General features: G+C 67.5%; 107 protein-coding genes, 2 pseudogenes and 1 riboswitch (2 of these 110 only partly in view). Of the genes and pseudogenes, 67 read left to right on the forward strand and 42 right to left on the reverse strand.

From position 1 onward, the window contains the following. The 3 genes from ACP7AS_RS00770 to ACP7AS_RS00780 form a co-directional block, all read right to left on the reverse strand. Positions 1-611, reverse strand: partial view of a cytidylyltransferase domain-containing protein gene (locus ACP7AS_RS00770; RefSeq protein ID WP_426026919.1) — the 5' portion only. The gene continues 76 nt to the left of window position 1, outside the view; only the first 611 of its 687 coding nucleotides appear in the window; its start codon is at positions 609-611; its stop codon lies beyond the left edge, outside the window. Beyond that, the gene (locus ACP7AS_RS00775; RefSeq protein WP_426026920.1) at positions 608-2,818 is read right to left on the reverse strand and encodes an AGE family epimerase/isomerase; all 2,211 of its coding nucleotides are present in this window, start codon (positions 2,816-2,818) and stop codon (positions 608-610) included. Before ACP7AS_RS00775 ends, ACP7AS_RS00770 begins: the two co-directional genes overlap by 4 nt. Before the next feature lie 79 nt (positions 2,819-2,897). Beyond that, positions 2,898-3,518, reverse strand: coding sequence for a hypothetical protein (locus ACP7AS_RS00780; protein ID WP_426026921.1), 621 nt, complete (start codon positions 3,516-3,518; stop codon positions 2,898-2,900). Positions 3,519-3,719: 201 nt separating this feature from the next. Here ACP7AS_RS00780 and ACP7AS_RS00785 point away from each other — a divergent pair, with 201 nt between their 5' ends. Continuing rightward, positions 3,720-5,351, forward strand: coding sequence for an alpha-amylase family glycosyl hydrolase (locus tag ACP7AS_RS00785; protein WP_426026922.1), 1,632 nt, complete (start codon positions 3,720-3,722; stop codon positions 5,349-5,351). Between the two features lie 37 nt (positions 5,352-5,388). Next, complete coding sequence (locus tag ACP7AS_RS00790) at positions 5,389-6,411, forward strand: NAD-dependent epimerase (RefSeq protein ID WP_426026923.1); 1,023 nt, start codon at positions 5,389-5,391, stop codon at positions 6,409-6,411. Positions 6,412-6,522: 111 nt separating this feature from the next. Here ACP7AS_RS00790 and ACP7AS_RS00795 read toward each other — a convergent pair whose 3' ends face one another. After that, positions 6,523-9,327 (reverse strand): M16 family metallopeptidase, encoded by a 2,805-nt coding sequence (locus tag ACP7AS_RS00795; RefSeq protein ID WP_426026924.1) that lies wholly within the window; start codon positions 9,325-9,327, stop codon positions 6,523-6,525. Positions 9,328-9,628: 301 nt separating this feature from the next. Here ACP7AS_RS00795 and ACP7AS_RS00800 point away from each other — a divergent pair, with 301 nt between their 5' ends. The 3 genes from ACP7AS_RS00800 (at position 9,629) to ACP7AS_RS00810 (ending at position 12,917) form a co-directional block, all read left to right on the forward strand. Then, positions 9,629-10,951, forward strand: coding sequence for an ammonium transporter (locus tag ACP7AS_RS00800; protein WP_426026925.1), 1,323 nt, complete (start codon positions 9,629-9,631; stop codon positions 10,949-10,951). Positions 10,952-11,013: 62 nt separating this feature from the next. After that, positions 11,014-12,042, forward strand: a complete 1,029-nt coding sequence (locus ACP7AS_RS00805; RefSeq protein WP_426026926.1) for a UbiA family prenyltransferase — start codon at positions 11,014-11,016, stop codon at positions 12,040-12,042. An 11-nt stretch (positions 12,043-12,053) separates the two neighbouring features. Next, positions 12,054-12,917: a DUF3298 and DUF4163 domain-containing protein gene (locus tag ACP7AS_RS00810; protein ID WP_426026927.1), complete on the forward strand. Its 864-nt coding sequence runs from the start codon at positions 12,054-12,056 to the stop codon at positions 12,915-12,917. Here ACP7AS_RS00810 and ACP7AS_RS00815 read toward each other — a convergent pair. From ACP7AS_RS00815 to ACP7AS_RS00825, 3 genes are read right to left on the reverse strand one after another with little or no spacing between them, the layout of a single operon-like run. Next, positions 12,914-13,855, reverse strand: a complete 942-nt coding sequence (locus tag ACP7AS_RS00815; protein WP_426026928.1) for an alpha/beta fold hydrolase — start codon at positions 13,853-13,855, stop codon at positions 12,914-12,916. The two genes, ACP7AS_RS00810 and ACP7AS_RS00815, sit on opposite strands and share 4 nt — an antisense overlap. Before the next feature lie 34 nt (positions 13,856-13,889). Then, complete coding sequence (locus ACP7AS_RS00820) at positions 13,890-14,087, reverse strand: helix-turn-helix transcriptional regulator (protein ID WP_426026929.1); 198 nt, start codon at positions 14,085-14,087, stop codon at positions 13,890-13,892. Continuing rightward, positions 14,087-14,488: a hypothetical protein gene (locus tag ACP7AS_RS00825; protein ID WP_426026930.1), complete on the reverse strand. Its 402-nt coding sequence runs from the start codon at positions 14,486-14,488 to the stop codon at positions 14,087-14,089. Before ACP7AS_RS00825 ends, ACP7AS_RS00820 begins: the two co-directional genes overlap by 1 nt. A gap of 139 nt (positions 14,489-14,627) precedes the next feature. Here ACP7AS_RS00825 and ACP7AS_RS00830 point away from each other — a divergent pair, with 139 nt between their 5' ends. Continuing rightward, entirely contained in the window at positions 14,628-15,602 is a 975-nt protein-coding gene (locus tag ACP7AS_RS00830) for a fatty acid desaturase family protein (RefSeq protein WP_426026931.1), read from the forward strand. Positions 15,603-15,906: 304 nt separating this feature from the next. Here the strand turns inward: ACP7AS_RS00830 and ACP7AS_RS00835 are convergent, their stop codons facing one another. Both ACP7AS_RS00835 and ACP7AS_RS00840 read right to left on the reverse strand, forming a co-directional pair. Continuing rightward, positions 15,907-16,557, reverse strand: a complete 651-nt coding sequence (locus ACP7AS_RS00835) for a potassium channel family protein (RefSeq protein ID WP_426026932.1) — start codon at positions 16,555-16,557, stop codon at positions 15,907-15,909. Positions 16,558-16,570: 13 nt separating this feature from the next. After that, entirely contained in the window at positions 16,571-17,842 is a 1,272-nt protein-coding gene (locus ACP7AS_RS00840; protein WP_426026933.1) for a TrkH family potassium uptake protein, read from the reverse strand. Positions 17,843-18,092: 250 nt separating this feature from the next. Here ACP7AS_RS00840 and ACP7AS_RS00845 point away from each other — a divergent pair. Next, positions 18,093-19,252, forward strand: a pseudogene (locus ACP7AS_RS00845) (IS30 family transposase). Between the two features lie 43 nt (positions 19,253-19,295). Here the strand turns inward: ACP7AS_RS00845 and ACP7AS_RS00850 are convergent. Then, positions 19,296-22,166: a PAS domain-containing protein gene (locus ACP7AS_RS00850; RefSeq protein ID WP_426026934.1), complete on the reverse strand. Its 2,871-nt coding sequence runs from the start codon at positions 22,164-22,166 to the stop codon at positions 19,296-19,298. Positions 22,167-22,606: 440 nt separating this feature from the next. Here ACP7AS_RS00850 and ACP7AS_RS00855 point away from each other — a divergent pair, with 440 nt between their 5' ends. The 5 genes from ACP7AS_RS00855 to ACP7AS_RS00875 all read left to right on the forward strand — a co-directional run bounded on the left by ACP7AS_RS00855 (position 22,607) and on the right by ACP7AS_RS00875 (position 26,949). Beyond that, positions 22,607-23,170 carry a recombinase family protein gene (locus ACP7AS_RS00855; protein WP_426026935.1) on the forward strand — a complete coding sequence of 188 codons (564 nt, stop codon included), beginning with the start codon at positions 22,607-22,609 and terminating at the stop codon, positions 23,168-23,170. A gap of 422 nt (positions 23,171-23,592) precedes the next feature. Beyond that, positions 23,593-24,201: a hypothetical protein gene (locus tag ACP7AS_RS00860; RefSeq protein ID WP_426026936.1), complete on the forward strand. Its 609-nt coding sequence runs from the start codon at positions 23,593-23,595 to the stop codon at positions 24,199-24,201. A 167-nt stretch (positions 24,202-24,368) separates the two neighbouring features. After that, on the forward strand, positions 24,369-25,118 hold the full coding sequence (locus ACP7AS_RS00865; protein ID WP_426027487.1) for a hybrid sensor histidine kinase/response regulator: 750 nt from the start codon (positions 24,369-24,371) through the stop codon (positions 25,116-25,118). Positions 25,119-25,653: 535 nt separating this feature from the next. After that, positions 25,654-26,115 (forward strand): hypothetical protein, encoded by a 462-nt coding sequence (locus ACP7AS_RS00870; protein ID WP_426026937.1) that lies wholly within the window; start codon positions 25,654-25,656, stop codon positions 26,113-26,115. A gap of 60 nt (positions 26,116-26,175) precedes the next feature. After that, on the forward strand, positions 26,176-26,949 hold the full coding sequence (locus ACP7AS_RS00875; RefSeq protein ID WP_426026938.1) for a 3'-5' exonuclease: 774 nt from the start codon (positions 26,176-26,178) through the stop codon (positions 26,947-26,949). A 440-nt stretch (positions 26,950-27,389) separates the two neighbouring features. Here the strand turns inward: ACP7AS_RS00875 and ACP7AS_RS00880 are convergent, their stop codons facing one another. Then, positions 27,390-29,117: a recombinase family protein gene (locus tag ACP7AS_RS00880; protein WP_426026939.1), complete on the reverse strand. Its 1,728-nt coding sequence runs from the start codon at positions 29,115-29,117 to the stop codon at positions 27,390-27,392. Here ACP7AS_RS00880 and ACP7AS_RS00885 point away from each other — a divergent pair. The 5 genes from ACP7AS_RS00885 (at position 29,116) to ypfJ (ending at position 31,798) form a co-directional block, all read left to right on the forward strand. Continuing rightward, complete coding sequence (locus tag ACP7AS_RS00885; RefSeq protein WP_426026940.1) at positions 29,116-29,313, forward strand: hypothetical protein; 198 nt, start codon at positions 29,116-29,118, stop codon at positions 29,311-29,313. The two genes, ACP7AS_RS00880 and ACP7AS_RS00885, sit on opposite strands and share 2 nt — an antisense overlap. After that, entirely contained in the window at positions 29,310-29,768 is a 459-nt protein-coding gene (locus tag ACP7AS_RS00890; RefSeq protein ID WP_426026941.1) for a hypothetical protein, read from the forward strand. Before ACP7AS_RS00885 ends, ACP7AS_RS00890 begins: the two co-directional genes overlap by 4 nt. A 95-nt stretch (positions 29,769-29,863) precedes the next feature. Further along, positions 29,864-30,427 carry a class I SAM-dependent methyltransferase gene (locus ACP7AS_RS00895; protein WP_426026942.1) on the forward strand — a complete coding sequence of 188 codons (564 nt, stop codon included), beginning with the start codon at positions 29,864-29,866 and terminating at the stop codon, positions 30,425-30,427. A 44-nt stretch (positions 30,428-30,471) separates the two neighbouring features. Beyond that, positions 30,472-30,873 (forward strand): hypothetical protein, encoded by a 402-nt coding sequence (locus tag ACP7AS_RS00900; RefSeq protein ID WP_426026943.1) that lies wholly within the window; start codon positions 30,472-30,474, stop codon positions 30,871-30,873. A gap of 76 nt (positions 30,874-30,949) precedes the next feature. Beyond that, positions 30,950-31,798, forward strand: a complete 849-nt coding sequence (ypfJ, locus tag ACP7AS_RS00905; protein ID WP_426026944.1) for a KPN_02809 family neutral zinc metallopeptidase — start codon at positions 30,950-30,952, stop codon at positions 31,796-31,798. Here the strand turns inward: ypfJ and ACP7AS_RS00910 are convergent. Together ACP7AS_RS00910 and ACP7AS_RS00915 are read right to left on the reverse strand one after the other, a co-directional pair. After that, positions 31,793-32,755, reverse strand: coding sequence for an aspartyl protease family protein (locus ACP7AS_RS00910; RefSeq protein WP_426026945.1), 963 nt, complete (start codon positions 32,753-32,755; stop codon positions 31,793-31,795). The two genes, ypfJ and ACP7AS_RS00910, sit on opposite strands and share 6 nt — an antisense overlap. Before the next feature lie 230 nt (positions 32,756-32,985). Further along, positions 32,986-33,807, reverse strand: a complete 822-nt coding sequence (locus tag ACP7AS_RS00915; protein ID WP_426026946.1) for an LD-carboxypeptidase — start codon at positions 33,805-33,807, stop codon at positions 32,986-32,988. A 67-nt stretch (positions 33,808-33,874) separates the two neighbouring features. Here ACP7AS_RS00915 and ACP7AS_RS00920 point away from each other — a divergent pair, with 67 nt between their 5' ends. The 7 genes from ACP7AS_RS00920 (at position 33,875) to ACP7AS_RS00950 (ending at position 41,489) form a co-directional block, all read left to right on the forward strand. Continuing rightward, positions 33,875-35,284 carry a UDP-N-acetylmuramate--L-alanine ligase gene (locus tag ACP7AS_RS00920; protein WP_426026947.1) on the forward strand — a complete coding sequence of 470 codons (1,410 nt, stop codon included), beginning with the start codon at positions 33,875-33,877 and terminating at the stop codon, positions 35,282-35,284. 90 nt (positions 35,285-35,374) lie between these two features. Beyond that, positions 35,375-36,991, forward strand: coding sequence for an ATP-binding protein (locus ACP7AS_RS00925; RefSeq protein ID WP_426026948.1), 1,617 nt, complete (start codon positions 35,375-35,377; stop codon positions 36,989-36,991). 79 nt (positions 36,992-37,070) lie between these two features. Further along, on the forward strand, positions 37,071-37,721 hold the full coding sequence (locus ACP7AS_RS00930) for a PepSY-associated TM helix domain-containing protein (RefSeq protein WP_426026949.1): 651 nt from the start codon (positions 37,071-37,073) through the stop codon (positions 37,719-37,721). A gap of 8 nt (positions 37,722-37,729) precedes the next feature. After that, entirely contained in the window at positions 37,730-38,236 is a 507-nt protein-coding gene (locus ACP7AS_RS00935; RefSeq protein WP_426026950.1) for a DUF2271 domain-containing protein, read from the forward strand. 12 nt (positions 38,237-38,248) lie between these two features. After that, positions 38,249-39,055, forward strand: coding sequence for a DUF4198 domain-containing protein (locus tag ACP7AS_RS00940; RefSeq protein WP_426026951.1), 807 nt, complete (start codon positions 38,249-38,251; stop codon positions 39,053-39,055). A gap of 56 nt (positions 39,056-39,111) precedes the next feature. Further along, positions 39,112-40,122: an FAD:protein FMN transferase gene (locus ACP7AS_RS00945; RefSeq protein ID WP_426026952.1), complete on the forward strand. Its 1,011-nt coding sequence runs from the start codon at positions 39,112-39,114 to the stop codon at positions 40,120-40,122. Continuing rightward, complete coding sequence (locus ACP7AS_RS00950; RefSeq protein ID WP_426026953.1) at positions 40,119-41,489, forward strand: sulfite reductase subunit alpha; 1,371 nt, start codon at positions 40,119-40,121, stop codon at positions 41,487-41,489. Before ACP7AS_RS00945 ends, ACP7AS_RS00950 begins: the two co-directional genes overlap by 4 nt. Positions 41,490-41,498: 9 nt before the next feature. Here ACP7AS_RS00950 and ACP7AS_RS00955 read toward each other — a convergent pair whose 3' ends face one another. After that, entirely contained in the window at positions 41,499-42,017 is a 519-nt protein-coding gene (locus tag ACP7AS_RS00955; RefSeq protein WP_426026954.1) for a group I truncated hemoglobin, read from the reverse strand. 1 nt (position 42,018) lies between these two features. Beyond that, on the reverse strand, positions 42,019-42,915 hold the full coding sequence (locus tag ACP7AS_RS00960) for a DUF3034 family protein (protein WP_426026955.1): 897 nt from the start codon (positions 42,913-42,915) through the stop codon (positions 42,019-42,021). A 175-nt stretch (positions 42,916-43,090) separates the two neighbouring features. Between ACP7AS_RS00960 and ACP7AS_RS00965 the strand changes: the two genes are divergently transcribed. After that, positions 43,091-43,702 (forward strand): methylamine utilization protein, encoded by a 612-nt coding sequence (locus ACP7AS_RS00965; RefSeq protein ID WP_426026956.1) that lies wholly within the window; start codon positions 43,091-43,093, stop codon positions 43,700-43,702. Further along, positions 43,699-45,975 carry a putative bifunctional diguanylate cyclase/phosphodiesterase gene (locus ACP7AS_RS00970; RefSeq protein ID WP_426026957.1) on the forward strand — a complete coding sequence of 759 codons (2,277 nt, stop codon included), beginning with the start codon at positions 43,699-43,701 and terminating at the stop codon, positions 45,973-45,975. The genes ACP7AS_RS00965 and ACP7AS_RS00970 overlap by 4 nt, the downstream gene beginning before the upstream one ends. Here the strand turns inward: ACP7AS_RS00970 and ACP7AS_RS00975 are convergent. Further along, entirely contained in the window at positions 45,972-47,192 is a 1,221-nt protein-coding gene (locus ACP7AS_RS00975) for an NAD(P)/FAD-dependent oxidoreductase (RefSeq protein WP_426026958.1), read from the reverse strand. The two genes, ACP7AS_RS00970 and ACP7AS_RS00975, sit on opposite strands and share 4 nt — an antisense overlap. Before the next feature lie 126 nt (positions 47,193-47,318). On the opposite strand from ACP7AS_RS00975, the gene ACP7AS_RS00980 reads away from it, so the two are divergent. The 14 genes from ACP7AS_RS00980 to ACP7AS_RS01045 all read left to right on the forward strand — a co-directional run bounded on the left by ACP7AS_RS00980 (position 47,319) and on the right by ACP7AS_RS01045 (position 59,858). After that, the gene (locus ACP7AS_RS00980; protein WP_426026959.1) at positions 47,319-47,639 is read left to right on the forward strand and encodes a YerC/YecD family TrpR-related protein; all 321 of its coding nucleotides are present in this window, start codon (positions 47,319-47,321) and stop codon (positions 47,637-47,639) included. A 9-nt stretch (positions 47,640-47,648) separates the two neighbouring features. Continuing rightward, positions 47,649-48,530, forward strand: a complete 882-nt coding sequence (gene hisG, locus ACP7AS_RS00985) for an ATP phosphoribosyltransferase (RefSeq protein ID WP_426026960.1) — start codon at positions 47,649-47,651, stop codon at positions 48,528-48,530. Next, positions 48,530-49,837, forward strand: a complete 1,308-nt coding sequence (hisD, locus tag ACP7AS_RS00990) for a histidinol dehydrogenase (RefSeq protein WP_426026961.1) — start codon at positions 48,530-48,532, stop codon at positions 49,835-49,837. Before hisG ends, hisD begins: the two co-directional genes overlap by 1 nt. Positions 49,838-49,997: 160 nt before the next feature. Then, positions 49,998-51,434 carry an imidazoleglycerol-phosphate dehydratase HisB gene (gene hisB / locus ACP7AS_RS00995; protein WP_426026962.1) on the forward strand — a complete coding sequence of 479 codons (1,437 nt, stop codon included), beginning with the start codon at positions 49,998-50,000 and terminating at the stop codon, positions 51,432-51,434. Then, entirely contained in the window at positions 51,431-52,033 is a 603-nt protein-coding gene (gene hisH / locus ACP7AS_RS01000; protein WP_426026963.1) for an imidazole glycerol phosphate synthase subunit HisH, read from the forward strand. Before hisB ends, hisH begins: the two co-directional genes overlap by 4 nt. Continuing rightward, entirely contained in the window at positions 52,030-52,761 is a 732-nt protein-coding gene (gene hisA / locus ACP7AS_RS01005; protein WP_426026964.1) for a 1-(5-phosphoribosyl)-5-[(5-phosphoribosylamino)methylideneamino]imidazole-4-carboxamide isomerase, read from the forward strand. Before hisH ends, hisA begins: the two co-directional genes overlap by 4 nt. After that, a complete protein-coding gene (hisF, locus tag ACP7AS_RS01010) occupies positions 52,758-53,525 on the forward strand; it encodes an imidazole glycerol phosphate synthase subunit HisF (RefSeq protein ID WP_426026965.1) in 768 nt (255 codons plus the stop codon). Before hisA ends, hisF begins: the two co-directional genes overlap by 4 nt. Next, positions 53,522-53,659, forward strand: coding sequence for a hypothetical protein (locus ACP7AS_RS01015; protein ID WP_426026966.1), 138 nt, complete (start codon positions 53,522-53,524; stop codon positions 53,657-53,659). The genes hisF and ACP7AS_RS01015 overlap by 4 nt, the downstream gene beginning before the upstream one ends. 3 nt (positions 53,660-53,662) lie before the next feature. Further along, positions 53,663-54,286: a bifunctional phosphoribosyl-AMP cyclohydrolase/phosphoribosyl-ATP diphosphatase HisIE gene (hisIE, locus tag ACP7AS_RS01020; protein ID WP_426026967.1), complete on the forward strand. Its 624-nt coding sequence runs from the start codon at positions 53,663-53,665 to the stop codon at positions 54,284-54,286. A gap of 31 nt (positions 54,287-54,317) precedes the next feature. Further along, the gene (gene zwf, locus ACP7AS_RS01025; protein WP_426026968.1) at positions 54,318-55,793 is read left to right on the forward strand and encodes a glucose-6-phosphate dehydrogenase; all 1,476 of its coding nucleotides are present in this window, start codon (positions 54,318-54,320) and stop codon (positions 55,791-55,793) included. Positions 55,794-55,937: 144 nt separating this feature from the next. After that, complete coding sequence (pgl, locus tag ACP7AS_RS01030) at positions 55,938-56,645, forward strand: 6-phosphogluconolactonase (protein WP_426026969.1); 708 nt, start codon at positions 55,938-55,940, stop codon at positions 56,643-56,645. Continuing rightward, a complete protein-coding gene (gene edd, locus ACP7AS_RS01035) occupies positions 56,645-58,549 on the forward strand; it encodes a phosphogluconate dehydratase (protein ID WP_426026970.1) in 1,905 nt (634 codons plus the stop codon). Before pgl ends, edd begins: the two co-directional genes overlap by 1 nt. Then, positions 58,546-59,514, forward strand: a complete 969-nt coding sequence (glk, locus tag ACP7AS_RS01040) for a glucokinase (RefSeq protein WP_426026971.1) — start codon at positions 58,546-58,548, stop codon at positions 59,512-59,514. The genes edd and glk overlap by 4 nt, the downstream gene beginning before the upstream one ends. Positions 59,515-59,597: 83 nt before the next feature. Continuing rightward, positions 59,598-59,858, forward strand: coding sequence for a hypothetical protein (locus tag ACP7AS_RS01045; protein WP_426026972.1), 261 nt, complete (start codon positions 59,598-59,600; stop codon positions 59,856-59,858). A 124-nt stretch (positions 59,859-59,982) separates the two neighbouring features. Here ACP7AS_RS01045 and ACP7AS_RS01050 read toward each other — a convergent pair whose 3' ends face one another. The 9 genes from ACP7AS_RS01050 to ACP7AS_RS01090 all read right to left on the reverse strand — a co-directional run bounded on the left by ACP7AS_RS01050 (position 59,983) and on the right by ACP7AS_RS01090 (position 66,974). Then, a complete protein-coding gene (locus ACP7AS_RS01050; RefSeq protein ID WP_426026973.1) occupies positions 59,983-60,855 on the reverse strand; it encodes a hypothetical protein in 873 nt (290 codons plus the stop codon). 126 nt (positions 60,856-60,981) lie between these two features. Next, positions 60,982-61,785, reverse strand: coding sequence for a DUF1295 domain-containing protein (locus ACP7AS_RS01055; RefSeq protein ID WP_426026974.1), 804 nt, complete (start codon positions 61,783-61,785; stop codon positions 60,982-60,984). A gap of 38 nt (positions 61,786-61,823) precedes the next feature. Continuing rightward, complete coding sequence (locus tag ACP7AS_RS01060) at positions 61,824-62,210, reverse strand: hypothetical protein (protein ID WP_426026975.1); 387 nt, start codon at positions 62,208-62,210, stop codon at positions 61,824-61,826. After that, a complete protein-coding gene (gene hmgA, locus ACP7AS_RS01065) occupies positions 62,207-63,502 on the reverse strand; it encodes a homogentisate 1,2-dioxygenase (protein WP_426026976.1) in 1,296 nt (431 codons plus the stop codon). Before hmgA ends, ACP7AS_RS01060 begins: the two co-directional genes overlap by 4 nt. Positions 63,503-63,694: 192 nt before the next feature. Then, a complete protein-coding gene (locus tag ACP7AS_RS01070) occupies positions 63,695-64,048 on the reverse strand; it encodes a hypothetical protein (protein WP_426026977.1) in 354 nt (117 codons plus the stop codon). Between the two features lie 13 nt (positions 64,049-64,061). Beyond that, on the reverse strand, positions 64,062-65,183 hold the full coding sequence (locus ACP7AS_RS01075; protein WP_426026978.1) for an acyl-CoA dehydrogenase family protein: 1,122 nt from the start codon (positions 65,181-65,183) through the stop codon (positions 64,062-64,064). Next, positions 65,183-65,479, reverse strand: coding sequence for a hypothetical protein (locus tag ACP7AS_RS01080; RefSeq protein WP_426026979.1), 297 nt, complete (start codon positions 65,477-65,479; stop codon positions 65,183-65,185). The genes ACP7AS_RS01075 and ACP7AS_RS01080 overlap by 1 nt, the downstream gene beginning before the upstream one ends. Positions 65,480-65,482: 3 nt before the next feature. After that, positions 65,483-66,667, reverse strand: coding sequence for an acyl-CoA dehydrogenase family protein (locus ACP7AS_RS01085; protein ID WP_426026980.1), 1,185 nt, complete (start codon positions 66,665-66,667; stop codon positions 65,483-65,485). Positions 66,668-66,716: 49 nt separating this feature from the next. After that, positions 66,717-66,974, reverse strand: coding sequence for an Lrp/AsnC ligand binding domain-containing protein (locus tag ACP7AS_RS01090; RefSeq protein ID WP_292098873.1), 258 nt, complete (start codon positions 66,972-66,974; stop codon positions 66,717-66,719). 141 nt (positions 66,975-67,115) lie between these two features. Here ACP7AS_RS01090 and ACP7AS_RS01095 point away from each other — a divergent pair, with 141 nt between their 5' ends. Beyond that, positions 67,116-67,913: an alpha/beta hydrolase gene (locus ACP7AS_RS01095; RefSeq protein WP_426026981.1), complete on the forward strand. Its 798-nt coding sequence runs from the start codon at positions 67,116-67,118 to the stop codon at positions 67,911-67,913. 261 nt (positions 67,914-68,174) lie between these two features. Here ACP7AS_RS01095 and ACP7AS_RS01100 read toward each other — a convergent pair whose 3' ends face one another. Next, positions 68,175-68,930 carry an alpha/beta fold hydrolase gene (locus ACP7AS_RS01100; RefSeq protein ID WP_426026982.1) on the reverse strand — a complete coding sequence of 252 codons (756 nt, stop codon included), beginning with the start codon at positions 68,928-68,930 and terminating at the stop codon, positions 68,175-68,177. Here ACP7AS_RS01100 and ACP7AS_RS01105 point away from each other — a divergent pair. The 3 genes from ACP7AS_RS01105 (at position 68,922) to ACP7AS_RS01115 (ending at position 70,518) form a co-directional block, all read left to right on the forward strand. Then, entirely contained in the window at positions 68,922-69,116 is a 195-nt protein-coding gene (locus ACP7AS_RS01105; protein ID WP_426026983.1) for a hypothetical protein, read from the forward strand. The genes ACP7AS_RS01100 and ACP7AS_RS01105 overlap by 9 nt on opposite strands. A gap of 254 nt (positions 69,117-69,370) precedes the next feature. Beyond that, entirely contained in the window at positions 69,371-70,042 is a 672-nt protein-coding gene (locus tag ACP7AS_RS01110) for a bifunctional 4-hydroxy-2-oxoglutarate aldolase/2-dehydro-3-deoxy-phosphogluconate aldolase (RefSeq protein ID WP_426026984.1), read from the forward strand. A gap of 143 nt (positions 70,043-70,185) precedes the next feature. Continuing rightward, complete coding sequence (locus tag ACP7AS_RS01115) at positions 70,186-70,518, forward strand: GIY-YIG nuclease family protein (RefSeq protein ID WP_426026985.1); 333 nt, start codon at positions 70,186-70,188, stop codon at positions 70,516-70,518. A 146-nt stretch (positions 70,519-70,664) separates the two neighbouring features. Here the strand turns inward: ACP7AS_RS01115 and ACP7AS_RS01120 are convergent, their stop codons facing one another. The 9 genes from ACP7AS_RS01120 to ACP7AS_RS01160 form a co-directional block, all read right to left on the reverse strand. Beyond that, complete coding sequence (locus ACP7AS_RS01120; protein WP_426026986.1) at positions 70,665-73,520, reverse strand: M16 family metallopeptidase; 2,856 nt, start codon at positions 73,518-73,520, stop codon at positions 70,665-70,667. Between the two features lie 171 nt (positions 73,521-73,691). Next, entirely contained in the window at positions 73,692-74,534 is an 843-nt protein-coding gene (locus tag ACP7AS_RS01125) for a ribokinase (RefSeq protein WP_426026987.1), read from the reverse strand. Between the two features lie 15 nt (positions 74,535-74,549). Next, positions 74,550-75,077, reverse strand: coding sequence for a pyridoxamine 5'-phosphate oxidase family protein (locus tag ACP7AS_RS01130; RefSeq protein WP_426026988.1), 528 nt, complete (start codon positions 75,075-75,077; stop codon positions 74,550-74,552). Positions 75,078-75,225: 148 nt separating this feature from the next. Then, the gene (locus ACP7AS_RS01135; RefSeq protein WP_426026989.1) at positions 75,226-76,158 is read right to left on the reverse strand and encodes a nucleoside hydrolase; all 933 of its coding nucleotides are present in this window, start codon (positions 76,156-76,158) and stop codon (positions 75,226-75,228) included. A 72-nt stretch (positions 76,159-76,230) separates the two neighbouring features. After that, complete coding sequence (locus tag ACP7AS_RS01140; protein WP_426026990.1) at positions 76,231-76,893, reverse strand: aspartate/glutamate racemase family protein; 663 nt, start codon at positions 76,891-76,893, stop codon at positions 76,231-76,233. Beyond that, positions 76,893-77,891, reverse strand: a complete 999-nt coding sequence (locus ACP7AS_RS01145; protein ID WP_426026991.1) for a D-cysteine desulfhydrase — start codon at positions 77,889-77,891, stop codon at positions 76,893-76,895. Before ACP7AS_RS01145 ends, ACP7AS_RS01140 begins: the two co-directional genes overlap by 1 nt. 36 nt (positions 77,892-77,927) lie before the next feature. Further along, positions 77,928-78,371 (reverse strand): BLUF domain-containing protein, encoded by a 444-nt coding sequence (locus ACP7AS_RS01150; RefSeq protein WP_426026992.1) that lies wholly within the window; start codon positions 78,369-78,371, stop codon positions 77,928-77,930. A 288-nt stretch (positions 78,372-78,659) separates the two neighbouring features. Then, positions 78,660-79,493, reverse strand: coding sequence for a hypothetical protein (locus tag ACP7AS_RS01155; RefSeq protein WP_426026993.1), 834 nt, complete (start codon positions 79,491-79,493; stop codon positions 78,660-78,662). Next, on the reverse strand, positions 79,490-79,960 hold the full coding sequence (locus ACP7AS_RS01160) for a hypothetical protein (protein ID WP_426026994.1): 471 nt from the start codon (positions 79,958-79,960) through the stop codon (positions 79,490-79,492). Before ACP7AS_RS01160 ends, ACP7AS_RS01155 begins: the two co-directional genes overlap by 4 nt. Before the next feature lie 135 nt (positions 79,961-80,095). On the opposite strand from ACP7AS_RS01160, the gene ACP7AS_RS01165 reads away from it, so the two are divergent. The 4 genes from ACP7AS_RS01165 to ACP7AS_RS01180 all read left to right on the forward strand — a co-directional run bounded on the left by ACP7AS_RS01165 (position 80,096) and on the right by ACP7AS_RS01180 (position 86,806). Further along, positions 80,096-80,707 (forward strand): TetR/AcrR family transcriptional regulator, encoded by a 612-nt coding sequence (locus tag ACP7AS_RS01165; protein WP_426026995.1) that lies wholly within the window; start codon positions 80,096-80,098, stop codon positions 80,705-80,707. Between the two features lie 254 nt (positions 80,708-80,961). Then, positions 80,962-82,827 carry a potassium transporter Kup gene (locus ACP7AS_RS01170; protein WP_426026996.1) on the forward strand — a complete coding sequence of 622 codons (1,866 nt, stop codon included), beginning with the start codon at positions 80,962-80,964 and terminating at the stop codon, positions 82,825-82,827. Between the two features lie 36 nt (positions 82,828-82,863). Beyond that, positions 82,864-82,973: riboswitch (TPP riboswitch) on the forward strand. A 231-nt stretch (positions 82,974-83,204) separates the two neighbouring features. Then, positions 83,205-85,034, forward strand: a complete 1,830-nt coding sequence (gene thiC, locus ACP7AS_RS01175; protein ID WP_426027488.1) for a phosphomethylpyrimidine synthase ThiC — start codon at positions 83,205-83,207, stop codon at positions 85,032-85,034. Positions 85,035-85,126: 92 nt separating this feature from the next. Further along, a complete protein-coding gene (locus tag ACP7AS_RS01180; RefSeq protein WP_426026997.1) occupies positions 85,127-86,806 on the forward strand; it encodes a DUF262 domain-containing protein in 1,680 nt (559 codons plus the stop codon). Between the two features lie 42 nt (positions 86,807-86,848). On the opposite strand, the gene ACP7AS_RS01185 is transcribed toward ACP7AS_RS01180, so the two are convergent. Beyond that, positions 86,849-87,511, reverse strand: coding sequence for a DsbA family oxidoreductase (locus ACP7AS_RS01185; RefSeq protein WP_426026998.1), 663 nt, complete (start codon positions 87,509-87,511; stop codon positions 86,849-86,851). Between the two features lie 343 nt (positions 87,512-87,854). Further along, positions 87,855-88,211 (reverse strand): endonuclease domain-containing protein, encoded by a 357-nt coding sequence (locus ACP7AS_RS01190; protein ID WP_426026999.1) that lies wholly within the window; start codon positions 88,209-88,211, stop codon positions 87,855-87,857. A 349-nt stretch (positions 88,212-88,560) separates the two neighbouring features. Here ACP7AS_RS01190 and ACP7AS_RS01195 point away from each other — a divergent pair, with 349 nt between their 5' ends. The 3 genes from ACP7AS_RS01195 (at position 88,561) to ACP7AS_RS01205 (ending at position 91,459) form a co-directional block, all read left to right on the forward strand. Continuing rightward, the gene (locus ACP7AS_RS01195; RefSeq protein WP_426027000.1) at positions 88,561-89,316 is read left to right on the forward strand and encodes a hypothetical protein; all 756 of its coding nucleotides are present in this window, start codon (positions 88,561-88,563) and stop codon (positions 89,314-89,316) included. 205 nt (positions 89,317-89,521) lie between these two features. Then, the gene (locus tag ACP7AS_RS01200; RefSeq protein ID WP_426027001.1) at positions 89,522-89,896 is read left to right on the forward strand and encodes a DUF2141 domain-containing protein; all 375 of its coding nucleotides are present in this window, start codon (positions 89,522-89,524) and stop codon (positions 89,894-89,896) included. Between the two features lie 102 nt (positions 89,897-89,998). Beyond that, positions 89,999-91,459 carry a carotenoid oxygenase family protein gene (locus ACP7AS_RS01205; protein WP_426027002.1) on the forward strand — a complete coding sequence of 487 codons (1,461 nt, stop codon included), beginning with the start codon at positions 89,999-90,001 and terminating at the stop codon, positions 91,457-91,459. Positions 91,460-91,507: 48 nt separating this feature from the next. On the opposite strand, the gene ACP7AS_RS01210 is transcribed toward ACP7AS_RS01205, so the two are convergent. Further along, positions 91,508-92,290: a LytTR family DNA-binding domain-containing protein gene (locus ACP7AS_RS01210; protein WP_426027003.1), complete on the reverse strand. Its 783-nt coding sequence runs from the start codon at positions 92,288-92,290 to the stop codon at positions 91,508-91,510. Positions 92,291-92,355: 65 nt separating this feature from the next. On the opposite strand from ACP7AS_RS01210, the gene ACP7AS_RS01215 reads away from it, so the two are divergent. Together ACP7AS_RS01215 and ACP7AS_RS01220 are read left to right on the forward strand one after the other, a co-directional pair. Then, complete coding sequence (locus ACP7AS_RS01215; protein WP_426027004.1) at positions 92,356-92,772, forward strand: DUF2141 domain-containing protein; 417 nt, start codon at positions 92,356-92,358, stop codon at positions 92,770-92,772. 97 nt (positions 92,773-92,869) lie between these two features. Continuing rightward, positions 92,870-93,400: a DUF2306 domain-containing protein gene (locus ACP7AS_RS01220; RefSeq protein WP_426027005.1), complete on the forward strand. Its 531-nt coding sequence runs from the start codon at positions 92,870-92,872 to the stop codon at positions 93,398-93,400. Here ACP7AS_RS01220 and ACP7AS_RS01225 read toward each other — a convergent pair. After that, positions 93,397-94,107 (reverse strand): TetR/AcrR family transcriptional regulator, encoded by a 711-nt coding sequence (locus tag ACP7AS_RS01225; protein ID WP_426027006.1) that lies wholly within the window; start codon positions 94,105-94,107, stop codon positions 93,397-93,399. The genes ACP7AS_RS01220 and ACP7AS_RS01225 overlap by 4 nt on opposite strands. A 177-nt stretch (positions 94,108-94,284) precedes the next feature. Here ACP7AS_RS01225 and ACP7AS_RS01230 point away from each other — a divergent pair, with 177 nt between their 5' ends. The 9 genes and pseudogenes from ACP7AS_RS01230 to ACP7AS_RS01270 all read left to right on the forward strand — a co-directional run bounded on the left by ACP7AS_RS01230 (position 94,285) and on the right by ACP7AS_RS01270 (position 106,030). Then, entirely contained in the window at positions 94,285-96,483 is a 2,199-nt protein-coding gene (locus tag ACP7AS_RS01230) for a TonB-dependent receptor (protein WP_426027007.1), read from the forward strand. A gap of 144 nt (positions 96,484-96,627) precedes the next feature. Then, positions 96,628-97,941 (forward strand): spinster family MFS transporter, encoded by a 1,314-nt coding sequence (locus tag ACP7AS_RS01235; protein ID WP_426027008.1) that lies wholly within the window; start codon positions 96,628-96,630, stop codon positions 97,939-97,941. Positions 97,942-98,024: 83 nt separating this feature from the next. Beyond that, positions 98,025-99,215 carry an ADP-forming succinate--CoA ligase subunit beta gene (gene sucC / locus ACP7AS_RS01240; protein ID WP_426027009.1) on the forward strand — a complete coding sequence of 397 codons (1,191 nt, stop codon included), beginning with the start codon at positions 98,025-98,027 and terminating at the stop codon, positions 99,213-99,215. A gap of 53 nt (positions 99,216-99,268) precedes the next feature. Further along, a complete protein-coding gene (gene sucD / locus ACP7AS_RS01245; RefSeq protein WP_426027010.1) occupies positions 99,269-100,171 on the forward strand; it encodes a succinate--CoA ligase subunit alpha in 903 nt (300 codons plus the stop codon). Positions 100,172-100,247: 76 nt separating this feature from the next. Further along, complete coding sequence (locus tag ACP7AS_RS01250) at positions 100,248-100,616, forward strand: hypothetical protein (protein WP_426027011.1); 369 nt, start codon at positions 100,248-100,250, stop codon at positions 100,614-100,616. Between the two features lie 63 nt (positions 100,617-100,679). Further along, positions 100,680-100,850: pseudogene (locus tag ACP7AS_RS01255) on the forward strand (succinate--CoA ligase subunit alpha); the annotation flags it as partial. Between the two features lie 169 nt (positions 100,851-101,019). Then, positions 101,020-104,031, forward strand: a complete 3,012-nt coding sequence (locus ACP7AS_RS01260) for a 2-oxoglutarate dehydrogenase E1 component (RefSeq protein WP_426027012.1) — start codon at positions 101,020-101,022, stop codon at positions 104,029-104,031. A gap of 45 nt (positions 104,032-104,076) precedes the next feature. Beyond that, complete coding sequence (gene odhB / locus ACP7AS_RS01265; protein ID WP_426027013.1) at positions 104,077-105,627, forward strand: 2-oxoglutarate dehydrogenase complex dihydrolipoyllysine-residue succinyltransferase; 1,551 nt, start codon at positions 104,077-104,079, stop codon at positions 105,625-105,627. A gap of 7 nt (positions 105,628-105,634) precedes the next feature. Next, positions 105,635-106,030, forward strand: coding sequence for a putative signal transducing protein (locus tag ACP7AS_RS01270; protein ID WP_426027014.1), 396 nt, complete (start codon positions 105,635-105,637; stop codon positions 106,028-106,030). A gap of 7 nt (positions 106,031-106,037) precedes the next feature. Here the strand turns inward: ACP7AS_RS01270 and ACP7AS_RS01275 are convergent, their stop codons facing one another. Both ACP7AS_RS01275 and ACP7AS_RS01280 read right to left on the reverse strand, forming a co-directional pair. Beyond that, positions 106,038-107,213, reverse strand: coding sequence for a CaiB/BaiF CoA transferase family protein (locus ACP7AS_RS01275; RefSeq protein ID WP_426027015.1), 1,176 nt, complete (start codon positions 107,211-107,213; stop codon positions 106,038-106,040). A 133-nt stretch (positions 107,214-107,346) separates the two neighbouring features. Then, positions 107,347-107,613 carry a DUF6356 family protein gene (locus ACP7AS_RS01280; protein ID WP_426027016.1) on the reverse strand — a complete coding sequence of 89 codons (267 nt, stop codon included), beginning with the start codon at positions 107,611-107,613 and terminating at the stop codon, positions 107,347-107,349. Positions 107,614-107,755: 142 nt separating this feature from the next. Here ACP7AS_RS01280 and ACP7AS_RS01285 point away from each other — a divergent pair, with 142 nt between their 5' ends. From ACP7AS_RS01285 to ACP7AS_RS01295, 3 genes are all read left to right on the forward strand, one after another. Then, a complete protein-coding gene (locus tag ACP7AS_RS01285) occupies positions 107,756-108,946 on the forward strand; it encodes an acyl-CoA dehydrogenase (protein ID WP_426027017.1) in 1,191 nt (396 codons plus the stop codon). A 61-nt stretch (positions 108,947-109,007) separates the two neighbouring features. Further along, positions 109,008-110,324, forward strand: coding sequence for a trypsin-like peptidase domain-containing protein (locus tag ACP7AS_RS01290; protein ID WP_426027018.1), 1,317 nt, complete (start codon positions 109,008-109,010; stop codon positions 110,322-110,324). A gap of 348 nt (positions 110,325-110,672) precedes the next feature. Continuing rightward, on the forward strand, positions 110,673-111,005 hold the full coding sequence (locus ACP7AS_RS01295) for a DUF2794 domain-containing protein (protein ID WP_426027019.1): 333 nt from the start codon (positions 110,673-110,675) through the stop codon (positions 111,003-111,005). A 111-nt stretch (positions 111,006-111,116) separates the two neighbouring features. Here the strand turns inward: ACP7AS_RS01295 and ACP7AS_RS01300 are convergent, their stop codons facing one another. Beyond that, a complete protein-coding gene (locus ACP7AS_RS01300) occupies positions 111,117-111,860 on the reverse strand; it encodes a Bax inhibitor-1/YccA family protein (RefSeq protein WP_426027020.1) in 744 nt (247 codons plus the stop codon). 123 nt (positions 111,861-111,983) lie between these two features. Here ACP7AS_RS01300 and thpR point away from each other — a divergent pair, with 123 nt between their 5' ends. Both thpR and ACP7AS_RS01310 read left to right on the forward strand, forming a co-directional pair. Continuing rightward, positions 111,984-112,523 carry an RNA 2',3'-cyclic phosphodiesterase gene (gene thpR, locus ACP7AS_RS01305; RefSeq protein ID WP_426027021.1) on the forward strand — a complete coding sequence of 180 codons (540 nt, stop codon included), beginning with the start codon at positions 111,984-111,986 and terminating at the stop codon, positions 112,521-112,523. 8 nt (positions 112,524-112,531) lie between these two features. Further along, positions 112,532-112,574 carry the 5' end (the start) of a GNAT family N-acetyltransferase gene (locus tag ACP7AS_RS01310; RefSeq protein WP_426027022.1) on the forward strand. The gene runs 482 nt beyond the window's last position, so the window shows 43 of its 525 coding nt (coding positions 1-43); the start codon lies at positions 112,532-112,534; its stop codon lies beyond the right edge, outside the window.

Here is a 112,574-nt window from a genome sequence, read left to right on the forward strand (position 1 = left end):
TAGGCCGCGGTCTCGCCTGCCTTGCACAGCGTCCGCCCGGCCCAGAGCCAGGCGAGGTCCGCGACATAGACCGCGCCGTTGATCCGGTACGCCGGCGGCAGATCCTGACGCCGCCAGGCCCGCCCGCCCGAGTCCGGGACAAAGGGGGTCATCCGACCCGCCGCATCGCGACCGAAGATCAGATAGGGATGGCAGGGGGCCTCGCTGACGGAGACTGCGCCGGGAGCCCCCGCGGCGGCCATCAGCGCCAGCGTCCCCTCAATGTCTCCGGCGGTCCGCAGCGGCGACGTCGGCTGCAGCAAGACGACGATGTCATGGCCCGGCACACGGTCTGCGGCATCCAGCAGCACATCCACCGAAGCGGCCGTGTCGCTGGACAGGTCGGGCGTTCGCCGGAACGGAGCCTCACATCCCAGCGACTGCGCGGTGTCGATGATCTCCGGATCGTCCGACGACAGGATCAACCGGTCGATACTGTTCGCCGCCTGCGCCGCCCGGATGGTCCATGCGATCAGCGGCGCGCCGCGAAATGGCAACAGGTTCTTGCGCGGCAGCCCCTTGGATCCGCCCCGCGCCGTGATGACGGCCAGAACCGACCGGTCGCCGATCAAGACGCTTCCCCCACCTGCCAGCCGATCTCAGGCAGGACCGCCGCCGTCGCCCGCAGCTGCCGGTATGCCACTGCGATGTGATAGAAGGAGCTGGCCGGGGCCGCTTCCTCAACGAAACCCCCGTCAGGCTTCATCTTGTCGCGCCACAGGCCTGAGGGCTCCAGATAACGCTGCAGGCCCGACAGCGCCTTGCGCGCGTCGTCCAGCAGCACAATCCGCCGCCCGCCTTCGGCTGCCTCAGCCAGAATCAGCGCCGCCTTCAGCCGTTCGGTCTGTGGCCAGAGCCGCCCGTGCGCCGAGCGCACCGTCAGATCATCGTTCAGCGCGTCGATGGCGACGCCGCGACCGGGGTCGACGCCGCGCCCGCCGATCTCGTAGAGCCGGGCCGCCGCCTCCATGGCCCGGACGTCGCCCCGCGACCGGCCCCAACGGGTCAGCAGCCAGCACCATTCGAACTGGTGTCCGGGTTCGACCAGACGGCCGTCATCGCCCGCCGCCGGCTGCCATTCAGCGTCGAAGAACTCACGCAGGACTCCACCGTCTGCATCGATGAAAGCGCGCCGGGCCAGAGCGACGATTTCGTCTACCATTTGCGTCCAGCCAGCCGCGGGCTCGATCTCTTCCCAGGCCATGCAGGCCTCGAGCAGATGCATGTGGGCGTTGGCCTGATACGGATGATCGCCCGTCTCTCGCCACCCGCCGGCCGGTGCGCGCAGGGCGGCCAGGGCAGAGCGCAAGGCATGGGCGCGCTCCGCCATCATCGCCGGTTCGATGCCGGCTTTGGCGGCGGCCGCGAAGGCGAACAGGGCGAAGGCCTGATCATACAGGGAGGCCGTATCGTCGAGAGGCGCGCCGTCCAACGACACCCGGGTCCGATAGAGGCCGTCCGGTCGCCGGTTGGTCGTCTCGAACCGTGCCAGCCCCCGGCTGACCAGCGACCGCCAGGGACCCGCCCATCCGCTCTCACCGGCGACGGCGAACACATAGGCTTGGCGGGCCTGCACCCGCGCCCGGCGGAAGTCGCCCAAGGGCCGCCCCGAACGGTCCATGGCTTCCCGGAAGCCGCCGTCCTCGTCCACGCCCAGGGTGGCCCAGACCGGCAGGGCGTTGAGCCGCATCCAGCCGTCGAACGCGCGGGCGCGTTCGGCCAGGGTTCCGCCCGCCGTCGATGGCCCGGCCGCATGGCGCGGAGAGATATCGCGCAGCTGTTCGACCAGCCCTTTGACCTCCTGTGCCCGGTCGAGGTTGCAGACGAGCACCGCATCCCGTTCCGCGATGATCGCCAGGTTGCTGACCCCGACGGTGGCGACCACCATGCCGTCGCCCGCGCGCACCAGGCCGGTGTCGCCCTCGGTCGCGATCCAGATACCGCGGTCTGCTGCACCCGCTGCGGCCACCGCGTCCCATGCGCCCAGGTCCGACCAGGCGTAGTCGACGGGCAGGACCGAGATCCGGCGGCTATGCTCCATGACGGCATAGTCGATGGAAATCTTCGGAGCACTCCGGAAGATATCCGACAGCAGGATGACCTGGCCCCCGTCACGGGGAACAGCGTCGCGCGCGGCGCGGGCCACATCAGGGGCGAAGGTGTCCAGCTCGTCCAGAAGGGCCGAGGCCCGCACCATGAAGTTGCCGCTGTTCCAGAGATAGCCGTCGCGCACATGGCTTTCCGCCAGGATCCGGTCCGGCTTCTCGACAAAGGCCATCACGGGTGAGAGGCCGGGCCCCTCCGGACGAATATAGCCATAGGCGGACGACGGCCCGGTCGGCCGGATCCCAAAGGTGACGATCCGACCCTCCCCGGCCGCCGGCAGGGCCTCCAGCACCGCAAGCCGGAAGGCTGCGTCATCCGGGATATGGTGGTCCGAGGCCACGAACAGCGCCACACCATTCGGGGCGTTCCGGACGATCCAGGCCGCCGCCGCCGCCATGGCAGGGGCCGACTCCCGGCCTTCCGGCTCGAGCAGGACCGTCGCCTCAATACCCAGAGCCGCCAGCTGTTCGACCACGAAGGCCCGATGGGCCTCGCCAGCCACGATCAGTAACCGCCCACCGTCGCCCGTCAGGCGCTCGACGCGGCGCGCCGTCTCCTGAAACAGCGACAGATCACTGGCCAGGTCAATGAACTGCTTGGGCCGGGCCGGACGCGAGGCCGGCCACAAGCGCGTCCCCGCGCCGCCACACAGAATCACCGGAAATATCGCCACGATCGCTCCCTGTCAGGAGCCATAGACGGGTGAACGGCCTGCCGCAAACATACTGCGGCCCGCCCGACGAAGAAAGCGGTCAGGGAGCCGGTGACAGGGCGTCCGGTGACAGGCCGGGTGCCGGATCAGTCACAGGAGCGGGCGTTTCGGGCGTCTCGACGGCCGGGCTCTGCACCCATGCCGCCGTGGCGTTCAGGGCCGCAGTCGCCTCGAGAAAGGTGCCCGGCTTCATCGAGGGCTCGGCCGCCGTCTGCAGCCCGGCGACCCGCGCCAGATCGGCGATAAAGCTGATGCAGTTGCGGCGCCGCAGGTCATACAGCGATCCCTCCCGTCCGTTCCACCAGTCCGACCGGGCGCGAACCGCCCGATAGACCGCGTCGCTGACGGTCAGCCGCAGATAGGGCTTGCCCTCCCCGACGTAGCGGGCCTCGGGCGTGGCCACCATGCCGGGACCGTTGGCCAGCAGCAGGTGCGGCCCCGGATATTTCGCGGTGAAGCCGGCGGCCCAGTCGACGGCATCGCCGGTATCGTCGAGGGATCCCGAGGCGTGGACAAAGGCGTGAGGGAACAGCAGGTCCCCGCCCCGGATCCTCACGCCCGGGTGGGCGTAGAAGGTCAGGGTCACCGCCGCCCAGGCGGGTGAGGCGATGAGCGCCAGCGCCGCGCCCAGCAGGCCGGCGCGTCCGAGCAGTCCGATCATATGTGGTCTCCAACGGCCCCGTCGGCATCCTAGTGGACCTTGGGCTGAACCTGCAAAGGCCGCAGTCGCCATCGCCCGGCGGTCCGCCCCCTGCGTGTGCGGAGACAGCCGTGACGGCTGCGCAACGCGTCCCCGGGGGCCCCGCATTGACAGTCGGGCCGTCCGCTCCACACTCCCGGCCAGTCAGACTCAAGGCTCGCCGTGACCGGTCAGGATTCAGAACGCATCTTTAAGCCGGCCGATACCGCCGACTGGTGGCGCGGGGCCGTGATCTATCAGGTCTATCCGCGCAGCTTCGCCGACACCAACGGTGACGGCGTCGGCGATCTGGCCGGGATCACCGCCCACCTCGATCACATCGCCTCACTGGGCGTGGACGCAGTCTGGCTGAGCCCCTTCTTCACCTCACCGATGAAGGATTTCGGCTATGACGTCGCTGACTATTGCGACGTCGATCCGATCTTCGGCACCCTGGCCGACTTCGACCGCCTGATCGCCCGCGCCCATGATCTAGGCCTCAGGATCATCACGGACCTGGTCGTCGCCCACACCTCGGACCGGCACGTCTGGTTCCAGCAGAGCCGCCAGTCGCGCACGGGAGCCCGGGCGGACTGGTTCGTCTGGGCCGACGCCAAAGATGATGGTTCGCCGCCGTCCAACTGGCAGTCGGTGTTCGGCGGCCCGGCCTGGATTTGGGACGCCCGGCGCGGCCAGTACTACATGCACAATTTCCTGCCGGAACAGCCGCAGCTGAACCTGCACAAGGCCGCCGTCCAGGACGCCCTGCTGGACGCCGCTCGCTTCTGGCTGGACCGCGGCGTCGACGGCTTTCGCTTCGACGCCATCAATTTCGCGATGCACGACCCGGCGCTGACAGACAATCCACCCGCGCCCCCCGGCGGCAGACGGACCCGCCCGTTCGACTTCCAGTCCCACGTCCACAACCAGTCCCAGCCCGGCATCGTCGACTTCCTCGCCCGCGTCCGCGCCCTGATGGATCGCTACCCCGGCCGCTTCAGCGTCGCCGAGGTCGTGGGCGAGGCCGCCGAGCCCGAGATGCAGGCCTTCACCGCCGGCGAGACCCGGCTGAACAGCGCCTACGGCTTCTCCTATCTGTATGCGGACGAACTGACGCCCGGACTGGTGCGGCGCGCCAATACGGCCTGGGACGGTGCTCCCGGCCAGGGCTGGCCGTCCTGGGCCTTCTCCAACCACGATGCCCCGCGCGCCGTCTCGCGCTGGAGCCACGGGCGCGACCCCGACCGCTTCGCCCGCATGGCCATGCTCCTGCTCATAGCCCTGCGCGGCAATGTGTTCGTCTATCAGGGCGAGGAACTGGGCCTGCCCCAGGCCGAGGTGCCCTTCGAGCGGCTGGTCGATCCCGAGGCCATCGCCAACTGGCCCGAGACCCTCGGCCGTGACGGTGCCCGCACCCCCATGCCCTGGCGGGCGGATGTCCCGCACGCCGGCTTTTCGACGGTCGAGCCCTGGCTGCCGGTCGATCCCCGCCACCCGCCGCTGGCCGTCGAGCGGCAGGAGGTCGATGCCGCCTCGATGCTCCACCTGACCCGGCGACTGATCACCATGCGCAAGGCGACCCCGGCCCTCAGGCTCGGCGCGCTGACCTTCCGGGATGCACCCGCGCCCCTCCTCGCCTTCGACCGGATCCTCGGCGACGAGGTCCTGACCTGCGTCTTCAACCTGGGCCACGAAGCCTCCGGCTGGCTCCCGGGCGGAAGCTTCGACCGTATAGAGGCTGTCAATCTGGAGCGCGACGACGGGACGGGGCTCGCGCCTCTCTCCGGCCTGATCGGGCGGCGGCGGTCGATATGAGGTGGCGGACCCGCGTCGCCGGCGCTATCGCAGCGTCATGACCGCTCGCGGCCCCGTCCTCGTCACCGGCTCGGCCGGCTTCATCGGCTTTCATACCGCCCGGCGTCTGCTGGCGCGCGGCGAGACCGTGATCGGCCTCGACAACCTCAACGACTATTACGATCCCGCTCTGAAACAGGCCCGGCTTGACCGGCTCCTGACCGAGCCGGGCTATGTCCATCACACCCTCGACCTGGCCGATCGCAACGGCATGGCCGCCCTGTTCGCCCGGCACAGTCCGCGCCGCATCGTCCATCTCGGGGCCCAGGCGGGAGTTCGCTACAGCCTCGAAAATCCCGAGAGCTATATCGACTCCAACGTCGTCGGCTTCCTGACCGTGCTGGAAGGCGCGCGCGCGGTGAAGGCCGAAAACCTCGTCTTCGCCTCGACCAGTTCGGCCTTCGGGGCGAACGGCACCCTGCCCTTTTCCGTCAAACAGGGCGTGGCCCATCCGATGACGGTCTATGCCGCGACCAAGATCGCCAATGAGGCGATGGCCCATTCCTACGCCCACCTGTTCGGCATTCCCTCGACAGGCCTGCGCTTCTTCACCGTCTACGGACCGTGGGGCCGGCCCGACATGGCCCTGTTCAAATTCACGAAGGCCATCCTCGAAGGCCGGCCGATCGACGTCTATGGCCACGGCGAGATGGAGCGCGACTTCACCTATGTCGATGACATCGTCGACGGCGTGGTCGCCGCCCTCGACTCCCCCGCCGCCGTCGATCCGGACTGGAACGCCCAGGCCCCCAACCCCTCGACCAGCGGCGTGGCCCCTTGGCGCATCCTCAACCTCGGCGCCGGCCGCCGCGAACCGCTGATGCGCTATATTTCGGTGCTCGAGGACGCCCTCGGCCGCAAGGCCGGGCTCAACATGATGCCGGTCCAGGACGGCGACGTGACCCGCACCGAGGCGGACGTCTCGGAAACCCGCGCCGCCCTGGGCTATGAGCCGCAGACGCCCATCGACGTCGGGGTCAAACGGTTCGTCGGCTGGTACCGGGACTTCTACGAGGTCTGAGGCACGAGACCCGGAAGCCACCCTCCTCCCCGTGCACCCCGGCGTTCAAACCACCAATAGAAAAAGGGCGGGACCGTCGCCGGCCCCGCCCTCATCATGGCCGGTGCCGGCCTACGGGATCGGGCGACCCTGGGCGTCGACGACGATCACCTCGCCATAGCCGAGCGCCCGGATCTTCGGCTCGATCGTGGCGCGGTCACCGACCACGACCCAGGTGGTCGGGCCCGTGCCGACGATGTCGCGGGCCGCCTGGCTGGCCGTTGCAGCCGTCGTCCCGTTCACCGTGGCGGCATAGGCGTCATAGTAGGTCTCGGGCCAGCCGAAGATGACCATGCGGTTCAGGTCGTTGACCACGGCGGCGTTGGTCTCCCAGCCTCCGGCCATGCCCTGCACCAGATTGGCGCGAACCGCTGAGACCTCGGCGTCGGTCAGCGGTCGACTGCCAACCACTTCGCTGAGTTCGCGGCGCAGTTCGGCCAGGCTTTCGGCGGTCTTGTCGCTCTGCACACCGGCGGACACTTGGTAGAGGCGCGGCCCACGCGTGGTGTTGAGGCCACCGCCGGCCCCGTAGGACCAGCCCTTGTCCTCGCGCAGGTTCATGTTGATCCGGCTGGTGAAGGCACCGCCGAGGGCCGTGTTCATCACATCGATCAACGGCTCGCGTGCGGGATCAAAGACCGGTGCGATCCGGCCTGCGAGAACGGTCGACTGCGGGCCGGCACGATCCACAATCAGGATACGCGGCTGGTCGCCCGCCGACGGCGGCGTCGGAGCCACTGGCCGGGCAGGCAGCGGTGTCGACGGCGCGCGCCATGCGGCGAACGCGCGCTCCAGCTTGGGCGTCAGGGCCGCGAGGGTCGTGTCGCCGACCACGACGAGGGTCGCATTGTCGGGGCGGAACCAGTTCGCATGATAGGCGCGGGCAGCCTCCGGCGTCAGGGTCCGGACCGTCTCCTCGGTGCCTTGGCTGGGGCGACCGTAGGGGCTTTCCGGGCCATAGAGGTCAGCGCTCAGAATGCGGCCTGCAATGGCACCCGGGTTGCGGTTGGACTGCTGGATGCCCGCGATCTGCTGCGTCTGGACGCGGGTGAAGTCGGCCGGGCGGAAGGCCGGGTTCAAAATCACGTCGGCGAACAGATCGAGCGAAGGATCGAGCCGCGCTTCCAGCGCGTTCATGCTGACGCTCGTAAAGTTGGGACCCGATCCGCCGCCCAAGGTCGCGCCCAGAATCTGCAAGCGGTCGCTGAGCTGCAGCGCATCCAGCGTGTTGGTGCCATTGGTCATGACCGTCGGGGTTATGGAGGCCAGACCCAGCTGGCCGTCAGGATCGACCGCCGAGCCGGCGTCCAGGATCAGGTTCATGCTGACCGTGGGCACGCTATCGCGCTGCACGAACACCACCTTCACGCCGTTCGACAGGGTCGCGCGCTCGATATCGGGGAAGCTGGCCATCGGGGCATCGCCGGTGGCCGGTACCCCGGCGGCGCGGTCGACCCCGGCCGAAACCGAATAGTCAGGGAACGGCAGGACCTCCAGCGAATAGCTGCCATCCGTCAGCCAACGGCGGCCGGCGGCGGTCAGGTCGCCCGGTGTGGCGGCAAGGACGCGCTGATAGCTGATCTTCCAGGCACCAGGATCGTCGAAGAACACTTCGGATGCCGCCAGGCGATCGGACTTGCCGCCAAAGCCGCCGATCCGCTCCAGCCCGCGGATATAGCCCGCGGCCGTCTGGGTCCGGACCCGCTCCAGTTCCTGGGCGGTGGGACCGTCGCGCAGCAGACGGGCCATCTCTTCATCGACAATGGCTTCGATCCGGGTCAGGTCGCCGCCCGCCCTGGCCGTAGCCACGACCTGAAACTGTCCGGCGATCTGTCGGCCACCGGCAAAGGCCTGGACCGCCGTGGCCAGTTGCTCGTCGATCACCAGCCTCTTGAACAGACGCGAGGACCGGCCCGAGCTAAGCACGTCGGCCAGCATGCCCAGATGATCCGTATCGGCCTCGCCGGTCGGGGTCATGTTCCAGACCTTGTAAAGGCGCGGCTGGCCGACGCGGTCGTACATGATCTCGCGCTGGGCCCCGACCATCGGCGCGATCATGCGGCGCGGCTGGGTCACCGGCGGGCCCGAGGGGATGTCGCCGAAATAGCGTTCGACCTTCGCCCGCGCCTCTTCCGGCGAGATGTCGCCCGCCAGCACGATCACCGCATTGGCCGCGCCATAGTAGTCGCGGAACCACTGTTGCACGGTCGGCAGGTCAGCGGCGTTCAGATCGTCCATCGAACCGATGACGGTGTGGCCATAGGGGTGTTCATCGGGCCAGGTCGCGGCCGTGATGGCGTTGAAGACGCGCCCGTAGGGCTGGTTCTCGCCTTGGCGCTTCTCGTTCTGCACCACGCCGCGCTGCTCATCGAGGCGCGCCTGGTCGATAGCGCCCAGCAGGTGGCCCATCCGGTCACTCTCGAGCCACAGCAGGGCGTCCAGCGCCGAGGTCGGAACATTCTGGAAATAGTTGGTGCGGTCGGTGTTGGTGGTGCCGTTCTGGTCGGTGGCTCCCAGCAGCTCGGTGCCCTTGAAGAAGTCGGTGTTGTAGTTTTCCGACCCGTTGAACATCAGGTGTTCGAACAGGTGGGCGAAGCCCGACCGGCCCTCGGGCTCATCCTTGGAGCCGACGCCATACCAGATGTTGACCGCCACGATCGGGGCCTTGCGGTCCTCGTGAACGATCAGGGTCAGGCCGTTGCTCAGAACGAATTTGGTGAAGGGAATGTCGACATCGGGCAGGGGTGCCAGCTGTTCCTGGACCGCGGCCGCCGCCGGTACGGCGGCTGCCGCGACGGTTGTTTCGGCTTGGGCCTGGGCGGCCATCAGGGTCGCGGCGACCCCTCCGAGCAAGGCGATACGGCGGACGTTGCGCATGGATTTCCCCCTGGAACTGCGACGATAAAGTGCGTGTTTGCCAAGTGGTACCCGACCTTGGCCGACGCGCAAGACGCGAATCACCGCAGCTTTGGACGTGTTCGTGCGGTTGCGAGATCGCCCGGTCTGTTCGTGCTGAAACCCTTGCCACCGCTATCCGTGATGACACGAGGCAGGAAAATATTGCGCCGCACACGAAATGAATTGCCTGCTGCGCTGCAATAGGGCCCTATTCGTTTCCGCGGCGTCGAACGCGGTTCGCGCCGAGTCTTCTGATCCCTCCAGAGCCCGGACGCCGCGTATGACCCGACCTGTTGCCGCCCTTTTGATCCTGCTCGGCGGGCTGGTCGCCGGCCCCGCCCTGGCGGCCACACCCGCGGATCCGGCGCTGCTGGCCCATCAGGCGCCGCTCGTGCTGAACGAGGCCGCGTCCGCCTGGATCCTGACTTCCACGGCCCTGGTCCTGCTGATGACCCTGCCGGGTCTGGCCCTGTTCTACGGCGGCATGGTCCGGCGCAAGAACGTCATCGCCACCATCGCCCATTCGACCGCCGCCCTGGCCATCGTCACCGTGCTGTGGTTCGCCGTCGGCTACAGCCTGTCGTTCGGTTCCAGCGCCCCCGCGACCAACGGCTTCATCGGCGGTTTCCAGGCCGCCTTCCTCGACGGCGTCACGCCCTCGACCGCGCACAGCCTCGCCCCCGGCCTGCCCGAGTTCCTGTGGATCGCCTATCAGCTGACCTTCGCCATCATCACCCCGGCCCTGATCGCCGGTGCCTTCGCCGAGCGGATCAAATTCTCGGCCTCCATCCTGTTCTTCTTCCTGTGGCACCTGCTGGTCTATGTGCCGATCTGCCATCAGGTCTGGGGCGGCGGCTGGATGGGGTCACTGGGCGTGCTGGACTTCGCCGGCGGCGCGGTGGTCCACGTCAATGCCGGCGTCGCGGGTCTGATTTGCGCCCTCGTTCTCGGGCCGCGTCAGGGCTTCGGCCGGGACAATATGGCCCCGCACAATCTCGCCTTCACGGCCATCGGCACGGGCCTGCTGTTCGTCGGCTGGCTGGGCTTCAATGCGGGCTCGGCCTGGGCCGCCGACGGGATCGCCGCCGTCGCCGCCCTCAACACCATGCTCGCCGCCGCGGCCGCCGCCATCGGCTGGACCGCCGTCGAGTGGATCGACCACAAACGCCCGACCCTTCTGGGCCTGCTGTCCGGCATCGTCGCCGGCCTTGTCGGGATCACCCCGGCCGCCGGCCTGGTGGATCCCAAGGGGGCCTTCATCATCGGCATCCTGTCGGGTCCCGCCTGCTACGCCGGGGCCGTCTGGCTCAAGCGCGCCCTGAAATACGACGACAGCCTCGACGCCTTCGGCGTGCACGGCGTCGGCGGCATCGTCGGGGCCCTGCTGACCGGCGTGCTGGCCACGGCCGCGATCAACCCGGCCGCCGCCAGTGCCAACCTGCTCAATCAGGCCATCGGCCTGGCCGCCGTCATCGCCTGGAGCGGCATCGGCACCTTCCTGATCCTGATGATCTGCAAATTCACCACCGGCCTGCGCGTCGACAAGGAGTCCGAGATCGAGGGGCTGGACTACACCCAGCACGGCGAGACCCTGCACACCTGAACGTCAGGCAGGCGATCGCCCCGACCCTTCACCGCCCTCGTCGGACAGGCTATCTCCGGTGCATGACCTCAGCCCCGCTTCCCGACGCCGGTTCCAACTGGGTGGACCGCCACGCGCCGGAAGCCCTCAAACCGTGGCTCAAGCTGGGCCGCTTCGACCGTCCGATCGGCATCTGGCTGCTGCTGCTGCCGGGCCTGCAGGGCATTGCCCTGGGGTTTGCCTCGAACCTGTCGCTGTTCCCGAGCCTCCGCTTCGCAGCCGGCCACGCCGCCGGCCTCGCCGTCCTGTTCGCCCTCGGGGCCTGCCTGATGCGGGCGGCCGGCTGCGCCTTCAATGACATTGTCGACCGGAAGATCGACCGGCAGGTCGCCCGCACCGCCTCCCGTCCCATTGCGTCCGGCCAGATCGCCGTGAGTCACGCCGGGGTCTTCATCACCGTCTGCTGTTTCATCAGCCTGCAGATCCTGCTGGCGATGAACTGGACCACGGTGATGCTGGGGATCGGGTCGCTGGCTCTGGTCGCCGCCTATCCCTTCATGAAACGCATCACTTGGTGGCCCCAGGCCTGGCTCGGCCTGACCTTCAACTGGGGAGCCCTGATGGGCTTCGCCGCCTTCACCAGCACCTTCCCCTGGTCCGGCATGCCCGCCTACTGGCGGACCGGTGTCGTTCCACTGGACGCGACGGCGGCCCTGTCCGGCCACCTCACCCTTGCCGCCCTGTTCCTCTATCTCGGCGGGGTGTTCTGGACCCTCGGCTACGACACCATCTACGCCCTGCAGGACATCGAGGACGACGCCATGGTGGGGGTGAAGTCCTCGGCCCGCCGTCTGGGTGCGAACGTGCCGCGCGGCGTCGCCGTCTTCTACGCCCTCGCTATCGCCTGCGCCGCGGTAGCCGGAGGGCTGGCCGGTCTCGGCCCCTTGTTCTGGCCGGGCCTCGCCGCCTGCGCCCTGCACCTCGCCTGGCAGGCCCGTCGGGTGCGGACCGACGACCCCACCCTCGCCTTGCGTCTTTTCAAGTCCAACCGTGAAGCCGGCCTGATCCTTCTTTCCGCCATCCTTCTGGGCGCTGTAGGATGGCCGCTGTGAAGGAGGCACGCATGACCCCGACCGCCCGGCCTCCGCTCCGGCTGTTGTTCCTGGCCGCCGTCGCCGCCACGGCCCTGTCCGCCTGCAACCGCGACCGCGAGCCTGCTGCCCCGGCACCCGCCGCGCCCGGAACCGCCGCGGTCATCACCCCGGCCGACGCCGCCGCCCCCATGGGCTTCGAGTCGAAGACGCCCTGGGCCGACGTCAGCCTGACCCTGCCCGCCGCCATCCGGCCCCAGACCGACCTGCACGCCCGCCTCTATGCCGAGGAGGTCCGTCGCCTGCGCCAGTTCGTCGAGGGAGCCCAGGGCGAACTGACCGAGGCCGGTGCCGATACCGACCGGCCCAAATACGAGAAGACCATCACCATCACCGTCGCTGCCGAAACGGCCAAACTGTTCAGCCTCAAGCGCGTCGATTTCGACTATTCCGGCGGGGCCCATCCGAACACGCTGGCCGAGGGGGTGCTGTGGGACAAGGCGCTGAAGCGCCGGATCGGCATGGCCGACCTGTTCGGCAAGGGCGCGGACCTGAGCGTTCTGGATCAGGCCCTGTGCTCGGCGATCAACACCGCCAAGCGGGCCCGCGTGCCCGAGAGCGCCGGCGTCACCCTCGGCGGCAAGGACTTTTCCTGCCCCCGGGCGATCGACACCGCCTTCGTGCTGACGGCCGGCGACACCCCGGGCAAGGCCGCGGGCCTGACCTTCCTGGTCGGGCCGTATCAGGTCGGCCCCTATGTCGAGGGCGCGTATGAGATCGCCATCCCCGCAGCGGTCTTCCGCTCCCAGCTCGCCGTCGCCTACAGCGGCGAGTTCGGGGGCCGGTTGACCCGGACCGGGGACGTCACCCCGGCCTCGGCACCCGCAGCGATCTAGTCCGCCAGGAACTGATCCACCAGGCTCGCGAACCGTTCGGGCTGGTCGGCCATGATGAAGTGGCGGCTGCCCTCGACCCGGATCACACGAACCCCCGGCAGGGTCGCGTATTCCCGTTCCCACAGCGCCTGGGCCATCGCCGGCGGCGGGCCACCGTCGGCGTCGACGGCATAGAGGGCGGTGACCGGCGTGGTCATGGCCGCCAGACCCGGGCGGGCGTCGGTGGTCATGACGTCGGTCAGGGCGGCGGCGACGGCCCGTCGATCGCTGGCCATGGACCAGTCCACCATCGTCTCCCGCATCGCCGGATCACGGGCCAGCCCTTGGGCCACCTGCGTCTGCTGGGCGCGGAAGGTGGCCTCATCGGCCGCCACCATGGCGGCGGCGGCCTGGGCAGCGAAGGGGCGAGCCTGCTCGGCCGTCACCGTGGGCCCGAACAGGGCACTGTAGAACGGCAGGGCGTCGACGATCATCAGCCGCCCGACGCGCTCGGGATGCGCCTGGGCGAGCAGCAGCCCGCTCAATCCCCCCATCGAATGGCCGATCACAGCGGGCCGCTGCAGACCGGCGGTTTCGACATAGCGGGCCAGTTCGGCCACTTCGGGGGCCACGAACGGGCCGTCACCGTGGCTCCACGGCGCGCCGGCGAAGCCCGCCAGCTGGACCAGATGGACTCGATGGGTGGCCGAGAGCCGCGTCGCCAGCGGACGCCAGACTTCCCGCGAGGAAGCGAGGCCGGGGATCAAGATGACGTCGGGGCCGGACCCGATCACCTCGACCGACAGCCGGTCCGAGACGAAGGCTGCGCGGGCGGCCGCCGGCGAAGGCTCCGCCTGAACGGCAGACGCGACGACTCCGGCCCCCAGGGCGACGGCGGACGCGATCGCGAAGGCACGCAGCAGCCGGCGGCCGCCGCCGTGATGGGACATGAACATCATGATCTTGATCCTGTAAGGTTAAACTGACTATTGGTCAGGCATGCGGATTGTCGAAGATCTCTTCCACCGGCCGGGCGAACAGCACGGCGATGCGGTAGGCGAGGTCGAGGGAGGGGTCGTGCTTCTCGGTTTCAAGTGCGTTGACCGCCTGGCGCGAGACGCCCAGCGCCTGGCCCAGCTGTTCCTGGGTCCAGCCGCGCCCGGTGCGCAGATCGCGCAGGGTGTTTTTCATCAGCGGCTGCTCTTCAGGAAGGGCGAGACGAGGCCGAACAGCCCCCAGAACAGCGGATAGATCAGCCATCCCGGCGCATGCGGCGCATCACCGTAGCTTTCGGCGAATCCCCAGGCCGAGAACAGCGCCATGGCGAGGCCGGAAGCGAGGATGAAACGCTTGGCGTTGAGAGCGCGAACGAACTCGTCGCTCTCGTTCATCAGGGCCAGGGTGGCCCACAGCTGTCCGGCGATCGGGGCGGCGACCGCCAGGCCCAGCAGGATACCGGCCCGACTGCCGACGATCGGGTCGAAAGCCCCGGTGATCGCGGCGACATTGACCGCGACATAACCGGCCATGAACAGATTGGTGCGGATGACATAGCGCTTGTGCGCAGGATCCATCGTCTTCCAGGACGTCATGGCGATCTCCTTGTGTAAGCCTTACCTTACAACGAAGGAAAGTAATGTCAACCTCACTTTTGTCACGTTAGCCTGACTGGCATGACCCTTTGTCGGGCAACGCGTTGAGCCCGGCGGCCCCGGCGTCTATCCTGTAACCATGCCCGCAGCGCCCCGCATCCGGCCCGCCGATCTGTTCACCCCCGGGGAGTGGGCACCGTTCAAGGCGCGCTCGATCTGGGCCGGACCGCTGCTGGTCGCCCACTGTTGGGGGGTGATCGCCCTGGCCGTGGCGGTCGGCGTCGCCTGGCCGATCATGATCCCGCTCTGTGTCGCCGTTATCGGCACGCGACAACTCGGTCTCGCCATCCTGATGCATGAGGCGGCGCACGGCGGCCTGTCGTCGAACCCGCGCCTCAACGACGCCCTCGGTCACTGGCTCTGCGCCGTGCCGATCGGTGCCGCCCTGACCGCCTATCGTCCCTATCATCTGGCACATCACAAATACGCACAGCAGGCGGAAGACCCTGACCTGGTGCTGTCGGCCCCCTTCCCCGTCACCCGCGCCTCGCTGCGCCGCAAGATCGTCCGTGACCTGACCGGCCAGACCTTTTTCAAACAGCGGGTCCTTCTGCCGCTGGCGGCCGCGCGGGGACACGCCGCCCGGGCGGCGACCGACGACCACGCCTATGAGGCCGTCGTCACCGGTCGTTCGATCGTGCCCTTCCTGATCGTCAACGCGGCCCTGCTGGCCGCCGCCGTCGCTGCCGGGGTCTGGTGGGCGTATTTCGCCCTCTGGCTGCTGCCGATGGCGAGCTGGTTCCCGATGGTCACCCGGCTGCGGAACATCGCTGAACACGCCTGCGTCGAGGGTTCGGCAACCGACCCGTTCCGCGCCGCCCGGACCACCCGCGCCTCTTGGTGGGAGCGCGCCTTCATCGCCCCCTACTGGGTCAATTTCCATGCCGAGCATCACCTGTTCATGTGGGTCAACAGCTACAAACTACCTGCCTTGCACCAAAAGTTGGGAGACAAGGGCGTGTTAGGTCGGATGGAAGTTGCGCCCGGCTACCTGTCGGTTCTGCGTGAAGCGAGCAGAAAGCCAGCGCCAACGACCACGAGCAAGGTCAGCTAAGCGCCAGAACCGGTCATTCACTGAGCGCCGGGAACACGACATTCAGCCATGCCGTCTGAGCCTGGGAACGTCTGCTTTTCGGTCCGATGCCTTTGGCGGCTCCCGACTGAGGCCGTGTAAAAACTCACAGGACCGAAAAACTCGCGCAAAGTCCTTCGGCGTGACCACCGCTCTGGAGAAACATCTTCCAAACAATGAGGCCCTCCTGCCTCTGATTGGAATAAAACTGCATCCAATTTCAGCGCCTTGGAGTTTTTACACGGCCTCGACCCATTGCAGACATTCGGCGGTTGGCCAGCCCAGGCTAGGGGAGTGCCGCAAAGCGCTCCACTTTTTGCGTCGGACCGGAGATGATGAGAAGGTCTCCCTCAACCACAAGCGTCCCGGGCTTCGCATAGGTGAAGTCCTCCTGCGGGCGTTTCACGCCGACAACGGTGACACCATGCCGGGTCCTGAGCTGCGACTCTCCAAGGGTCTTGCCCAGCGCTTCACGAGGCGGGCGCGTTTTGACGATGGCGAAGTCGTCGTCAAACTCGATGAAGTCGATCATCTTGCCGGTGACCAGATGCGCGACCCGCTCGCCCATGGCGGCCTCCGGATACACCACATGATGGGCTCCGGTCTTCTCAAGGATCTTCCCATGATTTGAGCTGATCGCCTTGGCCCAGATGTCGGGAACGCCCATTTCGCTGAGGGCGAGGACGGTCAACACGCTGGCTTCGACGTCGTTGCCGATCCCGACGACGGCGTGTTGGAAGTCGGCGACCCCCAGCCTCCGCAAGGCGTCAATGTTGCTCGCATCCGCCTGGACAACGTGGGTTAACCGGTCGGACCACGACTGCACGAGGGCGAGGTCTTCCTCGATCGCCAAGACCTCGTGGCCCAGCAGGCTGAGGCTTTGAGCGACGGCGCCCCCGAAGCGGCCCAGGCCGACAACGACGACATTGTTCGACACCTGTTTGTTCGATCTAGCCAACGATGGGGCGCTCCTGCGGATAGCGGTATGGGACGTGCCGGGCGCGCAGCGCCATGGCCGCCGCCACGGTTATGGTTCCGACCCGACCGACGAACATGAGGCCGATGAGGATCAGTTGCGCGGTCGGGGGCAGAGACGCGGTGATGCCGGTGCTCATGCCGACCGTCGCAAATGCCGACACGACCTCGAACAGCACTTTCTCCAGAGGGTGCATCGTCAGCGAGAGAATGGCGAGCGTCGAAACCCCCACCAGTCCCACCGCAAGCAGCACTACAGCGAGGGCTTGCCTCTGGGCGTCTGGACAGATGCGGCGTCTAAAGGCGGTGACGTCGGAGCGTCCGCGCACCTCAGCCCAGACGATGACCCCCAGAAGCAAGAAGGTTGTCACCTTGATGCCGCCAGCGGTGCCCGCGCTGCCTCCACCGATGAGCATCAGACCATCCGTCAGAAAGAGGGTCTCGGGCCGCATCTGGCCGACGTCCACGGTATTAAAGCCCGCCGTGCGGCTGACCACCGAGTGGGTGAAGGCATTCAACATCTTTGCCGGGGCCGACATGTCGCTGAACGTGCCGACGTTGTTCCATTCAGCCACGGCAACGCCGAGGAAGCCGAGCACGAGCAAGCCTCCTGTCCCGAGCAGCGTCAGCTTCGCATGAATGGACCAGCGCTCCGGCGTCCGCCATTCGGTCAGCAGTTCGTTGATTACCGGGAACCCAAGTCCGCTGACGATGACCGCAGCGCACAGCGGAAACAGCACCAGCGGATCGAGCGCAAAACCCATCAAGTTGTCGGTGAAGGTGGAAAATCCAGCGTTGTTGAAGGCGGAGACGGAGTGGAAAACTCCGTGCCAAGCCGCGACACCCCAAGGTTCACCATAGCCAAAATGAAACCGAAAAGTCAGGATCACCGCTACAGCCAGCTCGAAGGTCAACGTGACCCACAAGATGGTCATCAGCACGCCTTTGACGTCGACAAGTTGAAGGCTCTTGGTCTCCGCTTGGACGATCAGTCGGCGTCCCAACTTCATGCGCCGGGAGATCAACAGTCCTAAAAGGGTTGCGCCGGTCATGATGCCGAACCCGCCGACCTGAAAAAGTCCGAGGATCACCACCTGCCCGAACAGGGACCAGTAGGTTGCAGTATCCACTGTGATCAATCCAGTGACACAGGTGGCCGACGTGGCGGTGAACAGTGCCGTGAGCAGGGGCGCGGGGTCGCCGGTCGCGGTGGCCCAAGGCAGCGACAGCAGGGCGGTGCCGAGCAAGATGATAGCCAAAAAGGCCAGAGGCACCATGCGAGCCGGGTGGTCGAGTAGCGGTCTTCGCAAGGCGTCACCTTTGGCAACAGGCCGCCCTTATAGTCGATCCGGTCGCCTCGCATAGCCCACCCTCAGGCGAGCCTGCTCGCTTCGACCAGAGTCCGCTTTCCACCCGTAGGTGACCGTCCGGTCCCGAGGGTGGGCTCAACCGGTGAACGCAACACGCTACTTTTCCTTGGGAGATGGAGCGTGGGTGATGAGGCAGCGGCGACGGATCTATTATTCGGCGGCCCAGCGAGCTGAAATCTGGGATCGCTGGAAGGCCGGCGAGTCGATGAGTTCGATCGGACGGCGGTTCGATCGGGAATCCTCGTGTGTGTTTTCAGTGCTTTCGCCGACGGGCGGCATCCGACCTCCCGACCGGACGCGGGCTTCGCAGGCGCTCAGCCTCGGCGAGCGAGAGGAAATCTCCCGAGGGCTCAGCACCCGCTGCTCGCTGCGTGGGATCGCCCGGTTGCTGGATCGATCACCATCGACGATCAGTCGCGAGGTGCTGCGCAATGGCGGGCCCGAACAATATCGAGCGACAGGCTCCGATCAGGCGGCTTGGGACCGAGCCTTGCGTCCGAAACGCTGCAAGCTGGCTTGCCGACCCGCCTTGGCCCGGACAGTATCCGGCAAGCTGCGGCGGAACTGGTCGCCCGAGCAGATCGCCGGCTGGCTCAAGCGTACCTGGCCCGGGGAGCCGCACAATCAGGTGTCACACGAAACCATCTACCGCAGCCTTTTCATCCAGACCCGAGGGGTGCTGAAGAAAGAGCTGCTGGCCCACCTCAGGGCGCGGCGAACGATCCGACGGTCGCGGCATGCACCCTGAAGCGGAACGGCCTCGGCCAGATCAAGGACGCCGTCTCCATCAGCGAACGGCCTGCGTCCGTCGAGGATCGCGCGATCCCCGGCCACTGGGAAGGCGATCTGATCGGCGGGTCCAGAAACAGCTACGTCGCCACGCTGGTCGAGCGGCATTCGCGCTACGTCATGCTGGTCAAGGTCGCCAACAAAGACACCGAAAGCGTCGTCTCCGCCCTGATCAAGCAGTCGAAGAAACTGCCCCGCGAGCTCTATCAGTCCCTGACGTGGGATCGGGGCAAGGAGCTCGCCGATCACAAGCGTCTGGCGATGGCCACCGACGTCGAGGTCTACTTCTGCGATCCCCGATCACCGTGGCAGCGCGGCTCGAACGAAAACACCAATCGGCTGCTGCGCCAGTACCTGCCTCACGGGACCGATCTGTCCCTGCACAGCCAGGCCCAGCTCAGCGCCATCGCCCGGCAGCTCAATGAGCGGCCAAGAAAGACCTTGCTCTATCGAACTCCAGCGGAGACCTTCGCCGAGTGTGTTGCGGCGATCAGTTGAGCCCACCACCCATAGCGGACACTCACATAGTCGGCTCCCGGCCTCAGGCCCGCGCCAAATCCGCTACGGCGCGGATGATGTCGCGGTGGCCTGTCGGCTTTTCGAGGCGCACGACATCGGCGAATTCTTTGGGAATGGACTTACTGTCATAGCCGGTGAGGAACACGAAGGGCGCGCCGGCTTCGCGAAGGGCGTGAGCGATTACGAACGATGGACCCGCGCCCAGGTTGACGTCGATCACAGCAGCGGTGATCCGATGGCTTTTGACGGCTTCCAAGGCATCGGCGGTGGTCCCGAACGGTCCGATCACTTCGGCCCCGGCCTCGCTCAGGGCACTGGTGGCGTCCTGGGCGAGATAGAAGTCGTCTTCCAGAACCAGCACCGTCTGGCCGACCAGGCTCGGTTCGCCCGTCATATCTATCGATCCTCCGGAAACTCCGCTCGACATGGGGGCGGTTGTTTCAAGGATGCTCGCTCCCGGCTGCAAAGGGAACTCGATAAAGGCGCGAGCGCCTTCAGGTCCTATCACGATCTCACCACGACCGCGCAGTTCGTAAGGCACGCGCTGTTCGATGAGCTGGCTGCCGAAACCCTTGCGCGTGGGTGGCGACCAGTCGGCGGGCGCGGGACGACGTTCCGTCCAGTCGAGCCTGAGTAGGGGAGACCCATCGGCACCATGCACCTGCCAGGCCACCTCGACCATGCCCTCGGAGACAGACAGCGCGCCGTATTTCAGAGCATTGGTGGCCAGTTCGTGGATGGCCAGCGACAGGACCTCCGCTGCCTTCGGAGAGATCACCACCTCGGGTCCCGACAGCGAGTATTGGCCTTGGTGGTCCGCTTGCGCCTCAAGTTCTTCACGGACGATCAAGCCGATCTCGACGCCGACGTCGGCGCCGCGCGTCAGCAGCGTCTGCGTTCTGGCCAAGGCCATCAGGCGACCGATTATCAGCCCTTCGTAAGCGGCCACGCTTTCCGCAGTTGCGGCCGTCCGTTTGGCCACCGAGCGCAGCATCGCCATAATGTTGCGAACGCGATGTTGCAGTTCGGCGAGCAGCACTGACTGGTGCTCTGCCAACAGCTTCGCCTCGGTCACATCGGTGCCGATGCCGCCGACCCACTTCACGCCGTTTTCGTCGAAGAGTGGGAAGTCGTGATCCCTGATCCAGCGGAAGGTGCCGTCCGACGGACGCCTGATACGGAATTCATGCACCGCCGGGTCTCCGCGCCGTGCCAATTCTAGATGCCCCAACGCCACGTCCCGGTCCTCGGGAACGATTAGCGCTCCCCAGTGCTGCACCGCGCCCATCGCCCTTTCCGGGGCCATGCCGTACACGGTTGCGAAGGCCGGGCTTAGAAACTCCATGTCCATCGTGTCCGCTCGCCGGATCCACAGCACGTCTGTGGAAGAGGCGGCGAACTGCGAGAAGCGTGCCTCGCTTTCGCGCAGCGCCTTCTCAGTGCGGGCGCGCTCCACCGCCGTCCAGGTGCGTTCGGCAACCTCTTCGACAAGGGAGACTTCGCCCTGTGTCCAAACCCGAGGGGCGGTCGAGGTGGCCACGATCGCCCAAAGCGGGTTGTTCTCGCCTTTGCGCAGGGTCGCGGCGATCAAGGCACGAATGTCGAGGCCTTCGATACTGGCCCGGTCGCCGTCCGAAAGCCCCTCCATCCCCCCGACGTCGTCGATCACCAGCGTTCGATCCCTCGCGATCTCGAAAGCCTCGGGGAAATCGGACAGACGCGCCTGAGCAGGCAACGGCGCCAGATGGTCGTCGTGCACCTGGTGGGGAAACTCGGCCGTGTCTTCCGCCAGCCGATAAATCCCAACGTAGCAGCGATCGAGCCGCATCTGCTCCATGAGCATCCGGAGCGCTCGTTCTGACATGGCCTCGGCGTTCGGTTCCGCCCGCAAGGCATCGCTGAGCTTCAGTAGGAAAGCCTGTTGCTCCTCGCCTTCGCGGCGCGCAGCCTCCGCTTGCTTCGTCGCGGTAATGTTCTGGGCCGCCCCAAACCACTCTAGGATGCTGCCAGCAGGGTCCAGGATGGGGACCGCGCGCGAAACCGCCCACCCCATCCCGCCGTCGATCTGGCGGACGCGGTGCTCATGATTGAAGTTTGCCTTGGTGCGAACCGCCTCGCCTATCGCCGCCAGCGTGGAGGCGTGGTCTTCGACCGGGATGTAGTCTTCCAACCAAGCTTGGCTGGGGCGGGCCGTATCCGCAATAAACTCGCCGCCCGCCAGGGCGCGCAACTCGAGCATGTCGGGGCTCATGACGTAGAAGGCGTCAGTGCTTGCCTGGGTCAAGGCACGCAGGCGGGTATTGCTGGCCAACTGATCTTGATGCGCGCCACGCAACGCTAGCACGACCTGCTGGGCAGCCGAAGCGAACCGGGCGAGGCTTTCAACCAAACGTGCGTCCTCGGTCTCGAAATGATCGTCGGCACCATGCTTGATCGTCCAAAGCGTGCCGACGGGCTCGCCGTCGATATGGAAAGGGGCGAGCAACCCCTCGCTGATGCCGGGGTCTGCCTGCAATAAGGCTGGGAACGATCGTTCGGGGTTCTTCATTAGCACGACCGCCTCGCGTGCTATGACCTCACCGCACGGGCTGGCCTCGCGGGGCATCGTCCCGTCGCGATAGGGGGACCAAGCTCCGGCTGTGGCGACCCAGCGAAATGCGCTGTTTTCTCCGCCCGGCTCCAGCAGGCTGATCCCTGCAGATCCGGATCGGGTCAGCTCCATTGTCAGTTCGACGACACGCTGCAAAACCGTTTCAGGCCTGCTGCTTAAAGCTTCGGCGAGGGAGGTGAGGGCTCGGTTCTCGGCCTGATAGTCCGGCGCACGCGATGGCCTCCGCTCAAGATCGCGGGTTATGATGACGCTTTCGACGTCAACCTTTTTGCCGGTACCCATAGTTGTATCGATCCCCCATGTTCCCGGCGTTCAGATTTTAACGACGATCATTCGCAGTGTGCGCGTCAAACTAACAGATAGCGCCTCTGCCCGCAGGCCCGTTTCACCCAGCCAAAGTGGCCTGGTGTCGGGTCGATCTCGGAACCTCCGCGACGAGTGATGCCATGTCCGCTAACCCCCCGTTGCGGACTCTAGGAGTGTCTGCTTTCGGGCGGCCAGGTGAGCCCGCCCCCTTCATGCCGAAAAGCGGTCTTTCCTAAGGTCCGCTTTGAAGAGTCAGGACCGGACAGGCCGATGGGTAGCGTACAAGTTGGGTACACCCGTACGTGACGGCCCGGTGTTACGCCCAAGTCCCCGCTGCCGTGTCACATTAGCCTTCCAGGTCGCTCGTTGTGACGGACGGCAATAGACTCCACCCGAATGTTACACCGGGAGGGACGATGGCGAGGATCGGCTACGCGAGGGTCAGCAGCGCGGGACAGGACTACCAAGGGCAGATCGACCGGCTCGCGCTAGATGGCTGCGCGCCCATCCGCGCCGAGAAGGTGACAGGCTCCGTTCGCGAGGGACGAGGCGAACTCGGAGCGGTCCTGGATTTCATCCGCGAGGGGGATGAGCTCGTTGTCGTCCGGCTGGACCGGCTCGCCAGATCGACACGGGACACCCTGAACATCGTGGCCGAACTGGAGGCAAAGGGTGCCAGCCTGCGCGTCCTTGAACCCGAGATCAGCACAGGCGGCGACCTTGGCCGCATCGTCATCACCACCCTCGGAATGATCGCGGAGCTTGAACGGTCCTTCTTGCGGGAGCGCCAGCGGGCCGGGATCGTCGCCGCCAAGGCGCGCGGTGCCTACAAGGGGCGGGGGAAGACCATCGATCCAGCCGCTATTCAGCAACTCGTCGCCGAAGGCTTCGGCCCGTCAGCCATCGCGAAGCAGTTGGGCATTTCCCGAATGACCGTCTACCGGGAGACGACGGCCGCCGTCACAGCCTCTGGGCCCTAGTCCCACCAGACGACCCGGCTTCGCGGCTTATACTTCCGACAAGGAGTTCGATACGACATCACCGCCGGTTAAACCGGCGGTGATAAGCGCGATCTCAGGGCCGGTTGTCTGTGCGCCCACAGGGCCAGTTTCGGGGTCGAGCCCGTCCGGATTTCCCGCTTGGAATTAGGCTCGCGCGCGCGCGAGCGCGAGGACGGCGGCAGTCGCAAACGGCCAAAAGCCCGTCGCAAAGATTTTCAAAAAAGCCTCTGGCTTTCTGAAACCGCCGCTCGTATGTCGCCGCGGTCGAGGCCCTGGCCTCGGTCTTTGAGCCGCCCCAAAGGCCCTGCGCCTTTCCTTGCTCGATGAGATCGGACGCCCCGTGAGGGCAACCGCAGTCTGCCCATCCGGTGCAGTGCTGATTTTCATCGTGAGGATTGAAAATGACTACCTCTAACAACAAGACGGGCCCCTCGCGGGTCAAGTCCGTGCGCGCGGACGGGATATCTGACACCGAAACTGTCGAAGACGGCAACAAGGCCAACGAGGCGCACTCCATCGACCCCGACACCTCCGGCGTTTCGGCGGAAGCTGTGCTAGTCTGCGGGTCTGTGAATGACCAAACCGCCAGCGTGACGGATGGCGGATTTACCGGCGGCAATGTCCTTAGCGACCTGGAACGGGTGAGGCTTCTTGACGACCTGAACGCGCAGCACTTGGCGGACGACGCGGCAAGCCTCGGCGGCGACGAGGAGACCTTCATTCTTCGTCTCGACACCGCGATTACCTTCCACCGCCTCGGCGGAAAAAACTGCCCCGAGCTGGTCAGGAGAGCGAAGTTCAACGGTGCCGACGACACGCCCCGCGCGGGGCAAAGCGATGAGCACTGGCTTGCCCCCGGATTTACGGGTGTGAACTTGAACGACCTCAAAGACGACCATCGCAGGCGCGCCAGCCTCAGGATGAGGGACGCGTACGATGCGCCCGGCTGGGGCCGGTACATCTCGAAGGCCATCACGCCGGGGACTTCCAAACTGTTCCTAATGTCCTAGGCGCCGTCGCCATAGGCTGATCCACCAAGCTGCACTTCGCGACGCGTCGGTATGCGCACGAGCAGGGGATCAACCTTTCACTGGACACGACCGGGCTTGGCTGTCGTCTGCTCCGGTCCGACGAGGGTCGCATCGAGCAGACCGTCGTCAACCTGGTCGCCAACGCCATCAAATTCACGCCCCAAGGCGAAAGGGTTGTCATCCGTGCGGCCTCTGAAGAAGGCTCGCTTCGAATCGAGGTTATTGATGGCGGCCCCGGCGTAGCCGACTGTGACCGTGAGCGGATATTCCAACCCTTCGAACAGACTGAAACAGGCCGTCAGGCCGGGGGCAACGGGCTGGGTCTGTCCATCTGCACCGGCAATGTCCACTTGCTCGGCGGCGAGATCGGCACCGACCTTACCGAGACAGGCCGAAGCCGGTTCTGGTTTCAATGTCCTGTCGATACGAGCACGCAAGGCCGTCTGGAGGAGCCTGAGGAGCCAGGCGAGATTCAGGGCGGGCTTCGGGTGCTTGCGGCAGAGGACAACCCGGCGAATCGTCGGGTCTTGCAGCTGCTCCTGGCCCCGGCCAATGTCGAACTCACGTTCGCCGAGGATGGGCAGCAGGCGCTGAATGCCCTGGCCACCGCCCGCTTCGACTTGGTGCTGATGGACGCCAACATGCCGGTGATGGACGGAGTGGAACCGGTGAGACGAATTCGCTCGGGCGATCTCGCGCCGGGCGCCGCCATCTTTATGCTGACAGCAAACGCATTTGCCGACGACGTCAGTCTATACAGGGCGGCCGGTGCCGATGGCGTTCTGACCAAACCGATCCATCTGCTATCTCTGTTCGCGGTGCTCTCTGACTGCGGGAAAGGGGTGGTTCTGTCAGGGCAACTTTGCGATGCTGACAGGCTGACCGCGACAAGTTGAAAGCCGCTCTAACCTGCCTGAAATCAGGCAACCGCTACCGCTTGAACGGTCGCCGCTTCGGCTCGGAATAGCCGGGGGTCGGTCTGCTGACGAGATGCCATTGGATGCCGAAGGTGTTTTAGATCGCTGCATAGGTGGTGAGGAATTTCTGGGCTGAGGCTTTGAATCTGTGCCGCTGCTGGTGTCGCTTCTGTCGTCTGATCGGCAGACGGGAGTTCTCCGCCAGATTGTTCTCCTAAAGCCAGTCGGGTCGATGCCGGCACCTCACATCCAGACGATCCTTGCCGGGAGCGGACATTCTTAACCGCCGCTATGGGTCGGGAGCGGAAACTGGCATCCGAGCGGAAAGCGGACATTCCTGGCCCGGCGTCGCCGATCTATCGACACGGGAGCGGCAAAATTCCGCGATCCAAGACCAACTTTCATCCCCTAAAACTATGGTTGTGACGCTCGAATTATTTTCGGGTCAGTCTGTGGTCGCATATTTGGACGACGGCATTAGAGCGGCGACATCGACAACCACAACGAGGTGTTCATGTCCCTTCTGAAATCCCTGAAACTGTCTGCCGCAAAGCCGCAATCCCAGCCGGCCAGCCCGCAGGAACGCAATCGCGAAAAGCTGCGCGGTTATCTCGCTGAACAGCGAGCGCTGGTCGAAGCGACCATCGCAGGCAAACCCTATGCGGTCGTCCGCACGGTCACCAAGACGGACGAGGCCGGGAACCGGTCGCGCGTCGAAGTCCCGCGCACTGTCCGCAAGGGCTGGTTCAGCGGCGACGGCGGCAAGGTCTTCTTCCAGCTGCGCTACGGTGGCAGGCCCCTGGAACTGGCCAAGGGCATGTGTGCCGTCGAAGCCGAGGGCATCGCGGGCATAGGCCCCGTCATCGACACACTGGATCAGGCGGCACTGGCCGGTGAGTTTGATGCCGCCGTGGCCGCTGCTGCTCAGGCGCGCGCCGCGACGATGAAGACGGCGAAGGCGAAGAAGGCGGGCTAATGACGCCAGAATAGATGGGCGGCGGTGCCGCCCATCACGCTTTCCTAGCAGGGAGACACCATGGCCCACGTCGTCGTTTTCGATCTTGAGACCATTCCCGATCTGGAGGCCGTGTCGCGCATCCATGGTGTCGATCCCCATGACGACGAACGCGCTCGGGAGATCGTCGGCACCAAGTTCTGCAAACTGCCCCTGCACCGGATCGCCTGCATCGGGGCCCTGATCGCGGAGAGCAGCGACAATGGCTGGATAGTCCGATCGCTCGGTGCCCCGCACATCGGGGACCGCAGTGAAGCCGACCTGATCGCCAGTTTCGCCGACCGCCTGAACGAACTGCGGCCCTGTCTCGTATCGTTCAACGGAAGCGGCTTCGACCTGCCGGTGCTGCGCTACCGGGCCATGGTCAACCAGTTGTCCGCGCCGGGCCTGTATGCGCGGGGCTATTTCAAGCGGTATTCCGACGACGCCGTGGACCTCTGCGACGTGCTGGCCAGCTTCACCACCCAGGGCAAATGCAAGCTGGACGAACTTTCGCGCATCCTCTGCCTCCCCGGAAAACCCGACGGCGTCGATGGCTCCAAGGTGGCCGAGTACGTGGCCACGGGGCGCATTCAGGAAGTCGCGGACTACTGCGAAACCGACGTGGTGAATACCTACCGCGTCTGGCTCCGCTACGCACTTATGCGGGGCGCGCTGACCCAAGGGGCCTTCGAACAAAGCGAGCGAAGTCTCACCGATTTCATTGACGCCCGGTCTTCGGACAGACCTGACCTGGCCCCGTTTGCGACCCCTTCCGCGTTGCCGGACGACGCCGCTGGGAGCGCCTCGAATTAGGCCAGGGTTCAGCAGCACGGCTTGGGACTTGGCGTTCATCGAAGTGCGGGCTGAAATCCGCAATAGTCGGAATGGCCGCGTCCGAGTTGAACTATGGGTCAACGCCTTGCTGAATGACGGAGAGGACGAAGGCATGTTGTCGGACGCCGCCGCTTCGAACATCATATCCCTTTCCCGAGCGCGACTGGAGCTGACCCGGCACTTAGTTGCGTTGATCGACGATCGTCACCGGACTTGGAAGCGATACCCCGTGCTGGCCGTCTTGGCCGCGAGCTGTGGCGGGGAGCCGGAGGCGCTTGGTCTGGCCTATTTTCGCCACCTGAGGCGGGATCTCGAAGCCGTCAGCGCAACCCGTACAGGGCCAAAACAGGCCGGGGGCAGCGCGGTAGCCCTAAGCACTGTCGAGGGCTGTTCTGAGGGTCCTTAGGGCCTTGCAGCCCCTATGGATTTGGTTTCGCCCTGCGCTGCAACGCGTCAAGGCGGAGCCGCGTCCTCGGGTCGTCAGCACCAACACCTCCGGCATGACCTAAACCTTTGTCGAGGTCGGCCAGAACGCCCGCCTCCGCAATCAGTCCGCCCTTGTTTTCAAACTTGTAGTTCTGGACGCCCCCGACGCACACAACGGTCATCGTTCGTCGGACCTGGCCTCCATAGGTATCGGCAGGGTCGCAGATGACCATGTCCACAATCCCTTTGAGCGCGGCCGTCACCTTTGCTCGAGCAGTATTTCTGACGGCCTCGTCCTCGCTCGAAATCGCTTCCCGCACTTCTGCGATGCGAGCTAGTTCCTCGTTGGGGCTGACGGTCCCTTGCACCCTACGCAGGGCCACGCGGGCGTCTATGACGCCCTGTTCCGCGTCCGCGAGTTCGGCTTCGACCTTTTCAAGCCGCCCCTGTACCGCCCTGCTGGAGTTGGTCAGCAGGTAGTCGACTGCCCGATCTATCTGCACCTGCAGATCTCGTACTTTCTTCTCGGCTTCAGCCAGCTGAATTTGTCGGTCTCGCGCTTCAGCGCCGTTCAGGAAAAATGTGTCGTCCAACGCCTGGCTCAATAGCGCATCGATGGCTGCGTCCTCGAAGGTCCCGTACCGAAAGGTAGCGGTCACATCGCAACCGCGCTTCAACGAGGCGTTCAGGCAGTTATAGTATCCCCGTCGGGTCTCAGACCCATTGTTTCCTTTCAACCACGGCTTCCGAAACTCCATCTTGCCCCCGCATTTGGCGCAGCGAGCGAGACCTGAAAACAGGTTGTTGAACTTGTTGGAGTTGGAACCCTGAACACCTGTCTTACGGGTCTCAAGCGCTTCCCGCGCACGGGCAACGAGACCTGCATCGACGATGCGAGGGTAGTAGCCGACGATGCGCGTGGGCTGTCCTTCCTGCACTGATTTGGGAACGTAATCGCCCTCGACTTGGGGAGCGATCAGCAGCCGGCGAACGCTCGTCATGCTCCAGCCGTCCCGTCCGTACTCCTTGCCTTGCGGTCCCCAAGCCTTGTAGCCGCGCCCGTTCAACATCCGCACGATGCCGCGGATCGAAATCCCATCTGCACATAGCTGGTAAATTTCTCGTACGACGTCAGCGCGAGCATCATTGACGTCGAACGCACTTCGATCCTCACGGACGTCTAGCCAGAGGGGAGCCTGCGAGGACATCACCTCGTGCCTGTCGGCGGCGGCTTCATGCTTCTTCCGCCACGCCTTCCGCATAAACACGGACTTGCGGTCGCTCTCGCCTTTTGCCCTCTCGCTGCCTCCCCACAGCTGGAAAAGACGCCACCCAGCTTCCTGACCCCTGAACGTGTTGTGGTCGAACAGGGTGTTCCCTTCGGCAAACAGGAAGCTCAACCCCTGCCGATTCAGATCCACCATCCACGTCAGGACATCGATCGGCTCCTCACGGCTAAGTCGGTCCACGTTCTCGATGATGAGGGTGCTGCCCTGCGGAATGAGCCCTTCCCGGACCCGGTTGGCGAAGTCGCCTAACCCCGCTGCGTCGTTGAGATGATGACCCTTCCACGCGGACCGGCCAAGATCGCGAATTGCCTCAGTGACGGCCCACCCTCGGTCAGCGCATACTTTGTCGATGGCTTGCTGCTGCCGCTCAATCGACGCCCCCTTTTCTTGGGCTTTGGTCGAGAACCGAATGTAGCTGTAGATGTTGGCCATGGCGCAGAAATCCGCATTTGAACTCCTGTCGATACGCTATGTTGTAGCTGTTTGCGATATGTTCATGCATGTGCCCTGCTGGAAGCTGCCGGCCCTGCACCGGGCCGTCCGGGCACGGCCGGAAAGTCGCAACATGGAAATCGCCGACGGCTATGTTCATGTCCTCCGGGACGCCAGCGCAGGAGGCGCGAGGTGACGAACGCATGGAAGCCGGGCCGCGGCCTGCTGGGCCCGCTCAAACCCCTGCTGGGGGCATGGCGGGCCGAGGCGGACATGCATGGCCAGACGATGGTCTGTACGCGGACGTTCGAGCCGTTCGGCAAGGGCTGGATCCGGCTCGAAGCGGTCTGGCACATGGGCGAGCGCGGCGACTATCGCGAGACCGCCCTGTTCGGGGCCGGTGACGACGGTGGGCTGGGCTTCTTCTCCTTCACCAATGACGGCAAGCGATCGGTGGGCCGGCTGTCTGACGGCACCGACATCCACCCGCGGGCCATCGCCTTCGAGGCGCAGATGCCCGCCGGACTGGCCCGGATGGTCTACTGGCCCGCCGAGGAAGGGCCCGGCTTCCGCTTCGCCGTCGAGAGCCGCAACAAGGCCGGCTGGAACCGCTTTCTGATGCACACCTGTCGCCCGCAGGCACCGACCTGACCCGCATCGCCGATCCCGCCGCCTTCATCGTCGCCAACACCCGGCTGCAGCCCGTTCCGCACGCGCCGGAACTGTCGCTGTGGCTGGCCGACGAGGTGACGCCGATCTGGCGACTGACCGAAGAGGAACTGGGCGAGATGGGCCTGCCGCCGCCGTTCTGGGCCTTCGCCTGGGCCGGCGGTCAGGGACTGGCCCGCTGGCTGCTGGACAACCCGTCCGAGGTCGCCGGCAAGCGGGTGCTGGACTTCGCCGCCGGCTCCGGACTGGTCGGGATCGCGGCGATGAAGGCGGGGGCCGCCTCGGCGGTGTGCGCCGACATCGACCCCTTCTGCGGGGCCGCTGTGGCGCGCAACGCCGCCGCCAACGGCGTCACCGTGAGCTTCAGCGCCGCCGACCTGCTCGACGCCCCGCCGCCCGGGGCAGAAGTGATCTGCGCCGGCGACGTCTTCTACGAACAACCCATGGCCGGTCGCGTTCTGGCCTGGCTGCAACGGGCCCGTGACCAAGGCAGCCGGGTCCTCGTCGGCGATCCCCTGCGCACCTATTTCCCGAAGGAAGGCTTCGACCTGCTGGCCGAATATGCCGTCCCCACGACCCGCGAACTCGAGGATTCCGCGGTCAAACGCACCCGGGTCTGGACCCTGTCCGCCCCGGCCTGAAGGCAAGGCTTGGCGAGACGGACGTCCGGCCCCATCTTTCCGGCATGAACGCCCTTAGCGCCCTCGCCGCCGTGTTCGTTTTCGCCGCCGCGCCCGCCCATGCCCATGGCCAGGTTCAGACCTGGCAACCGCAACCGCGCCCCGGTGCGCCCGCCTTCGACCCGAACCGCTACCAGGCCGACCAGCATCGCTACGAGATGGATCGCCTGCGCGCCCAGGCCGATCAGCGTGAAGCCTTCACCCGCCAGACCGAGACCGAAACACGCCTGAACCGGCTCAGGATCGAGTCCGCCCGTCCGCCCGAACCACTCCAGCCCGTGCCTTACCGCGCCTTGCGCTCGCCGGAGGAGGAACAGGCCCTGCGCCTGTCCGCCGGTGACCGTCGCCGCGCCACGAGCGCCGGCGTAGGCCAGATCGACGCCTGGCTGGATCGGCCCGCACGCTAGACCTTTCGCACGCTTGCATCCCTTCCCCTCGGCCCGCGTTCCGGCCTAGCTTGGTGGTCAGGGACGGGAGAACGACATGCGGTGGCAGGGTGGACGACGCGGCGGCAATATCGACGATCGCCGCGGCATGGGCGGCGGTGCCCTCGTGGGCGGCGGGCTGGGCACGCTCGTGCTGGCGGCCATCGGCTATTTCGTCTTCGGCATCGACCCGTCCACCACGACCCAGCTGGCCAGCCAGTTCGGCGGTGTCGGCGCGGCCGAACAGGGCAAACAGGGCAGCCCGACCGATCAGGCCGGAGCCTTCGTCGATGTGATCGGCTCCAATGTCGACGATGTCTGGAAGACGAAGATCCAGGGCTATCAGCCGCCGACCGTCACCCTCTACGAACAGGGCACATCGACGGGTTGCGGCTTCGGTCAGTCGGCCATGGGCCCGTTCTACTGCCCCAACGACCAGCACGTTTATCTGGACCTGGCCTTCTGGAACGATCTCGAGACCCAGCTCGGAGCCTCCAGCGCCGACTTCGCCCGGGCCTATGTGATCGCCCACGAATACGGCCACCACGTCCAGACCCTGACCGGGGCCTCGCAACAGGTGCGGCAGGCGCAGCAGCGCGCCTCGGGCCAGGCCGAGGCCAATCGCTATTCGGTCGCGCTGGAGCTTCAGGCCGACTGCTATGCCGGCGTCTGGGCCGCCAATGCCGCCGCCGTCTCGAACGGCGAGGTCGCGGTCGACGCCGCCGACCTGGAAGCCGGGATGCAGACGGCCGCCGCCATCGGCGACGACACCCTGCAACGCCGACAGGGCGGTCGGGTCCAGCCGGATGGCTTCACCCACGGCACATCCGCGCAGCGGGTCGAATGGCTTCGGCGCGGCTATGAATCGGGCGATCCCGCCGCCTGCGACACCTTCAAGGCCCTATAGCCGCCCGGCCCGGCCCACCGTCAGGTCGAGCGGGCGCGAGACGTGCAGGGTCCCGGTGCCGAGATCGATCGCCACGCGACGACCGGTGAACGCCTCCATCCCCACCAGCCCGCCGGGGAAGTTGGGCAGGGGCGGCTGGTCGAACACCCCCACCGGCACGCGCCGGTAAAGGTGATCGGCGAAGGTCACGGTCCGTGCCTCGATGATGGCCGTGCGCGCCGCGCCGCCCAGCACCAGATTGACCCCGGCACGCTGGGGCCGGCCGTCCAGCAGGCCGACACCGGTCGCCGTCTCGCGGTTCAGACCCAGCAGCGACGAGGCCCCGGTATCGACCACCGCCTCGACCGGCGTCCCCTCGACCGTTACCTCGGCCGTCAGGGCCCGGCCCGCGCGCTTCACCGGAACCTCGGCCAGATCGGCGGGCAGGACGAAGGCCTCACGGTCGACCAGCCGGCTGAACCGCCGCGCCGGATCCAGCGCCAGAACGACCTCGCCCAGCAGGTCCTGCCCCAGAATCACCGGCGTCCGCAGCCCGGCGCTCGAGGCCAGCGGCCCGAGGTCGAGGATCGCCGCGCGCAGACCCGTGACGTTCAGGCCCGGCAACTGCAGGTCCAGTGTCGTCCCGCGTCCCACCTGGGCCCCGCCGCCGACGCCATAGGCGACCAGCGGCATGTCGAACAGAGACCGCCCGGTGTCCGGCAAGCCGGCGAAGAAGGCGCGGTCGATGACCGAATACTGGGCTCCGGTATCGATCAGGGCGGCGACCTCGCGCCCGCCCAGCCCCACCACGACCGTCGGCGCGGCCCCGTTCCGGGCGTAGGGCATCCAGGGCGTCGCCCCGCCGGCGGCAAAGTCCAGCCCCGGCTTCGGCCACAGCAGATGGTCGCGCGCCCACCACGCGCCGCCCAGGACCGAAACCAGCCCGACCGTGCGGATAAGGAGCGAGCGACGGTTCATGCCCGATGAAGATGGCGCTTGGCCTTCGGCAACGCCAGCGGCGGCGTTGTCGCGGCGGTGGGAGACGGCCCGATCGGCGCCCCCCGACGCCGACCGGACCGCCACCGCGCGCCATCCCCCGAGGGCGCGATGTATGCGGGGTCAAAATACGCGCCCGCTCACTGACCGCATCTGACCCACGGATGTCATGGGTGTCGATGCGGTTCACCGCCCGGGCGAGCGGATCACGGTCACCTGTGGCCGAAGGGGACCACCTTGTTCTCGCGGTCATGACCGATGTCGGCGGTGCCCAGGAACGGAATGCCGGATCGCTGGCACCAGTAGCGGACGATTTCTTCCGGTGTCAGGCCGAAGTCCGGTTCGTTGGCAACGATGTCCGACACCCGCCCCAACCGAATGCCCGCGACGCGGCGGATCGAGGCCTGGCCCGTCAGGTGGAACATCATCCGGTCGATCCGGTACAGCGGCTCGGACACGTCCTCCAGCATCAGCACATGGTCCGTCAGATCGGGCTCCAGCGCGGTGCCGACCAGGGCATCCAGGATGCTGAGATTGAAGGCCGCGGCCGGACGCGGATCCTGCGCCAGCGACGGCTCGAACGAGGCCGGGTCACCCGACATCAGCCAGTTCACGGCCCGCCAGGCCGTTGCGTCATGCCGCACTGAATCGGACGCCATCGGCCCGTGCGCCAGATGCGGAAAGCCGGCCTTGTAGAGCAGGGCCAGAATACTGCCGGCGTCGGAATAGCCCAGATACCGCTTCTTGCGCGCCACATCGGTCAGTCGCGGCAGCACCGCCTCGGCGATCCGGCACGAGCCGTAGCCCCCCCGCGCGAACCAGACGGCATCCAGGCGGGGATCGTTGGCGTATTCCACGAAGGCATTGGCCCGGCTGGCGTCGTCGCCGCCGAAATGGCCGTGCTTGCCGAAGCTGGCCGGGTGGAACACGACCTTGACCGCGCCGTCGGGAAAATTGGCGGCGAACCACGCGTTCACCGCATCGGCCCGGGCGTGGTTGAAGCGGGAGCTGGCGTTGACGATGCCGATCTTCATGGACGGGTCTGGCCTCAGGCGTCGCCCGTGCTAGTCAGGCCACCAGACATTCCCCGGTTTCGCCCTCATGAATCAAGACGACTATTTCTTCTGCGGCATCGGCGGGTCCGGAATGCTGCCTCTGGCCCTGATCGTTCAGGCGCGCGGAGGGCGGCTTGAGGGCTCGGACCGGTCCCGCGACCAGAGCCGCACGCCGGAGAAATTCGCCTGGCTGGAAGCCCATGGCGTGACCCTGCACCCGCAGGACGGTTCGGGCGTCACCCGGGCCGGCCAGACGGTCGTCGCCACCGGGGCCATCGAGGACACCGTCCCCGACATCGGCGCGGCCCGACGCGCCGGGGCCCGGATCGTCACCCGCCCCGAGCTCCTCAGCCAGTTGTTCAACGCCGCCCCGGCCTCGATCGGCGTGGCCGGCACCAGCGGCAAGTCGACCATCACCGGCATGATCGCCTGGATCCTGCATCAGGCCGGGCGCGAGCCCACGGTCATGAACGGCGCGGTGATGAAGAATTTCGCCGACGCCGACCACCCCTTCGCCAGCGCCCTGATCGGCGGACCGGACCTGTTCGTCTCCGAGGTCGACGAGTCCGACGGCTCCATCGCCCGCTATGATCCGACCGTGGCCGTGGTCTCCAACATCTCGCTGGACCACAAGTCGATGGAGGAGCTGCGCGAGCTGTTCGGCGGCTTCACCGGGCGGGCGGAAAAGGCCGTGCTCAACCTCGACAACGTCGAGACCCAGGCCCTCGCCCAGACCCTTCCGGCGGAGAAGGTCATCACCTTCGCTCTGGGCGAGGAGTCGGCCACGCTCAACGCCCACGATCTGGAGCCCCTGCCCGCCGGCATGCGCTTCACCCTGACGGAGCTTGGCGGTGGGCGTCACGCCGTGGTTCTGAACGTGCCCGGTGCCCACAACGTCGCCAATGCCCTGGCCGCCCTCGGGGCCGTGCGTGCCATCGGCGTGCCGCTGGATCAGGCCGTCGCCGCGCTGGAAGGCTTCGCCGGCATCCGCCGTCGCATGGAGGTGGTGGGCACCGCGAACGGCGTCACCGTCATCGACGACTTCGCCCACAACCCGGACAAGATCGCCGCCACCCTGAAGACCCTGCACGCCTTCGAGGGTCGCCTGCTGATCCTGTTTCAGCCGCATGGCTTCGGCCCGCTGAAGCTGATGAAGCAGGAGTTCATCGACGGCTTCGCCGGCCTGATGCGCCCGGACGATGTCCTGCTCATGCCCGAGCCTGTCTATTACGGCGGCACGACCGACCGCTCGGTGGGCAGCGAGGACATCGCCGCCGGCATCCGTGCCGCCGGCCGCACCGCCGAGGCCCTGGCGACCCGCGAGGCCTGCGGCGACCGGCTGGCGCAACTGGCCCGCGCCGGCGACCGCATCATCGTCATGGGCGCTCGCGACGACACCCTGTCCGACTTCGCCGCCGGCCTCATCCGCCGATTGAATGATCTGCTTACTGATTGATATTCAAGACAATCTCGCAAAAGGTTCACGCCCGGCAAAGCTGGCGTTAAGGGCCGGTACCTTATCCCGACGTGCAATCGGGAGTGTCGCATGGCCAGGATCGGAGACTTCGCGAGTGCGACGGCGCCCATGGCACTGGACACACCCGGCGCGGCTGTCTTCGACCGGTTCCAGCGCGAGGCGGACACACTGGTCATCGCCGTGGTCGATGCCGACAACCGGCCTGTCGGCCTGGTGGAACGCAACGCCTTCACCCTGAAGATGGCGGCCGAGTACGGACGGGCGCTCTATGCCAAACGCCCGGTCTCGTCCTTCATGGATACGGCCCCCCGCATTCTGGACGCCGATTCCGACGCGGAAATCCTGTTCGAAATCATGGACGAGGCCAATCTCGGGGCCCTGCTCAACGGCTTCGTCATCACCGCCGGGGGACGCTATGTCGGCGTCGGCGCGGGCGTCCATGTGCTCCAGGCCGGCAGCGCCATCCATCGCCGTCGCGCCGAGGCCATGAGCGCGCTGGCCCGTGACCTGGCGCGCGCCGAGGCCGAGGCCCGCGCCTCCAGCCGCGCCAAGTCGGAATTCCTCGCCGTCATGAGCCACGAGATCCGCACCCCTCTGAACGGGGTTCTCGGCGTGGCCGCCCTGATGGAGTGTAAACTGACCCAGAAGACGATGCGGCCCTATGTCCGCACCATCCTCGATTCTGGCCACAGCCTGCTGCGTCTGCTGACCGACGCCCTCGACATGTCACGCGCCGAAGCGGGTCTGATGACGTTCGAAACCACACCCGTGCATCTGGATGCGGTCGCGGCCGATCTGCTGGCGCTGTGGAGCCCCCGGGCCCAGGAGAAGGGTCTCAAGCTCGAGGTGACGCAGGATACCGCAGGCCATGACTGGGTCATGGGCGACGAGATGCGGCTCAAACAGCTGTTCAACAATCTGATCGGCAACGCCCTGAAATTCACCCGGGCAGGCGCGGTCGCCGTCCATATCGCCACCGTCCGGGACAAGGGGTCGGTGGCCATCACCGGGACCGTCGAGGACAGCGGGCCAGGCGTCGCGGAGGAGACGGTGCAGACCATTTTCGAACCGTTCAATACCGGCCGGGCCGGACGCGAGGGAGCCGGTGCCGGACTGGGTCTGGCCATCTGCCGCCAGATTGTCGAGCGCATGGATGGCGGGATCGCGGTCGACCGCTCGGTTCGCGGCGGGGCCCGGTTCCGGTTCACCCTCCACCTGCCCTGCGCGGGTCCCGAACAGCGCGGAGCCACGCCGCCCATGGCCGAACCGACGCTGCATGAGACGCTGCACGTGCTGGTCGTCGACGACAATGCGACGAACCGGTTCGTCGCCGCCAAGGTGCTGGAGTTGTTCGGCTGCACCTCCGAAAGCGCCGAAAACGGTCAGGAGGCCGTCGAGCGCGTCCAGGCCCGGTCGTTCGATCTGGTCCTGATGGACGTCAAGATGCCAGTCATGGACGGTGTCCAGGCGACCCGTGCCATCCGCGCCCTTCCCGGCGCGGTCGCCCGCGTCCCGATCCTGGCCCTGACCGCCAACGCCGATCCCCGGGATGAGATCGAATATCTCGCCGCCGGCATGAACGGGGTGGCCCAGAAGCCGATCCAGCCGGACATCCTCCTGAACGCCATCCGTCGTGTGCTGACGCCCGGTGACCTGTTGGCTGACACCCTTCACGAGGCGGCCTGAGCGAGATCCGCGACGAACCGGACGGCCGGCGTCCGTCGAAGCTATTGCAAACCGTTCGCAACTTCGGCACAAACCGCCGGTGACCGAAGCCGCCGCTCCCGCCAGATCCCAGCCGGCCCTGAACACCCGACGGTCGTTCTGGCTCAAGCAACTCCACCAGTGGCACTGGATCTCGGCGGCCGTCAGCCTGATCGGCCTGCTGATGTTCGCGATCACCGGCATCACCCTCAACCATGCCGCCCAGATTCCCGCCACGCCGGCCACGGTCGAGCGAACCGGCCAGCTGCCCACGCCCCTGCTGGCGCGGCTGGCGGAGATGCCGGCCGACACCACGGATCCCGTTCCGCCCGCCGTCGCCCGCTGGGCCTCTCAGACGTTCAGGGTCGAAGTCGCCGGTCGCGCCACCGAAACCACCGCCGAAGAAGTCTATATCTCCCTGCCGGAGCCCGGCGGCGACGGCTGGCTGACCATCGACCGCGCCACCGGCGAGGCCCTGCGCGAACGCACCACACGCGGCGCGATCGCCTGGTTGAACGACCTGCACAAGGGCCGCAACACCGGGCCGGTCTGGTACTGGTTCATCGACGTCTTCGCCGCCGCCTGCATCGTCTTCGCCGTCACCGGTTTCGGCCTGACCTGGCTGCACGCCCGTCAGCGTCCGTCGACCTGGCCCCTGCTCGGGCTCGGTCTGCTGATCCCCGCCGTCATCGCCCTGTTGTTCATTCACTGAGTCTCCCGATGCGCCCGCTTCCCCTCATCCTGACCACCGCCGTCGCGGCTGCCGTGTCCGGCTCCGCCATGGCCGCCGACCTGACCGTCTCGGTCGAGATTCCGCGCCTGTCCGTCGCCACCTATCACCGGCCCTATGTGGCGGTCTGGATCGAGCGGCCCGACACCACCACCGTGCGCACCCTGTCCGTCTGGTACGAGGTCTCCAACGTCACCGAGGGCGAGGATTGGCTCAAGGACATGCGCACCTGGTGGCGGCGCGGCGGACGCGCGCTGAGCCTGCCCATGGACGGCGTCTCCAGCGCCACCAAGGCCCCCGGTCGCCACGCCGTCACCGTCCCCGCCGCCCGCCTGCGCGACCTTGCCGCCGGAGACTATGTGATGGTGGTCGAGGCCGCTCGGGAACAGGGCGGCCGCGAGGCCGTCCGGGTCCCGTTCCGCTGGGGGGCCGCCAACACCGCCCGCGCCTCGGGCACAACCGAACTGGGCGCCGTCAGCGTCGCTGTCACCCGCTAGGGATCCCGCTCCATGAACAAGCACCTCACCCCGCTGGCCGGACTTCTGGCCGCGCTCGCTGCCCTCGCCCTGCCGATGTCGGCCCAGGCCCACCGCGCATGGCTGGCCCCGACCTCGACGGTCCTGTCGGGCACGGAGGCCTGGGTCGGCTTCGACGCCGGCATGTCGAACGGCGTCTTCGTCGCCGACCATGCAGCCATGAACCTCAGCGGTCTGACCATCACCGCCCCCGACGGCTCGACCGCCCAGGCGGCCAATGCGATGACCGGCAGATACCGCTCCACCTTCGATCTGCACCTGACCCAGGCCGGGACCTGGCGCGTCGCCAACGTCTCGAGCGGTGTCTTGGTCAGCTACAAACAGGGCGCTGAGACCCGACGCTGGCGCGGGCCCCGGGCCGACATGGCGGCCAACATCCCGGCCGACGCCACCGACGTCGTCGCCACCCGCGCCAACAGCCGCACCGAAACCTTTGTCACCCTCGGCGAACCGACGGCCATCACCCTGACGGCCCAGGGACTCGAACTGGTCCCGGTCACCCACCCCAACGATCTGGTGGCGGGCGAGCCGGCCACCTTCAAACTGGTCCGCGACGGCCAGCCGGCCGCCGACATGGAGGTGACTATCGCCCGGGGCGGTTCGCGCTATCGCGACCATCCGGAAGAGATGACGGTCCGCACCGACACCGACGGGGCCTTCACCGTCACCTGGCCCGAAGCGGGCCTGTACTGGATGAACGCCTCAGTCCGCCTCCCGGCCGCGGGCGACCAGCTGGCCTACAGCGCCGCCTACAACGGCGTTGTGGAAGTCCTGCCCTGACCGAAGCCCCCTCAGGTCCCCGCGCCGCCCCTCCGCCGCTGACCGTCGGCGAGCCGGTGGCGCGGCCGGAGACCCGCGTCCTGGTGCCGACCCACGGCCGAACCCCGGTGCTGCCGACGACCGACCTGATCTGGGACTTCGCCGGCGAGACCATGGGCACGTCCTGGGCGGTCCGTCTGGTGCCGCCATCGGGTCTGGATCGCTCTGCGTTCCAGACCGCGATCGAGGCCGAATTGGCGGCGATCATCGCCCTGTTCAGTCACTGGGACCCTCTGTCAGAGCTGTCCCGACTGAATGCCGCACCCGCCGGCTTCTGGGCCGTGTCAGAGCCGTTCTGGGACCTGCTGAACACTGCCCTCGACATCGCCGACGACACCGATGGCGCGGTCGATCCGACGCTGGGGGCGCTCGTCGACCTCTGGGGCTTCGGCCCGCCGGGACCGCGTCCCGATGTGCCGACCGACGACGACATCGCCGCCGCCCGCGCCGTCAGCGGCTGGGGCGGGTTAAGGCTCAATCGCGAGGCGCGGGCCTTACAGCAGCCGGGCGGCCTCAAACTGGACCTGTCCGGTATGGCCAAGGGTCACGCCGTCGACCGCGTCTCCGCCCGTCTGACGGCCCTCGGCTCCGCCGATCATCTGGTCGAGATCGGCGGCGAGCTGCGGGGGACCGGCGTCAAGCCGGGCGGCCATCCATGGTGGGTCGAGCTGCAACAGGCCCCGGGTTCGCCCGCGCCGCGCACCGCCGCGGCCCTGTTCGACATGGCCGTCGCGACCTCGGGCGACTGGGTCCGGCGGTTCGAGGTCGCGGGCCAGACCTACAGCCACACGATCGACGGCCGCACCGGCCGGCCGGTCGCAAACGGCGTCGCCTCGGTCACCGTCCTGGCCGACACCGCCCTCTACGCCGACGCCATGGCCACGGCCCTGACCGTCATGGGACCCGAAGAGGGACCCGCATACGCCGAGGCGTTGAACCTCGCCGCCGCCTTCGTGGTGCGGACCGACATCGGCCTGATCGAGATCGTCTCGCCGGCCTTCGCCGCCATGGCCGCCGAGGGCGCGTGACCGCCGATCCCCTGCGCTGGTTCTGGGCGGCCGTCGCGGTCGGCCTGTGGCTGCTGGTCCTTGCGGCCGTGGCCTGGAGCCGCGCCCGGGCCCGCCGCGCCGCCGCTGCCCGCGCCGGTCTGCTCGATGCCTCCGGCACCGACGTCGTGACGGTCGCCTTCGCCAGCCAGACCGGCCTCGCCGAAGACCTGGCCTGGATGACCGCCCGCAGCCTGTCCGACGCCGGCACCGGCACCCGCGTCGTCCCGCTCGGCGACCTGGACTTTCCGACGCTGAAGACGACCGGCCGGCTTCTGATCGTCGCCTCGACCACCGGCGAGGGCGATGCACCGGACACGGTGTCCCGGTTTGTCCGCCAGGTCATGTCCGAAACCCCCGACCTGACCGGCGTCCACTACGGACTCCTGGCCCTCGGCGACCGCAGCTACACGGCGTTCTGCGGCTTCGGACTCGCGCTCGACGCATGGCTGAAACGCACCGGGGCCGAGCCTCTGTTCGACCGTGTCGAGGTCGATGACGGCGACACCGGTGCCCTGCGCCACTGGCAACACCAGCTCGCGGTCCTGACCGGGTCAGCCATCCCCGCGGACTGGACTCCGCCGGCGCTCGACCGCTGGCGGCTGGTCGAGCGCACGCATCTGAACCCGGGCAGTCCGGGCGGTGAGGCCTGGCTGCTGGCCTTCGCGCCGGTCGACCATGCGCCGGTCTGGGTGGCGGGCGACATCGCCGAGATCGGCCTGCCTCCGCTCGCAGATGCCGGTGCCCCGACCAGCCGCGAATATTCGGTCGCGTCTCTGCCCCGGGACGGCCGGGCCGAGTTCATCGTCCGCCGCATGATCGCCGCCGACGGAACGCCGGGCCGCGCCTCGGGCTGGCTGACCCGCGACGTCGCGCCCGGAGACGAAGTGGCCATGCGTATCCGCCCCAACCGCGGCTTCCATGGCCCGACCGCAGAGACACCCTTGATCCTGATCGGCAATGGCACCGGGCTGGCGGGCCTTCGCGCGCACTGGAAGGCCCGGGCGGGTGCGTCGCACGGCGGCGTCTGGCTGATGTTCGGCGAGCGCACCCGCGCCCATGACGCCTTCCTCGACGATGAACTTGAGGCGGCGCTCTCGTCCGGCGATCTGACCCGGCTGGACCGGACCTTCTCACGCGATCCCGGCGACGCCCGCTATGTCCAGGCCCTGATCACGGACCATGCCGACGACCTCAGGGCCTGGGTCGATCGCCGTGCGGTCATCCTCGTCTGTGGCAGTCTGGACGGCATGTCCAAGGGCGTACAGGCGGCGCTGGCGGATACGCTGGGGCCCGAACGGCTGGACGACCTGACTGGAGCCGGACGCTACCGCCGCGACGTCTACTAGACCTCGGGATCAGCCGCCCTGGCGGGTGACGATGTCGCGACGCATCGGTGCCAGCCTGGACAGGAGGCGGTTCTGGGTGTGGAAGGGCACACCCTCCGCCGCCATGGCGTCCTGCAGATGCTCGACCAGCGCCCCCATGTCGGCGGGCTGCAGACCCAGATCCTTGTGCGCATCCTGCATCGACCGGCCCGTATAGGCGCAGCCTCCGCCCAGCACATAGCAGATCTGTTCCTTCAGGGTCCGGGCCAGCCGCACCATGTCGGTGGCCCGAAAGATGTCCGCCGTGCGCGGATCGGTGGTGCTCCGGGCCAGCATGTCGTCGACGATGCGGTCGATCCCCGGCCGGCCGTGGAAGGCCTCGAACATCGCCGTGCCGGTGAAGGGCACGGCACCGGCGTTGGCGTCATCGACGACATAGGCCGCGACGGCGTCTTCGCCGGGACGATGCGCGGCGTCCTGGGCGGCCACCGGACCCGCGATCAGGGTGAGGGCCGTGATCGTCCCGGCAAATATGGATCGGCTGATCATCTCAGAAGCCTGCCTGAAGGGAGACATAAAGACCGCGCTGGTCGTCGAACGTGGCGATGGAGCCCAGATCGGCCCAGGCCGCCGTGACAGATACGTGCTTGTTGACGGCCCAGGCGGCATAGACGTCGAACCAGTCATCCTCGGCCGCGAAGGACAGGTTGTCAGGCTTGGTCCGGTATTCGGCCCCGACCACCAGATTGCGGCTCAGCAGCCAGCCGACCGATCCCTCGAACTGGGCCTCCCGGTCCATGTTGGCGTCGCCGCCGAAGCCGAGCAGGCCGGTCTGGTTGGCATTGGTCCAGCGCACCGTCCCCGACACCAGCAGGCTCTGCGCCAGAAACAGTCTGGTCGCGGCGACGTAGAATTCCGTGCCCTGATCATCCTCGCCGCCGATGGCCGCAATGACCGCGCCCTGGTCGTTCCGCTTGTGCTGCACGCCGACCGAGATCTGCGGGACCCATGTGTCCTGATCATAGACGGCGTCGCCGGTCAGCCGGACCTTTACCCCGATCACGTCCTGGCTGAAGGTGAAGCCCTGACCCAGTCCCAAGGCGGAACCGGTGTCCCCGGTGTCAAACTCCTGCCGGGCCGCCGACAGTTCGACCCGGTCCCACAGGCCGACCGCGACCCCTGCGGTGCGGAAGCGGTAGTCCGGAAGCTCGATCAGGGTGACGTGGGCATTGGCCCCGATGCCGTCATCCTCGCCATAGCCCGTCACCGTGGCCCAGGTTGCGATCCCGCCGCCGCCGGAGCCCTCGATGGTCGATACACCGCCGGTCAGCAGCAGTTTGCCGCCGCTCCGGACGTCAGGAATGAAGGACTGGGCCTGCGCCCCGCCAGCGGCCATCGATACCAACACGGCCAGGGCCAGGGCCAGGGCCAGGGTTTGTCGATCCATGTTGTCTGTTCACGCTCACGTTTGAACCCGACGGGTACAAAGTCGTGGTTAAACTGCAGTAAAGTTCGCCAGACCGGGCCCTGTGAGCGGTCATCGATTGGGCAATCCGAACCGGTCATCTTGCCGCAGCTTTCGATTTACCCCGATTTCATACTGATTTCGTACAAGCGGACAGATGCGTCGTTTTCGGGTTCTTGTTGTTTCGATCTGTCTCGCGGGTCCGGCCTTCGCCGGCGACCTGACCGTCAGCGTGCGTGACGCCGCCGGCCTGCCCGTTCGGGACGCCGTGGTCACCGTGACGCCGGCCGCGGGCATTCCCCGGGGACCGATCCGTTTTCCCTGGGCGCTGCGGATGACGCAGCAGGACATCCAGTTCCAGCCCTATGTGCTGATCGCGCCGGTCGGGGGCACCGTGGCCTTCCCCAACCTCGACCGGGTCCGGCACCAGGTCTATTCCTTCTCGCGCGGGGCAAGGTTCGAACTGCAGCTGTACGGACGCGACGAGAGCCGCACCCACACCTTCACCAGCGCCGGTGTCGCCGCCCTCGGCTGCAACATCCACGACCAGATGCTGGCCTATATCAAGGTGGTCGACACCCCTTGGGCGATGAAGACCGACCCGGCCGGCAACGCGGTCCTGAGCGACATTCCGGCCGGATCCGCCACCCTGCGTGTCTGGCATCCCCGGCTTGCGGGCCGGGGCAATGAGATCGCCCGGACGGTGACCGTCTCCGCGGCGGCTGCACGTCAGTCGGTCTCAGGCGACTTCAGGGCGGCGGTTCGATGACGCTGCGCGAACGGGCCCAGCGGCTGCTGACCTTCCGCAATCTGCGGACGCGCTTCACCGTGCTCTACATGGGTCTGTTCGCCCTCGCCCTGGTCCTCAGCGCCGTCGCCGTGGCCACCGCCGTGACCAGCAGCGCCCGCCGCATGGTCAGCGACGAGATGACCTCCGCCGGTGCCGTCTACGGCCAGCTGTGGGCCAGTCGTTCGGCCCAGCTTCGCCAGGGAGCCGCCGTCCTGGCCCAGGACTACGGCTTCCGCGAAGCCGTCGCGACCGACGACGCGCCGACCGTCCGATCGGCCCTCGAAAATCTGCGCACCCGCCAGGGCGTGGACGGGGCCCTGATCCTGGGCGTCGACGGCTATGCCGCCTCGGCCGGGATCAATCCGGATGACGCGGCCCTCGACACCCTGTTCAAGGGGCTCGATTCCGGAGGCGTCGACAGCGGCGTCCTGAGCATCGGCGGCCAGCCGTTCCGGGTCGTCGCCGCCCCCGTCAACGCTCCGGTGCTCATAGGCTGGGTCGTCTTCGCCGAACGGCTGGACGCGGCCCAGATGCGCAATCTGGAACAGCTGTCCGCCATTCCCCTGACCGCTGCGGTCGTCACGACCCGGACCACGACACCCTCGGACGGCCTGCCCGTCACCGTCCAGACCGACGAGGGCCCGTCGATGCAGCTGGCTCACATCCTGCCCGGTTTCGACCCGGCGGTGCGCCCGGCCCTGCTGCTGACCTATCCGCTGCATCGCGCCATGAAGCCCTATCAGGCCCTGTTCCTGTGGCTCATCGCGATCGGGGCCGCGGGTCTGGCTGTGCTGATGGCCGGCACCTGGGTCCTGTCGCGCGGCCTCACCCGCCCGATCACGGCGCTGGATGAGGCGGTGCACCGTCTGCAGAAGGGCGAGTACGTCGAGGCCCCGGTCACCTCGGGCGACGAAATCGGGCGCCTCGCCGCCAGCTTCAACGCCATGGTCGGCGACCTGCGCGACCGCGAGTCCCGCCTGACGCATATGGCCCTGCATGATCAGGAGACCGGCCTTCCCAACCGCCTGGCCCTCGAACGCCAGGCTGGTGGCCACGCCGAGGCGTGGGTGATCCTGTTCGGCGTCGATCGGTTCGAGGTGGTGCGCAACGCCATCGGCTATGACTCCATGGCCCGCCTGCTGGCCACGCTGGGGGCCCGACTGTCGGCCCTTGCGGAAGGGGCCCCTCTGGCGCGGGTCGGTGCCGGTGCCCTGGGTCTGATCATCGTCGCCCGGAACAAGACCGAGGCGCTCGAGGCGGCCGAACGCCTCGCCGGCGCGGCCCAGGCACCGATCGAGGTCAACGGTGCCCCGGTCGACATCACCCTGACCGCGGGCGTCGCGGGCCACGGCGCGGCCGGTTCGGACCTGTCCTCCCCGGTGGACCGCGCGGCCATCGCCCTCGATCAGGCCCGGGCGATGCGCCGGCCGAGCGCGGCCTTCGACGAAGCGGCCTATGGCGACCCTGGCGACAACCTGTCGCTGATCTCCGAACTGATGACCGCCCTCAACGAGGGCGAGGTGTCCCTGGCCTATCAGCCGAAATACGATTTCCGGGCCGAGGGGATCACCGGCGTTGAGGCCCTGATGCGCTGGACCCATCCGCGCCGGGGCATGGTCTCGCCGGACCTGTTCATCGGCATGGCCGAAGAGACGGGTCACATCCGCCCTCTGACCGAATGGGCCATCCGCCGGGCGATCGCGGATCAGAAAACCATGGCCGCGGCCGGCCACGCCCTGATAGTCTCGGTCAACATTTCGGGCCGGCTGCTGTCCGACGAAAGCTTCGCCGAATTCGCCCTGAACGAGGTCGCGACCTCGGGTGCCGACCTCTGTTTCGAGATCACCGAGACGGCGGTGATGGACAATCCCGACATGGCCCTGCGCATCGTCGACCGGTTTGCGGATGCGGGGATCTGTGTGTCGCTGGACGACTACGGCTCCGGCCTGTCCTCCCTGACCTATCTGAAGCGCATCCGCGCCGACGAGCTGAAGATCGACAAGAGCTTCATCCTCGGTCTCGACGATTCATCGCGCGACGCCCTGCTGGTGAAGTCGACGATCGATCTGGCGCACGGCCTCGGGCTCAAGGTCACGGCCGAAGGGGTCGAGACTCCGACCGCGCTGGCCCTGTTGCGCGGCATGGGCTGCGATCTGGCCCAGGGCTATCTGATCGGACGGCCCGTGCCGATGGCCGCCCTGCTGGACCGCCTCGCCGCTCCCGCCGAAGACGCGCAGGCCGCCGTCGGCTAACCGACCGCCACCTGTTTCATCGACACCGACGGGTCGACCAGCTTCGCCGCATCGACGGGCGTCGCCTTGCCGATCATCATCCGTCCGGCCATGAACTCGGCCGGCGCATTCACGGCCTCGACGCACAGGATGCGATCGCCCGCCAGGTGGAAGACCGCGAACGAGGCCCCCTCGCCGATGACATCCGGGTCCCCCCGCACCAGCTGACGGTCCGCCCCGTCGGGCAGGCCGGCGATCTGAAGCTTGAGGTCGTACTGGTCCGACCAGAACCACGGCACTTCCGGCGTGGGGGCCGCCCGCCCGACGATGGCTGCGGCGGCCTGTTTGGCCTGCTCCAGCGCATTGGGCACGCTTTCCAGACGATGCCGGTGCCCGCCGTGCGTCGGCACGGGCCGGAAGGTCATGTCGCCGATGGCCCGGATGGCCGGGTCCGAGGTCCGCGCGGTCTCATCCACCACCACGCCGTTTTCGCACGCCAGCCCCGCCGCCCGGGCCAGCTGGTCGCAGGCCAGGGCCCCGACCCCCACCAGCACCGCATCGACCTCGATCACCCGCCCGTCCGCCAGACGCACGCCGGCGTCCTCGAACGCCGAGACCTCGGCCCCGGTCAGAATCTCGACTCCCTCGCGCCGGTGCCAGGCGGTGAAGAAGGCCGACAGCGTCTCCGATGCCACCCGCGCCAGCACCCGGCCCATGCGTTCGATGACCACGACCTCCGCCCCCAGCGCCCGCGCCGAGGCGGCGGCTTCCAGCCCGACGTAGCCACCGCCGACAATCGCCAGCCTCCGGCCCGGACCCAGGGCCGCCTTCAGCCGTTCCGCATCGGCGAGGGTGCGCAGCTCCAGCAGGCCGGCCCGGTCCGCGCCCGGAATCGCCAGTCGCCGCGCCGTCGATCCCGTCGCCAGGATCAGGGCGTCATAGGGTTCGATCGTTCCGTCGGCGAAGGTCACCGTCCTGGCTGCGGCGTCGACCGCGGTCGCTGTGACCCCGGTCCTCAGCTCGATACCGTGTTCCGCATAGAAACTCTCCGGGCGCAGCAGCAGGGCCTCGAGATCGGCCTCCCCCTTCAGCCAGGACTTGGACAGGGGCGGCCGTTGATAAGGTGCCGCCGGCTCCTCGCCCGCCAGAATGATCGGCCCCTCATGGCCATACTGCCGCAACAGCGCCGCCGCCGTCCCGCCCGCATGCCCCGCGCCGATGATCACAACCCTGGTCATGGGACCGAAATAGAGGGGTGAGGGGCGAGGGTCGAGCGGCGAGTTTGCCCACCATCAACCGGACCCTGCGGCCCCCGCTTTCAATCGCCTTGACTGTGCCACTGTTACAGCATAGTGGAACGCGCCATGATCGAGACCGTCACCCGCAGCGCCGTCCACAAGGCCGCCGACGACCGCCTGGCGCTCTATGACGCCCTGCTGTCGTTGAAGACCCGCGAGGAGGTCGACGCCTTCCTGTCGGACCTGTGCACCCCGTCCGAATTGCGCGCCTTTGCGGAACGCTGGGCCGTGGCGCGGCTTCTGTACCAGAAGGCCAAATCGTATCGCGAGATCGCGATCGAAGCGGGCGCCAGCCCAACCACCGTCGTGCGGGTCGCCCGCTTCCTCAAGGAAATGCCGCACCAGGGCTATCGCCTCGTGCTGGATCGCCTGAAACCGAAAGACTGAGTTTACACCATGAGTACCGTCCAGGGCCGGCTGCGCATCGCCGTCCAGAAATCCGGCCGTCTGTCCGACCGCAGCCTCGACCTCGTCCGCGATGCGGGCCTGCGTGTGGTCAAGGGCAACAACGACCTGCTGTACCGCGTCGAAAACTATCCGATCGACCTGCTGCGCGTGCGCGATGACGACATCCCGACCTTCGTCGCCGACGGCGTCTGCGACCTCGGGATCGTCGGCGAGAACGTGCTGGAGGAAGTCCGCAACGGCGGGCCCGTGGCCGAGGTCCTGATGCCGCTCGGCTTCGGCCGCTGCACGCTCAAGATCGCCGTGCCGCCGACGCTGGCCTATGACGGACCGGCGTCGTTGGAAGGGCTGCGCATCGCCACCTCCTATCCGAAAATCCTGCGCCGCTTTCTGGATGGCCAGGGGATCGCGGCTGACATCGTCACCATGCGCGGTGCCGTCGAGGTCGCCCCCCGGCTGAAACTGGCCTCGGCCATCTGCGACCTGGTCTCGACCGGCGCGACGCTGGACGCCAACGGTCTGGTGGCCAGGGAAACCGTGCTCGAGAGCCAGGCGGTCCTGATCAAGTCGCCGGTCGCGCCGGAGGCGGGCCTGCAGCACCTGCTGGACAGCATCGTCGAACGCATGGCCGGGGTGGTGTCGTCCCAGGGGGCCAAATACGTGATGCTGAACGCGCCGCGCTCGGCCCTCGACGCCATCACCGCCATCCTGCCGGGTGCCGGTTCGCCGACCGTCATGCCCCTGTCGGGCCGCGACGACGCGGTGGCCGTGCACGCCGTCTGCCAGGAGGCCGTATTCTGGGAGACCCTCGAAAAGCTTAAGGCCGCCGGGGCCTCGGCCATCCTCGTCCTGCCGATCGAGAAGATGATGTGATGAAGCGGTTCGACTGGAGCACCCTCGACGCCGCCGGCCGCATCGCCGCCCTCGCCCGCCCGCTGCGGCGCAGCGAGGCCCGCGTCACCGACACCGTGCGCGACATCCTCGAGGACGTCGCCGCGCGGGGCGGACAGGCCGTGACCGACTGGAGCGTCAAACTGGACGGGGCCCCGCCGCGCCGTCTCGCCCTGACGCCGGGCGTCGTCGCCGCCGCGCGCGACCAGCTGCGCCCCGCCGACACCCGCTCGATCCGCATCGCCGCCGAGAACGTCCGCATCTTCCACGAGGCCACCCGGCCGGAGGATTCAAACTGGGTCGAGATCACGCCCGGCGTCCGCTCGCGTCTGGTCTGGCGGCCCCTGCAGTCGGCAGGCCTCTATGTCCCCGGCGGCTCGGCCCCGCTGTTTTCGTCCCTGCTGATGATGGCCATTCCCGCCGCCGTCGCCGGCGTCAGTCGCCGCGTGGCGGTGACCCCGCCGTCGAAATCCGGAGCCACTCACCCGGCCATGATCTTCGCCGCCGCCGAAGCCGGGCTGGACGAGCTGTGGCTGGTCGGCGGGGCCCAGGCCATCGCCGCCCTGACCTTCGGAGCCGAGCTCGAGGACGGCGTCATCGAACCTTGCGACAAGCTGTTCGGCCCCGGCAACGCCTGGGTCGCCGAGGCCAAGAAACAGGCCAGCGGACGCCCCGGGGGTCCGGCCGTCGACATGCCCGCGGGGCCCTCGGAACTGATGGTCATCGCCGACCGTCGCGCCGATCCCGTGATCGCCGCCGCCGACCTGCTCAGCCAGGCCGAACACGACCCCGACGCCCAGGTCGTTCTGGTCTGTGACAGCGAGCGGATGATCGACGAGATCCTCGCCGAGGTGGAGGCGCAGCTGCCGTCACTGCCCCGCGCCGACATCGCCCGCGCCTCGCTGGCCGAAGGCCGCGCCGTCCGCGTCGCCGACCTCGACACCGCCTGCGCCGTGGCCAATGCCTACGGCCCCGAACACCTCGCCCTCCAGACCGAGGACGCCGAGGAGCGGGTGGCCAAGATCAGCGCCGCCGGAGCCGTCTTCGTCGGCACCTTCGCCGCCGAGACCCTGGGCGACTATGCCGCCGGACCCAGCCACGTCCTGCCTACAGACGGTGCGGCCCGCACCATGGGCGGCATCACCACGGCCAGCTTCATGACCTCCATGTCGGTGCAGAGCGTTACCCGGGCCGGGGCCGCCGATCTGGCCCCCGTCGCCGCGCGCCTGGCCCGGCTGGAGGGCCTCGAGGCCCACGCCCGCGCCGCCGATCTGAGGGCCGGCACATGAACCGTCCTTGCCAGATCCTCCACCGCGTAAGCGGGGGAGGGGGACCATCCGAAGGATGGTGGAGGGGGCTACCCCGGACACCGGTGTTTGCTTCCGCCCCCTCCACCGCCTTGCAGGCGGTCCCCCTCCCCCGTTCGCTCCGCTCCAGGGGAGGATCAAGATGAAAAACCTGCCCGCCCCGTTCCCGCCCCTCGTCGCCGGCGGCGACGGCCTCGACCGTTATCCCGACCAGACACCCGACCTCGCGGTCCGCATGGCCCAGGTCTATGGCGTCGCGGCCGACAGCGTCCTTCCGGTGCGCGGCCTGACGCACGGCCTCGAACTGGTGGTCCGCCTCGCCGCCCGCGACGGTCAGGCCGTCGAGGCCCCGGACGCGGAACCGTTCCGGACGCTGGCGTCGCTCTATGCCGCCCCGCCCGCCGGCGCGCCCGTCGCCGCCGTCATCCTGCGCGCCCTCGGGTCGCCCGAAGCCGTGGCCGAGATGGCCGAACGGGTCGCCCCGGCCCTGCTCGTGGTCGACGAGGGGCTGGCCGAGTTCGCCGACGCCGCCTCGGCCGCGACCGTCATCAGCGCCCACGCCAATCTGATCGTCCTGCGCAGCCTGTCCCTGGCCTATGGCCTCGCCGGGGCCCGCGTCGGGGCCGCCCTGGCGCAGCCGCAGACCCTCGCGCGTCTCGCCGCCGTGCTCGAGCCCTATGCCCTGCCCGAGGTGTCGGCGCGGCTGGCCCTGCAGGCGCTGGATCCCTCGCGCATGATGGAGAGCGGCGAACGCCTCGCCGCCGTGCGCCGTGAGCGCGAACGGCTGGTCAAGGCGCTGGGCCGCGAGATGCCCGTCGAACCCGGCTTCGGCCCCGTCATCATGGCGCGGCCCGGGGATCCCGAGGCCACAATCACCGCCCTGGCCCGGCTCGGTGTTGCCGCCGAAAGCGCCGGAGAGCGGGTCCGCCTGCCCGTGTCCGCGAAGGCCGAGGTCAACGACCGTCTGCTGGCCGCCCTCGGCCTCGCCCCCGCGGCCGGCCGCCCGCACCGCACCGGTCAGGCCGTGCGCGACACGAAAGAGACCCGCATCGTCTGCGCCGTCGACCTCGATGCCACGGGCCCGGTCTCGATCGTCACCGGCGTCGGCTTCTTCGACCATATGCTCGAACAGGTCGCGACGCACGGCGGTTTCTCGCTGCGGCTGGCCTGCGAGGGCGATCTGCACACCGACCCGCACCACACCATTGAGGACAGCGCCATCGCCCTCGGCCAGGCACTCAAACAGGCGCTGGGCGACCGCAAGGGCATCGCCCGCTACGGTTTCGTCCTGCCGATGGACGAGGCGAATGCGTCGGTCTCGATCGACCTGTCCGGCCGCCCCTATCCCGTGTTCGAGGGTGCGTTCTCGACCCCCTTCATCGGCGACTACCGCACCGATCTGACGGCTCACGTCTTCCGCTCGATCGCCGAGGCCATGGGTGCGGCGATCCACATCTCGGTCACGGGGGTCGACGACCACCACAAGACCGAGGCCGTCTACAAGGCCTTCGGCCGTGCCCTGCGCCAGGCCATCCGCATCGAGGGCGACGCCGTGCCCTCGACCAAGGGTGTGCTTTGAGCGAGGTCGCCATCCTGGCCTACGGCGCGGGCAATGTCGCCTCGGTCCAGTTCGCGCTCGAGCGTCTGGGGGCCACCGTGCGCCTCACATCAGACGCCACCGAGATCGCAGAGGCCGAGCGGCTGATCCTTCCAGGCGTCGGCGCCGCCGCCTATGCCATGTCTCGTCTGCGTGACCTGAAGCTGATCGACGCGATCCGGGCGTTTGAACGCCCGCTGCTCGGAGTCTGCCTCGGCCAGCAACTCCTGTTCGACTCCAGCGAAGAGGGCGATTCGACAGAACTCCTAGGTCTTATTCCCGGCCGGGTCAGCGTCCTGACTCCCGGTCCCGGTCGGCCTGTCCCACATATGGGATGGTCGCGCCTGTCCCGGCGACGGGACGACCCCCTGCTGGAGGGCGTCGAGGACGGGGCCTATGCCTATTTCGTGCATGGCTTCGTCTGTCCGGACGGCCCGGCGACGCTCGCCGTCGCCGACTACGGCGGGCCGGTGCCAGCCGTCGTCCGGGCCGGAAATCGCTGGGGCTGCCAGTTCCATCCCGAGCGTTCGGCCGCGGCCGGCGCGCGCATGTTGAAGAATTTCCTGGAGCTGCCCGCGTGATTGTCTACCCCGCCATCGACCTGCGCGACGGGGCCTGCGTGCGGCTGATGCACGGACGGTTCGACCAGGTGACCCGCTATGACGACGACCCCGTGTCGCGTCTGGCCGCCTTCGCCGCAGCCGGTGCCACCTGGGCCCACATCGTCGATCTGGACGGGGCCGAGGCCGGTCGCGCGGTCCAGCACGCGCTGATCGGCACCCTCGCCGCCGCCGTCGACATCCGCATCCAGTCCGGTGGCGGGGTCCGCTCGGCCGACGACGTCCAGGCCCTGCTCGACGCCGGGGTCGCCCGCGTCGTGGTCGGGTCCCTGGCCGTGTCCCAGCCCGCGATCGTGACCGACTGGCTGGCCCGGTTCGGGGCCGACCGCATCACCCTGGCCATCGACGTCAAGGCCGACGGCGACCGCTGGATCCCGGCGCTCAAGGGCTGGACCGAGGCGGCCGAGGTCGATCTCTGGGCCGCGCTGGACCGCTACCCCCCGGGTCTCGCCCGGCATCTTCTGGTCACCGACGTGGGCCGCGACGGGGCCTTGACCGGCCCCAACACCGACCTGCTGGCGGAGATCGTGCGCCGCCGTCCGGACCTCAAGGTCCAGGCCTCGGGCGGCGTTTCGCAACTGTCCGACCTGACCGCCGCCCGCGCCGCCGGCTGCGACGGGGCCATCGTCGGCCGGGCGATCTACGAGGGCCGCTTCACCGTGGGCGAGGCCGTGGCGGAAACCGCATGACGGCCCGGCGCATCATCCCCTGTCTCGACGTCAAGGACGGACGGGTGGTCAAGGGTGTCCGCTTCCAGGGCCACACCGACATGGGCGACGCCTCGGAACTGGCCGCGCGCTATCGCGATCAGGGGGCCGACGAACTGGTCTTCTACGACATCACCGCCAGCCCCGAGGGCCGCACCCTCGACTATGGCTGGGTCAGGGACATCGCCCGCTTGCTGGACATCCCCTTCAGCGTCGCCGGCGGCATCCGCTCGGTCGACCAGGCCGCGCGCTGCCTCGACCACGGGGCGGACAAGGTGTCTATCAACTCCCCCGCCCTCGAACGTCCCGAACTGATCGGCGAGATGGCCGCGCGTCTCGGCTCGCAATGCGTGGTGCTGGGTGTCGATTCCAAACGCTCCGGCGACGACTGGGTGGTGCATCAGTACACCGGCGACCCGACCGCCAGTCGCGGGGCGGGCCGGCGCACCATGGACTGGATCGTCGAGGCCCAGGCCCTCGGCGCCGGCGAGATCGTTCTCAACTGCATGGACGAGGACGGTGTGCGCAAGGGCTATGACATCGCCCAGCTGGCCGAGGCCCGGCGGCGGCTGACCATCCCGCTGGTGGCCTCCGGCGGGGCCGGCGCACCGTCGCACTTCCTCGACGTGTTTGAACAGGCTGACGTATCGGGGGCCCTCGCCGCCAGCGTCTTCCACACCGGGACCCTGACGATTCCCGATCTCAAGGCGTTCCTCTCGGACGCCGGGCAGGAGATGAGGATATGACTTTTCTTTCCGTGCATCCCGGCGACTGCCGGGATCCAGATGGCAAGAACCAGCGGGTCCAGGAGGTCCGGTCATCTGTCCTGTCGAACGGCCCCTCTGATCTGGATCCCGGCATTCGCCGGGATGCACGGTGAAACATGATCGACCCCTCCACCCTCGATTTCGACAAGTCCGGCGGCCTGATCCCCGTCGTTGTCCAGGACGCCGCCACCCTGCAGGTGCTGATGCTGGCCTATATGGATCGCGCCGCCCTCGAAGAGACCATCGCGTCCGGTGAGGCGACCTTCTTCTCGCGCTCGCGCGGCGGCCGCTGGCGCAAGGGCGAGACCTCCGGCGACCGTCTGCATCTCGTCTCCATGACGCCCGACTGCGACGCGGACTCCCTGGTCCTGAAGGTTCGCCCCGTGGGCAACGCCTGCCACCTGAACCGCATCAGCTGTTTCGGTGACGAGGACGCGCCGGGCCTCGGCCGCATCGCCCGGCTGGAGGCGACCATCGCCGAACGCGCCACCGCCGACCCCGCCGCAAGCTGGACCGCCCGCCTGCTCGCCGAGGGCCCGAAACGCGCGGCCCAGAAGGTCGGTGAAGAGGGTGTCGAGACCGCCCTGGCCGGTGCGGCCGGTCCTGATGAGGAACTGGCATCCGAAGCCGCGGATCTGATCTATCATCTGTTAGTCCTGCTTCGGTCCCGTCAAATGGTGTTTCAGCATGTCCTGGATGAGTTGGCTCGGCGGTCGCAAACGGCCAAGGACAGCGGCTAGGGACAATCCTCAGGAAGGAACGGGCGAGCGAATGTCGGCCTTGGTGCTTTTCGGCGGTGGCGGCGATCTGGCGATGCGCATGCTGCTGCCCTCGCTCTACTTCCTCGAATATGACCGGCGACTGCCCGACGGGCTCAAGATCATCGCCGCCGCCCGCAAGGACGAGAGCCGTGACGCCTACGTCGCCCGGGTCCGGGACAGCGTGCAGTCGCGGGCCGACGGACATTGGGACGAAGAGGCCTTTGCCCGCCTCGAAGCCCGGCTGGACTATGTCGCCGTCGATGCCACCAATGCCGAAAGTCTCAAACCGCTGAAGGACCGGATCGGCGAGATCACGGCCCTGACCTATTTCCTGGCCGTCTCGCCGTCGCTCTACAGCAGCATCGTCCGGGGGCTGAAAGCCGCAGGCCTGACCGGTCCCGGGGCCCGGATCGTGCTGGAGAAGCCGGTCGGCCGCGACCTCGCCTCGTTCCGCGAAATCGACGAGGCCGTCGGCCACGCCTTCACCGAAGAGCAGATCTTCCGCATCGATCACTATCTGGGCAAGGAGACGGTCCAGAACCTGATCGCCCTGCGGTTCGGCAACACCATCTTCGAACCGCTGTGGAACAATCTGACGATCGATCACGTCCAGATCACGGTCGGCGAGACCGTCGGCGTCGGCGACCGTTGGCCCTATTACGACGAGTACGGAGCATTGCGTGACATGCTCCAGAACCACATGCTGCAGCTGCTCTGCCTCGTGGCCATGGAGCCGCCCAGCAATCTGGACCCGGACTCGGTGCGCAACGAGAAGGTCAAGGTGCTGCGCTCGCTGCGCGCCGTCACGCCCGAGGACGTCGGGCGCGTCACGGTCCGCGGCCAGTACCGGGCCGGCGAAATCGACGGCAAGCCCGTCGCCGCCTATGAATTCGAACGCGGCCAGCCTTCGGACACCGAGACCTTCGTCGCCATTCGCGCCGATATCGACAACTGGCGCTGGGCCGGTGTGCCCTTCTTTATGCGCACCGGAAAGCGGCTGCCCGAGAAGCGCACTGAAATCGTCATCCAGTTCAAGCCGATCCCGCATTCGATCTTCGAGAACGACGCCCATTCGGCCGCCGACCACGGCGGGGCGGTCCAGGCCAACCGGATGATCATCGAACTGCAGCCCGAGGAGGACATCTCCCTGACGGTGATGAACAAACGCCCGGGCCTCGACCAGCGGATGCGGCTTCAGCCGATCCAGATGAGCCTGTCCTGGGGCGTCGGCGGCAAGGACGCCAAACCGCCCCGCCGCCGGGTCGCCTATGAGCGCCTTCTGCTCGACGCCATGGCCGGCGACTCCACCCTGTTCGTACGCCGCGACGAGGCCGAACAGGCCTGGAAATGGGTCGACGAGGTCTCCGAGGCCTGGGCCGGCGCGGCGTTCAGGCCGAAGGAATACACCGCCGGAACCTGGGGCCCGCCCGAGGCCGATCTGCTGCTGTCCCGCACCGGCCGCGCGTGGAACACGCGCGATGCGTAAGCCTCCGTCACCCGTGCATCCCGGCGAATGCCGGGATCCAGATGGCATGACTCCGCCGGGGGTCCATGGTTCGCGTTCTTTGTCCCGTCCTTCTGCATTACCTGATCTGGATCCCGGCATTCGCCGGGATGCACGGCAACAGGGATGACCGCCATCGAATCCTTCCCCGACGGTTCCCGTTGGGCCGACACCTGCGCCGCGCGCCTGACCGACACCCTCGCCACCGCCCTCGCCGAGACGGGCAGGGCCGTCTTCGCCGGCTCGGGCGGCTCGACCCCCGCTCCGATCTACGCCCGCATGGCCGCGGCCGATCTGGACTGGTCGAACATCGCGGTGACCCTGATCGACGAGCGCTACGTCCCCGAAAGTTCGCCGGAGTCCAACGCCGCCCTGATCCGACAGTCACTGCTGAGCGGCCCGGCCGCCGCTGCCCGGTTTGTGCCGCTGTATCATTCCGAGGTCACCGTCGACCGCGCCGCGGCCCTCGCCACCCAAGCCCTGGCCCGTGACGGCGCCCGTCTCGACGCCGTCCTTCTCGGCATGGGGGAGGATGGCCATATCTGTTCCATGTTCCCCGGCAGCCCGACCCTGAAGACCCTGCTGACCCCCACGCTCCGGCCAGCGGTCTATGGCGTGCCCCGCGGTCGTGATGGCGCAGCCCCCGGCCTCGAGCGACTGTCGATCAACCTGCCGTATCTGATGACCGCCCGGCGCGTGGTCCTGGCCATCACCGGCCCCGCCAAACGCGCCGTCTTCGCGCGCGAGGCAGCCGGCGATCCGGCCGTCCAGCCCATCGCCGCCCTCATCGCCGCCGGCGTCCCGCTCGACGTTCTGTGGACGGAGAAAGCCTGATGTCACCCCACGCCCCCGCGCTGCATCCCGTCGTCGCCGAAGTCACCGCCCGCATCGTCGAGCGCTCGAAAGCGACCCGCGCCGACTATCTGCGCCGCATGGATGCCGCCGGGTCCTCCGGCGTTGGCCGGGCCAAGCTCAGCTGCGCCAACTGGGCCCACGCCTTCGCCGGGGCCCCGGTCAGGGACAAGCTGACCGCCATGTCGGGCAGCCAGCCCAATGTCGGGGTCATCACCGCCTATAACGACATGCTGTCGGCGCATCAGCCGTTCGAACGCTTCCCGCAGGTGATCCGCGACGCCGTGCGTGAGGTCAACGCCACCGCCCAGGTCGCCGGCGGCACGCCCGCCATGTGCGACGGCGTCACCCAGGGCCGCCCCGGCATGGATCTGTCGCTGTTCAGCCGCGACGTCATCGCCATGTCGACCGGCATCGGCCTGACCCATGATGCCTTCGACGCGGTCATGGCGCTGGGCGTCTGCGACAAGATCGTGCCCGGCCTGTTCATCGGGGCCCTGGCCTTCGGCCACCTGCCGGTCGTCTTCGCCCCGGCCGGTCCCATGCCCTCGGGTATTCCGAATGCGGAGAAAGCCCGGGTCCGCGCCCTCTACGCACAGAACAAGGTCGACCGGGCCACCCTGCTGGAGAGCGAGATCGGCAGCTACCACTCGCCCGGCACCTGCACCTTCTACGGCACCGCCAACTCCAACCAGATGATGATGGAGCTGGGCGGGCTGCACCTGCCCTCGACCGCCTTCGTCCATCCGGAAACCGGACTGCGCGACGCCCTGACGGCGGCGGCCGCCAGACGCGCAGTCGAACTGGCCCGCAGCGGTCAGGGCCGGATGGCCGACGTCATCTCCGAAAAGTCGATCGTCAACATGATCGTGGCCCTGCTGGCCACCGGCGGTTCGACCAACCACGCCATCCATCTGGTCGCCATGGCGCGCGCCGCGGGTGTGCTGATCGACTGGACCGACATGGACCAGCTGTCGTCGGTGACGCCGCTGCTGGCCCGCGTCTATCCCAACGGCTCGGCCGATGTGAATGCCATGCAGGCCGCGGGCGGCGTCGCCTTCATCGCCCGCGAGCTGGCCGAGGCCGGCCATATCCATTCCGACGTCACCACCATCATGGGCGAGGGCATCCACCCGTATTTCCAGGAGCCCGTCCTGATCGACGGCGACCTGGTCTGGAAGGACGGCGTCAGCGAAAGTCTGGACACGGACATTCTGCGCCCCGCCTCGGATCCGTTCGACACCGAGGGGGGCCTGCGTCTGGTCCAGGGCGACCTCGGCCGGGCCGTGATCAAGGTCTCTGCGGTCAAGCCCGAGAACCGCATCGTCGAGGCCCCCGCCGCCGTCTTCGAAACCCAGGAAGACGCCCTCAAGGCCTTCCAGGACGGCCGGCTGGACCGGGACGTCGTCGTCGTCCTGCGCTTCCAGGGCCCCCGCGCCAACGGCATGCCGGAACTGCACAGCCTGTCGCCCGCCCTGTCGGTGCTTCAGGACAAGGGCTTCAAGGTTGCCTTCGTCACCGACGGCCGCATGTCCGGGGCCTCGGGCAAGACCCCCGCCGCCATCCACGTCAGCCCGGAAGCCCTGGCCGGCGGCCCCCTCGCCCATGTCCGCGACGGGGACATCATCCGCCTGGATGCCGACGCCGGGGTTCTGACCACCGTCGGCGTGCCCGATCTCGCCACCCGCCCCGCCGCGGCCCGGTCAGAGGCGCAGGCCGAGGGCTCGGGCTGGGGCTATGGCCGCGAACTGTTCGCCGCCTTCCGCCACGTCGTCTCGACCGCCGAGGAGGGGGCCTCGGTCTGTTTCACCCCGCCGCTCGGGTCCACGCCCCGGAACGGGGCCCGGCCGGACAACACTGTCGTCGACCGCACGGTGGATGCATGACCTCCAACACCCTGCTCGTCGGCGACGTCGGCGGCACCAATGCCCGCTTCGCCCTGGCCCGTATGGTCGAGGGCAGGCCGGTGCTCGAACACCACGACAGCTTCCCGGCCGAGACCTATCCGACCTTTCTTGAGGGGGTCCGCGCCTTCATCGACGGCTGCCCCATCAAGCCGACCGGCGGCGTGCTCGCCGTGGCCGGGCCGGTCACCGAGGGCGAGATCGACCTGACCAATTCGCCTTGGCGCGTGTCCGAGACGGAACTCCAGACCCTCGGTCTCAACCCGGTCCGCCTGATCAATGATTTCGAGGCCCTCGCCTGGGGCGCGCCCGTGGTGCCCGACGCCATGCTGGCGTCGCTGGGCGGCCCCGCCGCAGGCGACCCGCAGGCGGCCATCGCCGTGCTGGGGCCCGGCACCGGCTTCGGCGTCTCGGCCCTCGCCCGCGACATCCACGGCCACGAGATCGCCATGCGGTCCGAGGGCGGCCACGCCTGTTTCGCGCCCGGCGACGCGGTCGAGGACGAAATCCTGCGCCTCCTGCGCCGCCGCTATGACCGGGTCTCGATCGAGCGCCTGATCTGCGGCCCCGGCCTGCTGAACCTGCACCGCGCCCTGGCCGAGATCGACGGCCGCGAGAGCCATATCGAGGACCCGGCCCGGATCACGGCCGAGGCGCTGGAAAACCCGAACAGCCCCTGCGGGGCCACCCTCGCCCGCTTCTGCGCCATCCTCGGGGCGGTGGCCGGCGACATCGCCCTGACCACGGGCGCGCGCGGCGGCGTCTATATCGCCGGCGGCATCGCCCCGCGCATCCTGCCCTTCCTCAAGGCCAGCCCCTTCCGTGAGCGGTTCGAGCGCAAGGGCCGGTTCCAGGACTATATGGCGGCCATCCCGACGCACGTGATCCTGCACAAACACGCCGCCCTGCTGGGAGCCGCCCGCGTGGCCTTCGCCGAGGAAAATTGACGTTCCAACACTTTTTTCTCACGGGCCCGTGAACCGAAGCGGCGCGGCAGAGTTATCGGATTTCCACTCTTAAAGGATATCCCATGCGTAAACTGATCATCGCCTCCGCCGCCATCTTCGCCCTGACCGGCGTCGCCGCCTGCGAAAGCCAGGCCGACAAGACGGCCGAAGTGCAAGCCGACGCCCTGGAGCAGCAAGCTGCCGCCGCTCCGACCGAGGCCGCTGAAACCGCCCTCAACGAAAAAGCCGACATGATCGAGCAGCAAGCCGGCAATGCCGACGGCGGCGCGACCACGGCCAACACCCCGAACACCTCGCCTTCGACGGCGAACCCGGGTCAGTAAGACCCGGACAGCCGGGGCCTTCATGACCCCCGGCCATTTCGGAACGGTCAGCCCCCGTCGCGCAAGCGGCGGGGGTTTTCCGTTGGGGCCGGCGTTCGGCAGGAGGCGCGGACCGGCGCGAGGCCTACATCAGGCGTTCAACTGTAACCATAATTAGCGGCTGGCTGTCCTGGCCGGGATAGTAGACCCGGCCCTCATTCGCCGCCGCGCCGACCGGTTCGAGCTTCATCTCGGTGAGGAAGCGAAGTCGACGCTCGGTGTCCGTCGAAGACCCGGAGAGCGTGTGGTCGAACCGACATTCCGCCAAGGCTCCATCCCGGACCACGCAGCTGAGATCGACGGGGGTTGGTGGCGGCGGTGTGGAGGGCCCCCGGCTCTGAGGTCGCGCTCCGCCGCTGACGCTACGGCTACGAGTTTCAGCGTTTGGCCGCGACCCTCGCGCAATCTCCTCGGCATGGTCGGCCTCCCACTGGCTCTTCAGGTCGTCGCCGGTCCGGGAAAGCAGGTCTCGCTCGTCGACTGACGCATAACCGCAGGCGGCCAGCACCCGATCGAGATTTTCGTTCTGGGTGGGCAGGTCGAAGATCGCATGGACCGGAGCCGCGCTCCCTGCATGCGACCTGAGCTCGAATCTGCCGCCGCCCCGCAGGAAGCGGGCATCCCGGCCATTCACGGAGGCGGTCATGGCCGCAGCTCCGGGATCAGCGAACCACGTCTGGGCATCGCTCCGCCCATCAGCGCGCGACACCGACATGACCCGGGTTCGCTCTGGCGACGCCGGCAGGCCGACCAGCACAACCCGGAGGCCGACCGGCGCGCACTGGACCACGACAGCCTTGCCATCCTCATAGCGCACGGCGGCAATCGACAGGTTTTGGGCGGGATCAGCCGCGAACTCCCAGTCGTCGTCCTGACGCATCAGCGGGTTTGTCGGGAGACCGGCCGGCACCAGCATCGAAAAAGCTGACCACAGCCCGGCCAGGATGAATCCGTTCATTCGCTGCCTCCACACCCGCTCGGATGAGAACGCATGTCCCGGCTCGCACGGTCAAGCTAGCAGCAGTTCAAAGACCCGCTTTCCGATCGCTTTGGCAGAAGGCCGCCTGCTCTTGCGGTGCGGCTGTCAGGCCTTCTTCGGTGGCCAGGGCACGAAGGCGCTGGTCCGTCGGATGTATTCCGCATAGCCCGGCTTGGACTTGGCCGTGGCCTTCTCGGTGATGCCGATGCCCGACCATTTCGTCAGGGTGAAGGTCAGGAACAGCGGCCCGGCGACCGCCCACAGGCCCGGTCCCGTCTCGGCCGCGATCAGATACAGGCCCCACCAGACGCAGGCGTCGCCGAAATAGTTGGGGTGGCGGGTGTATTTCCACAGGCCGGTGTCCAGCACCTTGCCCCTGTTGTTCGGATCCTTCTTGAATGCCGCCAGCTGGGCGTCGCCGATGCTTTCGAAGCCGATGCCGATCACAACCAGCACCGCCCCGGTCCAGCCGATCCAGCCCACCGCCGGCGCATACGCCACCTGTCCCAGCTGCACCGGCAGCGAGGTCAGCCAGGCCAGCACCGCCTGCGGCAGGAAGACGAACAGAAGGGCCGTCTTGCCGAAGGCCCAGCCCTTCGCCTTCTCCTGCGCCTCGACCAGTTCGACATAGCGGCCGTCGGCGCCGTTGCGCCGCCAGCGGCCCAGCAGATGCCAGCCCAGCCGGATGGCCCAGACGCCGACCAGCCAGACCAGCAACCCCTTGCGGACCGGGTCGCCCTCGGTGCGCGGGAAGGTGATCAGGGCCAGCATCAGCATGCCCAGCGGCCAGACGCCGTCGATGAAGCTGACGTCCTTCAGCTTCAGGGCGACCAGCCACAGGCCCAGCATGACCGCGACGATCACGGCCAGGTTCAAGCCCAGCAGGGCGGAGATTTCAATCAGGCTCATGGCTCAGAAACGCGGCCTCGGGGGTTTCGGATGCAGGGTCAGTCGACGCACAGCGTCGGCTCGGCCTTGCCGTCCTCGACCCGTGTGAAACAGCCGAAGCCGTTGCTGTTGGCCTGGCACTGACCGACCGCCGTATCGCCCTCCCTGAGCGGGGCCTTGCTGTCCGAAACCCGGCAGTCGCCGGCGCATTGATCGCCGTCGGTGCAGCGCCTGCCGGCGTCGGCATAGCGCACCACGCACTGCATCGTCTGCATCCGGCCGACCGCCTGCAGGGTTCCGCCGCGTCGGGCGCAATCCGACGCCGCCTGGCTTGCGGGCACGGACACCTGAGGCGGCTCGCTGACATGGGCCAGGTCGCCCTTCTCCACGACGGGCTGGCAGGCGGCGGCCAGCAGGGCGGCCGCGATCATGGCAAGACGTTTCATTCCACCTGTCCCTTCTGGAACCCGGTCCAGACGTCGTCATAGTCGAGTTGCATCGTCGGACTGGTTTGCGCCCATTCCGTGGTCCGGATCGGCGCCCGCGTCTCGAACATGAAGGCCAGGGTGTTCTCGATCTTGACCGGCTTGAGGTCGGCGGCGACCGCCTTGTCATAGCTGGCCTGATCCGGCCCGTGTCCGCTCATGCAGTTGTGCAGCGAGGCGCCGCCGGGGGCGAAGCCGCCCTCCTTGGCGTCATACTCACCGGTCACCAGGCCCATGAACTCGCTCATCACATTCCGGTGGAACCAAGGCGGACGGAAGGTGTCCTCGGCCACCATCCAGCGCGGCGGGAAGATGACGAAGTCGCAGTTGGCCGTCCCCGGCGTGTCGCTGGGCGAGGTCAGGACGGTGAAGATCGACGGGTCCGGATGGTCGAAACTGACCGTTCCGATCGTGTTGAACCGGGCGGTATCGTATTTGTACGGAGCGTAATTCCCGTGCCAGCCGACCACATCCAGCGGTGAATGCGGGAAGGTCGTGGTCCACAGCCGGCCGCCGTATTTCTGCACGCACTCGGTCGGCTGATCCACATCCTCGAAGGCCGCGACCGGCGTAAGGAAGTCGCGCGAATTGGCCAGGCCGTTCGAGCCGATCGGCCCCAGGTCCGGCAGGCGGAAGGCGGCCCCGTAGTTCTCGCAGACATAGCCCCGGATCGGCCCGCCACACTCGACCCGGAACCGGACGCCGCGCGGAATGACCACGATCTCGCCGGGCCGGGCGTCGATCCGCCCCATCTCGGTGATGAAGGCCTGGTCGCCGTGCTGCGGCACGATCAGCAGTTCGCCGTCGGCGCAGTAGAAGACGCGGTCCACCATCGACCGGTTGGCCGCATACAGGTGGATGCCCACACCCGACAGGGCCTCGGCATCGCCCGTGCCGCCATAGGTCACCAGCCCCTCGACCCAGTCAGTCGGCTGCATCGGCAGGGGTAGCGGATCCCACCGCATCCGGTTCGGCGACGGCGGGGCGTCATGGAAGGGCCCGGTCCGCACCAGGCCCTGGGCGAACGGCCTGTAGGCCGGATGCTGGGCGCTGGGCCGCAGCCGGTACAGCCACGCCCGCCGGTTCTCGCTCCGCGGTGCCGTGAAGGCCGTCCCCGACAACTGTTCCGCATACAGCCCCATCGGCGCCCGCTGCGGCGAGTTCCGCCCCTCGGGCAGGGCACCGGGCACGGCCTCGGTCGCGAAATGATTGCCGAAGCCGGACTGGTATTGGGGCGCGTTGACGCGTGTCATATGTGTCTCCCTGCCCCCGACTTAGCCCTTCCCCCATTTCGGGGGAAGGTGGCAGGCGGAGCCTGACGGTTGGGGCTGCCGGCGACGGGCTCATCGCCCGAAGCCGAGGCGCGGACAGAACCCCCATCCGAGCCGCTCCGCGGCCCACCTTCCCCCGTGAAAGGGGGAAGGCAATCTCTCAGCCCGCCCGCGTCACTCCGGAATGCGCCAGGTGATCCTCAGGCGAACCTTGAGTCCCGCCGCCGGCTGCCCGTTTTCGAGGCGCGCTGCGCGCCGGAAATGGTCCGATGCATTGAACGCCGCCCGGCCCAGTTCCGGATAGGCCACCGGAAGTGCGTTGATGCGGCAATCATCCAGGCTGCCGCCTTCGAGGACCACGCAAGTCAATTCGACCGTGCCCGCCGGGTTGTAGTCTGTCCGGACGGCCCCGAGGGACATCTGTGCGGCGGTTGGCGTCTGCACCCATTGCGGGCGAACGATGACCCCGTCGACCACCTGCGGGTCTTGGGGGGCGAGAAGGGCGAGGCTCAGGGCGGCGATCAGCATGGCCGCTACCCTGTCAGAACCCCTGACTGCGCGCCACCCGCTCCTGATGGAAGCCCGCGTCGCCCAGCAGTTCGTTCAGCACCCGCACCCGCTTCATGAACAGGCCGACGTCGTATTCATCGGTCATGCCGACGCCGCCGTGCATCTGCACCGCCTCCTGCACCGCCAGTTCGGCGACGCGGCCCGCCTTGGCCTTGGCCACCGACACGGCCAGACCGGCGTCCTCGCGGCCCTTGTCCAGCGCATTCAGCGCCCCCGCGACGGCCGCCCGGGCGATCTCGATCTCGCTGAACAGATGCGCCGCCCGGTGCTGCAGGGCCTGGAACTCGCCGATCAGTTTCCCGAACTGTTTGCGGGTCCGCAGATAGGCCATCGTCGTCTGGAAGGCCTGATCCCCCGCCCCGTTCAACGACGCCGCCGCGCAGGCCCGACCGAGGTTCAGAGCGCCCTCCAGCAGGGCCTCGCCGCCGTCCACCGAGCCGATCACCGCATCGGCATCGACCGCGACATCCGTCAGCGTCACCCGCGCCGCATTGTGCGCATCCACCATGACCGTCCGCTCGACCTCGACCCCCGACGTCTTCGGATCGACGAGGAACAGCGTCAGCCCGTTCTCCGTCAGCGCCGCCACGATCAGGGCGTCCGCCACATGGCCGTCCAGCACGAAGCCCTTGGCCCCGTTCAGCCTGAAGCCGTTGCCCGACCGCTCGGCCACGGTCGCGATCCGCGCCGGCGCGTGTTTGGCCCCCTCATCGACCGCCAGCGAGACGATCGCCTCGCCCGCCGCGATCCGGGGCAGCCAGGCCGCCTGCTGCGCGCCCGATCCGCCGTCCACCAGCACCTTGGCCGACAACACCCCCGACCCGAGGAAGGGCGACGGAGTCAGCGTCCGCCCCAGCGCCTCGGCCACCACTCCCGCCTCGACGGCGCCCAGACCCGAGCCGCCGTGCTCTTCAGGGATGATCACGCCCGCGAACCCCATCTCGCCAAAGGCCCGCCACAGGTCGCGCGACACCCCGTCCGCGTCCTTGCTGTCGCGCAATTTGCGCAGATGCGCGATCGGCGCATGCTCATTCAGAAAGCCGTCCGCGGCCTCCTTCAGCATGGCCTGCTCTTCGGTCAGGATCAGGGGCATCAGAGAGGGCTCCTGGCGCCGCCAATCAGGCGGCTGGCCACAAAGGTAATCTGGTAGAGTGGAGCGGCGAGGACGATCAATTCGATCCATGGCCACCGCCGTTGCACCAACCACGCTCCGGCTGCCGCCGCGAGCACGATGAGCGGTGCCAGCAGCAGGATCTGCACGGTCAGGTCGTTGTCCGTGAACGCCAGCCCCCCACCCGAGGCAAAGGCGATAGTCGACAGCGTCATCAAGCTAAAGACCGCGCTGGCCAGCCAGGCCGCGCCGGCGATCACCCTCAGGAGAATGCGCACGACCTACGCCCCCGGCAGCTGCAGCAAATGTTTGGCGATGATGTTCAGCTGCACCTCCGAGGTCCCGCCCTCGATGGAGTTGGCCTTGGTCCGCAGCCAGTCGCGGGCTGCCGTCCCGTGGCGCGAGCGGTCGCTCTCCCACTCCAGCGCGTCCGACCCGCCCGCCGCCATCAGCAGTTCGTGCCGGCGCTTGTTCAGCTCGGAGCCATAGTATTTCAGCATCGAGGCGATGGCCGGATGCGCCTGCCCCGCCCTGGCCAGATCGCCGGTCCGCTCCATCGACAGGCGGAAGGCCGCGGCGTCCACTTCCAGCTCGGCGATCCGTGCACGGAGCATACCGTCATCCAGCCGGCCCTCGTCATCCATCCCGATCGAGCCGGTGGCCACCTGACCGATCGGCCGGCCACCGCCGAGCTCGCCCATGGCCCCGATCATGGTCCGCTCATGCGCAAGCAGATGTTTGGCCACGTCCCAGCCGCGGTTCAGCGTTCCAACCAGATTGGCCTTCTCGACCCGCACATCGTCGAAGAAGGTCTCGCAGAATGGGCTCTTGCCCGAAATCAGGGTGATCGGCCGGGTCGACACGCCCTTGGTCGCCATGTCGAACAGCACGAACGAAATGCCCAGATGCTTGGGGGCCTCGGGATCGGTCCGCACCAGACAGAAGATCCAGTCCGCCTTGTCGGCATAGCTGGTCCACACCTTCTGGCCGTTGACGATCCAGTGGTCACCCCGATCCTCGGCCCGGGTCTGGATCGCCGCCAGATCGGACCCGGCCCCCGGCTCGGAATAGCCCTGGCACCAGCGGATTTCCCCGCGCACGATCTCGGGCAGGAAGCGCTGCTTCTGCTCCTCGGTCCCGAACTGCAGCAGGGCGGGGCCCAGCATCCAGACCCCGAAACTGGCCAGCGGCGGCTGGGCGTCGATCCGCCGCATCTCGGAATTCAGCACCTTGGCCTGTTCGCGGCTCAGCCCGCCGCCGCCGTATTCGGTCGCCCATTCCGGCGCGGTCCAGCCCTTCGCGCCCATCCGGTCCAGCCAGACCTTGTGCGCCGGCGTCGGGAATATCGCGTTGCGTCCGCCCCAGACCCGGTCCTCGTCGCTCTCCACCGGCCCGCGGCATTCCGCCGGGCAGTTGGTTTCAAGCCAGGCGCGCGTCTCCGCGCGGAAGGTGTCGAGATCGGTCATGGCGTCCTCCGTCCGACGAGACTAGCAGCGATTCAGAGGTGACGCTGCGTCAGCCACCGCCCGGTAAAAACGGCGAGAAGGTGATCACCGTGAAGGTGTCGCGGATATTGGCCCGGGTCTGCACCGACTTCGTCACGAAGGTGCCGATGTCCATGTCCTTGGGCAGCTGGAATTTGGCCAGCAGGTCGTACTGGCCCGAGGTCGAATAGACCTCCGAGACGTATTCGACATTGTCGACCATGTCGGCCGCCACGTCATTGGCGTGGCCCAGCTCGCATTTGATGAAGACGAAGATGGCGGTCATCATGGCGGCGGCTCCTGGCGAGGTCGTAGGGCTTAGGTCTTAGGGCTTAGTTCGCTCGCGGGCCAGTCGCCCCCATACGATACCGATCCCCAAGCCCTAAGCCCTAAGCCCTAAGCCCTAAGCCCTAAGCCCTAAGCGAAGCCCGTGGACCTCGAAGCCCAATACAACAACCGCGCCCTCGTGCCCGACCATCCCGCGGTGATGAAGCGCTGGCGCGAGACCGCCGAGGCGGCCCGCGCCGCCCATCCTCCGGTCCAGATCGCCTATGGCCCGGGCGAGCGCGAGGTCCTCGACCTGTTCGAGGCCGCTCCGGGCGCACCCGTCGCCGTCTTCCTGCACGGCGGCTACTGGCAGGCGCTGGACAAGGACTGGTTCAGCGGCCTTGCCCCCGCCCTCCTCGCCCACGGCGTCGGCCTGGCCATTCCCTCCTACGACCTCGCCCCCGCCGTTCGCCTCGGTCGTATCGTGGGTCAGGTGCGTCAGGCCGTCGAGACGATCCGCGCCCGCACCGGCTCCCGCCCCGTCGTCTTCGGCCACTCGGCCGGCGGCCATTTAGCAGCCTGCATGCTGTCCGAAGGCCGCGCCTCGGCCGCGGTCGCGATCAGCGGGATCTTCGACCTGCGGCCCCTGATCCCGACCTCGAATAACATCGCCCTCGACCTCGATGAGCGCGAGGCCGCGGCCCTGTCACCGGTGTTCTGGCCCGTTCCCAACGGCTCGACGCCCGGCGGCACCATCCTCGACTGCGTCGTCGGCGGCGACGAAAGCCCCGAATTCCTGCGCCAGTCGCGCATGATGGCCGACCACTGGGCCGCGAACGGTGTCGAGACCCGCTGCGACGTCCTGCCCGGACTGAACCACTTCACCGTGCTGGACCCGTTGTTCGAAGCGGAAAGCGACCTGATGAGGCGGATTGTGGACCTGACCGGCGCGACGGGCTGAACCATCGCCTGCACGGGTCCCCGCAGGCGCTTGACCTGTGCCGAAAATGATTGTTTTTGCAGCACTTCAGCGTCTGGCGGCTATTCTTCCATAGGGTGTAAATGTTTCGAGCCGTCCGCCGCCTGTTCCGCCAGCTTCGTTGCCGCCGTCATCGCTGGCGGCCCGACCGCCGCGTTGCCGGACGCGAGTTCTGCGATCTTTGCGGCGCGCGCCGCCAAACGACCTGAGCCAGGGCGTCGCCTGAGCCTGACGGTGCCAGAGTCATCGGGCGGGCACGGGCGTGCATCGGCCTTCGCACAGGAAGGCGCGGACGGGCGGCAGTGACCGGGCCGGGTCCTCCTCCATCGGCAGGTGGCCCAGATCATTCAGTACTACCAGACGCGCGTCCGGCAGGGACTTCAGATAGTCCCGGGCGTTGGCGATGGGGATCATCGCGTCCTTCTGGCCCCATAGCAGCAGCACGGGCACCTTGATGGCGCGCAGGCGCGGTTCGGGATCGATCAGCACGGTTTGGCGCATCCGGGCCAGAAGCGCAGCGCGCCCGCCCGGGACCCGCATCAGGTCGTGATAGCGGGTCGTCGCCGACTCTGTCAGGGCCGCCGGATCGGCGTAGCCGACCGCGATATTGGCGCGCAGCATGCTCTTCGGCAGGGCGAAGCGCATGGCTTCCAGCACCGAAGGCACCTCGGCGGGCTTGCCATAGGCAAAGCCGGGACTGGCAAACCCGTCGGGCGAGATCAGGACCAGCCGGTCCACGCGGTCAGGATGGGCGGCGGCATAGCGCCAGGCGATCCGCCCGCCGATCGAATTGCCCACCATGCTCCAGCGCGCGAGCTGCAACCGGTCCTGCAGGGCCTGCAGGATCGCCAGGCTCCGCTCATCCGAATAGTCTCCCGTCGGATCCGCCGCCGACAGCCCGGTGCCGGGCAGGTCGATGCGGATGACACGAAAGCGGTCGTCCAGCGCCTCGGCCCATGGCTCCCAGGTGTGCAGGCTGGCCCCCATACCGTGCAGCATCAGCACCGCCGGCGCGTCGCGGGGGCCGTCGTCGCGCAGGTGCAGCCGGACCCCCTCGACCTCGATCAGGTCGCCGGGACCGCGCAGATATTTCGCCTCCAGATCGACGCGCTTCAGGTCCGGCGTTCACGCCCAGATCCCCAAGCCCGTCAGCGCGACGACGACGATCACGCCGATGACCTGTAGAATCATCTTCATCCCAAGCCCCTTTGACCGATCGTCCCTACCTGCACGCGAATCGCCAGCCTGTCCCGCGTTCCGATGAAGCAGCCGAGGCCTCTTGCGAAACAATAAGTTCCGCTCATCCCCGCGAAAGCGGGGACCCAGTGCTTTCGTGAGGCACTGTGCGTGGGATAAGCAATGGGGCAGGCTCGGTATCACCGATCGCCCAAAGAACTGGGTCCCCGCTTTCGCGGGGATGAGCGGATATAGGGTATCGCATGCGACACGACCGTCTGACCGTCCTGACCGCCCTGGAAGCCCAGGGGGTCTGCCCCGTCTTCTATCACCCCGACCGGGACGTCTGCCTGAACGTCATCCGCGCCTGCGCCCGGGGCGGCGCGCCCGTGATCGAGTTCACCAATCGCGGCGACTTCGCCTGCGACCTGTTCGGCGACATCGCGCGCGAGCTGCAGAAGACCGATCCGGACATCATCCTGGGCATCGGCTCGGTGGTCGATGCGGGCACGGCCAGCCTCTACCTCAACCGGGGGGCCCGGTTCGTGGTCAGCCCCTGTCTCGTTCCGGACGTCGCGCGCGTCTGCAACCGGCGCATGACAGCGTATTTCCCCGGCTGCGGCTCGGTCACCGAGATTGGCCAGGCTCATGAGCTCGGCTGCGACATCGTCAAACTCTTCCCCGGTGCCTCCGTCGGCGGGGCCGATTTCGTCAAGGCGGTGATGGGCCCCATGCCGTGGACGAAGATCATGCCCACGGGCGGTGTCGACCCCGACGAGGCCAGTCTCGCCCAATGGTTCGGCAGCGGCATCGTCGCCGCCGGCATGGGCTCGAAACTGATCACCGACGCGGCGGTGAAGGCCGCCGACTGGGCCGGCATCGAGGCCAGTGTCCGCAAGACGGTTGACGCGGTCGCGAAGGTGCGGGGCCGCTAGTCCACCGGGCTTCCCCCTCACGCATGGGCGGTGGACGCAGGGCAGGAAACGTAACTCTATCTGAGCGAGCAAGCAGGTCTCGCTTACCTGCAGCAGATTCGTAATCTGGATCCCGGCATTCGCCGGGATGCACGGAGAACGAAATGGCGCGACAGGTCCTCGCTGGCCTTCGGCGTGACGGCGGCCCGATCGGCTTTTGGGTCTACATCATGGCCGGCGCCCGAAACGGGACGATCTACATCGGCCAGACCGACGACCTCGGCGCTCGTGTCGCCATGCATCGCGCAGGACTTCGCCCGGGCTTCACGCGCCAGTATGGCTGCAAGACCCTCGTCTGGACCGAATGGCACGAGACGCGAACAGGCGCTTTCATGCGCAAGCGTCGCCTCAAGGAATGTCGTCGAAGTTGGAAAGTGCTCCTGATCGAGAAGGACAATCCCACCTGGACCGACCGCCTCGACCACTATCTGACTTGAAGCTCTCCCCCTCTCCGTGCATCCCGGCGAATGCCGGGATCCAGATGTCGTGACGCAGGACTGAGCGGAAACGCACCGTTCTCAACACCAGCGACCGGGATCGCAAACTGGGTCCCGGCATTCGCCGGGATGCACGGCGTTAGAACCTACAGCCCCAGCGTCGGACTGTTCAGATCCAGCTCCGCTGCCGGAATGACCACCACGTCCGGATGGGCCGCCCGCAGCGCGTCGATGAACATGGCCGACTGGCCGACCACCACGACATAGGCCTGATCCGAGCCGACGCCCTGCGCCGCCGCCGTCACGCCCGCGGGCGTCGTGGCGTTGATCTTGCCGGCATAGGTCTCGACCTCGGTCAGCGGCAGGCCATAGGTGACGGCATCCGCCAGCACCCCGCCCAGACCGCCCGTGGTCTCGACCGCGCGCGAGAAATTGCCGGTGATGAAGGCCTCGCGGTCGGTCACCGCCTGGTCGGTCACAGCCTCGGTCTTCAACCGGTCGAACTCGGCCAGCACCAGACCGACGACCTCGGCGGCGCTTTCGTTCTTGGTCTGGGTCGAGGCGGCCAGCAGGCCACCGTCGACGCGCGCGCCCAGCGAGGAACTGGCCCCGTAGGACAGGCCGCGCTTGGCCCGAACCTCCTGGAACAGGTGGCCGTTCTGGCCGCCGCCGATCACGCTGTTGACCACCGCCAAGGGATAGAAGGCCGGGTCCGCCCGACGCGGTCCGCGCACGGCGGCGGCCACGGCCGCCTGTCCGGCACCGGGCAGGTCGACCACGAGAATGCGCGGCGCAGGCCGGTCGCCGGCCCGGTTGCCGACGGTCGGAACCGCGCCCGAGGGCCGCGCCCATCCCCCCAGGGTCCGCTCGGCAAAGGCGAAGGCTTCGTCCGGCTCCATCCCGCCCGTGATGATCAGGGCGGCGTTGTCCGGCCGCCACCAGCGGTCATGGAATTCGACGATCTGGTCGCGGGTCACCGCACCGACGGACGCCGGCGTCCCCGAGGCCGGTGCCCCATAGGCCGCCCCGCCGAACGCCATCCGGTTCAGCACCTGAGAGGCCAGCGCGCCCGGTTCGCGCAGGGCCACGGTCAGGGCGTTGACGGTCCGCGTACGGCTGCGCGCCACGTCTGACTCGGCGTAGGTCGGACGCTGGACCACATCGGCGAATACCGCCCCGGCCTGGTCGGCCGAGGCCACGGGCGCGGACAGGAAGACGGTGGTCGCATCCGCACTGGCTCCGCCGCCGATGTTGGCGCCCAGGGCTTCGAGGGTGCGGGCGATCTCGGGGGCCGAGCGTTCGCCCGCGCCCTCGGTGGCCAGGCTGGCCGTCATCGACGCCAGACCCGGCCGGCCGGCCGGATCGCCGGCTGCCCCGCCGGCCACCACCAGCTGGGCGTTCATGATCGGCAGGTTGGTCGAACGCGCGACGATGACCCTGAGGCCATTGGCCAGCGTCCGCTCGACCACCCGCGGCACCGCCATGGCGCGGACCGGGCCCGGGGCCGGCGGGGCCATCCGCTGGCCCTCGGGCAGCAGTTCATTGGCCGGCAGGATGGCCGCGGGGACCGTCAGATAGGTCGGCACCGGGGCCGGGTTTTGCCAGCTGTCCTCAGGCACGCCGGCGGGCCGGGCGCTCTCGTCCTGATAGCGGACCGAGACCCGCGCCTGATCGTTCAGATAGGTCCGCGCCACGCGCTGCACATCGGCGGCGGTCACGGCCTGGACGGCGGCCAGCCGGGCGTCGGGCGCGCCGGGATCGTTCTCCGAGACGATCGCCTGACCCAGGATGAAGGCGCGGCCCGACGCCGTCTCGCGCTGGCGCAAATCGCCGGCCACGATCTCGGTCTTGGCCTCGGCCAGTTCGGCGGCGGTCACCGGCTCTTCGCGCACCCGCGCCAGCTCGGCGTTCAGCGCCGCCTCGACGTCAGCGATGGCCTTGCCGCGCGCCACCGTGGCGGTGACGGCGATCGAGCCGTCCTCCTCCATGGAATCAGCTCGGAAGCTGGCGTTCGAGGCCAGCTGCGAGCGATAGACCAGCGCCTGGTACAGGCGCGAACTATCGCCGCGCGACAGGATCCCCTGCAGCACCTCCAGCGCCGCGTTATCTGCATGGTTCGCGGCCACGCCGCGATAGAGGGCGCCCACCGCCGGCAGCGGCACGTTCGGCGCATAGCTGTCGACGGTGCGCGGGGCCGTGCGCGGCGTCTCCACGGGCCGGACGAACACCGGCACCGGACGCTCCGGGTTCGGAATGTCGGCGAAATACTGGTCGACCCAGCGGTCCAGCTGGGCCGGATCGAAATTGCCCGAGACGATCATCGTCGCGGTGGCCGGACGGTAATAAGCCTCGTGGAAGGCCCGGGCATCCTCGATCACCGCCGAGTCCAGCTCCTCGATCGAGCCGATGACACTGCGGCGATAGATGCTTTCGTCAAAGCTGTTGTCGCCGATCACGAAGCGCTGGAACCGGCCATAGGGCGGGGCCAGCACTCGCTGGCGCAGCTCTTCCTTGACGATCGAGCGTTCCGCCTGGAACACGGCCTCATCGACCACCGGCCGCGCCATACGCTCGGCGTGGGTCCACAGCATCGTCTCCAGATACTGCGGCGGCACCGTCTCGTAATAGTTGGTGAAATCCTGCCCCGTCGACGCATTGCGCGACCCCCCGGCATTCTCGACCAGGGTCGAGATCTGGCCATACGGCAGGTTGACCGTCTTGCGGCTGAGGATGTGTTCGAACAGGTGGGCGAAGCCGCTGCGCCCCTGCGGATCGTCCTTGCCGCCAACATTGTACCAGAGGGTCACCGTCACCGTGCCGGCCGTGGCGTCGGGCATGGCATAGACGTCCAGCCCGTTGGCCAGCTCGCGGTGGGTGTACTGCAGCGGCGGGACCGGGATCGCGGCCGACGCGGCGGCCGGGGCCTGGGCCAGGGCGGGCCCGGCGGCGAGCGGGGCGAGCGCCAGAAGCGAGGCTCCCAGAAGGGCGGCGGTGCGTGTCATGTCGGCGGTCCCCGGAGCGGTGTCTGAGCGAAAGACCGGACCCTACCAGCCGAACTCGCGGACCAAAGTTACGACGCGGTAATGATCGACCAGGCCAAATCGGAGAGTTCGCCCAGGCATCATGAGAGAGCCTGATTCACGGCATCGGCGGAATCGCGAAGCGATTCCACCTCAACCGATCAGGCTCTCGACCTCGGCCCGCGTGGGCAGCGACGGCTGGGCCCCCGGCCGCGTCGCCGCCAGCGCCCCGGCAGCACAGGCAAATCGCAGGGCCTCCTGCGCCGGCATCCCCTCCAGCAGGGCCACGCATATGGCCCCCACGAAGGCATCGCCGGCCCCGGTCGCGTCCACGGCGGTCACCTTCGGCGGCGTCGCCCGCGCCAGCTCGACGCCGCGCTGGTACAGGACCGCGCCCTTCGCCCCCTCGGTCACCACCACCCGCCCGCCGCCGTGATGCAGCAGGTCGCCATAGAAGGCCGCCTCGGTCTCGTTGACGATCAGCAGGTCGGCCCGGCGCAGCAGCTGGTCCGAGACCGGCGCGGCCGGGGCCAGGTTGACGCAGACGAACTCGGTCGCCCGCCCGACCGCCGCCTCGACCGTCTCGACCGGCAGCTCCAGCTGCAGGATCAGCGGCGTCTCGATCCGCGCCGGCAGTTGTTCGGGCATGACGCTGTGGTTGGCCCCCGCCGCCACCACGATCTGGTTCTCGCCCTGGGGATCGACCGCAATCAGGGCCACCCCGGTCGGGGCCGTGGTGTCCGTCACCACCCCGGCGACATCGACCTCCCCGGCCAGCAGCAGCGCCAGGGCCTCTTCGGCCATGCCGTCGCGTCCCACCCGGCCGACCATGGTGACCTGGGCGCCCAGTCGTTGCGCGGCCAGGGCCTGATTGGCGCCCTTGCCACCCGGATGCCGCGCCAGCCGGGCCCCGGTCACGGTTTCGCCCGCCCGGGGCAGGCGCGGCGCGGTGGCGACGAAATCCAGATTGATCGAGCCGACGACCGTGATCCTCAAGACGCCGTCTCCCGTTCAGAACAGGCGCGAGACACCCTGTCCCGTGCCGGGGTCTGCCGCCGGTGCCCCGCCGGACCCGATAGCATAGGTCTGGGCCCGGCTGCTGCCGCCGATCACCGCCACGGGCGCGACGATCTCGGGGGACAGCAGCATCACCGCCACCGCCGTTCCGCCGGGACAGAAGACACGGCCCTCGGGATAGCGTTCGAACACCATCCGGTTCAGCCGCTCGACCTCGACGGGATTGGTGACCTCGACCGCGCGACCGGCCAACGAGACCCCCACGGTGTCCGCGTCCGTGCCTTCCGGTCGAATGGCCACCGAGACTCGCGGGTCCGCCTGGATGTTGAGGTATTTCTGGCTTTCGCGGCCGATGACAAAATACAGTTTGAGGCCGTCGTTGACGTAACCGACCGTGGTCACCTGGGGCCAGCCGTCCGGCCGGTTGACCGCCAGCGCCATCAGATGCGCGGCCCCCAGCAACTCGGCCACGGCCGCCACCGCGCCGCCGTGAATGGGTGTGGTCTCGGTCTTCACCGTCATCGCGGGCGTCCTCCAGTCAAGGCACGGTCCCCGCATTCGACCTGCGGCGGCTGCGTGAACCCTGGAAGATTTGGCCCCGCCACGCCGCGATGACCTTGATACAGGTCAAGCCTCCCGCCCACGGCCGCATAGCAGACCGTTCCGGGGCTCAGCCGACCGACGTCGCGATCAGGGCGAAAACCGCCTCGGCGTCGGCGCGAGCGGCCCAGCGGTGCGGCAGCGATCCGGCCGATGCCTCGCGGAACTCCACCGCCGTGTGACCGCGCGTCAGCTCGCTGACCGTCTCCACCGCGATCCGGCACGGCTTCAGCTCGAACAGCGCGGGCTGCATCAGCCAGGCCACCGGACAGACGTCATGCACGGGTGCCGCATCCGGGCCGACGATCCTCCGCTCGACCGCCTGCGAGAACCGCATCATCGCTGCCGCCGTTTCGGCCTGTGGTGTGCCGACGGCGGCGATGGCCGCGATCCGCGCATCGGTCGCCCGCACCTGATGCGTCGCGTCGAGCCCGAACAGGGTGAGGGCGCAGCCGCTGCGCATGACCTCGTCGGCGGCCTCCGGATCGGCCCAGATGTTGAACTCGGCCGAAGGGGTGATGTTGCCGCCCTCGCTGCGCGCCCCGCCCATCACCGCCACCGGCCCCAGCCGTTTCGCGATCATCGGCTCGCGGCGCAGCGCCAGCGCCAGATTGGTCATCGGCCCCAGCACGGCCAGCGCCACCGTCCCCGGCGCGCGGGCCATCACCGCGGCGATGATGGCGTCCACGCCATGACCGTCGGCCACGCCTTTCGCGGGCGCAAAGGGTTCCAGGGAGCCCAGCCCCTCCTCGCCGTGAAACGCCCCGGCCCCGGCGGGCTTGCGCCGCAACGGCCGCTCGGCCCCCGCATGCACGGGCACGTCCTCGCGCCCGGCGATCTGGCGCAGCATCCGCGCGTTCCGCGTCGTCTTCACCAGCGGCACATTCCCGCCCACCGTGGTCACGGCCAGCAGGTCAAGGTCACGCGACCCGAAGGCGAGCATCAGCGCCACGGCGTCGTCCACGCCGGGGTCACAATCGATAATGAGGGCTTGATGAGTCACGCGGTGACGTTTGGCGGGCGTCGCCCCGGAAGGCAACCGGTCACGCAACCAGGTCCGCAGTGAAAGACGGGCCTATTTGCACCGGTCCACGCACACCTGCGCCAGCACCTCGGCCGAATCCACCAGCGGCACGGAGACGTCCCCGGCACCCAGCAGCAGCGGCACCTCGGTGCAGCCGGCGATGACGGCCTCGGCCCCCGCCGAGACCAGGGTCGCCGCCAGCCGGCGCATCTCGGCGCGCGGCCCGTCGCCCAGATCACCGCGCTTGACGGCATAGACACAGGCCATGAAGGCCTCACGCGCCGGGCCGCTCAGACGCACGATCTTCACGCCCTTGCCCTGCAAGGCGCGGGCATACAGCGCCTCGCCGCCCGGCGTGGCCAGGACGCCGATCTTCTTGGCCCCGCCCGCCGCGGCGGCCTCGGTCGTTTCGGCGATCATGTCGATGAAGGGCAGGCCGACCTTCTTGATCCCCGCCGCCTGGGCGTGGGCGGTATTGCAGGGCATGGCCAGCACCTGGGCCCCGGCGTCGCGCAGCCGCATCGCCATCCGCCCCAGTGTGGCGTCGGCCGCGTCCGGCTGGCGGTTGCGATCCGGCACCTGCGGATTGATGTCGGCGATGATGCGGATGTGATCCTCATCGCCCTGCGCCGGCGTCAGCGCCTGCACCCGGGCCAGAAACGCCACCGTCGCCGCCGGCCCCATGCCGCCCAGCACTCCAAGAACCTTGGCCATCAGAGCGAACCCTCGATCTCGCCCTGGTAGCCGAACAGGCCCTGGGCCCCGCCCGTGTGCAGGAACACCACCGTTTCATTCTCGAACTGCCCGGCCCGGGCCAGGGCGATCAGCCCCTTCATCGCCTTGCCCGTATAGACCGGGTCCAGCACGATGGCGTCGGTCCGCGCCGCCAGTTTCAGCGCCTCGATCACCGCCTCGTCGATCAGGCCATAGCCCGCGCCGACATAGTCGCAGTCGGCCACCACCATATCCGCCGACACGGCCTCCGGCCGGCCCAGCAGGGCGGCGGTCTCGCGCGCCAGTTTCAGCACATTCTCTTCCTGCTTCGCCTTCGGGGCCCGCACCCCGATGCCCAGCACGGGGATGTCGGCCCCCATCACCGCCAGACCGGCGACCAGCCCGGCATGCGTCCCGGCACTGCCCGTGGCGGTGATGATCCGGTCGACCTGCATGTCCAGCTCGTCGGCCTGGACCAAGATCTCGCGGGCGCAATCGACATAGCCCAGCGCCCCGATCGGGTTCGAGCCGCCGCCGGGGATGATATAGGGCTTGCCGCCGCGCGCCCGCACCTCGGCCGCCGTCTTCTCCAGCTCGGCCGGCATGTCCGAACCGCCGGGAACGGTGCGGATGCCCGCGCCGAACAGCCGGTCCATCAGCACATTGCCGTTGCGCGTATAGTCGATGGCCTTCGAGCCGGTCCGCTCCTCGAGGATGACTTCGCTGGCGAAACCGTGCGCGGCCCCGGCGGCCACGGTCTGACGCACATGGTTCGACTGCACCGCGCCCTGGGTGACCAGGGTGTCGGCCCCCTGCTCCATCGCGTCGCCCAGCAGAAATTCCAGTTTGCGGGTCTTGTTGCCGCCGCCGGCCAGGCCGGTGCAGTCGTCGCGCTTGATCCAGATCTCGACGCCCAGCGCCTCGCTCAGCCGCGGCAACGGTTCCAGCGGGGTCGGCAGATGGGCGAGGCGAACGCGGGGAAAACGGGCGAGATGCATGAGCGGCTCCGGTGTGCTGGGCCCCTTCTAGACTCCTCAGCCCGATTTGCCGACCGCTTCCCTGTGTTCCGTGAACTGAGCGGAATTCAGGGCGTCCAGCAGGATCCGGATCACGCGCTCCGGTGTCAGGTCGTCATGGTCCACCAGACTGTCGAGAGCCGCGCCCTGGGTAGGGGTGATCATCGCACTGGCCATGGTCCAGTGGCTGAAAAGACGGACCGTGATCGGCTCGCGCCCGAACAGGACGATGTCGCGGTGGCGAGGGTCGCTCTCCAGCCGCCGCAACAGGTCGTCCAGTGCCTGGGCGGGACCTTCGATAACCTGGATGTAGCGATCGCGGTGGGCGGCCAGGGCGCCAGTCAGCCCGTCCCGGTCATTGTTACGCTGCGAGGTGGCCAGAATGGTTGCAAGGTTGAGGATCGACTCGGTCGTACCCGTGGCCGTACTTTCGTAGACCAGCCGCTCCAGTCGGAAACTCATGGTGCCCTCAACATCCGACCGGCCTTCAATGCCCGGTGGCGTTGCGGGGTTGCACTCCGGCTAACAATTTGTCTTTGAAGCTTTAAAGCCGGCCACCATACGCAATGTGCCCTTAGCCGCGAGAATTCCGGGTCACCGGAAGGAACGGTTTCCGGCAATCGACGTTTTGCGATCGGACCTTGCGGCGATGCGCGCTCGACAGAGTATATCGCGGCCCGGTCTCTGCCACGCCCCCCGACGCAGACCGGGCCGCACCTTCCCCGACCATCCCTGTCCTGGTTCGGTACCCTATTGCGGGCCCACCGCCGCCGCTCGTCTGTCCAGGACCGACGCATCGAGCCGAAGCTGGCCGACGGTCAGGTCCTGGTATTGGGCAACCGCGTTGGCGAAGGTCTCGTCGCCTTGCAGACGCGTAATCAACGCTGCGTTGACCGCGGCGGCCGCCGCATACTCTCCGTCCGTGGCCAGCGCCATCTGGTAGGCATAGTCCAGTTGGGCCAGCCGCGACGTCATCCGCTGTTCCATGATGCGGGCATAGGTCCGATGAAGGGGAATCAACTTGAGTGCGCTCGCGGCTTCGGCATCCAGCCCGATATGGTCGTTGCTGTCAGCCAGGGTGTAGGAGCGGTCGAACCAGGCGCGGACCACGCGGGCCTGGTTGGTTTCACCGCAGTTTCCGCTCTTCGCCAGCCGACGAGTTTTGTAGTAGGCGTCCAGCTGCGCAGCATAGCTCGCTCCCGGGGCTTCCAGCCGACTGACCGCCGCATGGGCGCAGGGCAGCAGCGGGGGGTTCTGCACCGCGAAGCTCATGGCGGGTTTTCCCGGTACGAACCGTACCGGCAGGGTGACCTGGTCCGGGCCATACTGGGCGACGAGATTGGCGCTGCGCACAGTGACCACGCCGCTCCCCGGCATGGAACCGACATAGGTCGCGCCTGATCGCGTCAGATCGGCCCGCTGCGGCCCCTGTTCCACCCAGACCCCGGCCGGCTGCTCGTCACCTGTTACGGTCGTGGTGATGCTGAAGGTCAGCACGGGCGGCGTTTGGCTGCCGGCGGCGGCCGCCGCCGCGGCCAGACTGAACGCGGCCAGAGCGGTCGCGGCGGGGGCATGGGGTTTCATGGCATTGTCCTGCTTCTGAGGCCCAGAAAGAGGGCGAGATGGGCGGCGAGCACCTGCATCTGACCCGCCAGAAAGGCGTTCCAGACGCGGTCGAACGCCTCGACGCTTTCGATCGGGCTCTTCGCCTCTCCCTGATCGACCACCTGCCAGATTTCCATGCCGTGCCGGGGATCCAGCAGATACAGGAACATCACCGCCAACGGCGCGAACATTGCGAGGACGGCGATCACCACCACGCCGGTTCGAACATCCCATTTGTCGGCCACGTTCATGGCCGCGATCGCGGCGATCGTCGCCGCCAGTCCTGTACGCACCAGGTCCCAAACCGGACTGGGATGAAACAACGTCAGGAAGAAGAAACGGCCCAGGCCGGTGTCGCCGCGCCATTGGCCAGAAATCAGCGCGATCAGTCCGATCCAGGCGGGCAAGGTGAACGCCACCAACAGGACGATGACGATCCCGGTCACAAGATTGATGCGCACGACACGCCCTCCCCTCACAACGATATCCCAACTTGCGAAATATTCAACCTCGGGTAGGGCGCGACAGAGCAGACGAATTGCGGGCTTGTCCGACTCCAGGACGCGCCCGATGCTGAGCCCATGGCCGAATCGCCCATCCGCATGCGCAGCCGCCCCGCCACAGAGGCCCTCATCGTCGAGGCCGGCGAGCGTATCCTGCTGCGCGACGGCTTTCCCGGCCTCAATGTCCAGACCCTGGCCGCAGAGGCCGGCTGCGACCGCAAGCTGGTCTATCGCTATTTCGACGGCACCGACGGCGTGGTCGACCGCATCGCCGGCCGCGCCCACGCAGCCCTGACCGCCAGCCTCGCCTCCATTCCACAGGTCGAGACCGCGTCCCTGCGCACCTTCGCCCGCATCAGCCTGCTGACCTGGCTGGCCGCCCTGCGTGCCAGCCCGCTGTCGCTGCGGCTGATGGCGTGGGCCCTCGTCGAGGACTCCGACCTGCTGCGCCGCATCGAATCCGACCGCGCCGCCGTGCTCCAGACCTGGATGCGCGAGCGCCGCCCCCGCCTGCGTGTCCCGCCCGAGGGTGATCCCGTCGCCCTCAACGCCGTCCTTCTCGCCGCGGTCCAGGCCCTGGCCCTGTCGGCCGACCGTCGCGGTGCGGTCGCCGGCCTGACCCTCGACGCGGAAGGCTGGTCCCGCGCCGAGGCCGCCCTCGACCGCCTCCTGGTCGCCTTCCCGGATTGATCGGGGACACCTCCTCCCGCTTCCCGGACCCGGAATCACCTTCGAAAAGCGCCTGAACAATTTCTCTTGTTGCACTGCAACATCAGGCGTAATTCCGCGTTTGGCGATGGACCGGACTTACCCGAAAACCGCCGGAGAACTGGAAATCGATGAACGGCGAACCTGTGTTCGCCACGTCTTCATCTGCCCCTTCCGACCTCAGCCAAAAATCCTCCGCGTCTTCGCCTGACGGCAAGAGCGCGCGATTCTGGCCGTTGGCCCTCGGGTCCGTAGGCGTGGTCTATGGCGATATCGGCACGTCGCCGCTGTATGCCTTCCGCGAAGCCCTGGGACAGGCCTCCCGTGACGGCGTGACCGCCGCCGGGGCCTTGGGAGTCACCTCCCTCGCGCTCTGGGCGCTGATCCTGGTCGTGACGGTCAAATACATCATCTTCCTCAGCCGCCTGAGCAATCACGGCGAAGGCGGGGTCCTGTCCCTGATGGCGCTGGCCCAGCGGGCGGTGGGCCGGCGCACGGCGCTGATCTTCACCCTCGGCGTGATCGGCGCGGCCCTGTTCTACGGCGACGCCATCATCACCCCGGCCATATCGGTGCTGTCGGCGGTCGAGGGGCTGAAGACCGTCCCCGGCCTCGGCGGCATGATCAGCCCGACCATGGTGTTGATTCTGTCCGGCGTGATCCTGATCGCCCTGTTCGCGGTCCAGTCGCGCGGCACCGCAAAGGTCGCCGCCTGGTTCGGCCCGATCTGCCTGGTCTGGTTCGCGGTCCTGGCGGCGCTCGGCATCAGCCACATCCTGCCCCAGCCCGGCGTGCTGGTAGCCTTCAACCCCCTGTACGGCGTCACCTTCCTGGCCGACCACGGGACGGCAGGCCTGTTCGTCCTGGGCTCGGTCTTCCTGACGGTGACGGGGGCCGAGGCTCTCTATGCCGACATGGGCCATTTCGGGCGCAAGCCCATTGTCGCGGCCTGGCTCTGGCTGGTCCTGCCCTGTCTGGCGCTCAACTATCTGGGCCAGGGCGGCATGGCGCTGCAGGCGGTCGAGCTGGCCCGGGGGGGGCGGGTCGAGAACGCCGACTGGTTCTTCACCATGGCCCCCGAGATCCTGCGCGCGCCGGTCGTCATCCTGGCCACCATGGCCACCGTCATCGCCTCCCAGGCGGTGATCACCGGGGCCTTCTCCCTGACCAGTCAGGCCATGCAGTTGGGCCTTCTGCCGCGCATGAAGATCGCCCGCACCTCCGAGCACGAGGCCGGCCAGATCTACATCGGCCGCGTCAACATCGCGCTGCTGCTGGGCGTCATCATGCTGGTGGCGGTGTTCAAGAGCTCGGCGGGTCTCGCCCACGCCTATGGTCTGGCCGTCACCGGCACCATGGTCGTCACCACGGCGCTCGCCTTCATCGTCGTGCGCGGCAAGTGGAAATGGCCGTTGTGGAAGGCCGCCCTGGTCTTCATTCCGATGATGACCGTCGACCTCGTCTTCCTCGGCGCCAATGCCCTGAAGGTCCTGTCGGGCGGCTTCGTGCCCCTGATGCTGGGCGCAGGCATTTTCGTGGTCATGGCCACCTGGGTCCGCGGAGCCGGGTCGGTCCGGGCCAGGGCCGCCCGCGAGGCCCTGCCGCTCACGGACGTCATCGCCATGCTGTCCCGGCGTCCGCCGGCGCGCGCCGCCGGCACGGCCATCTTCCTGGCCGCCGACAACACCGAGGCCCCGGCGGCGCTGATGCACAATCTCAAGCACAACCACATCCTGCATCAGGTCAATGTGGTGCTCAGCGTGCGCACCGCCGACCGGCCCCGCATCGCCGACGCCGACCGCCTCGCCTTCGAGGATCTCGGCCACGGCTTCTGGAGGGCCACGGCGACCTTTGGCTATATGGAACAGCCCTCGATCCCGCGCATCCTCGGTCTCGCCCGCAAGGGCGGCTTCAAGGTCGAGATGAACACGACCAGCTTCTTCCTCGGCAAGCGCACCGTGGTCCGCTCGGCGAAGTCGCCGCTGCCGCCCTGGCAGGCCCGGCTGTTCATCCTGCTGGTCCGCAACGCCTCGGCCGCCTCCGACGTCTATCGCCTGCCGCCCGGCCGGGTGGTCGAGATGGGCGCACAGGTCAGCGTCTAGACCCGTTGAACCGCATCCCCCGGAGGCGTATGCCTGATCCGTTCTCCGGGGGGTCGCACGCGAAGCGGCTGAGATTGGCGTATCCGCCTGACCCGTCGAACCTGATCCGGGTCATGCCGGCGAAGGGATGGGAATGTCTTTTTCCATCCGTGCACCCCGGCGAAAGCCGGGGTCCAGATGACGGACTCGGTCCCCACCAACCGGGGCGCGGTCCTGGATCCCGGCCTTCGCCGGGATGCACGGTGAGAAAGCGATCTGCGCCCGGAGTCGGCAGACCTCAACGTACAGAGGCCGCCATGAACATCGCCGTCACCCCGCCCGTCACCCCCGAAGAGCCCAATGTCGATCTGGCTCTGAAAGACGCACGCGACGAGGTCATGCGCGAGACCGGCACCATCCCGACCGGCGAGCGCGCCGGGTCGCACAAGGTCTATGCCGCGGGCGAGCTCTACCCCGACATCCGCGTGCCCTTCCGCGAGGTGGCCCTGCACCCCTCGGCCAATGAGCCGCCGCTGACCATCTATGACAGCTCGGGCCCCTATACCGACCCGACCGTGACCATCGACATCAAGCGCGGCCTGCCCCTGGTCAAATCCAGCTGGCAGCTCGACCGCGGCGACATCGCCCCCGTCCTGAACCCGCGCGAGGTCCAGCCGGAAGACAACGGTCACGCCAGCGGCAAGAACCTGGCCCCCCGTTTCGACACCTCGCACCACAAGGTCTTCAAGGGCGTCGAGGGCCGCCCCGTCACCCAGTACGAATACGCCAACGCCGGCATCATCACGCCCGAGATGGAATACGTCGCCATCCGCGAGAACCTGCGCCGCGAGCAGTCCGCCCCCTGCATCCGCGACGGCGAGGATTTCGGCGCCTCCATCCCCGACTTCGTCACGCCCGAGTTCGTGCGTCAGGAGATCGCCCGCGGCCGCGCCATCATCCCGCACAACATCAACCACCCCGAGGTCGAGCCGATGATCATCGGCCGCAACTTCCTGGTGAAGATCAACGCCAACATCGGCAACTCGGCCGTCCTCTCCAGCGTCGATGACGAGGTCGACAAACTGGTCTGGGCCACCCGCTGGGGCGCCGACAACGTCATGGACCTGTCGACCGGCCGCAACATCCACAACATCCGCGACTGGATCATCCGCAACTCATCCGTCCCTATCGGCACCGTGCCGATCTATCAGGCGCTGGAGAAGGTCAACGGCGTCGCCGAGGACCTGACCTGGGAGGTGTTCCGCGACACCCTGATCGAACAGGCCGAACAGGGCGTCGACTATTTCACCATCCACGCCGGCGTCCGCCTGCCCTTCGTGCCGATGACCGCCAAACGCGTCACCGGCATCGTCTCACGCGGCGGCTCCATCATGGCCAAATGGTGCCTGTCGCATCACCGCGAGAGTTTCCTCTACGAGCATTTCGAGGATATCTGCGACATCATGCGGGCCTATGACGTGTCGTTCAGCCTCGGCGACGGCCTGCGCCCCGGCTCCATCGCCGACGCCAATGACGAGGCCCAGTTCGCCGAACTGCGGACCCTCGGTGAGCTGACGAAGATCGCCTGGGCCAAGGGCTGCCAGGTCATGATCGAGGGCCCCGGCCACGTGCCGATGCACAAGATCAAGGCCAATATGGATGAGCAGCTGAAACACTGCCACGAGGCGCCCTTCTATACGCTCGGGCCCCTGACCACCGACATCGCCCCCGGCTATGACCACATTACATCGGCCATCGGCGCGGCCATGATCGGCTGGTTCGGCACGGCCATGCTCTGCTACGTCACGCCCAAGGAGCACCTCGGCCTGCCCGACCGTCAGGACGTCAAGGACGGCGTCATCACCTACAAGATCGCCGCCCACGCCGCCGACCTGGCCAAGGGCCACCCGGCCGCGCGGATGCACGACGACGCCCTGTCCCGCGCCCGGTTCGAGTTCCGCTGGGAAGACCAGTTCAACCTCGGCCTCGACCCCGAAACCGCTCGCAAATACCACGACGCCACCCTGCCGAAAGAGGCCCACAAGACCGCCCATTTCTGCAGCATGTGCGGCCCGAAATTCTGCTCGATGAAGATCAGCCAGGACATCCGCCGGGATGCGCAGGCGCAGAACGACGCGGGGGGTTCGCTGGCGGAGGCGGAGGCCGGAATGGCGGAGATGAGCGCAAAATTCCGGGCCGGGGGCGGGGCCATCGAGGTGAAGGTTTGAGGGCGACTATTTCAACCAGTACGGTTGCCGCCTCTCCTCGGCTAGACATGCGATTGCAGTCGTAGTCGGATGGAACGAAATCGGGGGCAGCAATGGTCGATCAACAGCTGGCGCAGCCAGAAACCTATCAGCCTAACAAGCGCAAGATTGGCCAACTGCTCTCAATGGCGAGCCCTCACCTCGTCGTGCCAGACTGGCAGCGGAGTTACAGCTGGACGAAGCAACATGTTGAGACTTTCTGGAACGACCTAAAGCGTTTTGATGCCAGAAGTCCGGGAAACACCGGCCGAGAGTATTTCTTAGGCTCGATCGTTCTCGTTTCGGGCTATCACAGCCGCAACCTCCTCTTAGATGGTCAACAACGAGTCGCGACATCTGCAATACTTCTGTCTTGCATAAGAGATTATATTCAGGCGTTTAGGGAGAACGCCGCCATCCGCATTCAACAGAGATACTTGGCAGACTATGACGATGCGTCCAACGCATACGTTTATAAACTTACCCTAAATGAATACGATCGCGAGTATTTTAAACGACTGATACTGGAATATAAGGGGCCTGAGTATCAGGCACCAGTCGGGGATTTACCTTCGCATCACCTGATCTTGGAAGCGCGTGAGTTCTTAAAAGGCGCGCTCGACTTGGAATGTGGACAAGGGACACCACAACAGGGCTTTGAGCGAGCTATACGAGTTCAGTCCGTTCTGACTGAGATGGTGAGCGTTATCGAAGTCTCGTCAACTGACGAAGATAGCGCGTCAGATGTGTTTGAAACCCTGAACGATCGCGGCATTGGCCTCTCGACGCCGGACCTGCTCCGGAACTTGGTAATGAGCCGTGCAGGAGCTGCAAACAGACCCACCGTCGTAGATTTATGGCGAGATGTGCTTCAGTTTGATTCGGACAACAAGATAAAGTCGTTTCTCCGGCACTACTGGATTTCACATTATGGAGATGTGAAAACGCAAAGCCTTTATAGAGAGATAAAAGAGTTCATACTAGATAACCACATCGACAGTGTTGTCTTGTCGCGGAGCCTTAGCGACGCTTCCGACGTTTATCGGGAGATCGTTTCTGGTCGGGACGATGATGTGGTCCTACAGGAACTCCTCCGAGATATCCTTATGTTAGGGGCCGGGGCTGCAATACTTTTCCCTTACGTTCTCGCGGTAAAGCAATGTGCGAATGTCGCCCAGCAGGCGGACCTCGTGAGGCTCGCGATTAACTCCTATGTCCGGCACTCCATTATCGCACAGCGCGACAACAGCCGCCTCGAGAACGTTGTCTATGATGCAGCCCGGTCTCTCCGGGATGGAAACGGGGTCGAGCACGTTCGGGAACTGATAAGCGCCGTCATTCCGGATGACGCCGAGGTTAGGGCGTCCTTTGAGAGGCTTTCTGTGACGAACCGCAGCACGCAGCGATACCTGCTTCGGAAGCTAGAGCAGCAAAAACGAGTGACGGAGGAACTCGACATTGCCGTCCCAAGCAGGGTTCATGTCGAGCACATCTATCCCCAAACTCCACCGGATGAACGCCGACTTCCGCAGCACGAGCGATGGGTGAACAGGGTCGGAAACCTCACCCTCCTAAGCGCGCGGATAAATGCCGAACTCAGAAATGCTGACTTTCCCGCAAAGAAGGTTCGATACGAGGCGTCGCAGCTTGAGCTGACGAAAGAACTTCTCGGGTTCGACGAATGGTCCACCGAACTTATCACCAGACGGCAAGCTGAACTGGCTCAGCTGGTTCCGGAAATTTGGCCAGTTTAGCAACGGTGCCGAAATTCCGTCCCTCTCGTTCGACCAAGGGCCTCACCCCTCCCCCGCCATCCCCCGCAACGCCTCCTCGAACACCCCCGCCGGCTGCCCGCCCGAGATCAGCCACTTCCCCTCCACCACCACCGCCGGCACGCCGTTGATCCCGCGCGAGACCCACAGCGCCTCCGCCGCCCGCACCTCGGCGGCATAACGACCATCCCCCAAGACCTCGACCGCCTTGTCCCGGTCCAGCCCCGCCGCCACCGCCGCATCGGCCAGCACAGCGGCGTCGGGCAGGGCCTGGCCGGCGGTGAAATGGGTGCGGAACAGCGCCTCTTTCAGCGCCCTCTGTTCCGCCATCCCCACCGTCCCCGCCCAGTGCAGCAGCCGGTGGGCGTCGAAGGTGTTCCAGATGCGGCTGTCCGGCCCCATCCGCATCTCGAACCCCGGCCAGGCGTCCGCCGCCCGCTCGGTGATCATGGCCCGGTTGGCCGCCGACTGTTCGGGGGTCGAGCCGTATTTGCGGCCCACATGTTCGCCGATGTTTTCGCCCTCGGGCGGCATCTGCGGGTTCAGCTCGAACGGCTGGAAATGAATCTCCGCCGTGATCCCCTCGGCCTTCAGCGTCGCCAGCGCCGCCTCCAGCCCGCCCAGCCCGACCACGCACCAGGGGCAGACGACGTCCGAGACGAAATCGATGTGCAGGGTCTTGGGCATGGGGGGGCTCCTTTACGTCGTACATGGTCCTTCTCCCCTTGCGGGAGAAGGTGCCCCGGAGGGGCGGATGAGGGGTGCCTGCGCCGCTGCCGCCCGTGGATCGCTCATCGCTCGTAGCCCGGCTGAGGAAACAGACCCCTCATCCGGCCCGCTGCGCGGGCCACCTTCTCCCGCAAGGGGAGAAGGAGCGGGGTGCCTGCGCCGCTGCCGCCCGTGGACCGCTCATCGCTCGCAGCCTGCCGCCGGAAACAGACCCCTCATCCGGCCCGCATCGAAATCCTTCTCCCCTTGCGGGAGAAGGTGGCCGAGCGGAGCGAGGTCGGATGAGGGGTACGAGGACGCCTCAACGCCGGATCAGCCGGGCGTGGTGCCGCACGGCCTCGAACAGCAGTGCGGGATGGGTCAGCACGGCTTCGATCGCGAAACGCATCACTGTCCAGCCGTTCGCCGTCAGCCAGGCGTCGCGCGCGGCGTCGCTTTCGGCCCGCAGCGCGTGGATCCCGCCGTCCAGTTCGACGATCAGCCGGATCGAGGGGCAGGCGAAGTCGGCGATGTAGGGCCCGAGGGGAAGTTGCCGCCGGAACTTCAGGCCTTCCAGACGACGGTCCCGGAGGAATTTCCAGAAGACGGCCTCGGGCAACGTCGGATCGCTGCGACCACGACGGGCGTTGGTCCGGGTACGCTCGGAGGGCTTGAGCATGGGGCGAGGCTAGGTCGGAGCCTGCGGGAAGGATAGACGCAGTTGCGACCGCTGGTAGGTGCCCCTTCTCCCCTTGCGGGAGAAGGTGGCCGAGCGGAGCGAGGTCGGATGAGGGGTGAAACACCCATCACTCCGACAAACCGCTGACCTTCCGGCAGTCGGAACGCGGACACAGACCCCTCATCCGGCCCTCCGGGCCACCTTCTCCCGCAAGGGGAGAAGGGATTTTGCTGCACCCCCCCGAACCCCGCCCCGCCCGGCGAATCCCGCCCCCGCACCCCCGCCAGCCTCGCACGCTCCAAACCCCCCGTATGATTCCGCCCGCGCGGACGCACAGGAGGGGAACACCATGGACGAACCGAGGATCATCGCGGCGGGGCGGTGGGAGCAGACCGAGGATGGCGACACCCTCTACATCCCCGACCACATCCGGCCGTCGCGGCCCGATGACGACGGGCCCGACGATCCCCCCTTCGACCTGCCCGAACCAGAGCGCGAGGCCGGCGGCTATGCCATTCGCTCGGACGCGGTCTGGGACGCCGCGCGGCGCGACTATCTGGCCGGCGACGCGGCCCCGGCGGTGTGCGACCGCTATGACCTGAAGCTGGGCACCCTGCGCCATCGCGCCGCCCAGCAGGGCTGGCGGCGGCTGGATGCGCCCGATCCCGAGCCCGTCGACCTCGAGGCCGAGCGCGAGGCGGGCCTGCCCGAAATGTCCGACATGGCCGCGCGGGCGCTGGTGCGGGCCAACCGCGCCATCCTGCGCGGGCGGGCCGCCGAGGCCGCCGCCTGGCTGCGCATCCACCGCACCCTGTCCGCCGCGCCGGTGCCGCCCGCACCCGAGCCCAAGCCCCAGCCCCGGCCCGACCCGATCGCCGCCGTCGGGCGCGAGATGGAGGCCGTCGCCGCCCTCGCCCGCGAAGTCGCCCGCCTCGACCCCGACGACGCCGACGGTGTGGCCGACATCGACGCGCGGCTCACCGCCCTGCAGGCCCGCGCAGCCGCCGGGCGGATTTCAGACGATTCAGACGATTCAGACCCCGTTTTCGTCCCGCCGGAGTCTGAAATCGACCCGCCGGTGCCCGAGCCCTCCGCCCCGCCTTGATGACGCCGTCACCCCGCCGCGCGTCGTTCGGCGCGATCGGCGGCGAGGGGCTGTTCATCCGCGCTTCGTGAACGGACACCGACGTCCATTCACGAACGGCACCCGGTCAAACCTGCAATCCGGCTCGCGTCGCCGCCGGGGCCGCCGCACCTTGGGTCCATCGCAACGGCCCGGTCGTCGGGCCCCACAGACCAAGGACTGCGCCATGATCCGCCTCGCCACCGCCGCCGCCGCCGCTGCCCTGCTCCTGACCGCCGCCGCCCCCGCCCTCGCCCAATCCGCCGACACCTCAAAGGTCGTCCTGACCTTCGAGACCGGGGCCGCGACCGGATCGGTCATGGTGGCCCTGTTCGGGTCCGAAGCCGCGTACAATGGCGGGGCCCCCGTCGCCCAGGCCGCCGTCTCCGCCTCGGGGGCGGTCGTCGCCCGGTTCGAAAACCTGCCCGCCGGCGACTATGCGATGCGGGCCTTCCACGACGTCAACGGCAACGGGCAGATGGACACCAACCCCTTCGGCATGCCGACCGAGCCCTATGCCTTCTCCAACAACGCCCGCGGCAATATGGGCCCGGCCTCCTAAGAGCGCGCCCGCTTCGCCGTCTCCGGCGAAACCGCCCAGACGATCAGCATCAAGTAGTCGGCCTGTCGCTCGCCGCGCCGTAACCCCATCAGGAGACATCCCATGCTCACGTCCCGCCGCAACTTCCTCATGGGGGCCGCCGCCCTCTCGGCCGCCGTCGTCACCCCGGAAACCGTCCGCGCCATGGCCGCGATGCAGGTGTCCGCCGACTGGGCCCTGGCCACCGCCGACCTCGAGGCCGACGTCGCGCCCCGGGCCATGCGGCTGGTGCACGGCCGCGCACCCGCCGGCCTTACCGGAACCCTGTTCCGCAACGGCCCCGGCAAATTCCGGCGGCCCGGCGGCTCGGCCACCCACTGGTTTGACGGCGACGGCCTGATGCGCGCCTTCCGCGTCAACGACGGCCAGGTCACGCTCGACGCCCGCTTCGCCGACACCCCCAAGCGGCGCTGGGAGACCGAGATCGGCGCCGTCGTCACCCCCGGCTTCGGCACCCCCGGCGACGCCCGCGCCCGTGTCGGCTCCAATGACGACGCCAATGCCGCCAACACCGCCGTCATGACCGCCGGCAACGAGGTCTGGGCCCTGTGGGAAGGCGGCGCGCCCATGGCCCTGTCGGCCTCGGACCTGTCGACCCAACGCTTCGTCACCCTGCGCGACGACCTCAAGGGCATGCCCTTCCAGGCCCACCCCCGCTACGACCCCGACGGCACGGTCTGGAACATCGGCCTGAACGGCGACAAGGCCGTCGTCTGGCATCTGAACGCCGACCGCAGCCTGAAGGCGGCCGACGTCATCGACCTGCCGCGCGCCAGCTATATGCATGACTTCACCGCCACGGCCCGGCACCTGATCCTGGTGCTCCAGCCCTGGGTCTTTGACCACCGCGGCATGCCCTATGCCTCGCAATTCGCCTGGAGGCCCGAGCTGGGCACCCAGGTCCTGGTCATCGACAAGGCCGACCTGTCGCGCCGCCGGATCTATGAGCTGCCGACCTTCAGCTATTTCCACCTCGGCGATGCCTGGGAGGACGCCTCGGGCACGATCCGTTTCGACGTCGCCGCCGCCAGGGACGTGACCTTCGCCATGGACGGGGCCCGGGTTCTGGTCGAACAGCGCGGCGTCGTGCCCGGCGAACATGCGGTGCTGAAACTGGTCACCCTGCACACCGACGGCCGCGCCGAACTGGCGTCGTCGGGCATCACCGCCGAGTTTCCCAAGAGCGACCCCCGCCGCGCCGGCCTGCCGCGCCGCCTGACCGTCCATGTCGCGGGCGAGCGCCCCGATCGCCCCCTGCCCACCGGCCTGGCGACCTGGGACTGGGACAGCGGCCGGTCCGACCGCTTCCTGTTCGGCGACAGCCAGATCATGGAAGAGGCGGTGTTCGTGCCGAACGGCCCGGACGAGGCCGACGCCTGGCTGATCGCCCCCTCGATCAACCTGGCCGAGGGCGTCACCGAGCTCCACGCCTTCAACGCCGCCCGCGTCTCCGACGGCCCCGTCGCCAGCTGGCGCGCCGACATCGCCCTGCCCGCCGGCTTCCACGGGGTGTGGGCGGGATGATCATGGCCTCAAGCAGCGCGAAGCGCGGTAGGCCAAAACAAAATGGCGTCAGTACCAGCCAGCCTCGCGCAGGGCCTTGGCGAAGCGGCGGCTCACCGGCGCCGCCAGCCCGCCCTCCAGCGTCAGGGTCGCCCGCCCGTCGCCCCGGGTCACGCCGCGCACGGCGTCTTTCGCCACCCACCAGCTGCGGTGGGTCTGCGCCCCTTCCAGCCCCTCCAGCTCGGTCAGGGCGTCGGACAGCCGCATCAGCACCAGGTCCGAGCCCCGGTCGGTATGGATGCGCAGATAATGGTCCTCGGACTGGACCGCCCGGATCGCGGCACCCCTCAGCTTCAGCGGCAGCCGGTCCGGAAACCGGGCCGGAGCCGAGCCGGCGGGTGCCGCATGGGTCTGGACCGGCTGGGCCCTGGCGACGAAGACATTGATGGCGCTCATCACCGCCGTGATCGTCAGAACGGGGCCGACCATCAGCGGCAGGGTCCGCAGGGGATAGGGCTGACCCTCGAACACCACCCCCGTGACGAACCACACCAGCAGCGAGACCGGACCGGTGATGGCGGCGGTCAGGGCCAGGACCGCCAGCCAGGGCCGCTCGTCCATGTCGATCCAGCGGTCGACCAGCCGCGAGCAGACATGACCCCATGCCCCGCCCGCCAGCATCACCGGCACCCAGTAGGCCAGTCGCAGCCACAGCGGCGCATTGCTGGTGCTGAACGCCCCCAGCACGGCCAGCACCACGCCCGCGATACCGGCGATGCCGAGGCCGCGCAGCAGACCCAGGTTCGCCGGGCGGATCGCTCGCGCGGGCTGGAAGACGGTCGGCGCGGTCATGGCTGGACGGACGTCTCCGGGAGGTGTTTGTCGGGCAGGGATCCTGACCACGAAAAGGCGTTTCGATGAAGTTGGCAATCGCAGCTGTGACGATCGCGCTGGGGTTCGCCCCGGCGGCAAGTGCCGCAGACCTCACCCTGGCCCTGTCGACCCGCGGGGCGGGCGGGACGATCGCCGTCGCCGTCTATCGCGACGCCGAGGCCTTCCGGCGTGGCGAGTCACCCGTCGCGACCCGGGTCGTTCCCCGCAGCGGAGCCGTGACCTCGGTGACGATTCCGGGACTGGCTCCCGGCCGCTATGCCGTGGCGGCGTTTCACGACACGGACGGCAACGGCGCGCTGACGCTCTGGCCCATCGGCCTCCCGCGCGAGGCCTACGGGTTTTCCAACGACGCGCGCGGCCGGTTCGGCCCGCCCCCCTTCGCCGCCGCCGCGTTCGATCTTCCCTCCACGGGCGCACGAAAGGCCTTCACCCTGAGATAGGCGTCCATTGGCGAAGCGGAGCTGACCGCTGGCGAAGCGGCACTGGACCGGCACCGGGTCCGGGCCAGAATGGTCAGGCTTCCAACGGAGACGCACCATGAGCCATGTCCTTCCCGCCCTGAGCCCGTTTCGCCGGCTGACGACCTTCGCGCCGCCCGTCATCGGTGCCGCCGTGCTGGCCTGGTTTCTGTTCGTCGCCGCTCCGGGTCAGGGCCTGCCGCTCCGCCCGCACGCCCCGGACTGGGCGTTGCTCGCCGCACAGGCCCCGGTGCTGCAGGTGCATATCGCGGCAGCGACCGTGGCGCTGGTGATCGGCGTGCTTCTGCTGGCGGGGATCAAGGGGAACATCCTGCACCGGACCCTCGGCTGGACCTGGGCCCTGGCCATGGCAACCGTAGCGATCAGCTCGGTCTTCATCCGCAACATCAATGACGGGTCATTCTCGTGGATCCACCTGTTCACCGGCTGGACCATCATCATCCTGCCAATGGCGCTCTATGCGGCGCGGACCCACAATATCGCGGCGCACCGCGGCCGGATGACGGGCCTGTTCGTCGGGGCCCTGCTGATCGCGGGCATGTTCACCTTCTTCCCGGGCCGCCTCATGTGGCGGGTGTTCCTCGGCTAGGCTCGATCCCGGGGCGGACCGTCACACACCGCCCGGAATCCCGCCGCGGCGAACCGCACGATGTAGTCACAGGCGCTCTCCAGATCGCCCGACCGGCACAGGCCGTTGGACAGGCGATCGAGCCTGCCCGTCTCGCCCAGCGTCAGCGTCAAAGCGCCGGAGAGGTTGTGGTAGGCCCAGTACAGGTCGACATCGCGCGCCTGCGGCAGGATCAGCTTGATCAGCTCGATCAGCCGGCGGATGGCCGGGTCGTAGTAGCGGGCCATGGTCTCGCCGCCGAAGGTCGGGTTGGCGTTGGTCTGGGCCACGAGCGCCGAGTAATGCTTCCAGCCGGGCCCGCCTTTCAGCGACCACTGGAACGGCGGGCGCAGAAAGGCCTCGAACAGCCCCTCCAGGGTCATGCCGCCCGGCTCTGCGTCGCGGGCGTAGCGGTTGATGGCGTCGACCCGCTCGTTGTTCCAGACCTCGGCGCGGCGCAGGAAGACCGCGTCGAACAGGCCCCGCTTGGCACCGAAATAATAGTGCACCAGAGCCGTGTCGACGCCGGCCTCGCGCGCCACCTCGCGAATGGTGACACCATAAAAGCCATGCTTGGAAAAAAGGTCCTCCGCCGCGTCGAGGATCAGGTCGCGCGTATCGGCCAGGCCTTCGGCCTTGGCTTTCGGAGGGCGGCCGCGTTTGGCGGCCGGAGCGTCGAGCTTGGTCATGGCTGCAAAGCTAGGCCGCATTCGCCCCCCTGTGCAACGGCGCCACAGGTCGGACGGGTGCTGACAGTGGACAAGCTGCGCCGTTTGACAGCCCGCTGAAAACGGCTAGGTTCACGAAAATCATTGAACGCTGAATAAATGCGTCTCGGGCTGGAAACCATTGGATCGGGGATACTCATGAATCGCTACGTAAAGACCGCCTTGCTGGCCGGAGCCGCCTGGAGCGCGCTGTCGACCTTCGCCATGGCCCAGGACGCCGTACCGCAGGAGGGGGCGACCTCTGTCGACGACGTCGTCGTCACCGCCCGCCGGCGCGATGAACTTCTGAAGGACGTGCCGATCTCGGTCTCGGCCCTCGGCGCGGAGCGGCTGGAGCAGACCGGGGCCTCCGACATCACGGCCCTGCAGCAGCAGACGCCCAACGCGACGGTGCAGATCGCTCGCGGTTCGAACTCGACGCTGATCTCCTTTATCCGCGGCGTCGGCCAGCAGGACCCTCTGTGGGGCTTCGAGCCCGGCGTGGGCCTCTATGTCGATGACGTCTATGTCGCCCGCCCTCAGGGCGCTGTGCTCGACATCTACGACGTCCAGCGCATCGAAGTGCTGCGCGGTCCGCAAGGGTCGCTTTACGGCCGCAACACGGTTGGTGGTGCAATCAAATATGTCACCAACACCCTGTCGACCGATCCGGAACTGACCCTGCGTGGTGCCTACGGCAGCTACAACCAGATCGATCTGATGGCTGTGGGCAGCATCCCGCTGGCTGACAATTTCCGCGTCGGCGGTGCCATCGCCTCATATCAGCGCGACGGCTACGGAACCAACCTCACCACCGGTGCCGAACACTATAACAAGGACGTGCTGGCCGGCCGTATCAGCGCCGAATGGGAGCCGCGCGAGGAGATGTCGATCCGCCTGGCCTATGACCGGGTGCAGGACGATTCCAACCCCCGCCACGGCCACCGTCTGGTCGCCGGTGCCACTGCGGCCGGAGCAGTCCTGCCCAACGCCTTTGACACCCGGGCCGGCCTCGGCGACGTCAACTCCGTGGAGAGCCAGGGCGCTTCGGCGACCGTGCAGATCGACCTGAACGACAACTGGACCTTCAAGTCGATCACGGCCTGGCGCGATGGCGAAACCACCACCGTGATCGACTTCGACAACACCCCGTCTGCGACGCTGGACATCCCGGGCTTCTATGCCGATGACCAGCTGACTCAGGAGTTCCAGTTCCTGTTCGACTACGACCGGATCCAGGGCGTGGCCGGCTTCTTCTACCTCGACGGTCATGCGGAAGGTGCCTTCGACACCGTCCTCGCCGGAGCGGGGATCGTGATCGGCACCAACGGCCAGGTGAACACCGAGAGCTGGGCCGGCTTCGCCGACGTCAACCTCGACCTGACCGATCGCCTGCACCTTGGTCTTGGCGTCCGCTATACGCTGGACGACAAGCGGGGGACGGTGTTCCGCGCCAACTATCTCGGCGCTACCCGTAGCCCGCTGCTGGGCGGCACGGTGCGTGCGCCGCTGCTGGTCCGGTCCAACTACACCAACACCAAGGATTTCAGTCAGTTCACTCCGCGCATCGCCCTGTCCTTTGACCTGACGGACGACGTCACGACCTACGCCTCGTATTCACAGGGCTTCAAGTCGGGCGGCTTCGACATGCGGGGTGACGTGATCCTGACGCCGAACACCGTCAATGGCTATAATCCGGAAACGGTGGACTCGTATGAGATCGGCCTCAAGGGTGCGCTCGATCGCCTGACGTTCGCCACCTCGATCTTCTACAACGAATACCAGGACCAGCAGGTCACCACCCAGGTGCCGTCCGGTGCCAGTATCGCCAGCTTCGTCGATAACGTCGGCTCCTCGACCTTCTATGGTGCCGAGTTCGAAGGCCGGCTGCGCGTGCTCGACAATCTGTTCGCCAACTTCGCCGTCGGCTATCTGCACTCAGATTTTGAACAGTTCCTGCGCTACAACCTGACCACCATGGTATTCGAGGACATCTCCAGTCAGGTGGTGCTGCAGAACGCCCCGGAGTGGACCGGCTATCTCGGCGTCACCTGGATCGGCAACGTCGCCGGCGGTAGCCTGGCGGTGACCCCGTCGGTCAGCTATCGCGGCGACTCCAGCATGTTCGAGTTCCCCAACCCGATCCTCGATCAGCAGGCCTACAGCCTGGTCGATCTCTCGATCGTCTGGACCGACCCGAGCGACCGCTACACCCTGGGCCTCTACGGCAAGAACCTGACCGACGAGGAGTACCGCGTCGGCGGCTACAACTTCCCGGGCGCGCTCTTCGACAACTCGATCATCGGCTACTACGGCCCGCCGCAGACGGTCACCGCCTCGCTGCAGGTCAAGTTCTGATCCGGCGGGGAAGAGACTCCTGACGCCTGATCACGACTGATCACGGGCGGCGGTTCACCTGAGCCGCCGCCCTTTTTCTTTGGCGCTGCCGAAAAGCAACGCTACCGTTTCGTCACACAAGAAAATCAGGACGAGGGAAACGCCATGAGCATGACGGACCAGGGCATCGGCCCCGCCGCCAACCCACGCTATCGCGCCTATGTGCTGGCTCTGCTGATGGTGGTCTACACCTTCAACTTCATCGACCGGCAGATCCTCGCCATCCTGGCCCCCTACATCCAGAAGGAAATGGGGTTCGACGACAGCCAGATGGGGCTGCTGGGTGGCCCCGCCTTCGCCGTCGTCTATTCCACCCTGGCGCTGCCGATCGCCTGGCTGGCCGACCGCATGAGCCGGGTCTCGATCATCGGCGTGTCGCTGGCGTTGTGGAGCGCCTTTACCGCCGTGTGCGGCCTGACCATGAGCTTCTGGCCGCTGTTTGGTGCCCGCATGGGCGTCGGCGTGGGCGAGGCGGGCGGGGTGGCCCCGTCCTATTCGCTGGTCTCGGACTATTTCCCCAAGGCGCAGCGCGCCCGGGCTCTGGCCGTCTATTCGTTCGGCGTGCCGATCGGGACAGCGCTGGGCTATCTGTTCGGCGGCATACTGGCGGCCCTAATCGACTGGCGCATGGCCTTCATCGTCGTCGGACTGGCCGGGCTGATGCTCGCCCCCCTGCTGAAATTCACCGTCAAGGATCCGGTCCGGGGCGGCTTCGACCGCGCCGAGCCCGTCGCCGGTGCCCCGGAAGTGACGCATGTGCCGACCAAGGCCGCCGGGTTCGGCGAGGTCTGGGCCGTGCTGCTGAAGAAGCCCAGCTTCTGGTTCCTGGCCTTCGGTGCCGCCTGTTCCTCCGTCTATGGCTATGGCTCGGCCTTCTGGCTGCCCAGCTTCTTCGAGCGCTCGATGGGCATGGCGGGGGTCGAACGCGCGGTCTATATCGCCGGTATCGCCTTCATCGGCGGCACCGCCGGCATCTGGTTCGGCGGCTGGCTGGCGGACAAGCTCGGCAAGGGCACGAGCAAGGCCTGGTATCCGCTGGTCCCCGCGATCGGCTTCATCATCGCCGTGCCCTTGTTCTTCCTGGCCATGAACGTCCAGGACAAATGGCTGGCCTTCGCCCTGTTCCTCGTTCCTCAGGCGCTCAGCCTGGCCTGGCTGGGGCCGGTCATCACCTCTGTGCAGCATCTGGTGCCGGCACACATGCGTTCGACCGCCTCGGCCAGCTTCCTGCTGATCAACAATCTGGTCGGCATCGGCCTGGGTATTTATCTGCTGGGAGCGGTGTCCAAGGCGCTGACGCCGATCTTCGCCGAGGAGGCGTTGCGCTATTCCCTGTACGTTGGACAGTGGTTCTACGGCCTGGCGGCGATCCTGCTGATCATCGCCGCGCGCAGCCTGAAACGGGACTGGGTGGATTGATCGGGGCGTGACGGTTGCGCCTGCGAAGGCGCAGCCCCTATAAGCGCCGCAACTCTTCCCCCAGCGTTGCGGCGGCTCCTCCCATGAACATTCACGAATACCAGGCCAAGCAGGTCCTGAAGGGCTTTGGCGCGCCGGTCGCCGAGGGCGTCGCGATCACCTCGGCCGATCAGGCCGAGGCCGCCGCCCGTCAGCTGCCGGGGCCGCTCTACGTCGTGAAGTCGCAGATCCACGCCGGTGGCCGCGGCAAGGGCAAGTTCAAGGAACTGGGCCCTGACGCCAAGGGCGGTGTGCGCCTGGCCTTCTCGATCGAGGAAGCCGTCGCGCATGCGAAGGAAATGCTCGGCAACACCCTGGTGACCGCCCAGACGGGCGACGCGGGCAAACAGGTCAACCGCCTCTATATCGAGGACGGCGCCGACATTGAGCGCGAACTGTATTGCTCGCTGCTGGTCGACCGTCAGTTCGGCCGCATCGCCTTCGTCGTCTCCACCGAGGGCGGCATGGACATCGAGGCCGTCGCCCATGACACGCCCGAGAAGATCCAGACCATCGTCATCGACCCGGCGACCGGCGTCACCGCCGCCGACGTGGAGAAGATCAACGCCGCCTTCGAACTGAGCGGCGCGGCGGCCAGGGACGGCGAGACCCTGTTCCCGATCCTCTACAAGGCCTTCACCGAGACCGACATGGCGATGCTGGAGGTCAATCCCCTGATCGTCATGAAGGACGGTCATCTGCGGGTGCTGGACGCCAAGGTCAGCTTCGACGGCAACGCCCTGTTCCGCCACGAGGACATCAAGGCGCTGCGCGACGAGACCGAGGAAGACGCCAAGGAGATCGAGGCCTCCAAATGGGACCTCGCCTATGTCTCGCTGGACGGCAACATCGGCTGCATGGTCAACGGTGCCGGCCTGGCCATGGCGACGATGGACATCATCAAACTGTACGGCAAGGAACCCGCCAACTTCTGCGACGTCGGCGGCGGTGCCGGCAAGGAGAAGGTCGCGGCGGCCTTCAAAATCATCACCGCCGACCCGAACGTCCAGGGCATTCTGGTCAACATCTTCGGCGGCATCATGAAGTGTGACGTCATCGCCGAGGGCGTGGTCGCGGCCGTCAAGGAAGTGGGCCTGAAGGTGCCGCTGGTCGTCCGCCTGGAAGGCACCAATTCCGAACTGGGCAAGAAGATCCTGAACGAGAGCGGCCTCGCCATCACGGCGGCCGACGACCTCGACGACGCCGCCCAGAAGATCGTCGCGGCGGTCGGCTGAAGCTCCGGCTCCACCACCGACCGTCCCGCTGACCGAATAATCAGAGCAGACCCATGTCCATCCTCGTCGACCGCAACACCAAGATCATCGTCCAGGGCCTGACCGGCAAGACCGGCGGCTTCCACACCGAACAGGCGCTGGCCTATCACGGCACCCAGATGGTCGGCGGCGTGCACCCGACCAAGGGCGGCCAGACCTGGACTGGCTCGCACGGCGAGACCCTGCCGATCTATGCCTCGGTGGCCGAGGCCCGCGACGCGACCAAGGCCGATGCCACGGTCATCTATGTCCCGCCGGCGGGGGCCGCCGACGCCATCATCGAGGCCATCGAGGCCGAAATTCCCTTCATCACCTGCATCACCGAGGGCATTCCGGTGCTGGACATGGTGCGGGTGAAACACCGCCTCGAGGATTCGAAGTCGCGCCTGCTGGGCCCCAACTGCCCCGGTATCCTGACGCCGGACGAGTGCAAGATCGGCATCATGCCGGGCTCCATCTTCAAGAAGGGCAATGTCGGCATCGTCTCCCGCTCGGGCACCCTGACCTATGAGGCGGTGTTCCAGACGACCAACGAGGGCCTCGGCCAGACCACGGCCGTCGGCATCGGCGGCGACCCGGTCAAGGGCACGGAATTCATCGACGTGCTCGAGCTGTTCCTGGCCGACGAACACACCCAGTCAATCGTCATGATCGGCGAGATCGGCGGCGGGGCCGAGGAGGACGCGGCCCAGTTCCTGATCGACGAGGCGAAGAAGGGCCGCTCCAAGCCCATGGTCGGCTTCATCGCCGGCCGCACGGCCCCCAAGGGCCGCACCATGGGCCACGCAGGCGCGGTCGTCTCGGGCGGCAAGGGCGATGCAGAGTCCAAGATCGCGGCCATGGAGGCCGCCGGCATCACGGTCTCGCCCTCGCCTGCGCGGCTGGGAACGACCCTGGTGGAAGTGCTCAAGGGCTGACGCCGGTCGCGCCTGACGGGTTGATCCGACGCCCTCATCCCTTATCGTGACGGCGCCGGAACAGTGAGAAAGTCCGATGCGCCGCCTGCTGATCTCCGCCCCGCTGTCTCTTCTCTTTACCTGGGCTCCGGCGATGGCCCAGGAGCAGCCCCTTTTCGTCCCCGCACCCGGCTGGGGCACGGCTCACATCGTTCTTTCGGGCGACTATGTGGGCAAGCAGGTCCGCCTTTCGAGAAACGGGAAGGTGATCGTTGATCGTCGCTTCACCTCGCCGCCGGGGTCGAACAACCGCCTGCCCATATTCACCGACAGGTTCGACATGTGGGTGCAGGTGGAGATCGAAGGATGCCCCACGGCCGTGGAAGTGCGCGTGCCGGTCGAGCCCGCCAGGTCGACGTCGCTGATTTTCGACGGCTGCTCGGTCCGCGCCTTGCTGCCGGAGTGAACCGCGCGAATTTCGGCGCGTTTCGCCTAGGTTCAGCCATGATGTGTCAGTGAATGACGATGAGCGGGCCTCCCCGCCCCCAAGGGCCGGACCATAGGTCACGCCGGGGCCGTCGTCTCGGGCGGCAAGGGCGATGAAGAGTCCAAGATCGCGGCCATGGAGGCGGCTGGCATCTGCGTTTCACCCTCACCCGCGCGCCTCGGAACGACGCTGGTGGAAGTCCTCAAAGGCTGAAGCCCGTGTCCCGGCAGCGGGACAAAGAACGTACGAATTTCGTCCGATTCAGGCGAATTTCGACCTTTTGGCCCCCATTCGGTCATGACCGATAAGGAAACAGCGCCTATATCAGCGGCACCGGTCGTGCGCAGGCGTGCGCGCGCCGCCCAAGGGACGTGACGATACGATGGCGGACGATGCCGGCCGGCTGAACCAGGTCTTTGCCGAGACCAGCTTCCTGTATGGCTCGAATGCCTCGTTCATCGAGGACCTGCACGAGAAATGGGCGACCGATCCGGCGTCCGTCTCGGGCGAGTGGCGCGCCTTCTTTGATCAGCTGCGGGACAATGCCGACAGCGTGAAGGCCTCCGGTGCCGCGGGCTCGTGGGGCCGTTCGGTCGCCGAGGAACCGGCCGAGGCGACCGGGGTGTTCGACGGCCGCTGGCCGACTCCGAAAGCCGATCCGAAGAAGCCGGGAGCCACGCCGGCTGCGGCCGTCGCTCCGGCACCGGCAGCGGCCGCCGTATCGGTCGAGACCATCCGCGCCGCCGCGCATGATTCGATCCGCGCCCTGATGCTGATCCGCAGCTATCGCGTGCGCGGCCACCTGCAGGCGACGCTGGACCCGCTTGGCATCGAGCAGGCGACGAACAACCCCGAACTGACTCCCGAATTCTACGGCTTCAGCGAAGCCGACCTGGACCGCCCGATCTATCTGGACGGCGTGCTGGGCCTGCAGACCGGCAGCATCCGCGAGGTTCTTGGCATCCTGCGCCGCACCTACTGCGGCAACATCGGCATCCAGTTCATGCATATCGCTGAGCCCGAGGAAAAATCCTGGCTACAGGCACGCTTCGAAGGCCCGGACAAGTTCGAGCAGAACGCCTTCACGAAGGAAGGCAAGCTGGCCATCCTCAACAAGCTGATCGAGGCCGAGGGCTTCGAACGCTTCCTGCACAAACGCTTCCCCGGCACCAAGCGCTTCGGTCTGGACGGCGGCGAGGCCATGGTCCCGGCGCTGGAGCAGATCATCAAGCGCGGCGGTGCCCTTGGCGTCGACGAGGTCGTCTTCGGCATGGCCCACCGCGGCCGCCTGAACACCCTGGCGGCGGTAATGGGCAAGCCCTATCGCGCCATCTTCCACGAGTTCCAGGGCGGCTCGACCGTGCCTTCGGACATCGAGGGGTCGGGCGACGTCAAATACCATATGGGCGCCTCATCGGACCGCGCGTTCGACGGCAATACTGTCCACCTGTCGCTGACCGCCAACCCGTCGCACCTCGAGATCGTCAATCCGGTGGTGCTGGGCAAGGCACGAGCGAAACAGGCCTTCGACATCCGTGAGGCCCGCGCCGAAGGCGGCGACGCGGCCGCTGAAAAGGCGCTGGACCGCTCCAAGGTCATGCCGCTCCTGATCCACGGCGACGCCGCCTTCGCCGGTCAGGGCGTGGTGGCCGAATGTTTCGCCCTGATGGGGCTGAAGGGTTACCGCACCGGCGGGACGATGCATTTCGTCGTCAACAACCAGATCGGCTTCACGACCAGCCCGCGCAACAGCCGTTCCTCGCCCTACCCCTCAGACGTCGCACTGATGGTCCAGGCACCGATCTTCCACGTCAACGGCGACGATCCGGAAGCCGTCGTCTTCGCCGCCAAGGTGGCGACCGAATTCCGGCAGAAATTCCACAAGGACGTGGTGGTGGACATGTTCTGCTACCGCCGTTTCGGCCACAACGAGGGCGATGATCCGACCTTCACCCAGCCGCTGATGTATTCAAAGATCCGCGCCCTGCCGTCGACGCGCGAGATCTATTCCAAACGGCTGGTCGCCGAGGGCGTCATCGATCAGGCGGCCGTCGACGCCGAGGTCGCGCGCTTCGAGGCCTTCCTCGATGCCGAGTTCGACGCCGGCAAGGCCTTTGAGGCCCACAAGGCCGACTGGATGGACGGCCAGTGGCAGGGAATCGGCCTGCCCGAGGGCGACGAACGCCGTGGTGAGACCTCGGTCCCGGCCGCGAAGCTGGCGGATCTGGGCCACAAGCTGACGACCATTCCCAACGCCGTGGACGTGCACAAGACGCTGAAACGCGTCATCGAAGGTCGTCGCGAGATGATCACGACCGGCCAGAACATCGACTGGGCCACGGCCGAGAGCCTGGCCTTCGGCTCGCTGCTGGACGAGGGCTTCCCGGTTCGCCTGTCCGGTCAGGATTCGGTCCGCGGCACCTTCAGCCAGCGCCACTCGGGCATCGTCGACCAGACCACCGAGGCCCGCTATGTCCCGCTGAACAATATCCGCGACGGCCAGGCCGAGTTCGAGGTCATCGACTCGGCCCTGTCGGAAGAGGCCGTCCTCGGTTTTGAATACGGCTACGCCCTGACCGACCCCAACACCCTGGTGATGTGGGAGGCACAGTTCGGCGATTTCGTGAACGGGGCCCAGGTCGTGATCGACCAGTTCATCACCTCGGGCGAACGCAAATGGCTGCGCATGTGCGGCCTGACCATGCTGCTGCCGCACGGCTATGAGGGTCAGGGCCCCGAGCACTCCTCGGCCCGTCTCGAGCGCTTCCTGCAGCAGTGCGCCGAAGACAATATCCAGGTCGCCAACTGTTCGACGCCCGCCAACTATTTCCACATCCTGCGGCGTCAGATGCACCGGCCGTTCCGCAAGCCGCTGATCATCATGACGCCCAAGTCGCTGCTGCGGCACAAGAAGGCGGTCTCCACCATCGCCGACATGGCCGAGGGCAGCTCCTTCCACCGCGTGCTGCACGATGACGCCCAGACCCGGCCCGACGTCGCCGGCGTCTCGATCAAGGCCGACAAGGACATCCGCCGCGTCGTCCTGTGTTCGGGCAAGGTCTATTATGACCTGCTGGACCGCCGCGAGCGCGACCAGGCCGACGACGTCTATCTGATGCGGCTGGAGCAGTTCTATCCGTGGCCGATGAAGTCGCTGCTGACCGAGCTGGCCCGCTTCCCCAACGCCGAACTGGTCTGGTGCCAAGAAGAGCCCAAGAACATGGGCGGCTGGACCTTCGTCGATCCGTGGCTGGAGCTGACTCTAGACAAGCTGTCGGTGAAGTCAAAACGGGCCCGCTACGTCGGCCGTCCCGCCTCGGCGTCGACCGCCGCAGGCCTGATGAGCCGGCACCTGAAAGAACTCGACGCCTTCCTGACCGACGCCTTCGCCTGACACCCTGACCTGCCCAACCTGACCTGACGAGACCTGGACCCCACCATGGCCGACATCCTGACCCCCGCCCTCGGCGAATCCGTCACCGAAGCCACAATTGGCAAGTGGACGAAGAAGGCCGGCGACGCCGTGAAGAAGGACGAAGTCCTGGTCGAGCTGGAAACCGACAAGGTCTCGCTGGAAGTCGTGTCACCGTCCGATGGCATCCTGTCAGAGATCCGCGCCCCCGACGGAGAGACCGTGATTCCCGGTGCCGTCCTGGGTGTGGTCACCGAAGGTGCCACTGCCGCGCCGGCCACTGAAGCGCCCAAGGTCGAGGCCAAGGTTGCACCCGCCGCAGCCGCTCCGGTCGCTGCTGCTGAGCCCGTTCCGGCGGCCGCCCCGGCTCCCGCCGCTGCGGGCGGCACTGTGGCGATCATGACCCCGACCATGGGCGAGAGCGTCGCCGAAGGCACGATGGGGACTTGGTTGAAGAAGTCCGGCGACATGGTCGCCAGGGACGAGATGCTGGTCGAGATCGAGACCGACAAGGTCGCGGTCGAGGTGTCCGCCCCCGCCGCCGGCGTCCTGACCATCGACGCCGAGGCCGGCTCCACCGTGACCCCTGGCCAGCAGATCGGCAGCATCGCCGCGTCCGGCGAGGTTCCGGCCGCCGCGCCTGCCGCGGCCGGTTCGGCCAACGCCGGCTCGGCCCAGATCAAGTCCGACGACGCCCCCCACCTGTCGCCGGCCGTCCAGCGCGTGGTGACCGAAAACAACCTCGATCCCAAGGCGCTGGCCGCGACCGGGCCCAAGGGGAATATCACCAAGGCCGATGCCGTCGCAGCGATCGGCGCCGTCGCGCCTGCGCCGGCCGCACCCGCCGCCGCTGCGCCCGCAGCCCCGCGCGCCGACCAGCCGCGCGAGGAGCGGGTCAAGATGACCCGCCTGCGCCAGACCATCGCGCGCCGCCTCAAGGAATCGCAGAACACGGCCGCCCAGCTGACCACCTTCAACGAGGTGGACATGACCAACGTCATGGCGCTGCGGACCCAGTACAAGGACGTGTTCGAGAAGCGCCACGGCGTGAAGCTGGGCTTCATGAGCTTCTTCACCAAGGCGGTGGTCGCGGCCCTGAAGGAGATCCCGGCGGTCAATGCCGAGATCGACGGCACCGACCTGATCTACAAGAACCACTATGACATCGGCGTCGCCGTCGGCACCGAGAAGGGACTTGTCGTTCCGGTCCTGCGCGATGCGGACACGCTGTCGCTGGCCGGCATCGAAAAGGGTATCGCCGCCCTCGGCAAAGCGGCCCGCGACGGCGCCCTGACCCTCGATCAACTGCAGGGCGGCACCTTCACCATCACCAACGGCGGCACCTATGGCTCGCTGATGTCGACGCCGATCCTGAACGCCCCGCAGTCGGGCATCCTCGGCATGCACAACATCGTCCAGCGCCCGATGGCGGTGAACGGCGAGGTGGTCATCCGGCCGATGATGTATCTCGCGCTCAGCTACGATCACCGCATCGTTGACGGCAAGGAGGCGGTGACCTTCCTTGTACGGATCAAGGAGTTGCTGGAAGATCCGGCGCGGGCGCTTCTGGACCTGTAGGCCAGCCGTGCGCGAGTTCGAGGTTGCCCGGTTTTCGACGCTTCCGGAGGCCGAACTCGCCGCCGCACTGCTGCAGCGGCACGGCATCTCCGCCCGGCTGCCGGATCGTGACATGGCGACCATGCTGCCCCATCTGCATATCGCGATAGGCGGCATCCGGGTCGTCGCGCCAGAAGGTCGGATCACCGAGGCGCGCGACATTGTGCAGCGCGCGCGCGAGGGCGCGTTCGCCGCCGACGTCGATGAGAATTCGGGCGACTGGACCCTGGAAGCGACGCAGGGAAAGGTCGGCGATCTCGACGAGGCCGAAATCACCGGCGTCCTCGGGCCGGCCAAGAAAATCGGAGCCGTCGCCATCGTGGTCATGGCGATGTTTTACCTTCTGGTCAGTTGTCCGGCCTGAGCCGGGATCAGAGTTCGCCCAGCACAGCCTCGGTATCTGCCCCCAGCGCGGGCGGGGGCAGGTCATAGGCGACCGGCGTCACGGACATCCGGATCGGCGAGGCCACGGTACGAACCGGGCCTGACAGATCCGCGCGGGCCTGCGTTACCTCCAGCCCCCGATGCTTCGCCTGCGGCTCGTCGAACACCTGATCGACGGTGTTGACCGGGCCGCAGGGCACGCCCGCCGCTTCCAGCGCCGCCATCAGGCCATGCATGGTCAGGCCCGCGGTCAGGGAAGACAGTTCGGCGGTCATGGCCGCGCGGTGCTCGATGCGTAGAGCGTTGGTCAGGAAACGGGGGTCGCTCCCCATGCTCCCGACGCCCAGCGCGCCACACAGCGCCCGGAACTGACCGTCATTACCGACCGCGATCACGACCATTCCATCCGTACACGGGAAGGGTTGGTAAGGCGCCAGGTTGGGATGCGCATTGCCCATCCGCGTCGGGGCCTTGCCGGACACGAACCAGTTGGTCGCCTGATTAGCCAGCATGGCCGCCTGGACATCGAACAGGGCGATATCGATGTGCTGCCCCTGTCCCGTCGCCCGCGCGTGCATCAGGGCGGCAAGGATGGCGTTGGAGGCGTACAGGCCGGTGAACAGGTCGACCACCGCGACCCCGACCTTCATAGGCTCGGCCCCGGCCGCGCCGTCGGGCTGGCCGGTGATCGACATCAGCCCGCCCATGGCCTGGATCATATAGTCATAGCCGGCGCGATGGGCGTCGGGACCGTCCTGACCGAAGCCGGTGATGGAGCAATAGACAAGCTTCGGATTGAGCGCCGCCAAGGCCACATGGTCGAGGCCGTATTTCTTCAGGCCACCGGTCTTGAAGTTCTCGACGACCACGTCGCAAGTCTTGCTCAGCTCGCGGATGATTTCCGCGCCTTCGGCGGACGCGATGTCGAGTTCGACCGACTTCTTGCCCCGGTTGGCGCACAGGAAATAGGCGGCGTCGCCCCTGGTGCCGTCCGTCTTTGTGGTGAAGGGCGGCCCCCAGGCGCGGGTGTCGTCGCCGACGCCCGGCCGCTCGATCTTGATCACCTCGGCACCCAGATCGGCCAGCATCTGCGTCGCCCACGGGCCGGCCAGGACGCGGGACAGGTCGAGAACGCGGAAGCCTGAGAGGGGGCCTTGGGTCATGGGAAATCTCATAGCTCTCCCTCCCCTTCATGGGGAGGGTGGTCGCGCAGCGACCGGGTGGGGAACTCAGACATACCCCACCCCGTCGCCGCTTCGCGTCGACATCCCTCCCCATGAAGGGGAGGGAGAAGTATCACAGCCCGGGGTCCCAGACTCCCGCATCCCGCATCCGGCATTCGCGCGCTTCCCTCGCCCGGCCGTCCAGCTCGTCAGCCATACAGCAGACGGCCTTGGACACGGTGGCCTTGTGCACGCCCGGAACCACGGCATGCAGGAAGGCGCAACCGGCCAGTTTCAGCAGGCGGAATCCAAACCTCGACGATGCCCCCATGTGGTGGAGGTAGCTCTCCTCCACCTCACGCGGGTGGTCCACAAACAGTCGGTTCAGGGTGCGGATCATGGCGACAGCCTAGCCTGCGACGGGTCGGCCCACTACCCGTCCGCGCCATTCTGGCCTAAACCGCGCGTCAGAACAGGGGGTCGGCGGTCAATTCCGCTCACGATCGCGCGCAGGCCCCGGACCCGCTCAGGAAAGATCACTCATGGCCGACGGTGCCTCCGCTCCCCACCAGACCTTCCGCTGGGACGATCCGCTGGACCTCTCCGGCCGACTGACAGACGACGAGCGGATGATCCAGGACGCCGCGCGGTCCTACGCCCGGGAGAAGCTGTTGCCCCGTGTGGTCTCGGCCTTCCGTGACGAGACCTTCGACCGCGCCATCATGACCGAGCTCGGCGAGATGGGCTTCCTCGGCGCGATGCTGCCGGAGCAGTACGGCGGCTCCTCGGTCAGCCACGTCGCCTATGGCCTGATCGCGCGCGAAATCGAGGCGGTCGACAGCGGCTATCGCTCGGCCATGAGCGTCCAGTCGTCCCTGGCCATGTATCCGATCTACGCCTTCGGCTCCGAGGAGCAGAAGATGCGTTTCCTGCCGCGCATGGCCGCCGGCGAACTCGTCGGCTGTTTCGGCCTGACCGAGGCTGACGGTGGCTCGGACCCGGCCTCAATGAAGACCAAGGCGATCAAGGTCGACGGCGGCTACAGGCTCAACGGGGCCAAATACTGGATCACCAACAGCCCCATCAGTGACCTGGCCGTGGTCTGGGCCAAGCTGGATGATGTAATCCGCGGCTTCATCGTCGAGCGCGGCATGGACGGTTTCACCACCGACAAGATCGGCGACAAGCTGTCCTTGCGCGCCTCCATCACCGGCGACATCGGGCTGAACGACGTCTTCGTGCCGGAAGCGAATCTGCTGCCTGGCGTCAAGGGCCTGCGCGGACCCTTCTCCTGCCTGAACAAGGCCCGCTACGGCATCGCCTGGGGGGCCATGGGTGCCGCCGAGACCTGTTTCCATCTGACCCGCGACTATGTCGGCGAGCGGATGCTGTTCGGCCGCCCCCTGTCCTCGCGCCAGCTGGTGCAGAAGAAGCTGGCCGACATGCAGACGGACATCTTCCTCGGTTTCGAGGGAGCGCTTGCGCTGGGCCGGCTGCTCGACCAGGGAGCGTGGGTGCCCGAGGCGATCTCGATGATGAAGCGTAACAACTGCGGCAAGGCGCTGGATATCGCCCGCGTCGCCCGCGACATGCACGGCGGTGCCGGCATCACCGGCGAGATGCACGTCATGCGCCATGCCATGAATCTCGAGACCGTCAACACCTATGAGGGCGCGCATGACGTCCACGCCCTGATCCTGGGCCGGGCCATCACGGGCGAGAGCGCTTTCTAAAGGCCTGTCGTCATCGCCGCATTCCCGCGCTAGGGTCAGGGTGATGACGGGGGATCCAGCGATGCGGCGTTTCAACCTTCGGGCCGGCGGCCTGTCCTTGCTGGCGCTCGTCGCCGCGGTTCCGTTGCTGGCGGCGATGCCCGCCGCGGCGCAGCAGTCGCCGGTGCCGTTCGACGCCCAGCGCGGGGTCTTCACCTTCGCGACCGGTCTGGAGCGGGCCCTTCCCGCTGTCGTGCAGGTCACGACCCTGGGCCAGTCCGAGGGCCCCAGCTCGGGCGACAACGAACCCACGCCGGTCTCGAGCGGCTCGGGTGCCATCATCGATGCGCGCGAAGGCATTGTCGTCACCAACAACCATGTGGTCGAAGGCGGGCGGAAATTCACCGTCGACATGACCGACGGTCGCATCTTCGACGCCGTCCTCATCGGCAAGGACAAGGCCACCGATCTCGCCGTGCTGAAGATCGAGGCCACCGGTCTGTCGCAGATCGAGGTGGTGAATTCCGATTCGTTGCGGACCGGCGACCTGGCCTTCGCGGTCGGCTATCCGCTGGGGCTGGACCAGACCTTGACCATGGGCGTCATCTCGGGCCTGGGCCGGTCGGGCATGGGTGACCGGATCGAGGACTATATCCAGACGGACGCGGCCGTGAACTCGGGCAACTCGGGCGGGCCGCTGCTGGACAGCCGCGGCCGGTTGATCGGCATCAACACCTCGATCCTGTCCGGCGGCGGTGGCGGCAACGATGGCATCGCCTTCGCCGTGCCCAGCCGCATCCTGATGTATGTCGTCGCCCAGTTGCGTGAGACGGGCGAGGTCAAACGCGGAACCACCGGCGTAATTCTCGGCTCGCTGAATGCAGAACGATCGCGCCAGTTCGGTCTTGGCATCGTCCGGGGCGCGGTCGTCGAGGATGTGGCCCCGGGCTCGTCGGCTGAAGGTGCTGGTCTGCGACGGGGCGACGTCATCACCCGGATCGGGAACCGCCCGGTGTCAAACGCCGGCACCGTGGCCGCGACCGTCGGCATCGCGGCGCCGGGCACCCGGGTCGAGGTGGTCTATCTGCGCGACGGCCACGAGGGCCGCACCGCCATGACCGTCGAGACGCCGGGGACGGACCCCGTCATATCGGGCGCGGACGCGGTCATCGCGCGCGGCGCATCGGTGCGGGCGGCGGCGGAAGGCCTGGAGGTCTTCGCGGTCGAGGGCGGGTCCCTTGCGGCCGCCGGCGGACTTCAGGCCGGTGACGTGGTCCGCTCGGTCGATAGTCAGCCGACCACCGATCTGGCCAGCTTCGCGGCGGCAATGGAGGGGATTGGCGAACGCACCCTGTCGGTGCTGCGCGGCACGGAAACGGTCGAGGTCCGCCTGCCCTGAGCCACGCAGGACGCCGCACAGCAAAACGCCCGCTCTGCCGGAGGGGGGAGGGTGGCGGAACGGGCGTCTTGCTTTGGAGGAACTACCGGCCCGCCGGAGCCCTTGGTGGAGAAATCCAGGAGGGGCTGGGGGGGCTGTTCAGGATCCGGAACTTTTCCGAACTCCGACAGGCCGATGAGCAAGATTTCTCCCGCCAAGACGGCGGACGCTGGGCCGAAGCAGGGCGATTTCGTGTCCACCCCGATTTCCTGTTCAGGCTGACCCCGCCGACACAGTGTTCGGTGAAATCGCTCGCCTTGTTGAGGCTGGGCGCTGGCGTTTCACGAATGTCGGCGTAACCTCACGGGGATGAGCGACGCCGCCGATCTGCAGTCACAGCCGGGTCCGGTCTTCTTCGACCGCAAGGAACTGGACCTGATCCTCCGGGTCTACGGCCGCATGGTCGCCGCGGCCGAGTGGCGCGACTATGCCATGGTCGGACACCGGGACCTGGCCGAGTTCGCCGTCTTCCGCCGCTCGGGCGACGCGCCGCTGTACCGCATCGAAAAGCGCCCTTCCCTGCGCCTCAAGCAAGGCCAGTGGGCTGTCATCGGCGAGGGCAGACACGTCCTGCGCCGGGGCCGTGACCTGGCCCAGGTGCTGCGGGTGTTTGACAGCCGGAAATTCACGATCATCGACTGACGAAAAAGGCCCCGACGTTACCGCCGGGGCCTCGTTCTTGTCGGGACTGTCGTCCTTCGGGTTAGCGGCCCCGCGCTCGGAGAGCGAACGAACGCGGCTACCCCGACAGGCTCAGCGACGGCCGCCGAAGATGGCGAGCAGGAACTGGAACATGTTGATAAAGTTGATGTAGAGGCTCAGCGCGCCGTAGCTGGTGGCTACACCCATGGCGTTCTGGTTCCCGCCGAGGGCGTAGTAGGTCATCTTCAGACGCTGGGTGTCATAGGCCGTCAGACCCGCGAAGATCAGCACGCCGACGACGCTGATGATCAGTTGCATCATCGAGTTCTGCAGGAAGATATTGACCACCGAGGCGATGATGAGACCGATCACGCCCATAATCAGGAAGCTGCCGAAGCCGGTCAGATCCTTCTTGGTCGTGTAGCCGAACAGGCTCAGCGCACCGAAGGCAGCGGAGGTGATCAGGAAGGTCTGGACCACCGAGGCACCGGTGTACATCAGCACGACCGTACCCATCGAGGCACCGATCAGGGCCACGATCAGCCAGTACAGCGCGCTGGCACCGCCCGACGTCGGGTTCTTCATCACGAAGTTCGAGCCCAGCAGGATGACCAGCGGCGCGAAGGCCACGATCATGCCCAACAGGGTGAAACCGGCCAGTCGACCATCGGCGGTCACCTGGTACATCAGGTCGCGGACGGGGGGGTAGGAGCCGGTGATGAAGGCCAGCACGGCCGATACCAGCAGGCCCAGGGCGACCTTGTTGTAGACGCCCAGCATGAAGCTGCGCAGACCGGCGTCGACCGACATGTCGGCCGTCGCGGGCGCTGAATAACCGTTTCTGAAATCGCTCATGGCGAGATCGTCCTCCATTCGACCGGGAATTCCCGGGCTTTGCGCAAATATCGGGGCGGACGGCGCCTTCCGCAAGGAAAACCGGACTTGGGCTCGGCGGTCACAGCCGCTACCAAGAGTCGCATGGTCCGGCTGTTCACTGCCCTTTCCGTTACCGACGACGTGGCCGGGACGCTGGCGCACCGCCAGACAGGCCTGCCCGGCGCGAACTGGCGCACCCACGATCAGCTGCACATCACCCTGACCTTCTACGGAGAGGTCGACGGGCACCGCGCGGATGATCTGGCCGTCGAGCTGGAGAAGGCGGCGGCCGGCGGGCCCTTCGAGATCGCCCTGGCCGGCGTCGGTGCCTTCGGTGACGAGCATCGTATCCGCACGCTCTGGGCCGGGATCGAACCGAATGAGCGCCTGTCGGTGCTGGCGGGCCGTTGTCGCAAGGCGGCCGAGCGGGCCGGGATCCCTGTCGAGCGCCGCGACTACCGCCCGCATCTGACGCTGGCCTATCTGAAACCACAGACCAATCCCGACCGGATCGGGGCCTGGATCGCGGGGCACAACCTGCTGCATTCGCCACCGGTCCGCATCGACCGGTTTGGCCTGTATTCGAGCGTCCTGACGCAGGACGGCAGCCACTATGAACTCGAGCGGGAGTATCTGCTTTGACCGGACCGGTGCTTGAAACCGAACGCCTGACCCTGCGGCCCATCGCGCTGG

Source organism: Brevundimonas sp. TWP2-3-4b2, from assembly GCF_049897345.1.
GTDB lineage: Bacteria > Pseudomonadota > Alphaproteobacteria > Caulobacterales > Caulobacteraceae > Brevundimonas.

Excerpts from the sequence above, each read along its gene's own strand:
- ACP7AS_RS00780 (WP_426026921.1), bottom strand. The coding sequence starts at position 3,518 with ATGATCGGACTGCTCGGACGCGCCGGCCTGCTGGGCGCGGCGCTGGCG.
- ACP7AS_RS00790 (WP_426026923.1), top strand. The coding sequence starts at position 5,389 with ATGACCGCTCGCGGCCCCGTCCTCGTCACCGGCTCGGCCGGCTTCATC.
- ACP7AS_RS00795 (WP_426026924.1), bottom strand. The coding sequence starts at position 9,327 with ATGCGCAACGTCCGCCGTATCGCCTTGCTCGGAGGGGTCGCCGCGACC.
- ACP7AS_RS00800 (WP_426026925.1), top strand. The coding sequence starts at position 9,629 with ATGACCCGACCTGTTGCCGCCCTTTTGATCCTGCTCGGCGGGCTGGTC.
- ACP7AS_RS00805 (WP_426026926.1), top strand. The coding sequence starts at position 11,014 with ATGACCTCAGCCCCGCTTCCCGACGCCGGTTCCAACTGGGTGGACCGC.
- ACP7AS_RS00810 (WP_426026927.1), top strand. The coding sequence starts at position 12,054 with ATGACCCCGACCGCCCGGCCTCCGCTCCGGCTGTTGTTCCTGGCCGCC.
- ACP7AS_RS00815 (WP_426026928.1), bottom strand. The coding sequence starts at position 13,855 with ATGATGTTCATGTCCCATCACGGCGGCGGCCGCCGGCTGCTGCGTGCC.
- ACP7AS_RS00820 (WP_426026929.1), bottom strand. The coding sequence starts at position 14,087 with ATGAAAAACACCCTGCGCGATCTGCGCACCGGGCGCGGCTGGACCCAG.
- ACP7AS_RS00825 (WP_426026930.1), bottom strand. The coding sequence starts at position 14,488 with ATGACGTCCTGGAAGACGATGGATCCTGCGCACAAGCGCTATGTCATC.
- ACP7AS_RS00830 (WP_426026931.1), top strand. The coding sequence starts at position 14,628 with ATGCCCGCAGCGCCCCGCATCCGGCCCGCCGATCTGTTCACCCCCGGG.
- ACP7AS_RS00850 (WP_426026934.1), bottom strand. The coding sequence starts at position 22,166 with ATGGGTACCGGCAAAAAGGTTGACGTCGAAAGCGTCATCATAACCCGC.
- ACP7AS_RS00855 (WP_426026935.1), top strand. The coding sequence starts at position 22,607 with ATGGCGAGGATCGGCTACGCGAGGGTCAGCAGCGCGGGACAGGACTAC.
- ACP7AS_RS00860 (WP_426026936.1), top strand. The coding sequence starts at position 23,593 with ATGACTACCTCTAACAACAAGACGGGCCCCTCGCGGGTCAAGTCCGTG.
- ACP7AS_RS00870 (WP_426026937.1), top strand. The coding sequence starts at position 25,654 with ATGTCCCTTCTGAAATCCCTGAAACTGTCTGCCGCAAAGCCGCAATCC.
- ACP7AS_RS00875 (WP_426026938.1), top strand. The coding sequence starts at position 26,176 with ATGGCCCACGTCGTCGTTTTCGATCTTGAGACCATTCCCGATCTGGAG.
- ACP7AS_RS00885 (WP_426026940.1), top strand. The coding sequence starts at position 29,116 with ATGGCGCAGAAATCCGCATTTGAACTCCTGTCGATACGCTATGTTGTA.
- ACP7AS_RS00880 (WP_426026939.1), bottom strand. The coding sequence starts at position 29,117 with ATGGCCAACATCTACAGCTACATTCGGTTCTCGACCAAAGCCCAAGAA.
- ACP7AS_RS00900 (WP_426026943.1), top strand. The coding sequence starts at position 30,472 with ATGAACGCCCTTAGCGCCCTCGCCGCCGTGTTCGTTTTCGCCGCCGCG.
- ypfJ (WP_426026944.1), top strand. The coding sequence starts at position 30,950 with ATGCGGTGGCAGGGTGGACGACGCGGCGGCAATATCGACGATCGCCGC.
- ACP7AS_RS00910 (WP_426026945.1), bottom strand. The coding sequence starts at position 32,755 with ATGAACCGTCGCTCGCTCCTTATCCGCACGGTCGGGCTGGTTTCGGTC.
- ACP7AS_RS00915 (WP_426026946.1), bottom strand. The coding sequence starts at position 33,807 with ATGAAGATCGGCATCGTCAACGCCAGCTCCCGCTTCAACCACGCCCGG.
- ACP7AS_RS00920 (WP_426026947.1), top strand. The coding sequence starts at position 33,875 with ATGAATCAAGACGACTATTTCTTCTGCGGCATCGGCGGGTCCGGAATG.
- ACP7AS_RS00925 (WP_426026948.1), top strand. The coding sequence starts at position 35,375 with ATGGCCAGGATCGGAGACTTCGCGAGTGCGACGGCGCCCATGGCACTG.
- ACP7AS_RS00935 (WP_426026950.1), top strand. The coding sequence starts at position 37,730 with ATGCGCCCGCTTCCCCTCATCCTGACCACCGCCGTCGCGGCTGCCGTG.
- ACP7AS_RS00940 (WP_426026951.1), top strand. The coding sequence starts at position 38,249 with ATGAACAAGCACCTCACCCCGCTGGCCGGACTTCTGGCCGCGCTCGCT.
- ACP7AS_RS00955 (WP_426026954.1), bottom strand. The coding sequence starts at position 42,017 with ATGATCAGCCGATCCATATTTGCCGGGACGATCACGGCCCTCACCCTG.
- ACP7AS_RS00960 (WP_426026955.1), bottom strand. The coding sequence starts at position 42,915 with ATGGATCGACAAACCCTGGCCCTGGCCCTGGCCCTGGCCGTGTTGGTA.
- ACP7AS_RS00965 (WP_426026956.1), top strand. The coding sequence starts at position 43,091 with ATGCGTCGTTTTCGGGTTCTTGTTGTTTCGATCTGTCTCGCGGGTCCG.
- ACP7AS_RS00970 (WP_426026957.1), top strand. The coding sequence starts at position 43,699 with ATGACGCTGCGCGAACGGGCCCAGCGGCTGCTGACCTTCCGCAATCTG.
- ACP7AS_RS00975 (WP_426026958.1), bottom strand. The coding sequence starts at position 47,192 with ATGACCAGGGTTGTGATCATCGGCGCGGGGCATGCGGGCGGGACGGCG.
- ACP7AS_RS00980 (WP_426026959.1), top strand. The coding sequence starts at position 47,319 with ATGATCGAGACCGTCACCCGCAGCGCCGTCCACAAGGCCGCCGACGAC.
- hisG (WP_426026960.1), top strand. The coding sequence starts at position 47,649 with ATGAGTACCGTCCAGGGCCGGCTGCGCATCGCCGTCCAGAAATCCGGC.
- hisD (WP_426026961.1), top strand. The coding sequence starts at position 48,530 with ATGAAGCGGTTCGACTGGAGCACCCTCGACGCCGCCGGCCGCATCGCC.
- hisB (WP_426026962.1), top strand. The coding sequence starts at position 49,998 with ATGAAAAACCTGCCCGCCCCGTTCCCGCCCCTCGTCGCCGGCGGCGAC.
- hisF (WP_426026965.1), top strand. The coding sequence starts at position 52,758 with ATGACGGCCCGGCGCATCATCCCCTGTCTCGACGTCAAGGACGGACGG.
- ACP7AS_RS01015 (WP_426026966.1), top strand. The coding sequence starts at position 53,522 with ATGACTTTTCTTTCCGTGCATCCCGGCGACTGCCGGGATCCAGATGGC.
- hisIE (WP_426026967.1), top strand. The coding sequence starts at position 53,663 with ATGATCGACCCCTCCACCCTCGATTTCGACAAGTCCGGCGGCCTGATC.
- zwf (WP_426026968.1), top strand. The coding sequence starts at position 54,318 with ATGTCGGCCTTGGTGCTTTTCGGCGGTGGCGGCGATCTGGCGATGCGC.
- pgl (WP_426026969.1), top strand. The coding sequence starts at position 55,938 with ATGACCGCCATCGAATCCTTCCCCGACGGTTCCCGTTGGGCCGACACC.
- edd (WP_426026970.1), top strand. The coding sequence starts at position 56,645 with ATGTCACCCCACGCCCCCGCGCTGCATCCCGTCGTCGCCGAAGTCACC.
- glk (WP_426026971.1), top strand. The coding sequence starts at position 58,546 with ATGACCTCCAACACCCTGCTCGTCGGCGACGTCGGCGGCACCAATGCC.
- ACP7AS_RS01045 (WP_426026972.1), top strand. The coding sequence starts at position 59,598 with ATGCGTAAACTGATCATCGCCTCCGCCGCCATCTTCGCCCTGACCGGC.
- ACP7AS_RS01050 (WP_426026973.1), bottom strand. The coding sequence starts at position 60,855 with ATGAACGGATTCATCCTGGCCGGGCTGTGGTCAGCTTTTTCGATGCTG.
- ACP7AS_RS01055 (WP_426026974.1), bottom strand. The coding sequence starts at position 61,785 with ATGAGCCTGATTGAAATCTCCGCCCTGCTGGGCTTGAACCTGGCCGTG.
- ACP7AS_RS01060 (WP_426026975.1), bottom strand. The coding sequence starts at position 62,210 with ATGAAACGTCTTGCCATGATCGCGGCCGCCCTGCTGGCCGCCGCCTGC.
- hmgA (WP_426026976.1), bottom strand. The coding sequence starts at position 63,502 with ATGACACGCGTCAACGCGCCCCAATACCAGTCCGGCTTCGGCAATCAT.
- ACP7AS_RS01070 (WP_426026977.1), bottom strand. The coding sequence starts at position 64,048 with ATGCTGATCGCCGCCCTGAGCCTCGCCCTTCTCGCCCCCCAAGACCCG.
- ACP7AS_RS01075 (WP_426026978.1), bottom strand. The coding sequence starts at position 65,183 with ATGCCCCTGATCCTGACCGAAGAGCAGGCCATGCTGAAGGAGGCCGCG.
- ACP7AS_RS01085 (WP_426026980.1), bottom strand. The coding sequence starts at position 66,667 with ATGACCGATCTCGACACCTTCCGCGCGGAGACGCGCGCCTGGCTTGAA.
- ACP7AS_RS01090 (WP_292098873.1), bottom strand. The coding sequence starts at position 66,974 with ATGATGACCGCCATCTTCGTCTTCATCAAATGCGAGCTGGGCCACGCC.
- ACP7AS_RS01100 (WP_426026982.1), bottom strand. The coding sequence starts at position 68,930 with ATGCTGCACGGTATGGGGGCCAGCCTGCACACCTGGGAGCCATGGGCC.
- ACP7AS_RS01110 (WP_426026984.1), top strand. The coding sequence starts at position 69,371 with ATGCGACACGACCGTCTGACCGTCCTGACCGCCCTGGAAGCCCAGGGG.
- ACP7AS_RS01115 (WP_426026985.1), top strand. The coding sequence starts at position 70,186 with ATGGCGCGACAGGTCCTCGCTGGCCTTCGGCGTGACGGCGGCCCGATC.
- ACP7AS_RS01120 (WP_426026986.1), bottom strand. The coding sequence starts at position 73,520 with ATGACACGCACCGCCGCCCTTCTGGGAGCCTCGCTTCTGGCGCTCGCC.
- ACP7AS_RS01130 (WP_426026988.1), bottom strand. The coding sequence starts at position 75,077 with ATGACGGTGAAGACCGAGACCACACCCATTCACGGCGGCGCGGTGGCG.
- ACP7AS_RS01140 (WP_426026990.1), bottom strand. The coding sequence starts at position 76,893 with ATGGCCAAGGTTCTTGGAGTGCTGGGCGGCATGGGGCCGGCGGCGACG.
- ACP7AS_RS01145 (WP_426026991.1), bottom strand. The coding sequence starts at position 77,891 with ATGCATCTCGCCCGTTTTCCCCGCGTTCGCCTCGCCCATCTGCCGACC.
- ACP7AS_RS01150 (WP_426026992.1), bottom strand. The coding sequence starts at position 78,371 with ATGAGTTTCCGACTGGAGCGGCTGGTCTACGAAAGTACGGCCACGGGT.
- ACP7AS_RS01155 (WP_426026993.1), bottom strand. The coding sequence starts at position 79,493 with ATGAAACCCCATGCCCCCGCCGCGACCGCTCTGGCCGCGTTCAGTCTG.
- ACP7AS_RS01165 (WP_426026995.1), top strand. The coding sequence starts at position 80,096 with ATGGCCGAATCGCCCATCCGCATGCGCAGCCGCCCCGCCACAGAGGCC.
- thiC (WP_426027488.1), top strand. The coding sequence starts at position 83,205 with ATGCGCGAGACCGGCACCATCCCGACCGGCGAGCGCGCCGGGTCGCAC.
- ACP7AS_RS01180 (WP_426026997.1), top strand. The coding sequence starts at position 85,127 with ATGGTCGATCAACAGCTGGCGCAGCCAGAAACCTATCAGCCTAACAAG.
- ACP7AS_RS01185 (WP_426026998.1), bottom strand. The coding sequence starts at position 87,511 with ATGCCCAAGACCCTGCACATCGATTTCGTCTCGGACGTCGTCTGCCCC.
- ACP7AS_RS01190 (WP_426026999.1), bottom strand. The coding sequence starts at position 88,211 with ATGCTCAAGCCCTCCGAGCGTACCCGGACCAACGCCCGTCGTGGTCGC.
- ACP7AS_RS01195 (WP_426027000.1), top strand. The coding sequence starts at position 88,561 with ATGGACGAACCGAGGATCATCGCGGCGGGGCGGTGGGAGCAGACCGAG.
- ACP7AS_RS01200 (WP_426027001.1), top strand. The coding sequence starts at position 89,522 with ATGATCCGCCTCGCCACCGCCGCCGCCGCCGCTGCCCTGCTCCTGACC.
- ACP7AS_RS01205 (WP_426027002.1), top strand. The coding sequence starts at position 89,999 with ATGCTCACGTCCCGCCGCAACTTCCTCATGGGGGCCGCCGCCCTCTCG.
- ACP7AS_RS01210 (WP_426027003.1), bottom strand. The coding sequence starts at position 92,290 with ATGACCGCGCCGACCGTCTTCCAGCCCGCGCGAGCGATCCGCCCGGCG.
- ACP7AS_RS01215 (WP_426027004.1), top strand. The coding sequence starts at position 92,356 with ATGAAGTTGGCAATCGCAGCTGTGACGATCGCGCTGGGGTTCGCCCCG.
- ACP7AS_RS01220 (WP_426027005.1), top strand. The coding sequence starts at position 92,870 with ATGAGCCATGTCCTTCCCGCCCTGAGCCCGTTTCGCCGGCTGACGACC.
- ACP7AS_RS01225 (WP_426027006.1), bottom strand. The coding sequence starts at position 94,107 with ATGACCAAGCTCGACGCTCCGGCCGCCAAACGCGGCCGCCCTCCGAAA.
- ACP7AS_RS01230 (WP_426027007.1), top strand. The coding sequence starts at position 94,285 with ATGAATCGCTACGTAAAGACCGCCTTGCTGGCCGGAGCCGCCTGGAGC.
- ACP7AS_RS01235 (WP_426027008.1), top strand. The coding sequence starts at position 96,628 with ATGAGCATGACGGACCAGGGCATCGGCCCCGCCGCCAACCCACGCTAT.
- sucC (WP_426027009.1), top strand. The coding sequence starts at position 98,025 with ATGAACATTCACGAATACCAGGCCAAGCAGGTCCTGAAGGGCTTTGGC.
- sucD (WP_426027010.1), top strand. The coding sequence starts at position 99,269 with ATGTCCATCCTCGTCGACCGCAACACCAAGATCATCGTCCAGGGCCTG.
- ACP7AS_RS01250 (WP_426027011.1), top strand. The coding sequence starts at position 100,248 with ATGCGCCGCCTGCTGATCTCCGCCCCGCTGTCTCTTCTCTTTACCTGG.
- ACP7AS_RS01260 (WP_426027012.1), top strand. The coding sequence starts at position 101,020 with ATGGCGGACGATGCCGGCCGGCTGAACCAGGTCTTTGCCGAGACCAGC.
- odhB (WP_426027013.1), top strand. The coding sequence starts at position 104,077 with ATGGCCGACATCCTGACCCCCGCCCTCGGCGAATCCGTCACCGAAGCC.
- ACP7AS_RS01275 (WP_426027015.1), bottom strand. The coding sequence starts at position 107,213 with ATGACCCAAGGCCCCCTCTCAGGCTTCCGCGTTCTCGACCTGTCCCGC.
- ACP7AS_RS01280 (WP_426027016.1), bottom strand. The coding sequence starts at position 107,613 with ATGATCCGCACCCTGAACCGACTGTTTGTGGACCACCCGCGTGAGGTG.
- ACP7AS_RS01285 (WP_426027017.1), top strand. The coding sequence starts at position 107,756 with ATGGCCGACGGTGCCTCCGCTCCCCACCAGACCTTCCGCTGGGACGAT.
- ACP7AS_RS01290 (WP_426027018.1), top strand. The coding sequence starts at position 109,008 with ATGCGGCGTTTCAACCTTCGGGCCGGCGGCCTGTCCTTGCTGGCGCTC.
- ACP7AS_RS01295 (WP_426027019.1), top strand. The coding sequence starts at position 110,673 with ATGAGCGACGCCGCCGATCTGCAGTCACAGCCGGGTCCGGTCTTCTTC.
- ACP7AS_RS01300 (WP_426027020.1), bottom strand. The coding sequence starts at position 111,860 with ATGAGCGATTTCAGAAACGGTTATTCAGCGCCCGCGACGGCCGACATG.
- thpR (WP_426027021.1), top strand. The coding sequence starts at position 111,984 with ATGGTCCGGCTGTTCACTGCCCTTTCCGTTACCGACGACGTGGCCGGG.